Annotated in this window: 88 protein-coding genes, 1 tRNA gene and 1 pseudogene; 62 read left to right on the forward strand and 28 right to left on the reverse strand. The window is 70.9% G+C overall.

All coding sequences use genetic code 11. The features are described from left to right. Positions 1-110: 110 nt before the first annotated feature. Complete coding sequence (locus ACTJI1_RS16105) at positions 111-983, forward strand: ABC transporter ATP-binding protein (RefSeq protein ID WP_440743448.1); 873 nt, start codon at positions 111-113, stop codon at positions 981-983. Next, entirely contained in the window at positions 980-1,792 is an 813-nt protein-coding gene (locus ACTJI1_RS16110; RefSeq protein ID WP_440743449.1) for an ABC transporter permease, read from the forward strand. Before ACTJI1_RS16105 ends, ACTJI1_RS16110 begins: the two co-directional genes overlap by 4 nt. Before the next feature lie 28 nt (positions 1,793-1,820). On the opposite strand, the pseudogene rlmC reads toward ACTJI1_RS16110, so the two are convergent. The 3 genes and pseudogenes from rlmC to ACTJI1_RS16125 form a co-directional block, all read right to left on the reverse strand. Then, positions 1,821-2,949: pseudogene (rlmC, locus tag ACTJI1_RS16115) on the reverse strand (23S rRNA (uracil(747)-C(5))-methyltransferase RlmC). A gap of 14 nt (positions 2,950-2,963) precedes the next feature. Then, a tRNA-Arg gene (locus ACTJI1_RS16120) sits at positions 2,964-3,039 on the reverse strand. An 84-nt stretch (positions 3,040-3,123) separates the two neighbouring features. Next, entirely contained in the window at positions 3,124-3,741 is a 618-nt protein-coding gene (locus ACTJI1_RS16125; protein WP_440743450.1) for an iron ABC transporter ATP-binding protein, read from the reverse strand. A 135-nt stretch (positions 3,742-3,876) separates the two neighbouring features. Here ACTJI1_RS16125 and argS point away from each other — a divergent pair, with 135 nt between their 5' ends. Both argS and ACTJI1_RS16135 read left to right on the forward strand, forming a co-directional pair. Then, complete coding sequence (gene argS / locus ACTJI1_RS16130) at positions 3,877-5,574, forward strand: arginine--tRNA ligase (RefSeq protein ID WP_440743451.1); 1,698 nt, start codon at positions 3,877-3,879, stop codon at positions 5,572-5,574. Continuing rightward, positions 5,574-6,371, forward strand: a complete 798-nt coding sequence (locus ACTJI1_RS16135) for an LmeA family phospholipid-binding protein (RefSeq protein ID WP_440743452.1) — start codon at positions 5,574-5,576, stop codon at positions 6,369-6,371. The genes argS and ACTJI1_RS16135 overlap by 1 nt, the downstream gene beginning before the upstream one ends. Positions 6,372-6,408: 37 nt before the next feature. Here the strand turns inward: ACTJI1_RS16135 and ACTJI1_RS16140 are convergent, their stop codons facing one another. Continuing rightward, a complete protein-coding gene (locus ACTJI1_RS16140) occupies positions 6,409-6,663 on the reverse strand; it encodes a hypothetical protein (protein WP_310128257.1) in 255 nt (84 codons plus the stop codon). Positions 6,664-6,864: 201 nt separating this feature from the next. Between ACTJI1_RS16140 and lysA the strand changes: the two genes are divergently transcribed. From lysA to prfA, 6 genes are all read left to right on the forward strand, one after another. Next, positions 6,865-8,352, forward strand: a complete 1,488-nt coding sequence (gene lysA, locus ACTJI1_RS16145) for a diaminopimelate decarboxylase (protein ID WP_440743453.1) — start codon at positions 6,865-6,867, stop codon at positions 8,350-8,352. Continuing rightward, positions 8,349-9,722, forward strand: a complete 1,374-nt coding sequence (locus tag ACTJI1_RS16150; RefSeq protein ID WP_440743454.1) for a homoserine dehydrogenase — start codon at positions 8,349-8,351, stop codon at positions 9,720-9,722. Before lysA ends, ACTJI1_RS16150 begins: the two co-directional genes overlap by 4 nt. Next, positions 9,722-10,855 carry a threonine synthase gene (thrC, locus tag ACTJI1_RS16155; RefSeq protein ID WP_310128263.1) on the forward strand — a complete coding sequence of 378 codons (1,134 nt, stop codon included), beginning with the start codon at positions 9,722-9,724 and terminating at the stop codon, positions 10,853-10,855. Before ACTJI1_RS16150 ends, thrC begins: the two co-directional genes overlap by 1 nt. Continuing rightward, positions 10,852-11,823 (forward strand): homoserine kinase, encoded by a 972-nt coding sequence (gene thrB / locus ACTJI1_RS16160; protein ID WP_440743455.1) that lies wholly within the window; start codon positions 10,852-10,854, stop codon positions 11,821-11,823. Before thrC ends, thrB begins: the two co-directional genes overlap by 4 nt. Positions 11,824-12,076: 253 nt before the next feature. Further along, entirely contained in the window at positions 12,077-14,320 is a 2,244-nt protein-coding gene (rho, locus tag ACTJI1_RS16165) for a transcription termination factor Rho (protein WP_440743456.1), read from the forward strand. A gap of 90 nt (positions 14,321-14,410) precedes the next feature. Beyond that, positions 14,411-15,484, forward strand: a complete 1,074-nt coding sequence (gene prfA, locus ACTJI1_RS16170) for a peptide chain release factor 1 (RefSeq protein ID WP_310128269.1) — start codon at positions 14,411-14,413, stop codon at positions 15,482-15,484. A 128-nt stretch (positions 15,485-15,612) separates the two neighbouring features. On the opposite strand, the gene prmC is transcribed toward prfA, so the two are convergent. After that, positions 15,613-16,521 (reverse strand): peptide chain release factor N(5)-glutamine methyltransferase, encoded by a 909-nt coding sequence (prmC, locus tag ACTJI1_RS16175; RefSeq protein ID WP_440743457.1) that lies wholly within the window; start codon positions 16,519-16,521, stop codon positions 15,613-15,615. A gap of 105 nt (positions 16,522-16,626) precedes the next feature. Here prmC and cysK point away from each other — a divergent pair, with 105 nt between their 5' ends. After that, complete coding sequence (cysK, locus tag ACTJI1_RS16180; protein ID WP_440743458.1) at positions 16,627-17,565, forward strand: cysteine synthase A; 939 nt, start codon at positions 16,627-16,629, stop codon at positions 17,563-17,565. Between the two features lie 5 nt (positions 17,566-17,570). Next, positions 17,571-18,140, forward strand: a complete 570-nt coding sequence (epsC, locus tag ACTJI1_RS16185; protein ID WP_310128275.1) for a serine O-acetyltransferase EpsC — start codon at positions 17,571-17,573, stop codon at positions 18,138-18,140. Positions 18,141-18,200: 60 nt separating this feature from the next. Here epsC and ACTJI1_RS16190 read toward each other — a convergent pair whose 3' ends face one another. Beyond that, the gene (locus tag ACTJI1_RS16190) at positions 18,201-19,142 is read right to left on the reverse strand and encodes a TetR/AcrR family transcriptional regulator C-terminal domain-containing protein (RefSeq protein ID WP_440743459.1); all 942 of its coding nucleotides are present in this window, start codon (positions 19,140-19,142) and stop codon (positions 18,201-18,203) included. 111 nt (positions 19,143-19,253) lie between these two features. Between ACTJI1_RS16190 and ACTJI1_RS16195 the strand changes: the two genes are divergently transcribed. Both ACTJI1_RS16195 and ACTJI1_RS16200 read left to right on the forward strand, forming a co-directional pair. After that, positions 19,254-20,189, forward strand: coding sequence for an ATP-binding cassette domain-containing protein (locus ACTJI1_RS16195; protein WP_440743460.1), 936 nt, complete (start codon positions 19,254-19,256; stop codon positions 20,187-20,189). Then, positions 20,186-20,983 (forward strand): ABC transporter permease, encoded by a 798-nt coding sequence (locus ACTJI1_RS16200; RefSeq protein WP_440743461.1) that lies wholly within the window; start codon positions 20,186-20,188, stop codon positions 20,981-20,983. Before ACTJI1_RS16195 ends, ACTJI1_RS16200 begins: the two co-directional genes overlap by 4 nt. A 115-nt stretch (positions 20,984-21,098) precedes the next feature. Here ACTJI1_RS16200 and ACTJI1_RS16205 read toward each other — a convergent pair whose 3' ends face one another. Continuing rightward, positions 21,099-21,731: an HAD family hydrolase gene (locus ACTJI1_RS16205; RefSeq protein WP_440743462.1), complete on the reverse strand. Its 633-nt coding sequence runs from the start codon at positions 21,729-21,731 to the stop codon at positions 21,099-21,101. Positions 21,732-21,791: 60 nt separating this feature from the next. On the opposite strand from ACTJI1_RS16205, the gene ACTJI1_RS16210 reads away from it, so the two are divergent. The 13 genes from ACTJI1_RS16210 to ACTJI1_RS16270 all read left to right on the forward strand — a co-directional run bounded on the left by ACTJI1_RS16210 (position 21,792) and on the right by ACTJI1_RS16270 (position 32,552). Continuing rightward, entirely contained in the window at positions 21,792-22,487 is a 696-nt protein-coding gene (locus tag ACTJI1_RS16210; protein WP_440743463.1) for an L-threonylcarbamoyladenylate synthase, read from the forward strand. A 3-nt stretch (positions 22,488-22,490) separates the two neighbouring features. Continuing rightward, positions 22,491-23,735, forward strand: coding sequence for an MraY family glycosyltransferase (locus ACTJI1_RS16215; protein WP_440743464.1), 1,245 nt, complete (start codon positions 22,491-22,493; stop codon positions 23,733-23,735). Continuing rightward, complete coding sequence (locus ACTJI1_RS16220; RefSeq protein ID WP_440743465.1) at positions 23,732-24,202, forward strand: hypothetical protein; 471 nt, start codon at positions 23,732-23,734, stop codon at positions 24,200-24,202. Before ACTJI1_RS16215 ends, ACTJI1_RS16220 begins: the two co-directional genes overlap by 4 nt. 174 nt (positions 24,203-24,376) lie before the next feature. Next, complete coding sequence (atpB, locus tag ACTJI1_RS16225) at positions 24,377-25,174, forward strand: F0F1 ATP synthase subunit A (protein ID WP_440743466.1); 798 nt, start codon at positions 24,377-24,379, stop codon at positions 25,172-25,174. A 51-nt stretch (positions 25,175-25,225) separates the two neighbouring features. Next, complete coding sequence (gene atpE / locus ACTJI1_RS16230; protein ID WP_163290842.1) at positions 25,226-25,447, forward strand: F0F1 ATP synthase subunit C; 222 nt, start codon at positions 25,226-25,228, stop codon at positions 25,445-25,447. Between the two features lie 31 nt (positions 25,448-25,478). After that, positions 25,479-26,039, forward strand: coding sequence for a F0F1 ATP synthase subunit B (locus ACTJI1_RS16235; protein WP_440743467.1), 561 nt, complete (start codon positions 25,479-25,481; stop codon positions 26,037-26,039). Next, positions 26,039-26,830 (forward strand): F0F1 ATP synthase subunit delta, encoded by a 792-nt coding sequence (locus ACTJI1_RS16240; RefSeq protein WP_440743468.1) that lies wholly within the window; start codon positions 26,039-26,041, stop codon positions 26,828-26,830. Before ACTJI1_RS16235 ends, ACTJI1_RS16240 begins: the two co-directional genes overlap by 1 nt. A gap of 22 nt (positions 26,831-26,852) precedes the next feature. Next, complete coding sequence (gene atpA / locus ACTJI1_RS16245) at positions 26,853-28,490, forward strand: F0F1 ATP synthase subunit alpha (protein WP_440743469.1); 1,638 nt, start codon at positions 26,853-26,855, stop codon at positions 28,488-28,490. Positions 28,491-28,527: 37 nt separating this feature from the next. Next, positions 28,528-29,427 (forward strand): F0F1 ATP synthase subunit gamma, encoded by a 900-nt coding sequence (locus tag ACTJI1_RS16250; protein WP_310128297.1) that lies wholly within the window; start codon positions 28,528-28,530, stop codon positions 29,425-29,427. A 25-nt stretch (positions 29,428-29,452) separates the two neighbouring features. Then, positions 29,453-30,916, forward strand: a complete 1,464-nt coding sequence (gene atpD / locus ACTJI1_RS16255) for a F0F1 ATP synthase subunit beta (RefSeq protein ID WP_310128299.1) — start codon at positions 29,453-29,455, stop codon at positions 30,914-30,916. A gap of 2 nt (positions 30,917-30,918) precedes the next feature. Then, positions 30,919-31,179, forward strand: a complete 261-nt coding sequence (locus ACTJI1_RS16260; protein ID WP_310128301.1) for a F0F1 ATP synthase subunit epsilon — start codon at positions 30,919-30,921, stop codon at positions 31,177-31,179. 1 nt (position 31,180) lies between these two features. Then, positions 31,181-31,741 carry an AAA family ATPase gene (locus ACTJI1_RS16265; RefSeq protein WP_310128303.1) on the forward strand — a complete coding sequence of 187 codons (561 nt, stop codon included), beginning with the start codon at positions 31,181-31,183 and terminating at the stop codon, positions 31,739-31,741. 1 nt (position 31,742) lies between these two features. Continuing rightward, positions 31,743-32,552, forward strand: coding sequence for a YaaA family protein (locus ACTJI1_RS16270; protein ID WP_440743470.1), 810 nt, complete (start codon positions 31,743-31,745; stop codon positions 32,550-32,552). 353 nt (positions 32,553-32,905) lie between these two features. On the opposite strand, the gene ACTJI1_RS16275 is transcribed toward ACTJI1_RS16270, so the two are convergent. Both ACTJI1_RS16275 and ACTJI1_RS16280 read right to left on the reverse strand, forming a co-directional pair. After that, positions 32,906-33,538: a DNA-3-methyladenine glycosylase I gene (locus tag ACTJI1_RS16275; RefSeq protein WP_440743798.1), complete on the reverse strand. Its 633-nt coding sequence runs from the start codon at positions 33,536-33,538 to the stop codon at positions 32,906-32,908. A gap of 83 nt (positions 33,539-33,621) precedes the next feature. Next, positions 33,622-34,119: a methylated-DNA--[protein]-cysteine S-methyltransferase gene (locus ACTJI1_RS16280; protein ID WP_310128307.1), complete on the reverse strand. Its 498-nt coding sequence runs from the start codon at positions 34,117-34,119 to the stop codon at positions 33,622-33,624. Positions 34,120-34,250: 131 nt separating this feature from the next. On the opposite strand from ACTJI1_RS16280, the gene ACTJI1_RS16285 reads away from it, so the two are divergent. The 6 genes from ACTJI1_RS16285 to ACTJI1_RS16310 all read left to right on the forward strand — a co-directional run bounded on the left by ACTJI1_RS16285 (position 34,251) and on the right by ACTJI1_RS16310 (position 40,469). Further along, on the forward strand, positions 34,251-35,219 hold the full coding sequence (locus tag ACTJI1_RS16285; RefSeq protein ID WP_440743471.1) for an aldo/keto reductase: 969 nt from the start codon (positions 34,251-34,253) through the stop codon (positions 35,217-35,219). 45 nt (positions 35,220-35,264) lie between these two features. Continuing rightward, complete coding sequence (locus tag ACTJI1_RS16290; RefSeq protein WP_440743472.1) at positions 35,265-35,909, forward strand: TetR/AcrR family transcriptional regulator; 645 nt, start codon at positions 35,265-35,267, stop codon at positions 35,907-35,909. Continuing rightward, on the forward strand, positions 35,909-37,642 hold the full coding sequence (locus ACTJI1_RS16295) for an ABC transporter ATP-binding protein (RefSeq protein ID WP_310134850.1): 1,734 nt from the start codon (positions 35,909-35,911) through the stop codon (positions 37,640-37,642). Before ACTJI1_RS16290 ends, ACTJI1_RS16295 begins: the two co-directional genes overlap by 1 nt. Before the next feature lie 11 nt (positions 37,643-37,653). Continuing rightward, entirely contained in the window at positions 37,654-39,627 is a 1,974-nt protein-coding gene (locus ACTJI1_RS16300) for an ABC transporter ATP-binding protein (RefSeq protein ID WP_440743473.1), read from the forward strand. Positions 39,628-39,691: 64 nt separating this feature from the next. Then, entirely contained in the window at positions 39,692-39,964 is a 273-nt protein-coding gene (locus tag ACTJI1_RS16305) for a DUF1778 domain-containing protein (RefSeq protein WP_440743474.1), read from the forward strand. Further along, positions 39,957-40,469 carry a GNAT family N-acetyltransferase gene (locus ACTJI1_RS16310; RefSeq protein ID WP_440743475.1) on the forward strand — a complete coding sequence of 171 codons (513 nt, stop codon included), beginning with the start codon at positions 39,957-39,959 and terminating at the stop codon, positions 40,467-40,469. Before ACTJI1_RS16305 ends, ACTJI1_RS16310 begins: the two co-directional genes overlap by 8 nt. 1 nt (position 40,470) lies before the next feature. Here ACTJI1_RS16310 and ACTJI1_RS16315 read toward each other — a convergent pair whose 3' ends face one another. Continuing rightward, positions 40,471-41,262, reverse strand: a complete 792-nt coding sequence (locus tag ACTJI1_RS16315; protein ID WP_440743476.1) for a DUF1206 domain-containing protein — start codon at positions 41,260-41,262, stop codon at positions 40,471-40,473. Positions 41,263-41,370: 108 nt separating this feature from the next. On the opposite strand from ACTJI1_RS16315, the gene nusA reads away from it, so the two are divergent. Continuing rightward, complete coding sequence (gene nusA / locus ACTJI1_RS16320) at positions 41,371-42,378, forward strand: transcription termination factor NusA (RefSeq protein WP_310128319.1); 1,008 nt, start codon at positions 41,371-41,373, stop codon at positions 42,376-42,378. A gap of 36 nt (positions 42,379-42,414) precedes the next feature. On the opposite strand, the gene ACTJI1_RS16325 is transcribed toward nusA, so the two are convergent. Beyond that, a complete protein-coding gene (locus ACTJI1_RS16325; RefSeq protein WP_440743477.1) occupies positions 42,415-44,868 on the reverse strand; it encodes a cell wall-binding repeat-containing protein in 2,454 nt (817 codons plus the stop codon). 136 nt (positions 44,869-45,004) lie between these two features. On the opposite strand from ACTJI1_RS16325, the gene ACTJI1_RS16330 reads away from it, so the two are divergent. From ACTJI1_RS16330 to ACTJI1_RS16345, 4 genes are all read left to right on the forward strand, one after another. Beyond that, on the forward strand, positions 45,005-45,256 hold the full coding sequence (locus tag ACTJI1_RS16330) for a YlxR family protein (RefSeq protein ID WP_310128323.1): 252 nt from the start codon (positions 45,005-45,007) through the stop codon (positions 45,254-45,256). A gap of 102 nt (positions 45,257-45,358) precedes the next feature. Beyond that, positions 45,359-48,133 carry a translation initiation factor IF-2 gene (gene infB / locus ACTJI1_RS16335; protein ID WP_310128325.1) on the forward strand — a complete coding sequence of 925 codons (2,775 nt, stop codon included), beginning with the start codon at positions 45,359-45,361 and terminating at the stop codon, positions 48,131-48,133. Positions 48,134-48,213: 80 nt separating this feature from the next. Beyond that, entirely contained in the window at positions 48,214-48,684 is a 471-nt protein-coding gene (rbfA, locus tag ACTJI1_RS16340) for a 30S ribosome-binding factor RbfA (RefSeq protein ID WP_440743478.1), read from the forward strand. A gap of 67 nt (positions 48,685-48,751) precedes the next feature. After that, the gene (locus ACTJI1_RS16345; protein WP_440743479.1) at positions 48,752-49,051 is read left to right on the forward strand and encodes a YciI family protein; all 300 of its coding nucleotides are present in this window, start codon (positions 48,752-48,754) and stop codon (positions 49,049-49,051) included. Here the strand turns inward: ACTJI1_RS16345 and ACTJI1_RS16350 are convergent. Beyond that, entirely contained in the window at positions 49,036-49,899 is an 864-nt protein-coding gene (locus ACTJI1_RS16350) for an A/G-specific adenine glycosylase (protein ID WP_440743480.1), read from the reverse strand. The two genes, ACTJI1_RS16345 and ACTJI1_RS16350, sit on opposite strands and share 16 nt — an antisense overlap. Positions 49,900-49,938: 39 nt before the next feature. Between ACTJI1_RS16350 and ACTJI1_RS16355 the strand changes: the two genes are divergently transcribed. Next, positions 49,939-50,529, forward strand: coding sequence for a hypothetical protein (locus ACTJI1_RS16355; protein ID WP_440743481.1), 591 nt, complete (start codon positions 49,939-49,941; stop codon positions 50,527-50,529). Positions 50,530-50,536: 7 nt separating this feature from the next. Here the strand turns inward: ACTJI1_RS16355 and ACTJI1_RS16360 are convergent, their stop codons facing one another. Next, complete coding sequence (locus tag ACTJI1_RS16360; RefSeq protein ID WP_440743482.1) at positions 50,537-51,541, reverse strand: ketopantoate reductase family protein; 1,005 nt, start codon at positions 51,539-51,541, stop codon at positions 50,537-50,539. 30 nt (positions 51,542-51,571) lie between these two features. Beyond that, entirely contained in the window at positions 51,572-53,068 is a 1,497-nt protein-coding gene (locus ACTJI1_RS16365) for a DHA2 family efflux MFS transporter permease subunit (RefSeq protein WP_440743483.1), read from the reverse strand. A 73-nt stretch (positions 53,069-53,141) separates the two neighbouring features. Here ACTJI1_RS16365 and ACTJI1_RS16370 point away from each other — a divergent pair, with 73 nt between their 5' ends. The 6 genes from ACTJI1_RS16370 to ACTJI1_RS16395 are packed head-to-tail and all read left to right on the forward strand — an operon-like array spanning position 53,142 to position 57,832. After that, positions 53,142-53,813, forward strand: coding sequence for a TetR/AcrR family transcriptional regulator (locus ACTJI1_RS16370; RefSeq protein WP_440743484.1), 672 nt, complete (start codon positions 53,142-53,144; stop codon positions 53,811-53,813). Beyond that, complete coding sequence (gene truB, locus ACTJI1_RS16375) at positions 53,810-54,733, forward strand: tRNA pseudouridine(55) synthase TruB (protein ID WP_440743485.1); 924 nt, start codon at positions 53,810-53,812, stop codon at positions 54,731-54,733. Before ACTJI1_RS16370 ends, truB begins: the two co-directional genes overlap by 4 nt. Then, positions 54,730-55,098 (forward strand): hypothetical protein, encoded by a 369-nt coding sequence (locus ACTJI1_RS16380; RefSeq protein WP_310128341.1) that lies wholly within the window; start codon positions 54,730-54,732, stop codon positions 55,096-55,098. Before truB ends, ACTJI1_RS16380 begins: the two co-directional genes overlap by 4 nt. Positions 55,099-55,128: 30 nt before the next feature. Continuing rightward, positions 55,129-55,602 carry a hypothetical protein gene (locus ACTJI1_RS16385; protein ID WP_440743486.1) on the forward strand — a complete coding sequence of 158 codons (474 nt, stop codon included), beginning with the start codon at positions 55,129-55,131 and terminating at the stop codon, positions 55,600-55,602. Beyond that, on the forward strand, positions 55,599-56,600 hold the full coding sequence (locus tag ACTJI1_RS16390) for a bifunctional riboflavin kinase/FAD synthetase (protein WP_440743487.1): 1,002 nt from the start codon (positions 55,599-55,601) through the stop codon (positions 56,598-56,600). Before ACTJI1_RS16385 ends, ACTJI1_RS16390 begins: the two co-directional genes overlap by 4 nt. After that, positions 56,600-57,832 carry an MFS transporter gene (locus ACTJI1_RS16395; protein ID WP_440743488.1) on the forward strand — a complete coding sequence of 411 codons (1,233 nt, stop codon included), beginning with the start codon at positions 56,600-56,602 and terminating at the stop codon, positions 57,830-57,832. The genes ACTJI1_RS16390 and ACTJI1_RS16395 overlap by 1 nt, the downstream gene beginning before the upstream one ends. Positions 57,833-57,905: 73 nt before the next feature. Here ACTJI1_RS16395 and ACTJI1_RS16400 read toward each other — a convergent pair whose 3' ends face one another. After that, entirely contained in the window at positions 57,906-58,868 is a 963-nt protein-coding gene (locus ACTJI1_RS16400; RefSeq protein WP_440743489.1) for an ROK family protein, read from the reverse strand. 90 nt (positions 58,869-58,958) lie between these two features. Here ACTJI1_RS16400 and ACTJI1_RS16405 point away from each other — a divergent pair, with 90 nt between their 5' ends. From ACTJI1_RS16405 to ACTJI1_RS16425, 5 genes are all read left to right on the forward strand, one after another. Continuing rightward, entirely contained in the window at positions 58,959-59,963 is a 1,005-nt protein-coding gene (locus ACTJI1_RS16405; RefSeq protein ID WP_310128350.1) for a sugar-binding transcriptional regulator, read from the forward strand. Between the two features lie 13 nt (positions 59,964-59,976). Continuing rightward, positions 59,977-61,026, forward strand: a complete 1,050-nt coding sequence (gene deoC, locus ACTJI1_RS16410; protein ID WP_310128352.1) for a deoxyribose-phosphate aldolase — start codon at positions 59,977-59,979, stop codon at positions 61,024-61,026. A 35-nt stretch (positions 61,027-61,061) separates the two neighbouring features. Then, the gene (locus ACTJI1_RS16415; protein ID WP_310128354.1) at positions 61,062-62,573 is read left to right on the forward strand and encodes an aldehyde dehydrogenase family protein; all 1,512 of its coding nucleotides are present in this window, start codon (positions 61,062-61,064) and stop codon (positions 62,571-62,573) included. Continuing rightward, the gene (locus ACTJI1_RS16420) at positions 62,570-63,430 is read left to right on the forward strand and encodes an aldehyde dehydrogenase family protein (protein ID WP_440743490.1); all 861 of its coding nucleotides are present in this window, start codon (positions 62,570-62,572) and stop codon (positions 63,428-63,430) included. Before ACTJI1_RS16415 ends, ACTJI1_RS16420 begins: the two co-directional genes overlap by 4 nt. 370 nt (positions 63,431-63,800) lie before the next feature. Next, positions 63,801-64,394 carry an SGNH/GDSL hydrolase family protein gene (locus ACTJI1_RS16425; protein ID WP_310128358.1) on the forward strand — a complete coding sequence of 198 codons (594 nt, stop codon included), beginning with the start codon at positions 63,801-63,803 and terminating at the stop codon, positions 64,392-64,394. Between the two features lie 126 nt (positions 64,395-64,520). Here ACTJI1_RS16425 and ACTJI1_RS16430 read toward each other — a convergent pair whose 3' ends face one another. The 3 genes from ACTJI1_RS16430 to ACTJI1_RS16440 form a co-directional block, all read right to left on the reverse strand. Then, a complete protein-coding gene (locus ACTJI1_RS16430) occupies positions 64,521-65,795 on the reverse strand; it encodes a M20/M25/M40 family metallo-hydrolase (protein ID WP_440743799.1) in 1,275 nt (424 codons plus the stop codon). A 92-nt stretch (positions 65,796-65,887) separates the two neighbouring features. Beyond that, a complete protein-coding gene (locus tag ACTJI1_RS16435) occupies positions 65,888-66,421 on the reverse strand; it encodes an O-acetyl-ADP-ribose deacetylase (protein ID WP_440743491.1) in 534 nt (177 codons plus the stop codon). 8 nt (positions 66,422-66,429) lie between these two features. After that, positions 66,430-66,708, reverse strand: coding sequence for a metal-sensitive transcriptional regulator (locus ACTJI1_RS16440; RefSeq protein WP_310134853.1), 279 nt, complete (start codon positions 66,706-66,708; stop codon positions 66,430-66,432). A gap of 193 nt (positions 66,709-66,901) precedes the next feature. Here ACTJI1_RS16440 and ACTJI1_RS16445 point away from each other — a divergent pair, with 193 nt between their 5' ends. Beyond that, positions 66,902-67,330 (forward strand): RbsD/FucU domain-containing protein, encoded by a 429-nt coding sequence (locus ACTJI1_RS16445; RefSeq protein WP_310128362.1) that lies wholly within the window; start codon positions 66,902-66,904, stop codon positions 67,328-67,330. A gap of 131 nt (positions 67,331-67,461) precedes the next feature. Here the strand turns inward: ACTJI1_RS16445 and ACTJI1_RS16450 are convergent, their stop codons facing one another. Further along, the gene (locus tag ACTJI1_RS16450) at positions 67,462-68,718 is read right to left on the reverse strand and encodes an arginine deiminase (RefSeq protein ID WP_440743492.1); all 1,257 of its coding nucleotides are present in this window, start codon (positions 68,716-68,718) and stop codon (positions 67,462-67,464) included. A 21-nt stretch (positions 68,719-68,739) separates the two neighbouring features. Then, positions 68,740-70,191 (reverse strand): basic amino acid/polyamine antiporter, encoded by a 1,452-nt coding sequence (locus ACTJI1_RS16455; protein ID WP_440743493.1) that lies wholly within the window; start codon positions 70,189-70,191, stop codon positions 68,740-68,742. Positions 70,192-70,369: 178 nt separating this feature from the next. Between ACTJI1_RS16455 and ACTJI1_RS16460 the strand changes: the two genes are divergently transcribed. Together ACTJI1_RS16460 and ACTJI1_RS16465 are read left to right on the forward strand one after the other, a co-directional pair. After that, entirely contained in the window at positions 70,370-70,717 is a 348-nt protein-coding gene (locus ACTJI1_RS16460; protein ID WP_310128367.1) for a DUF6804 family protein, read from the forward strand. A 169-nt stretch (positions 70,718-70,886) separates the two neighbouring features. Continuing rightward, complete coding sequence (locus ACTJI1_RS16465; protein ID WP_440743494.1) at positions 70,887-73,046, forward strand: DEAD/DEAH box helicase; 2,160 nt, start codon at positions 70,887-70,889, stop codon at positions 73,044-73,046. A 47-nt stretch (positions 73,047-73,093) separates the two neighbouring features. On the opposite strand, the gene ACTJI1_RS16470 is transcribed toward ACTJI1_RS16465, so the two are convergent. After that, entirely contained in the window at positions 73,094-73,279 is a 186-nt protein-coding gene (locus ACTJI1_RS16470; RefSeq protein ID WP_310128370.1) for a hypothetical protein, read from the reverse strand. A 28-nt stretch (positions 73,280-73,307) separates the two neighbouring features. Beyond that, positions 73,308-73,730 (reverse strand): DUF3224 domain-containing protein, encoded by a 423-nt coding sequence (locus tag ACTJI1_RS16475; RefSeq protein ID WP_440743495.1) that lies wholly within the window; start codon positions 73,728-73,730, stop codon positions 73,308-73,310. 76 nt (positions 73,731-73,806) lie between these two features. Here ACTJI1_RS16475 and ACTJI1_RS16480 point away from each other — a divergent pair, with 76 nt between their 5' ends. The 4 genes from ACTJI1_RS16480 (at position 73,807) to ACTJI1_RS16495 (ending at position 77,034) form a co-directional block, all read left to right on the forward strand. Beyond that, positions 73,807-74,421 (forward strand): CYTH domain-containing protein, encoded by a 615-nt coding sequence (locus tag ACTJI1_RS16480; RefSeq protein ID WP_440743496.1) that lies wholly within the window; start codon positions 73,807-73,809, stop codon positions 74,419-74,421. Between the two features lie 96 nt (positions 74,422-74,517). After that, positions 74,518-75,546 carry a 6-phosphofructokinase gene (locus ACTJI1_RS16485; RefSeq protein WP_310128375.1) on the forward strand — a complete coding sequence of 343 codons (1,029 nt, stop codon included), beginning with the start codon at positions 74,518-74,520 and terminating at the stop codon, positions 75,544-75,546. 118 nt (positions 75,547-75,664) lie between these two features. Continuing rightward, positions 75,665-76,588 carry an NADP-dependent oxidoreductase gene (locus ACTJI1_RS16490; RefSeq protein WP_440743497.1) on the forward strand — a complete coding sequence of 308 codons (924 nt, stop codon included), beginning with the start codon at positions 75,665-75,667 and terminating at the stop codon, positions 76,586-76,588. A 38-nt stretch (positions 76,589-76,626) separates the two neighbouring features. Then, positions 76,627-77,034, forward strand: coding sequence for a hypothetical protein (locus tag ACTJI1_RS16495; RefSeq protein ID WP_310128380.1), 408 nt, complete (start codon positions 76,627-76,629; stop codon positions 77,032-77,034). A gap of 38 nt (positions 77,035-77,072) precedes the next feature. On the opposite strand, the gene ACTJI1_RS16500 is transcribed toward ACTJI1_RS16495, so the two are convergent. Next, positions 77,073-78,407, reverse strand: coding sequence for an alpha-hydroxy-acid oxidizing protein (locus ACTJI1_RS16500; protein WP_440743498.1), 1,335 nt, complete (start codon positions 78,405-78,407; stop codon positions 77,073-77,075). 30 nt (positions 78,408-78,437) lie between these two features. Then, on the reverse strand, positions 78,438-79,088 hold the full coding sequence (locus tag ACTJI1_RS16505) for a LysR family transcriptional regulator substrate-binding protein (RefSeq protein ID WP_440743499.1): 651 nt from the start codon (positions 79,086-79,088) through the stop codon (positions 78,438-78,440). Between the two features lie 33 nt (positions 79,089-79,121). Between ACTJI1_RS16505 and ACTJI1_RS16510 the strand changes: the two genes are divergently transcribed. After that, a complete protein-coding gene (locus ACTJI1_RS16510; protein WP_440743500.1) occupies positions 79,122-79,520 on the forward strand; it encodes a DUF5997 family protein in 399 nt (132 codons plus the stop codon). Here the strand turns inward: ACTJI1_RS16510 and ACTJI1_RS16515 are convergent. Next, entirely contained in the window at positions 79,517-79,939 is a 423-nt protein-coding gene (locus tag ACTJI1_RS16515) for a DUF1622 domain-containing protein (protein WP_310128387.1), read from the reverse strand. The two genes, ACTJI1_RS16510 and ACTJI1_RS16515, sit on opposite strands and share 4 nt — an antisense overlap. A gap of 29 nt (positions 79,940-79,968) precedes the next feature. Here ACTJI1_RS16515 and ACTJI1_RS16520 point away from each other — a divergent pair, with 29 nt between their 5' ends. Beyond that, positions 79,969-81,471, forward strand: a complete 1,503-nt coding sequence (locus ACTJI1_RS16520) for an SDR family NAD(P)-dependent oxidoreductase (RefSeq protein ID WP_310128389.1) — start codon at positions 79,969-79,971, stop codon at positions 81,469-81,471. A gap of 40 nt (positions 81,472-81,511) precedes the next feature. Next, positions 81,512-83,617, forward strand: a complete 2,106-nt coding sequence (locus ACTJI1_RS16525; protein ID WP_440743501.1) for an amino acid transporter — start codon at positions 81,512-81,514, stop codon at positions 83,615-83,617. A gap of 180 nt (positions 83,618-83,797) precedes the next feature. Here the strand turns inward: ACTJI1_RS16525 and ACTJI1_RS16530 are convergent, their stop codons facing one another. The 3 genes from ACTJI1_RS16530 to ACTJI1_RS16540 are packed head-to-tail and all read right to left on the reverse strand — an operon-like array spanning position 83,798 to position 85,421. Then, a complete protein-coding gene (locus tag ACTJI1_RS16530; RefSeq protein ID WP_310128391.1) occupies positions 83,798-84,064 on the reverse strand; it encodes a DUF6510 family protein in 267 nt (88 codons plus the stop codon). Further along, positions 84,061-84,813, reverse strand: a complete 753-nt coding sequence (locus ACTJI1_RS16535; RefSeq protein WP_440743502.1) for a ferredoxin reductase — start codon at positions 84,811-84,813, stop codon at positions 84,061-84,063. Before ACTJI1_RS16535 ends, ACTJI1_RS16530 begins: the two co-directional genes overlap by 4 nt. Positions 84,814-84,827: 14 nt before the next feature. Then, entirely contained in the window at positions 84,828-85,421 is a 594-nt protein-coding gene (locus ACTJI1_RS16540) for a sulfite oxidase-like oxidoreductase (RefSeq protein WP_440743503.1), read from the reverse strand. A 47-nt stretch (positions 85,422-85,468) separates the two neighbouring features. Here ACTJI1_RS16540 and moaA point away from each other — a divergent pair, with 47 nt between their 5' ends. Together moaA and ACTJI1_RS16550 are read left to right on the forward strand one after the other, a co-directional pair. Further along, positions 85,469-86,566: a GTP 3',8-cyclase MoaA gene (gene moaA / locus ACTJI1_RS16545; protein ID WP_440743504.1), complete on the forward strand. Its 1,098-nt coding sequence runs from the start codon at positions 85,469-85,471 to the stop codon at positions 86,564-86,566. Continuing rightward, the gene (locus tag ACTJI1_RS16550) at positions 86,559-86,810 is read left to right on the forward strand and encodes a MoaD/ThiS family protein (RefSeq protein ID WP_310128397.1); all 252 of its coding nucleotides are present in this window, start codon (positions 86,559-86,561) and stop codon (positions 86,808-86,810) included. The genes moaA and ACTJI1_RS16550 overlap by 8 nt, the downstream gene beginning before the upstream one ends. Positions 86,811-86,853 lie beyond the last annotated feature (43 nt).

The raw sequence follows: 86,853 nt of genomic DNA on the forward strand, positions 1-86,853 counted from the left end.
GGCCCCGCGGGTTCGGCGGCGCGACAGAGCGGCCCCGCGGGTTCGGCGGTGAGACGCCGTCGCCCCGCCGACATCGTCGCGCGTCACCAGGGTTTGCCATACTGAGCCCCGTGAGCAGCGACAGCGCGGTGGTCGTCCGCGGCTTGGCCAAGTCCTACGGGGCCGTCAGCGCCGTGCGCGGCGTCGACTTCGACATCGCGGCGGGCGAGACGTTCGCCCTGCTCGGCCCGAACGGCGCCGGCAAGAGCACGACCATCGAGATCCTCGAGGGCTACCGCCACCGCACCGCCGGTCAGGTGACGGTCCTCGGCGTCGATCCCGCGTCCGGTGGCACCGCCTGGAAGGCCCGGCTGGGCATCGTCCTCCAGACCAGCGCCGAAGCGCCGAACGTCACCGTCCGCGAACAGCTGACGCACTTCGCCCGCTTCTACCCGGCGCGCCGCGACGTCGACGAGGTGATCGCCGCCGTCGGCCTCACCGAGAAGGCCCGCACGCGCGTGCGCAATCTGTCCGGCGGTCAGCGTCGGCGGCTGGATGTGGCGCTCGGCGTGATCGGGCGCCCCGAGGTGCTGTTCCTGGACGAGCCGACCACCGGGTTCGACCCCGAGGCCCGACGGCAGTTCTGGGAGCTCATCCGCTCTCTGAAGCGCGAGGGCACCACCATCCTGCTCACCACGCATTACCTCGACGAGGCGGCGCAGCTCAGCGATCGGGCCGCTGTCATCGCCCAGGGGCGGCTGATCGCGATGGGCGCGATCGACGAGTTGGGCGGTCCGTCCGCCCGCATCCCGATCGTCCGCTGGCGCGACGCCTCCGGGACCGAACGGACCGAGCGCACCGAGAACCCCGCGTCCCTGGTCGCCCGTCTCGCCGCCGAGGCCGGGGGCGAGCCGGTCGCGCTGGAGGTGGTGCGCCCGAACCTCGAGGACATCTACTTCGACCTGGTGCACGAGGCGAACGAGGCCGCGGAGGTGTCACGATGACCGCGATCGGGCTCGGGATGGAGCGCGCCCGCTACGAGACGATGATGTACTTCCGGCAGGGCGACACCATCTTCTTCACCTTCCTGTTCCCGGTCGTCATGCTCGGGATCTTCTCCGTCGCCTTCCAAGGGCTCGGCAACGTCGGCGCCGCCCCGGACGGTAGCGGAGGGATCACCCGCGCCGCCTACTATCTCCCCGGAATGATCGCCGCCGGGATCCTGCTCTCCGGCGTGCAGAACCTCGCCGTCGACATCGCGGGGGAGCGGAGCGACGGGACGCTGAAACGGCTCGGCGGGACCCCGCTGCCGGTGTTCTCGTACTTCCTCGGCAAGATGGGCCAGGTCGTCGCGACGAGCGTCCTCCAGATCGGCCTGCTCCTGGTCGTCGCCCGTCTCGCGTTCGACGTGGCGCTGCCGACCGAGCCGGAGCTGTGGCTCCGCTTCGCCTGGATCTACGCGTTGAGCATCATCACGTCCGCGGTGCTCGGGATCGCGCTGTCCGCCGTCCCGCGCACGGGCCGGAGCGCGACCGCCGTCGTCATCCCGATCGTCCTGATCCTGCAGTTCATCTCCGGGGTCTACATCCCCTTCAACGTCCTGCCGGACTGGCTGCAGAACGTGGCCTCCGTCTTCCCGCTGAAGTGGATCGCGCAAGGCCTGCGCAGCGTCTTCCTGCCGTCGGACTTCGTCGCCCAGGAGCCCAACGGCAGCTGGGAGCTCGGCTGGGTGGCCGTCGTCCTGCTGGTGTGGCTGGTCGGCGGACTGATCGCCTGCCGCATCACGTTCCGCTGGATCCGCCGCGACTCCTAAGCGCCCCGCCGCCCGCTGGCCCGCCGCGCTACGCCACCCGCTCCAGCAGCACCGCGGCCTCCATGTGACCCGTCTGCGGGAACATGTCGAGCACGCGTCCCGCGCGCACGCGGTACGACGGCATCCGGGCCAGGTCGTGCGCGAGGCTCTTCGGGTTGCAGCTGGAGTAGACGACGCTCGGCACCCCCGACCCTTCGAGCCACCCGGCGAGGTCGGCGCCGATGCCGCGCCGCGGCGGGTTCACGATCACGAGCTCCGGAGCCATGGCCGCGTTCAGCGCGAACGCCGTGGCGTCGCCCGCCCGGAACGCGACCTGCGGCAGCCGCGCGGCCGCCGCGCTCGCGCGGGCGCTGCGCACCGCCTCCCGGCTGGTCTCCACCCCCACGACCCGGCGGCCGGGCGCCGCGACGTGCAGGGCGAAACCGCCGACGCCGCAGTACAGGTCCCAGACCGACGCGGGGGAGACGTCGTCCACCCAGGCAGCCACCTGCGCGTACAGCTCCCGGGCCACGTCCGTATTGGTCTGGAAGAAGCTCTGCGGCCGCAGCCGGAGCGACACGTCGCCCAGCCGCATCGACAGCGCCGACTCGCGGGTCAGCACCACGTCGGTGTCGCCCTCGACGACGGCCTTGTGCTCCGGCTGGAGGTTGACGGTCACGACCCGCGCCTGGGGCAGCTCCGCCTGCAGCCAGCCGAGTCCCGCCCGGACGCGCGCGACCGTCTGCTCCGACCGCGCGACGAACCGCACCATCAGCTCGCCGTCCGGCGACTCCGTCACCAGCACGAACTTGAGCTCGCCGCGGCGCTCCGGCACGCGGTAGGGCTCCAGCCGCTGGCGCGCGACGAACCGCGCGAGCACGGGGAGTGCCGCGCGGATTCCGGGTGCGCAGATGCCGCACTCCCGGAGGTCGACGCCGCGTCCCGCCTCGTCGAGGATGCCGATCGTCGGCGCCTCGATCGTGCCGCCGATCACCATCTTCGCCTTGTTCCGGTACCCGGATTCGGCGCTCGCCACGGCGGGCAGCCAGACCGCATCGCCGAACGGCGCGAGCAGGTCCCGGGCCAGACGCTCCTTGCCCTCGAGCTGCTCCGCATTACGGCACGCCCATGAGGGTGCACGAGCGGCACACGCCGGCGTCGAAGTAGGAACAGTCCATGGGATCTCGATCAGTGGTGCCCCCAGTAGGATTTGAACCTACGGCCTTCTGCTCCGGAGGCAGACGCTCTATCCCCTGAGCTATGGGGGCCAGGGTGCCGAACCAGGCTAGCATCCCCGCGGGCGGGCTTGTGACATCCTGGCGCGACTCCTCCCGCCACTCACGGCGCCGGGCTCAGGTTGCCGGAACGTTCCCCAGCACAGGCTCCATGAGCGGGGCCGCGTCGCCCGGCTCGAAGAAGGCGGGCGACTCGGCGACGATCCAGTACCCGCCCCGGAACACCTGCACCTGGCCGGCCGTGCCGGGCTCGAAGTAGCCCTCGACCGTCGGCGGGACGCCGTAGGTCGGCACCGGCTTCGCGTTCGTGATGGCCGCGTTCTTCAGCCCCTCCAGCTCGCTGGCCGGCGGCTTCGCGACCGCCACCTCGATGACGTCGCCGCTCGTCTGGTTGAGCCAGGCGCACGCCACGCCCTGCCAGTCCGCGATCTTCTTCTCGAGCGAGCCGTCCTTCGGCGCGTACCCGGGGTCGGCGCCGTAGTTCGGGTTGAAGGCGTACAGCTGGTCGGCGGTCAGCACCTGGTCGCAGGTCAGTCCCACCGGCGTCGGCGGGTCGGACGGGGTGGGGACCGGTGTCGCGACGGGGGTCGACGTCGTCCCGCCGGCGGCCGCGGTGCCGCTCGGTGACGCGGCGGGCTTCGCCGACGGGGAGCATCCGGTCAGCGCGAGCGCGGCGACCAGACCGAGCGCAGTCGTGGCGGTGAGGAGGGCGGAGCGGCGGGTGGTGGATGGCATGCTGCGTGTCGTCTCTCTGCTCGGCGCGCGCCGTGCGGGAGCGCGCGTCCGCGACGACCCTATCAACCCGCACACGGACAACCCCCGCACGGGAGAGCCGCGAGGCCCGCCGGCGCCCCGGTAGAATCGTTCCTCATGACTCCTGCTGACCTCTCCGCCGCCCTCCTCGACATCGTCACGACGGTCGTCGAGCAGCGACGCGAGGCCGGGGCGGACGTGCCGCAGCTGACGCTGACCGTCGACGACGTGCCCCTCGAGCGTCCCAAGAACCGCGAGCACGGCGACTGGGCGTCGAATGCGGCCATGCGTCTGGCCAAGAAGGTCGGCGCGAGCCCCCGCGAGCTCGCCGAGCAGATCGCGACCGCCGCCGCCGGGATCGACGGAGTCGCCTCCGCCGAGGTCGCCGGCCCCGGCTTCATCAACTTCCGCCTGGAGGCCGCCGCCGCCGGGCAGCTGGCGCAGACCATCGTCGAGTCGGGCGAGGCGTACGGCCGCGGCGACATCTACGACGGCCTCCGCGTGAACCTGGAGTTCGTCTCCGCGAACCCGACCGGTCCCGTCCACATGGGCGGCGCGCGCTGGGCGGCCGTCGGCGACAGCCTGGCCCGCATCCTGCAGGCCGAGGGCGCGGATGTGACGCGCGAGTACTACTTCAACGACCACGGCTCGCAGATCGACCGCTTCGCGCGCAGCCTCCTCGCCGCCTACTTGGGCGAGCCGACGCCGGAGGACGGCTACGGCGGCGCCTACATCGGCGAGATCGCCGAGCGCGTCGTCGCCGAGGCCGCGGCGCAGGGCACCGACCTCAGCACGCTCCCGCGCGAGGAGCAGCAGGAGGTGTTCCGCTCGATCGGCACGCAGCTGATGTTCGAGGAGATCAAGCAGCGCCTCCACTCGTTCGGCGTCGACTTCGACGTGTACTTCCACGAGGACTCGCTGCACGAGTCGGGCGCCGTCGAGCGCGCCATCCAGCGCCTCCAGGAGCAGGGCCACATCTTCGAGGCCGACGGCGCGATCTGGCTCCGCACCACGACCTTCGGCGACGACCGCGACCGCGTCGTGATCCGCTCCAACGGCGAGCCGGCCTACATCTCGGGCGACCTCGGGTACTACCTCGACAAGCGCGAGCGCGGCTTCGAGCAGAACATCATCATGCTGGGCGCCGACCACCACGGCTACATCGGCCGCATGATGGCGATGGTCGAGGCGTTCGGCGACGTCCCGAACGTGAACCTGCAGATCCTCATCGGTCAGCTCGTCAACCTGGTGAAGGACGGCGAGCCCGTCCGCATGTCGAAGCGCGCCGGCACCATCGTCACCCTAGACGACCTGGTGGATGCGGTGGGCGTCGACGCCGCCCGCTATGCCCTGGTCCGCTCGTCCACCGACTCGCAGCTCGACATCGACCTCGACCTGCTGGCGAAGCGCAGCAACGACAACCCGGTCTTCTACGTGCAGTACGCCCACGCGCGCACGCGCTCGGTCGCCGCGAACGCCGAGAAGGCGGGCGTCGACCACAGCACCTTCGCGCCGGAGCTGCTCACGCACGAGACGGAGTCCGCCCTGCTCGGCGGCCTGCAGGAGTTCCCGCGCATCGTCGCCCAGGCGGCGGAGCTGCGCGAGCCGCACCGGGTCGCCCGCTACATCGAGGAGCTCGCCGGGCTGTACCACGCCTGGTACGCCGTCCGCGACGGCTCCACCCGCGTGCTCCCGCACGGCGACGAGCCCGTGACGGACCTGCACCGCACGCGCCTGTGGCTGAACGACGCGACCGGTCAGGTCATCCGCAACGGCCTGGGCCTCCTGGGCGTCTCCGCACCGGACCGCATGTGATGAGCGACAGCACGACCCGCGTGCTCCCGGAGGTGGGGGAGCGGACCACCCGGCGGCGGCGTCCGCTCTGGCTGCGCCTGCTGCTGTGGATCGGCATCCCGGTCGTAGTGATCGTCGTGCTGCTGGTCGTGGTCGACGGCGCCGCCCGCGCGTACGCCGAGCAGCGGGTCTCCGCGGAGGTCCAGAAGAACCTGCCGGCCGACGTCCAGGGCAAGGTCACGACCCGCATCGGCGGCTTCTCGGTCATCCAGCAGTACCTCGCCGGCTCGTTCCAGCGGGTGGAGCTGGATGCGCCGAACGCGGTCGTCCAGGGGGCCCCGCTGAGCGCGAAGCTCGTCGCGACCGGCGTGCCGACCGATCTGTCGAAGCCGATCTCCGAGGCGACGGGCACGATCTCCATCAGCCAGGAATCGCTCAACAAGCTCGTCAAGATCCCGGGCGCCACCGGCGACATCACCTTGGGTGACGGGACGATCGGCTACGACGGCTCGCTCAACCTCCTCGGCCTGCCGGTCGGCTACACCGTGACCGCCACCCCGGAGGCGGCGGGGAAGCAGGTCCTCCTCAAGCCCGAGAAGGCCTCGCTCAAGACCGGCGCGGGCAACGTCAACCTCGACAAGCTGCTGCAGGCACTGACGTCGCAGGGTCCGTTCCCGGTCTGCGCCGCGCAGTACCTCCCGGACGGCGTGCAGGTGTCCGACATCGCCGTGACCCCGGGGCACGCGACGGTGACGCTGACGGCCTCCGATGTCGTCATGGACCAGAAGTTCCTCAACAGCAAGGGCAGCTGCTCCTAGCCCGACTGCGGCGGCCGGCCCGACCGTTCGGGCCGGCTCAGGAGCGCGGCTGCACCGAGACGAGCCGCCCCGTCGCCTTCAGCAGCCAGGCGAGCCGGGCGATCGTCGTCGCAGCGTCGAGGCCCTGGCCGTCGGGCCGCACGACCACGCGGTAGGCGCCGTGGGACGCGTCCGCGGGGGCGTCGATGGGCTGGATGCTGAGCACCGGCCGCTCGGAGAGGCTGCGGGCATACGCGGCCAGCCGGGTCCGGGTGCAGCCCTGCACGCGGAGGTCGTAGGTGAAGGTGCTCATGGCGATGTCCTCTCGGTCGTCGTGCTCACCTGTAGAGACCGCCACCGCTTCGGCATGGTGACGCGGACCCCCGCCGTAACACGCACCGAGCGCGGGTCGCGGCCTCGATAGACTTCTGCTGTTTCTCCATCCGGCTTCAGGGGCCAATCCGGGTCCGCTCGCCTAGGAGGCCCCCACTCGTCGCCACCCGTGAGGATCCCTATGGCCGATTCCGACGTCGCTGCCCGCAGCGCGAACGCCCCCGCCGCCGCCCCCAATCCGCTCGCTCCGTCGTGGCTGCGCGTCCCCGCCGACGCCAACGCGCTCGCGCCGGGTCTCTGGTCGCGCACCGTCCGCCGCGACGGCGACGCGCTGTCCGTCGGGGGCGTCCCCGTCGGTGAGCTCGCCGAGCGCTTCGGCACCCCGCTCTACGTCGTCGACGAGGAGGATGCACGGTCGCGCGCGGCCGAGGTGCGCACCGCCTTCGAGCGCGCCTTCGCCGACATCGGCACCGCCGCGAAGGTGTACTACGCCGGCAAGGCGTTCCTGAGCGTCGAGGTCGCCCGGTGGATGGATGCCGCCGGCCTGTTCATCGACGTCTGCAGCGGGGGAGAGCTCGCCGTCGCACTCGCGGCCGGCGTCGAGCCTGAGCGGCTCGGCTTTCACGGCAACAACAAGTCGCTCGCCGAGATCGACCGGGCCGTCTCGGTCGGGGTCGGCGCCATCGTCATCGACAGCATCCAGGAGATCGACCGCGTCGCGGCCGCGGCCGAGCGGCACGGCGTCGTGCAGAGCGTCCGCCTGCGCGTGAACAGCGGTGTGCACGCGCACACCCACGCGTTCCTCGCGACCAGCCACGAGGACCAGAAGTTCGGGATCGCGCTCGAGCACGCGGTCGACGCCGTCGGCCGCATCCGGTCCCACGCGTCGCTCGCGTTCCGCGGGCTGCACTGTCACATCGGCTCGCAGATCTTCGGGGCGGACGGCTTCGCCGAGTCCGCTGCGCGCCTGCTCAGCCTGCACGCGCAGCTGCTGGAGGGCGGCGACGTCCCCGAGCTGAACCTCGGCGGCGGCTTCGGCATCGCCTACACCTCCGCCGACGACCCCGCGCCGATCGACGAACTCGCCCACCGAATCGCGGAGACGGTGGCGGCAGGATGCGAGCAGCTCGGCATCCCGGCGCCGGTCGTCGCCTTCGAGCCGGGCAGGTCGATCATCGGCACCGCCGGGCTGACCCTCTACACGGTGGGCACGACGAAGGACGTCCCGGTCGCCTTCCAGGACGACGGCGAGACCGCCGTCCGGCGCTACGTCAGCGTCGACGGGGGGATGAGCGACAACGCGCGCCCCGCGCTGTACGAGGCCGAGTACTCGGCCCGCATCGCGAACCGCACCTCGACCGCCGCTCCGGCCCTCGTCCGCGTGGCCGGCAAGCACTGCGAGAGCGGCGACATCGTGGTGAACGCCGAGTACCTCCCGGGCGATGTGACGCCGGGCGACCTGCTCGCCGTCCCGGCGACCGGCGCCTACTGCTGGTCGCTGGCCAGCAACTACAACTTCCTCGGCCGGCCACCGGTCGTCGCCGTGCGCGACGGCGACGCCCGCGTCATCGTCCGCGGCGAGACGATCGACGACCTGCTCGCGCGCGACGCCGCGTACGACCCCGCCGCCGCCCGTCCCCTCGCATCGAAGGAGAGCGACCGCGCATGATCGAGTACCGCAACCTCCGTGTGGCCCTTCTCGGGGCCGGTTCCGTCGGCTCCCAGGTGGCCCGGCTGCTGCTGGAGCAGGGCGACGAGTTCGCCTCCCGCATCGGCGCCCGGCTCGAGCTCGTCGGCATCGCCGTCCGCGACGTGGATGCGCCGCGCGACGTCGACCTGCCGCGCGAGCTGTTCACGACCGACGCGAGCTCCCTCATCCTCGGCGCGGACATCGTCGTGGAGCTGATGGGCGGCATCGAGCCGGCCCGCGGGTACGTGCTCGAGGCGCTCAACTCCGGCGCCGACGTGATCACCGCGAACAAGGCCCTCCTCGCGACGCACGGGCCCGAGCTCTTCGAGGCCGCCGAGCAGGTCGGCGCGCAGCTCTACTACGAAGCGGCCGTCGCCGGCGCGATCCCGATCATCCGCCCGCTGCGGGACAGCCTGGCCGGCGACCGCATCAACCGCATCCTCGGCATCGTCAACGGCACCACAAACTTCGTGCTCGACCGGATGGACATCCACGGCGAGACGCTGCAGGACGCCCTCGCCACCGCGACGGACCGCGGCTACGCCGAGGCCGACCCGACCGCCGACATCGGCGGCTACGACGCCGCGCAGAAGGCGGCCATCCTCGCCAGCCTCGCCTTCCACACCACCGTCCCGCTCGAGCGGGTGTACCGCGAGGGCATCACCAGCGTGTCCAAGGCCCAGGTGGATGCGGCGCGCGAGGCCGGCGCGGTCATCAAGCTCCTCGCGATCTGCGAGCGCCTCACCGACCGGGAGACGGGGGAGGAGGGCGTGTCGGCCCGCGTCTACCCGGCGCTGATCAGCCGCGACCACCCGCTCGCCGCCGTGCACGGCGCCCACAACGCCGTGTTCGTGCAGTCGGCGGCCGCGGGCGACCTCATGTTCTACGGTGCGGGCGCGGGTGGGGTCGAGACGGCCTCCGCGGTGCTCGGCGACGTCGTCTCCGCCGCCCGGCGGCACGTCGTCGGCGGCCCGGGCGTCGCCGAGTCGACGCACGCCGACCTGCCGGTGCTCGACATCGGACGCGTCGTCACCCGGTACCAGATCACCCTCGACGTCGAGGACCAGCCGGGCGTGCTCGCCGCCGTCGCGCGCATCCTGAGCGACGGAGGCGTCAGCGTCGAGACCGTGCAGCAGTCGGTCCCGAGCCACACCGGTCCCGTCGTCATCGCGGGTAACGCGGAGCCGTCGGCGGGCCGCCCGATTCACGGCGGCGCGACCCCCACCGCTACCCTGGTGATCGGTACCCACGAAGCCGAGGAGGCCGCGCTCGCGGCCACCGTGGAGGCTCTCGCGGCGAGCGACGTCGTGATCGCCATCTCTTCCGTTCTCCGAGTCGAAGGATCGTAATGCCCCAGCCGAAGGCCTACAGTCGTCAGTGGCGAGGCGTCCTGCACGAGTATGCGGACCGCCTGAACATCTCCGACGCCACTCCGATCGTCACGCTCGGCGAGGGCGGCACGCCGCTCATCCCGGCCCCGGCGCTCTCCGCGCGCACCGGCGCCGACGTGTACGTCAAGTTCGAGGGCATGAACCCGACCGGGTCGTTCAAGGACCGCGGCATGACCATGGCGATCTCGAAGGCCGTCGAGCACGGCGCGAAGGCCGTGATCTGCGCCTCCACCGGCAACACCTCCGCGTCGGCGGCCGCGTACGCGACGCACGCGGGCATCCAGGCCGTCGTGCTGGTGCCCGAGGGCAAGATCGCGATGGGCAAGCTCAGCCAGGCGATCGCGCACAACGCGCAGCTGCTGCAGGTGCAGGGCAACTTCGACGACTGCCTCGACATCGCCCGCGAGCTCGCCACCAACTACCCGGTGCACCTGGTCAACTCGGTGAACCCCGACCGCATCGAGGGCCAGAAGACGGCGGCCTTCGAGGTCGTCGAGGCGCTCGGCGACGCGCCGGACTTCCACCTCGTCCCCGTCGGCAACGCGGGCAACTACACCGCCTACCATCGCGGCTACTCCGAGGAGCTGCAGCGCGGCGAGTCGACGAAGCTGCCGCGCATGTTCGGCTTCCAGGCCGCCGGCAGCGCCCCGATCGTGCTCGGCCACGCCGTCAAGGAGCCCGACACCATCGCCACTGCTATCCGCATCGGCAACCCGGCCTCGTGGGAGCTCGCGCTCAACGCGCGCGACGACAGCGACGGCTGGTTCGGCGCGATCGACGACGCCAAGATCCTCGAGGCGCACCGCATCCTCTCCGCCGAGGTCGGCATCTTCGTCGAGCCGGCGTCCGCGATCAGCGTCGCCGGGCTGCTCGAGCGCGCGGAGGCGGGCGTGATCCCGGCCGGCTCCACCGTCGTCCTCACCGTCACGGGCCACGGCCTGAAGGACCCGCAGTGGGCGCTGCGCACCGCCGACGGCTCCGACGTGCAGCCGACCGTCGTGCCGGTCGACACCACCGCGATCGCCGACGTGCTCGGCCTGTCGCCCGCCGGCGGCACCTCCGCCGCGGAGAACGCCGGGGCGACCGCGTGAGCTCGACCGACCTGCGCGGCCGCACGGTCGTGGTGAAGGTGCCCGCCACGAGCGCGAACCTCGGGCCGGGCTTCGACACGCTCGGCCTCGCGCTGGCGCTGTACGACGAGCTCGAGGTGTCGGTGCGCGACGAGCCCGGCGCCACGGTCGAGGTGACCGGCGTCGGCGAGGGCGAGGTGCCCACCGACGAGAGCAACCTCGTCGTGCGCGCCATCGCGCACACCTTCGAGACCGTCGGCATTCCCCTGCCCGGGCTGCGGCTGCGCGCCCGCAACAACATCCCGCACGGGCGGGGGATGGGCTCCTCCGGCGCCGCGATCGTCTCCGGCATCATGGCGGCCAAGGGGCTGCTCGAGGGCGTCGTGGACCTCGACGCCCAGCAGCTGCTGGCCCTCGCCAACGACATGGAAGGGCACCCGGACAACGTGGCGCCCGCCCTGTTCGGCGGCCTCACGATCGCCTGGGTGACCCCGGACGGCCCGCGCTTCAAGAAGCTCATCGTGCACCGCGGCGTCTCGCCGCTCGTCCTCGTGCCCGAGACGGTCATGTCGACGGCGCTCGCCCGCAGCCTCCAGCCGCAGTCCGTGCCGCACGAGGATGCGGTGTTCAACGTCTCGCGCTCCGCCCTGCTCGTCGCGGCCCTCATCCAGAGCCCCGAGCTGCTGCACGCGGCCACCGAGGACAAGCTCCACCAGAGCTACCGCGCCTCGGCCATGCCGGAGACCGACCGGCTGATCACCCTGCTGCGCGACAACGGCTTCGCCGCCGTCGTGTCGGGCGCCGGGCCGTCCATCCTGGTGCTCGGCAGCGACCCGGGGCAGCGCCTCGCCGCGGCCCGTCTGGTGGAGGAGGCGGCGGAGACCCGCTGGCAGCCGCTCATGCTCGCCGTCGACTTCAAGGGGGCGACGGTGGCGCGCCAGGAGGCCGCAGCGGTGGATGTGACATCGTCGGACACACCGGCGGCCTAGCGTCCGAGGCGCTGTCGCCGAGGTGGTAAACTGCAGTCGCACCCGAGAAGGACCCGCGTAACGAGCGAATCCAGCTTTCCGGGTGATCTCCTAGCAATCATGCCGTCACTCCTGCCTGCCTGCCCGGCACTCCCTTTCGGGATTCCGGGGCGGCGACGTCGCGCGGATCAGAACGCAGCACGTACCGGCAGTTCATGTGGCGAAGCTTCACAGACGGCGCGCGAAGACGCGCCGGGGGAAAGGATCCTCTTCCGTGACTGATGTCGAACTCCACGCCGGGGGCGTGGACACCAGCGACCTGACCGGCCTCAAGGTGGCGGAGCTGCAGGCTCTCGCCGCCGGGCTCGGGCTCCAGGGCGCGACCCGGCTCCGCAAGGGCGAGCTGGTCGAGGCGATCGCCGCCGCGCGCGCGGCGTCCGCTCCGGCCGACGCCGCCGAGCCGGTGCAGCTCGAGGGCTTCGGCGACGAGGCGGCGCAGCCCGCCGCGGCGTCCCAGGTGCTCACCGAGCCGTTGATCGCCGAGCCGCTCATCGCCGAGCCGGCCGGCGCCGAGCGCGTCGAGCCCACCGTGGGCGACCCGCTGCTCCCGACCACCGCGGACGCGGGCTCCACCGAGCCGCGCCGCCGCGGCTCCCGCCGCGTCAGCAGCCCCGACGGCACCGGTATCGCCACCGGCACCGGTACCGGTACCGCCACCGGCAACGGTGTGGCGGCCGGCTCGCACGTCAACTCCGGCGCGACCGGCGTCGACTCGCTCATCCCCGACGTGGATGCGCTGCTCGACTCCGCCCTCGCGTCCCGCGAGCAGGCCCGTGGGCCGCAGAACGGCCAGCCGAACGGCGGCCAGCAGAACGCCGACCAGGCCCAGGGCAACGGCGGCCGCCGTCGCCGCGGCCGCGGCCAGGGCGGCCAGAACGGCGAGCAGGGTCAGGACGCCGGAGGCGCCCCGACCGCCGAGCAGCCGCAGCAGGAGCAGACCGACGGCCGCGCGGACGCGCAGCAGGGCGACGAGTCCGGCTCGACCGAGCAGCAGGGCACCGGCCGCAACCGCCGCAACCGGAACCGCAACAAGAACAACGGCCAGCAGAACGAGCAGGGCCAGGGCCAGGGCCAGCAGGCTCAGGGCGCCCAGCAGGGCCAGGGCCAGCCGAAGGACCTGCAGCAGGGCGGCCAGCAGGGCCAGCAGAACCGCGGCCAGAACCCGCTGAACGACCAGGCCGAGGGCGAGCGGGGCGGTCGTTACCGCGATCGCAACCGCAAGCGCCGCGGCGGCCCCGCCGGCGACGAGTTCGAGCCGGAGCTGACCGAGGACGACGTCCTCATCCCGGTCGCGGGCATCCTCGACGTGCTGGACAACTACGCGTTCGTCCGCACCACCGGCTACCTGCCGGGCGCCAGCGACGTCTACGTCTCGCTCGGCCAGGTCAAGAAGTACAACCTGCGCAAGGGCGACGCCGTGGTCGGCGCCATCCGCCAGCCGCGGGACGGCGAGAACAACAGCCGTCAGAAGTACAACGCGCTGGTGAAGGTCGACTCGATCAACGGCCAGACCCCGGAGGAGGCGGCGACCCGCGTCGAGTTCGGCAAGCTGACGCCGCTCTACCCGCAGGAGCGCCTGCGCCTCGAGACCGAGCCGACCAAGGTGACCCAGCGGATCATCGACCTGGTCGCTCCGATCGGCAAGGGCCAGCGCGGTCTCATCGTCGCGCCGCCGAAGGCCGGCAAGACGATCGTCATGCAGCAGATCGCGAACGCGATCACGGCGAACAACCCCGAGGTGCACCTCATGGTGGTGCTGGTGGACGAGCGGCCCGAAGAGGTCACCGACATGCAGCGCACGGTCAAGGGCGAGGTCATCGCCTCCACCTTCGACCGTCCCGCCGAGGACCACACGACCGTCGCCGAGCTCGCCATCGAGCGCGCGAAGCGCCTGGTCGAGCTGGGCCACGACGTGGTCGTGCTGCTCGACTCGATCACCCGCCTGGGCCGCGCGTACAACCTGACCGCTCCCGCGTCGGGCCGCATCCTCTCCGGTGGTGTCGACGCGTCGGCGCTCTACCCGCCGAAGCGCTTCTTCGGCGCCGCCCGCAACATCGAGCACGGCGGCTCGCTCACCATCCTCGCGTCGGCGCTCGTCGAGACCGGCTCCAAGATGGACGAGGTCATCTTCGAGGAGTTCAAGGGCACCGGCAACATGGAGCTCCGCCTGTCGCGCCAGCTGGCCGATAAGCGCATCTTCCCGGCCGTCGACGTGAACGCCTCCGGCACCCGCCGCGAGGAGATGCTGATGGGCCAGGACGAGGTCAAGATCACCTGGAAGCTGCGCCGCGCCCTCGCCGGGCTCGACCAGCAGCAGGCGCTCGAGATCGTCCTCGGCCGGCTGAAGGAGACCTCGAGCAACGTCGAGTTCCTGATGCAGGTGCAGAAGTCGATGCCCGCGCCGACCAACGGCCACGGCACCGCGCACTCGCACGGCCACGAGAACGACCACCGCTAGCTGCGATCAGCGCCCGTCCGCCGTGCCCTGTGCACGGCGGGCGGGCGCTTCGTCGTTCCCCGGCCGCCTCCCCGCCAGAAAGAAGACCCCATGTTCGAGTCCGTGAACACCCTCATCGCGGAGCACGACGACCTCCAGCGCCAGCTGTCCGACCCGGAGCTGCACAGCGACCCGGTCCGCTCGAAGAAGGTGAACCGTCGCTACGCCGAGCTCTCGCGCATCGTGGCGGCCTACAACGAGTGGCGGCAGCTGTCCGACGATCTGGAGGCCGCCCGCGAGCTGGCGTCGGAGGACGCGGCGTTCGCCGAGGAGATCCCGGGGCTCGAGCAGAGTGTCGCCGACACGTCCGAGAAGCTGCGCCGGCTGCTCATCCCGCGCGACCCCAACGACAGCCGCGACGTCATCATGGAGATCAAGATGGGGGAGGGCGGCGCCGAGTCGGCACTCTTCGCCGGCGACCTCCTGCGCATGTACCTGCACTATGCGGACTCCAAGCGCTGGAAGGCCGAGATCATCGAGCAGACCTCGAGCGACCTGGGCGGCATCAAGGATGTGCAGGTCGCGTTCAAGGGCAACTCCTCCGACCCGGCCGAGGGCGTCTGGGCGCACCTCAAGTACGAGGGCGGCGTCCACCGGGTGCAGCGCGTCCCCGCGACCGAGTCGCAGGGCCGCATCCACACGTCCGCCGCCGGTGTGCTCGTGTTCCCCGAGGTGGACGAGCCGGAGGAGGTCGAGATCAACCCGAACGACCTCAAGATCGACGTGTTCCGGTCGTCCGGCCCGGGCGGTCAGTCGGTCAACACGACGGACTCGGCGGTGCGCATCACGCACGTGCCGACGGGCATCGTGGTCTCGATGCAGAACGAGAAGAGCCAGCTGCAGAACCGCGAGGCGGCGATGCGCGTGCTGCGCGCACGGCTGCTCGCCCGGCAGCAGGAGGAGGCGGACGCCGAGGCGGCCGAGTTCCGCAAGGGCCAGATCCGCACGATGGACCGCTCGGAGCGCATCCGCACCTACAACTTCCCCGAGAACCGCATCGCGGACCACCGCACCGGCTACAAGGCCTACAACCTGGACGCCGTCATGAACGGAGCCCTCGACCCCGTCATCGACTCGAACATCCACCTAGACGAGGAAACCCGCCTCACCAACCTCGCCGACTGACCCGCTTTCCCCGCTCGCCCCCACCGTCGAGTACACGAAAAGTGCACGGGAAACGCCGTCGCGGCGTGCACTTTTCGTGTACTCGACGGAGGGGGACGCCCGGAGCGCGACGGGAGCCGCGGCGCGGGTCAGCGGAGGGCCGTCGTGGCGCGGTCGCGGGTGGTGAGGTCGCGGTGGGTGGCGGCGGCGCGCCAGCCGTCGGCGGTCAGGAGGTCGCGGATCGCGGCGCCCTGCAGCTCGCCGTGCTCGAGCACGAGCGTGCCGCCGGGGCGGAGGAGGCGCTGCGCGACGCGTGAGATCGTGCGCACCACATCCAGGCCGTCCGGGCCGCCGTACAGCGCGGCGTGCGGATCGTGCAGCCGCACCTCCGGGTCGCGGGGGATGGCGTCGTCGGGCACGTAGGGAGGGTTCGAGATGACGACGTCCACCGTGCCGTCGAGCTGCGGCAGCGCGTCGGCGAGGTCGATGAACACCGGCGTCAGGTTGGTCGCCCCCACCTCGTCGATGTTGCGGCGGGCCCAGATGTACGCCTCCGGGGAGTTCTCGACCGCGTAGACCCGCGCGTGCGGCACCTCGGTCGCCAGGGCCAGCGCAATTGCGCCGCTGCCCGTGCCGAGGTCCACCCCGACCGGTTCGGGCGACGGGACGGCGCGCAGCGCGTCGATCGCGAACTGGGCGACCTGCTCCGTCTCCGGCCGCGGCACGAAGACGCCGGGACCGACGTTCAGCTCCAGCGACCGGAACGGCGCGCGGCCGGTGATGTGCTGCAGCGGCTCCCGCGCGGCCCGGCGCTCGACGAAGGCGCGCATGCGCTCGACGTCGGGGCCGTCGACCTCCGCATCCATCACGATCAGCGCCTGCACCCGGCCCCGGCTGACGCCGAGCACGTGCGCGAGCAGCAGCTCGGCGTCCACCTCGGGGTCCGGGACGCCCGCGCGCGCCAGCACGCCGACCGCGTCGTCGCGGAGGGCCCTGGCCGGGACGGGGGTGGATGCGGAGCCGGGAAGCGGAGAGGGGGTGGGCGCTGTGGGGGTCATCGCCCGACGAGCCTACCGTCCCGTCACACAGGTTCCGTGCCGGGTCTCGGCGTCTAGAGTGGTGACGCGTTCCCATCCACCGCCACCCGCACGAGGAAGAGACCTATGTCCGCACAGATCTACGACAACGTCACCCAGGCCGTCGGACGGACGCCGCTCGTGCGGCTCAACCGGCTCACGGAGGGCCTCGACGCGACCGTGCTCGCGAAGCTCGAGTTCTACAACCCGGCCGCCAGCGTGAAGGACCGCATCGGCGTCGCGATCATCGACGCGGCCGAGAAGGCGGGCGCTCTGCGTCCCGGCGGGACGATCGTGGAGGCCACCAGCGGCAACACCGGTATCGCCCTGGCGATGGTGGGGGCGGCCCGCGGCTACACCGTCATCCTCGCGATGCCGGAGACGGCGAGCAAGGAGCGCCGCGTGGTCATGCGCGCGTTCGGCGCCAAGGTCGAGCTGACCCCGGGCGCCGACGGGATGCGCGGAGCGGTCGAGACCGCCAAGCGCATCGTCGAGACGACCGACAACGCCATCTGGGCGCGCCAGTTCGAGAACGAGGCCAACCCGGCCATCCACCGCGCCACCACCGCCGAGGAGATCTGGGCGGACACCGACGGCGGCGTCGACATCTTCGTCGCGGGCGTCGGCACCGGCGGCACGATCACCGGCGTCGGCCAGGTGCTCAAGGAGCGCAAGCCCGAGGTTCAGGTCGTGGCCGTGGAGCCGCTGGACTCGCCCATCCTGAACGGCGGGAACCCGGGTCCGCACAAGATCCAGGGGATCGGGGCCAACTTCGTGCCCGAGATCCTCGACACCACGATCTACGACGAGGTCGTCGACGTGTCGCTCGAGGACGCGCTCGAGGTCGCCAAGCGCCTCGCCAGCGAGGAGGGAATCCTCGCCGGCATCTCGTCCGGTGCGATCATCTGGGCGGCGCTGCAGGTGGCGAAGCGGCCGGAGAACGCGGGCAAGACCATCGTCGCGATCGTCTGCGACACCGGGGAGCGCTACATCTCCACGCCGCTGTGGGCCGACCTGCTGGACTGAGCGGGGTGCCGATCTTCCGGGCGCGCGAGGACCTCCGCAACGCACGCCGGCACGACCCCGCCGCGCGCGGGTCCTTCGAGATCGCGGTCGCCTACTCCGGGCTGCACGCCATCTGGTCGTACCGCGTGGCCCACCGGCTGTGGCGGGCGGGACTCCGGACGCCCGCGCGGTTCCTGTCGCAGTTCACGCGGTTCCTGACGGGCGTCGAGATCCACCCGGGCGCGCGCATCGGGCGGCGGTTCTTCATCGATCACGGGATGGGCGTGGTGATCGGCGAGACGACGTGGATCGGCGACGACGTCATGCTCTACCACGGCGTGACCCTGGGCGGCCGGGGGAGCGGGCACGGCAAGCGGCATCCCACCGTGCACGACGGCGTGACCGTCGGCGCGGGAGCGAAGGTGCTCGGAGCGATCACGATCGGCGAGCACTCGGTGATCGGCGCCAATGCGGTGGTCACGCGCGACGCGCCGCCGAACTCGCTGCTCGTCGGCGTGCCCGCGCATCCGCGGCCGCGCTCGGGGCACGAGCAGATCCCGGGCGACACCTGGATCGACCCGGCGATCTACATCTGAGGCGGCGGGAAGCGTCTCGGCGGGAAGCGTCTCCCCGGGAGGCTCCGCAGCGGTGAGGCGTCAGCGCGCGGCCCGCTCCCGGGCGCGCTCGATGGCCTCCCGCTCGCGCTTCCGCGCCTCGCGCAGCTTCGACTCCGCCTCGCGCCGGGCCTTCGCGGCCTCGCGCACGGCCTTGTCCCGCGGCGCCGGCTCCGGCAGCGGTTCGGGTGCGGCGGGCGGCTGCACGCCGCCCCGGTCGGCGATGTAGCGCTCGATCCCGTCGAGGATGCGGTCCAGCCCGAACGCGAAGTCGTCCTGCTCGCCGCCGTCGGCGTCCGCATACGCACCCGTCGCGACGAGCGGCCCCAGGTCTGGGAATCGCTCGGGCGTCACGAGTTCGGACAGCGCCCGCGTGAACGCCTCGCCGTTGGCGGGCGGCCCGTCCGCCTGGCGCGCCCGGGTGACATCCCGCTCGACGATGCCGACGGCGCGCGCGTAGGACGACAGCAGCAGCGCGGTCGACATCTTCTCGGCGTCCGTGAGGGGAAGCGTCCGCATCTCGCGCAGCCCCCAGTCGAGCACCGCCAGGTTGTTCGGCATGAGCGGGATGCCGCTGATCGGGATGTCGGGGAACCACGGGTGCTCCCTCATCACGTCGATCGTGGCCATGGCCCAGCGCCGCAGTCCGCCGCGCCAGTCGTGCGCGCCATCGCCACCCGCGGGGCCCTTCATCAGGCCGTCGTCGGGCGGGATGGGGACGGCGCAGACGGCGTCCTGCATCAGCGCCAGCACGTCGTCCTTGCTGGTGACGTAGCGGTAGAGCGACATGGTGGTGAAGCCGAGCTCCCCGGCGATGCGGCTCATCGACACCGCGCCGAGTCCTTCCGCGTCGGCGAGCTCGATGGCCGTGTCGACGATCCGCTCGATGCTCAGCTCGCGTTTCGGGCCGCGCTGCGGGTGCTCGGCGACGCCCCAGCTGAGCGCGACGGCGCGGGGGAGCGCCTCTTCGACGTCTTCGGCCATGTTCGGCGCCCTTTCCGACGGAGTGTTGACACCCATCCTAGAACTGTGTATCACTTAAACAACCGTATGCGGCATAAACAGTTTACGAGACACACAGTCGAAGGGAACACCATGAACCGACCGGCGATCGAGGTGACGGGGCTGCGCAAGGCGTTCGGCGCGCAGACCGTCCTCGACGGCATCGACCTGCGCGTGGAGGCGGGGAGCGTGTTCGCGCTGCTCGGCCCGAACGGAGCGGGCAAGACCACTCTCATCACCATCCTGTCCACCCTCGTCAGGCCCGACGCCGGCGCTGTGACCATCGCGGGGCACGACCTGGCGGGTGATCCGGACGGCGTCCGGGCCTCGATCAGCGTCACCGGACAGGCCGCGGCCGTCGACGGCGTGCTGACGGGAGCCGAGAACCTGCGGATGATGGCCCGGCTCTCCGGCTTCAGCGCGGCCGAGGCGCGGCGGCGCAGCGACGAGCTGATCGACCGGTTCGACCTGGCCGACGCGGCACGGAAGCGGGTGTCGACCTACTCGGGCGGGATGCGGCGCCGGCTCGACCTCGCGCTCAGCCTGGTCGCCGCACCGCCCGTCATCTTCCTGGACGAGCCGACGACCGGTCTCGACACGCGCAGCAGGCAGACGCTGTGGGACATCATCCAGGACCTCGCCCGGCGGGGGACGACCATCCTGCTGACCACGCAGTACCTCGAGGAGGCCGACCAGCTGGCCGACCGGATCGCCGTGCTCGACCACGGAACGATCGTCGCGGAGGGTACCGCCGCGCAGCTCAAGGCGCAGGTCGGCGGCGAGGTCGTCGAGTTGCGGGACGCCCGCGGCGACATCGTGCGCGAGGTCCCGACGGACGGCAGCGTGGATGCGCTGCGCGCCGCGATCGACGACCTGGACGCGCTCGCCGTGCCCGGCGCATCCATCGCCATCCGCAAGCCGTCGCTCGACGACGCGTTCCTCGCCCTGACCGGGCAGCAGGCGGCCGGGCGGCAGGCGGCCGGCCAGCAGGCCACACACCACGACACCGAGAAGGAGGCCGTCCGATGACCGAACTCACCGTCCCCGCCCGCCCCGAGCGGCCGGTCACGCCGCTGACGAGCACCCTGGTGTTCGTCGGGCGCGGCATCCGCCACTCGCTCCGCGACGTCGAAGCGCTCACGATGGCGATCGTCCTGCCCGTGATGCTGATGCTGCTGTTCACCTTCGTGTTCGGCGGCGCGCTGGATGCCGAGGGCGGCTACGTGCAGTACGTGGTGCCCGGGATCATCCTGCTGTGCGCCGGTTTCGGCGCCTCCAGCACGGCCGTCGACGTCGCGCGCGACCTCAGCGACGGGATCGTCGACCGCTTCCGCACGATGCCGTTGCGCTCGCGCGGCGTGGTGACCGGCCACGTGGTCGCCAGCCTGCTGCGCAACCTGGTGGCGACCGGCGTCGTCATCGCGGTGGCCCTGCTTGTCGGCTTCCGTCCGACGGCGAACGCGCTGCAGTGGGCGGGAGCGCTCGGCGTCGTGGCGCTGTTCATCCTGGCGATCACCTGGCTGTACGCCGGCATCGGGCTGGCGGCGAAGAGCCCGATCGCCGCGAGCGGCTACGGCTTCGCGCTGCTCTTCCTGCCGTACCTCTCGAGCGCTTTCGTCCCGACGGACACGATGCCGACCTGGCTGCAGTGGATCGCCGAGAACCAGCCCATCACGCCGATCATCGAGACCATCCGGTCGCTCCTGTTCGGCCGCGATCCCGGTTCCGACCTGTGGTGGGCCCTCGGCTGGTGCGCGCTGATCATCGTGGCGGCCTACGTCTGGGCCGCCTGGCTCTTCCGCCGCTCCGCCGGCCGCCGCTGACCCCATCCGCCGAGCTCGCGCCCCCTCCGCCCTCCGTCGAGTACACGAATAGTGCACGCCCGCGCGGCGTGTCGCGTGCACTATTCGTGTACTCGACGGAGGGGAGGGGGCGCAGTCAGCGGGGGCGGTTCGCGAAGGCGTGGATGGCGTCGCGCATGCCGTCGGTGTCGAAGGTGCCGTCGTCGCGCTTCACGAAGTGGTAGGCGTGCATGCCCGTCTCGCGGGCGCCCTCCACGTTCGCGATGGAGTCGTCGAACAGGATGGCGTCCTCCGGCTTCACCCCGTACCGCCCGAGCGCGCGCGTGTAGATGCGGCGCTCGGGCTTCCGGGCGCCGAGCACCGCGGAGACGAGGTCGTTCCCGCCGAGCACGTCCACGATCTCCGGGGTGAGCACGGGCAGCGAGTCCTTGAACGGGATCGGGTTGTTCGACAGCAGCGACACCGTGCCGAGCCCCGCCGCCTCGTGCAGGGCGGCGATGGCGCCCGGGATGGGCGTCATCGCGGCCTTCCGCGCCTCCTGCCACTGGGCGAGGGAGAGCCGCGCGCCGGTCACCTCGGCGAAGGCGTCCAGGTACTCCTCGCTGGTGGAGTACTCGCCGATCTCCGCCGCGCGCTCGAATCCGCCCGCCCACCAGGACGACGCGAGCCGGTACTGGCTCACTCGTCCGAGCTCCGCGAGCTTCGGGAGCCGCTTGTGGAAGTCGTAGTCGTAGAGCGTCTTGTCGCAGTCGAAGAAGTAGACATCCATCGACTCCAGTATCGTCCTCCCAGTCTCGCCCTCCATGCCCCGGCTATCATTGGAGCCGTCATGGCTCCCATCTACGACTGCTCGGTCGACTCCGAACTGCTCACCGGCATGCGTCTCGCCCGGGCGGCGATCGGGCGCGGCGAACTCGTCGTCATCCCCACCGACACCGTCTACGGGGTCGCGGCCGACGCCTTCAACCCCGCCGCCGTGCAGCGCCTCCTCGACGCGAAGGGCCGCGGACGCCAGTCCCCGCCGCCCGTGCTCGTCCCCGGCATCCCCACGCTGGCCGCGCTCGCCGAGCGGGTGCCTGACGAGGTGGATGCGCTGGTCCAGGCGTTCTGGCCGGGCGGCCTCACCATCGTGCTGCCCGCATCCCCCTCGCTCGTGTGGGACCTCGGCGAGACGAAGGGCACGGTCGCCCTCCGGATGCCGAAGGACACGATCGCGCTCGAGCTGCTCTCCGAGACGGGGCCGCTCGCGGTGTCGTCCGCCAACCTGACCGGCCGTCCCGCCGCGCGCACCGCCGCCGAGGCGGAGGCGATGCTCGGCGACTCGATCTCCGTCTACCTCGACGGGGGAGAGGCCGGCTTAGCCTACGAGCGCGTCGAGGGCAAGGACTCTTCCTCGACGATCGTGGACGCGACCGCCCTGGCCTCCGGGTCGGGCGCGCTGCGCATCCTCCGCCAGGGCGTGGTCTCGGTCGACCAGCTGCGGGAGGTCGTCGGCGACGCCCTCGCCGTGCCCTCGGACGCCTGACCCGTGACCCTCCTCCTCGCCCTCGCGCTCATCTCGGCGGTCATCACCTTCGGGATGTCGTTCGTCGTCTACAAGCTGGCGATGCGCTACCGGCTCTACCCGAAGATCCGCGCCCGGGATGTGCACACCCGGCCGACGCCCCGGCTCGGCGGCGTCGCGATGTTCCTGGGCATCCTCGTCGCGTTCGGCGTCTCGTGGCTGCTGTCGAGCCAGTTCGGCGTGCTGTCGCTGATCTTCTCGGACCAGGGGCCCATCCTCGCGATCCTGGGCGCGTCCCTGCTCATCGTCGTGATCGGCGTGGCCGACGACATCTGGGACCTCGACTGGATGACGAAGCTCGCCGGCCAGTTCGTCGCGGCCGGTCTCGTCGCGTGGCTCGGCGTGCAGATCTATTCGCTGCCGATCGGCGGCCTGACGGTCGGCTCGCCGGTGATGTCCATCATCATCACCCTGTTCGCGATCGTGCTCGTGATGAACGCGATCAACTTCATCGACGGCCTGGACGGCCTGGTCGCCGGCGTCGCACTGATCGCGAACGGCACGTTCCTCGTCTACACGTACCTGCTGCAGCGCGAGATCAGCCCGCAGAACTACTTCAGCCTGGCCGGCGTCATCGCCGCGATCCTGGTCGGCGCGTGCGCCGGGTTCCTGCCGCTCAACTGGCACCCGGCGAAGATGTTCATGGGGGATGCGGGGGCGCTGCTGATCGGCCTGCTCATGGCGACCTCGGCCATCTCGGTGACCGGCACCATCAACCCGGAGGCGCTGCAGACCCTCGGCAAGTCGTCGCTGGTGCCCGCGTTCATCCCGGTCATCCTGCCGTTCGCCGTGCTCGTCGTGCCGCTGCTCGACTTCGGCCTCGCCGTCATCCGGCGCCTGCGCGCGGGCAAGTCGCCGTTCAGCGCCGACCGCAAGCACCTGCACCACCGCCTGCTCGACATGGGACACACCCACCTGCACGCGGTGCTCATCTTCTACGCGTGGACGGCCGTGCTCTCGGTCGGCTGCCTGCTGTTCTTCTTCGACCCGTACTGGATGGCGATCGTCTTCGTCGCCATCGGCCTGGTCGTCTGCACCGCCTTCACGCTCGCACCGCTGAGCCGCCGCAAGGCCAACGAGGCCGTCGCCGAGCTCGCACCCGCGGGGAGCCGCGAGGCCGAGGAGACCGCCCGCTTCGACCAGCTCGACGCGGCCAGCGAGCGCCCGGCCGCCACGACAGAACCCGCCCTCACCGAGGAGTCCCGATGACCGACAGCACCCACGCCGCCCCCGCGCAGCCGTCCTCCAACCCCGTCCTGCGCGACGTGCTGCGCTACGGCTTGATCCTGGCCGGCGTCATCGCCGTCGTCGGGATGCTGCTCGGCGGCCTGTTCGCCGGCTGGATCGGCGTGACGAGCGCCCTCATCGGCACGGCGATGGCGGCGGTGTTCCTCTCGATCACCGCGCTGAGCATCCTGATCGCGAACCGTTTCATCGGCTCCGACCTGTTCGTCGGGCTGTTCTTCGGGATCGTGCTGGGCGGCTGGATCGTCAAGTTCATCCTGTTCCTGGTGCTCGCCGTCGTGCTCAAGGACCAGCCCTGGATCAACCCCGTCGTCCTGTTCCTGAGCCTCATCGCGGGCGTGATCGGATCGCTCGTGGTCGACATGGTCGTGGTGTTCCGGTCGCGCATGCCCTACGCCAGCGACGTCACCCTTCCGGGTGAGAAGCGCTGACCCGTATCCAATTCGTTATGGGCTGAAAACTCTTGTAGAGTTGTCAGTGATCCCCCACCCGTTCGCGCTCAGAAAACGTGACGTGCGAGTAGTGCAGGGTTACCCACCGTTCGTCGTCGCGAGAGCCATGAGCTCGACGCCCCGAAACAGGAGATAGCGCTGTTAGCTAACGCTGTGAACCTGCTGGTCCAGGCCGCAAGCTCCGATGATGGAAGCTTCCACGGGCCCTCGATCAACGAGTTCTTCCCGCCCGTCATCTTTTCCATCGGTGGCTTCGAAGTCAACCGCATCACCCTGGTGCGCGTCGTCGCCGTCGTGGCGATCCTCATCATCTTCTGGCTCGGCACCCGCCGGATGAAGCTCATCCCGGGCCGGTTCCAGTCGGTGGTCGAGATGGGTCTGGACTTCGTCCGCGTCAACATCGCCGAAGACCTGCTCGGCAAGAAGGACGGCCGCCGCTTCCTGCCGATCCTGACCACGATCTTCTTCATGGTCCTGTTCATGAACCTGACGGGCATCATCCCGTTCCTGAACATCGCGGGAACCTCCGTCATCGGCGTGCCGCTCGTGCTCGCGATCGTCGCGTACATCTGCTTCATCTACGCCGGCGTCAAGAAGAGCCCCGGCAACTTCTTCCGGAACGCTCTCTTCCCGCCCGGCGTGCCGTGGTTCCTCTACATCCTGGTGACGCCGATCGAGTTCGTCTCGACCTTCATCCTGCGCCCGATCACGCTGACGCTCCGACTCCTCATGAACATGGTGGTCGGCCACCTGCTCCTGGTGCTCTTCTTCAGCGCCACGGCGTTCTTCTTCTTCACCGCGGGCAGCTGGTGGTCGCTCTTCGGGATCGGCACCTTCGCCTTCGGCTTCGCCTTCACCCTCTTCGAGATCCTGGTCGCAGTCCTGCAGGCCTACGTCTTCGCGCTGCTCACGGCTGTCTACATCCAGCTCGCAGTCGCCGAGGAACACTAAGAACGATCCGCGCGCCCGCACGGATCGCCATCACGGAAGGAAACACACAACGTGGACATCGCTGCAATCTCCGGCAACATCGCCACCGTCGGTTACGGCCTCGCCGCCATCGGCCCGGCCATCGGCGTGGGTATCGTCGTCGGCAAGACCATCGAGGGCGTGGCCCGTCAGCCTGAGCTGGCCGGCCGTCTCCAGGTCCTGATGTACATCGGTATCGCGTTCACCGAGGCGCTCGCGTTCATCGGTATCGCCGTCGGCTTCATCTTCGTCTGATTTCCTCTTTATCCCTCAGTAAGGAGGAGTGATGATAAACGGTGTGATTCGCGCCGCCGAGTCGGGTGAGACGATCAACCCGCTCATCCCGGCGTGGTACGACATCGTCGGATCGCTGATCTGCTTCGTCATCATCCTGGTCTTCTTCTGGCGGCTCGTGCTGCCACGCATGCGGAAGCTCCTCGATGAGCGTGCCGCGGCGATCGAAGGCAACATCGAGAAGGCCGATGAAGCGCAGCGCAAGGCCGAGGCCCTGCTGGAGGAGTACACCGCCCAGCTCGCCGAGGCGCGTGCGGAGGCGGGCAAGATCCGCGAGACCGCTCGTGCCGACGGACAGAAGATCGTCGCGGAGGCCCGCGAGGCCGCAGCGACGGAGGCCGCTCGCGTGACCGCCCAGGCGCAGGCTCAGCTCGAGGCGGAGCGCCAGACGGCGCTCGTCCAGCTGCGCGGCGAGGTCGGCTCGCTCGCGATCGACCTCGCGTCGACGGTCGTGCGCGAAGCGCTCGACGAGGACAAGCGCGCTCAGGCCATCGTGGACCGCTTCCTGGCGGACCTCGAGGCGGACGAGCAGAAGGCAGGATCGGGCAACTGATGGGAAGCGCCACCAGAGAAGCATTGGCCCGGTCCGTGTCGGCACTCGCCGACCTGGGATCCAAGGCCGATCTGGCGACGGCTGAGGACCTGTTCGCCGCAGGACGAGTCGTCGCCGACTCGGCCCAGCTCCGAGCCGTCCTCAGCGACCCCACGGCCGACCCGGCGGCGAAGGCGACGCTCGTGAAGCGCGTCTTCGTCTCGCTGCCGGCGGACACCGTCGCGCTGCTCGGCGTCGTCGTCGCGCAGCGCTGGTCGTCGCACGACGACCTGCTCGCCGCGATCGAGGAGCTCGGGATCCGCGCGATCGCCGCCTCGGCGCCGCGCGACGTCGACATCGTGGCCGAGCTGTTCGCCTTCGGAGGCGCCGTGACCTCCGACGCGCAGCTCGAACTCGCCCTGCGCAGCAAGCTCGCCTCGACGGAGTCGAAGGTCGCCCTGGTCGAGCGCCTGCTCGCCGGGCGCTCCTCGCAGCAGACGACCGCGATCGTGCGCCAGCTCGTCCAGCAGCCCCGCGGCCGCAGCATCCGCGAGTCGCTCCGTGCGGCAGCGCGCGTCGTGGCCTCGCAGGACCGCCTGACCATCGCGACGGTCTACACGGCGGCTCCGCTGCCCGAGGCCCAGACCGAGCGGCTGCGCTCCGCGCTCAGCGCCACCTACGGCGACCTGAAGATCAACCAGGTCGTCGACCCCTCGATCATCGGCGGATTGCGCGTGCAGATCGGTGACGACGTCATCGATGGAAGCATCGCGTCGCGTCTCGCCGAACTCCGGCTTCAGCTGGCGGGCTGACCGCCTCAAGATAGGAATCACAATGGCAGACATCCAGATCAGCCCCGACGAGATCCGCGACGCGCTCAAGGACTTCGTCAACAGCTACGAGCCGACCGGCGCCGAGGCGACCGAGATCGGCCACGTGTTGGACGCCTCCGACGGCATCGCGCACGTCGAGGGCCTCCCCAGCGTCATGGCCAACGAGCTCATCCGTTTCTCGAACGGCGTCCTCGGCCTCGCCCAGAACCTCGACGAGAACGAGGTGGGCGTGGTCGTGCTCGGCGAGTTCGAGGAGATCGTCGAGGGCATGGAGGTGACCCGCACCGGCGAGGTCCTCTCCGTCCCGGTCGGCGACGGCTACCTCGGCCGCGTGGTCGACCCGCTCGGCAACCCGATCGACGGCCTCGGGGAGATCGCCAGCGAGGGCCGCCGCGAGCTCGAGCTCCAGGCGCCCGGCGTCATGCAGCGCAAGTCGGTGCACGAGCCGCTCCAGACCGGCATCAAGGCGATCGACGCCATGATCCCGGTCGGCCGTGGTCAGCGCCAGCTGATCATCGGCGACCGCCAGACCGGCAAGACGGCCATCGCGATCGACACGATCATCAACCAGAAGGCCAACTGGGAGTCGGGCGACGTCAACAAGCAGGTCCGCTGCATCTACGTCGCCATCGGCCAGAAGGGCTCGACCATCGCCTCGGTGAAGGGCGCGCTCGAGGACGCCGGCGCGATGGAGTACACCACCATCGTCGCGGCCCCCGCCTCCGACCCGGCCGGCTTCAAGTACCTGGCGCCCTACACCGGCTCGGCCATCGGCCAGCACTGGATGTACGGCGGCAAGCACGTCCTCATCGTCTTCGACGACCTGTCCAAGCAGGCCGAGGCGTACCGCGCCGTGTCGCTGCTGCTCCGCCGTCCGCCGGGACGCGAGGCCTACCCGGGCGACGTCTTCTACCTGCACTCCCGCCTGCTGGAGCGTTGCGCCAAGCTCTCCGACGAGCTGGGCGCCGGCTCGATGACCGGTCTGCCGATCATCGAGACCAAGGCGAACGACGTCTCCGCGTACATCCCGACCAACGTGATCTCGATCACCGACGGCCAGATCTTCCTGCAGTCCGACCTCTTCAACGCCAACCAGCGTCCCGCGGTCGACGTCGGCATCTCGGTCTCCCGAGTCGGTGGCGACGCGCAGGTGAAGTCGATCAAAAAGGTCTCCGGCACGCTCAAGCTCGAGCTGGCGCAGTACCGCTCGCTCGAGGCGTTCGCGATGTTCGCGTCCGACCTCGACGCGGCGAGCCGCCGTCAGCTGGCGCGCGGCGCCCGCCTGACCGAGCTGCTCAAGCAGCCGCAGTACTCGCCGTTCCCGGTGGAGGAGCAGGTCGTCTCGATCTGGGCCGGCACCAACGGCAAGCTCGACGAGGTCGCCGTTGAGGACGTCCTGCGCTTCGAGTCGGAGCTGCTGGATCACCTGCGCCGCAACACCGACATCCTGGACACGCTCCGCGAGACCAACGTCCTCGACGACGACACGGTCGCGAAGCTCGACTCCGAGGTGGACGCGTTCAAGCTCGAGTTCCAGACCGGCGAGGGCAAGCCGCTCGCCTCGGTCGGACGCGAGGAGTTCGAGGCCATCGACGCGGACGAGGTCGACCAGGAGCGCATCGTCAAGGCCAAGCGCTGAGCGCCGCCGCGATCGAAGAATAGGTAAGAGGAGACACATGGGAGCCCAGCTTCGGGTCTACCGGCAGAAGATCAGGTCTGCCCAGACGACCAAGAAGATCACCCGTGCGATGGAGCTGATCTCCGCCTCCCGCATCCAGAAGGCGCAGGCGCGGGTGGCCGCCAGCACGCCGTACGCCCGCGCGATCACGCGCGCGGTGTCGGCGGTGGCCACCTACTCCAACGTCGACCACGTGCTGACCACCGAGCCGGAGAAGATCGAGCGCGCCGCGATCGTCATCTTCTCGTCCGACCGCGGCCTCGCGGGTGCGTTCAACTCGAACGTGCTCAAGGAGTCCGAGAAGCTCGCCGAGCTGCTCCGCAGCCAGGGCAAGGAGGTCGTGTACTTCCTCATCGGCCGCAAGGCGCAGGGCTACTTCAGCTTCCGCCGTCGCGCGTTCGAGCGGGTCTGGACCGGTAACACGGATGCCCCGGAGTTCGAGCAGGCGAAGGAGGTCGCGGACGCGATCCTCGAGTCGTTCCTGCGCGACGCCTCCGACGGCGGGGTGGACGAGATCCACATCATCTACAACCGCTTCGTCAGCATGCTGACGCAGGAGCCGCAGGTCGTGCGCCTGCTGCCCCTCGAGGTCGTGGAGGGCGTGGAGGAGCCGGACCGCACGCAAGTCCTGCCGCTGTACGAGTTCGAGCCGGATGTAGGGACCGTGCTCGATGCTCTGCTGCCCGTCTACATCGAGAGCCGCATCTTCAACGCGATGCTGCAGTCCGCCGCCTCGAAGCACGCGGCGACGCAGAAGGCGATGAAGGCCGCGAGCGACAACGCCGACAAGCTCATCACCGACTACACGCGTCTGGCCAACAACGCCCGTCAGGCGGAGATCACCCAGCAGATCTCCGAGATCGTCGGCGGCGCCGACGCCCTGAGCTCGGCAAAGTAAACGTCCTAACGAGAGAGAACGAATCATGACTACCGCTACCGCCGAAGCCCAGGCTTCGACCGCGCAGCCGGGTGGCGTCGGGCGCATCGCGCGCGTCACCGGCCCGGTCGTCGACATCGAGTTCCCGCACGATGCGATCCCGGGTATCTACAACGCTCTGAAGACCACGATCACGATCGGCGAGGAGTCGACCGAGATCACGCTCGAGGTCGCGCAGCACCTCGGCGACGACCTGGTGCGTGCGATCGCGCTGAAGCCGACCGACGGCCTGGTCCGCGGCGGCGAGGTGCGCGACACCGGTTCGCCGATCACCGTGCCGGTGGGCGACGTGACCAAGGGCAAGGTGTTCAACGTCACCGGTGACATCCTGAACCTCGAGCCCGGCGAGAAGGTGGAGATCACCGAGCGCTGGCCGATCCACCGCAACCCGCCGGCGTTCGACCAGCTCGAGTCGAAGACCCAGCTGTTCGAGACCGGCATCAAGGTCATCGACCTGCTGACCCCGTACGTGCAGGGTGGCAAGATCGGCCTGTTCGGCGGCGCCGGTGTCGGCAAGACCGTCCTCATCCAGGAGATGATCCAGCGCGTCGCGCAGGACCACGGTGGTGTGTCGGTGTTCGCCGGTGTCGGTGAGCGCACCCGTGAGGGCAACGACCTCATCCACGAGATGGAGGAGGCGGGCGTCTTCGACAAGACGGCCCTCGTCTTCGGCCAGATGGACGAGCCGCCGGGGACGCGTCTGCGCGTCGCCCTCTCGGCGCTGACCATGGCGGAGTACTTCCGCGATGTGCAGAACCAGGATGTGCTGCTCTTCATCGACAACATCTTCCGGTTCACGCAGGCCGGTTCCGAGGTCTCCACGCTGCTCGGCCGCATGCCGTCCGCGGTGGGTTACCAGCCGAACCTGGCCGACGAGATGGGCCAGCTGCAGGAGCGCATCACCTCGACCCGCGGTCACTCGATCACCTCGCTGCAGGCGATCTACGTGCCGGCGGACGACTACACCGACCCGGCGCCGGCGACCACGTTCGCGCACCTGGACGCGACGACCGAGCTCTCCCGTGAGATCGCGTCGAAGGGTCTCTACCCGGCCGTCGACCCGCTGACCTCGACCTCGCGCATCCTCGACCCCCGTTACCTGGGTGAGGACCACTACCGCGTGGCCACCACGGTCAAGCAGATCCTGCAGAAGAACAAGGAGCTGCAGGAGATCATCGCGATCCTCGGCGTGGACGAGCTGTCGGAGGAGGACAAGATCACGGTGTCGCGTGCGCGCCGGATCCAGCAGTTCCTCTCGCAGAACACCTACATGGCGAAGAAGTTCACCGGTGTCGAGGGCTCCACGGTCCCGCTCAAGGAGACCATCGAGTCCTTCGACGCGATCGCCAAGGGCGAGTTCGACCACGTGGCCGAGCAGGCCTTCTTCAACGTCGGAGCGATCTCCGACGTCGAGGAGAAGTGGGCGCAGATCCAGAAGGAGAACGGCTGAGCATGGCTGTCCTCAACGTCAGCGTCGTCGCCGCCGACCACGAAGTGTGGACCGGTGAGGCGAGCATGGTCGTCGCACGCACCGTGGAGGGGCAGATCGGTATCCTGCCCGGCCACGAGCCGCTGCTCGCCATCCTCGCCGAGGGCGAGGTGCGCGTGACCCTCAACGGGGGCGAGTCGATCACGGCCAGCGCCGATGACGGCTTCCTCTCCGTCGAGAACAACACCGTCACCATCGTGGCCCGTCAGGCCGAACTGGTCTGACATGGCTGCGACCCCGGGAGCCCCGCTGGAGCGCCAGTTCGGAGACGTCCGCGTCCCGATGCTGGTGGCGATGGCGGGGCTTCCCGGTTCCGGCAAGTCCACCCTGGCGGAGATCCTGGCCGGGCGCCTCGGCGCCACGGTGATCTCGGTGGACCCGATCGAGGCGTCCATCCTCCGCGCCGGCATCGACTCGGACCAGCCGACCGGGCTGGCCGCCTATCTCGTCGCCGAGACGATGGCCGAGCAGGTGCTCCTCTCCGGTCACTCGGTCGTGGTCGACGCGGTGAACGCGGTGGAGCCGGCGCGCCTTCAGTGGCGCGACCTGGCAGAGCGCTGCGACGTGAAGCTGCGGGTCGTCGAGACGGTGTGCTCCGACCCGGACCTCCATGAGGAGCGCCTCGCGAAGCGCACCGGGATCGTCGCCGCGTACGCCGTCGAGCAGAGCGTCGACGAGTACGACGAGTGGCGCGGCGCGTGCGGAACGCTGCCGCGCATCACGCTCGACACGGCGGCGCCACTCGGCGAGAACGCCAACACCGCCCTGGACTTCGTGGAGGGCTAGCGTGCTCATCCTGCTCCCGCCCTCGGAGACGAAGAGGGACGGGGGAGTGGGGTCCCCGCTCGCCCTCGAACGCTTGAGCTTCCCTGCGCTCACCCCGGTGCGCCGGGAGGTCGTCGGCGCCGTCGTCGAACTGGCCGCCGATCACGACGCGGCCGTCCGCGCTCTGAAGCTCGGCCCCAAGCAGTCAGGCGAGGTGGAGCGGAACCGCAGCATCCCGGACGCCCCGACGATGCGCGCGCTCGAGCGCTACACCGGGGTCGTCTACGATGCACTCGACGCCGGGACGCTCGACGACGCCGCATGGGCGGCCGCTGCGGATGCGGTCGCGGTGCAGTCGGCGCTGCTCGGACTGGTCGGTGCGGCGGATCCTGTGCCCGCCTACCGCCTCTCGTTCGACTCGCGGCTGTCGCTTCACCGCGGGTCCCCGTCGCTGAAGAAGCGGTGGGCCGCCGCCGGGGCGGCCGTCCTCGCGGAGCGGGACGACCTGCTGCTCGACCTGCGCTCCGAGGGCTACGCGGCCCTCGCGCCGCTTCCGGATCGCGAGGGCGCCCACTACGTGCGCGTGCTCGCCCGCGATGAGAGCGGTCACGTGCGTGCGCTCAACCACTTCAACAAGCAGGCGAAGGGTCTGCTCACCCGGGCGTTGCTGGAGGCGGGCGCCGGCTTCGCCACCACCGACGAGTTGCTGGCGTGGGCCGGAGCCGAAGGCTACGAACTGCGCCGCGCGACGGACGGAACGCGCGACCTGGAGCTGGTCGTCCCCGAGGTGCGCGGTGTGCCCGGGCGGCTCATGGCCGCGCTCCGGGTCTGACCGACGCAGGCCGCTGGGCCGCGCGCATCCGGCCTCTTTCGCGACGCCGCGTGGATGCGCGCCTCACCGGCAATTCCCAGTGGTGCACGCCGAGAAAGTGAGCTATGCTCACAACCAAGAGAGAGGATCACTGATCCGAGGGCGTGGACGCACCTGGTGCGAACTCGACCTCACTTAGTCGGGCCGACGTGTGGTGGCCGGCGTGTCATCCCCATGCGCCGTTTCCACACCGGAGTGTGAGCACCATTAATCCGCCTGCGGTCGGGCACGAGCGGTAGCGTCCTCACCAGCGAGAATCCGGCGTCGGAGCCATATCCGCCGTCGGCCCGACTCTCTCGGTACCGCCGGCCGCGTCACGCGCGGAAGCAGCCCTCGAAGTGGTCGTCGACCATGCCGGTCGCCTGCATCAGCGCGTACATCGTCGTGGGCCCGACGAACCGGAATCCCCGGCGGCGGAGCTCTTTGCTCATCGCGGTCGACTCGGGCGTCACGGCGGGGATCTCCCCCCACGATCGCGGACGCGGTCTGTCGCCCGCGGGCGGCGCGAACCCCCACATGAGCTCATCCAGCGGCTCCTCCAGCGCGAGCACCGCCCGCGCGTTCGAGATGGTCGCCTCGATCTTGCCGCGGTGGCGGATGATGCGCGCATCCTGAAGCAGCCGCTGCACGTCGGCCTCGGTCATCGCCGCCACCTTCTCGGGTTCGAACCCGAGGAACAGCTCGCGGAAGGCGGGACGCCGGCGCAGGATGGTGATCCACGAGAGCCCCGCCTGGAAGCCCTCCAGGCACAGCTTCTCGTACAGCGCACGGGGATCGTGCTGCGGGCGCCCCCACTCCTCGTCGTGATATCGCCGGTACTCCGGGTCGCTCGCCGACCAGGAGCAACGCGCGAGCCCGTCGTCGCCGACGACCAGCGCCGAGCGTGGCTCTGTGCTCGCCGGGCTCACCGCGTCGCTCGTGCTCTCCGTGCCGGCCGGGGTCTCCATGCCGTCCGTGCTGTCCGTGCTGTCCGCGCTGTCCGTGCTGTTCGGGCTGTCCGTGCTGTTCGGGGTCTCCGTGGTCGCCTCGCTCATGCCGCCAGCAGGATCCCCTCGTGCTCGAGCAGCCACAGCTTGGTGGGGATGCCGTCCCCGCCGCTGTAGCCGGTGACCCGGCCGCTGGACGACAGGACGCGGTGGCAGCCGACGATGATCGGCACCGGGTTGGCGCCCACGGCTCCACCGATGGCGCGTCCGTAGCCGGCGTGACCGAGCGACGCCCCCAGCTCGCCGTAGGAGACGAAGGTGCCGAACTCGAGTTCGGCGAGCCGCTCCCACACCGCCTGCCGGAACGGGGTGCCCTGCAGGCGCACCGGCACGTCGAAGGTGCGACGCGTGCCCGCGAAGTACTCGTCGAGCTGCGCCGCCGCGTCGTCGAGCACGGCCGTGCTGCGTTCGGGATGGTCGTCGAGCGGCAGGCGGCCGGCCCGTTCGATGGAGAGCGACGTCACCGCGGTGCCGTCACTGGTGAGTTCGAGGCGCCCGATGGGGCTCGTGGTGCGGAGGAGGTAGGCGAAGGAACTGCTCATGGGTCGACTCTAGAGCGCGCCGCCGACGTCCACTCGCGGGATTCGGACATTGGGGATAAGCCGTCTGGAGGCCCGGTTGTGGAGGGATTCCGGATGATGGTCGGGCGCGACCGCGTGCCTAGACTCGGAGCATGGCGAACATCGAATACCGCACCCTCGGACCGTCCGGCCTGATCGTCTCCACGATCGGTCTCGGCTGCAACAACTTCGGCCGCGCGGGCACCGTGACCGAGACGCAGGAGGGCACGGACGCCGTCATCGGCGCCGCCATCGACGCCGGTGTGACGCTGTTCGACACCGCCGACATCTACGGCAGCGAGCGGGGACTCTCCGAGACGCTGATGGGCAAGTCGCTGGAGGGGAAGCGCGACCGGATCGTGCTGGCCACGAAGTTCGGGATGGACATGGCCGGGCTCAACGGGCCCGACTGGGGAGTGCGCGGGTCGCGCCGCTACATCCGGCTTGCCGTCGAGAGCTCGCTCCGGCGGCTCCGCACCGACTGGATCGACCTGTACCAGCTGCACCAGCCCGACCCGGTGACGCCGATCGAGGAGACCCTCGAGACGCTCGACGACCTGATCGCCGAGGGCAAGATCCGCTACATCGGCCACTCCAACCTGAGCGGCTGGCAGATCGCCGAGGCCGAGTTCACCGCGCAGTTGCACGGCCACCCGAAGTTCGTCTCCGCGCAGAACGAGTACAGCCTGCTCGCGCGCGACGCCGAGCGCGAGGTGCTCCCGGCGGTCAACCGTTACGGGCTGGGCTTCCTGCCCTACTTCCCGCTGTACAACGGGCTGTTCACGGGCAAGTTCACCCGTGAGGGCGGTCCGGCCGACAGCCGCATCATGAACATCCGCAAGCACCTGCTCGACAACGCTCCGTGGGATCGCATGGACCGGTTCCAGGCGTTCTGCGACCAGCACGGCGTCACGATGCTGGAGGCGACCTTCGCGTGGCTGCTGGCTCAGCCGGGACTCACGAGCGTCATCGCGGGGGCGACGAAGCCGGAGCAGATCGTGGCCAATGCCGAGGCGGCGACCGCCTGGTCGCCCACCGACGCGGAGGTGGCGGAGATCTCCGAGATCTTCGCGCGCGACTGACGCGAAAACCTTGTGAGTGAGCACTCACTCCGTTAGAGTGAGCGCGTGAATCAGGATGCTGTGCGCGACGCCCCGCGCACCCGCGCCCCGTCGATGTCGGCGGACGACCGCAAGGCGATGATCGTCGACGCCGTCATCCCGCTGCTGCTGGAGCACGGCCGGGGGATGACCTCCCGCCAGATCGCCGAGGCCGCCGGCATCGCGGAGGGCACGATCTTCCGCGCCTTCGGCGACAAGGAGACCCTCGTGCAGGCCGCCATCGAGAAGTACCTCGATCCCGAGCCGCTGCGTGAGGCGCTGCGCAGCATCGACCCGGCGCTGCCGCTCGAGCACAAGGTCCGGGCCATCCTGTACCTGCTCCGCGAGCGGTTCCAGAGCGTGATGCGGATCATGCCGGTGATCGGCCCGCAGCGGCCGCCGGTCCCGCAGGAGCGGGGCGAGTTCGCGCGAATCATCGCGCGCATCCTGGAGCCGCAGTCCGGCGACCTGAACTGGCCGCCGGAGCGCGTGGCGCATGTGCTCCGGCTCATCAGCTTCTCCGCCGTGTTCCCGGCACTGAACGAGGGCATCGAGTTCAGCATCGACGACCTCGCGCGCATGGTGCTCGTCGGCGTCGCGGGCGAGTCGCCCTACGTCGCCGATGCCCACAACCCCATCCCGCCATCGATGTCGTCAACCACGGAGGCATGATGCTCCTCAGACTCCTCGGCCGGTTCCTCCGGCCGCACTGGCCCCTCCTGATCGGGGTGCTCGTCTTCCAGCTCGCGCAGTCGCTGCTGTCGCTCTGGCTGCCCACGCTCAACGCGGACATCATCGACAACGGCGTCGCGAAGGGCGACACCGGCTACATCCTCTCCGTCGGCGCGGAGATGCTCGGCGTGACGCTCGTCCAGATCGCCTGCGCCATCACCGCCGTGTACTTCGGGGCGAAAGTGGCCATGCTCGTGGGCCGGGATCTGCGCGAGGCGATCTTCCACCGCGTCGGCGAGTTCTCCGAGCGCGAGGTGACCGCCTTCGGTGCGCCCTCGCTGATCACCCGCAACACCAACGACGTGCAGCAGGTGCAGATGCTCGTCATGATGACCTGCACCCTGCTCGTCGCCGCGCCGATCCTGGCCGTCGGCGGGATCGTGCTCGCCATGCAGCAGGACATCGACCTGTCCTGGCTGATCGCGGTCAGCGTCCCGGCGCTGCTCGTCGCCGTGAGCATCATCATCGCGCGCATGGTGCCGCAGTTCCGCCGGATGCAGGACAGGATCGACCGCGTGAACCGCGTGCTGCGCGAGCAGCTGAGCGGCATCCGGGTCGTGCGCGCGTTCGTGCGGGAGGACGTGGAGACGAACCGCTTCCGGACGGCGAACGACCAGGTGACCGAGACGGCCCTGAAGGCCGGACGCCTGTTCGCGCTGATGTTCCCGATCGTCATGCTCGTGCTCAACGTGTCGAGCGTCGCCGTCATCTGGTTCGGCTCGTTCCGCGTGCAGGACGGCACGCTCCAGGTCGGGACGCTGACCGCGTTCCTGCAGTACCTCACGCAGATCCTGATGGGCGTCATGATGTCGACCATGATGGCCGTGCTGGTGCCGCGCGCCGCTGTCTGTGCCGACCGGATCGGCGAGGTACTCGGCACCGAGCCGTCGGTCCGGGCGTCCGCCGATCCGATCACGGAGGTGCCCGGGCACGGGACCGTCGAGTTCGTCGACGTCGGCTTCTCGTATCCCGGCGCCGAGCATCCCGTGCTCACCGACATCACGTTCCTGGCGGAATCCGGCAGGACCACGGCCATCATCGGCAGCACAGGCGCCGGAAAGACCACGCTCGTCAACCTCATCCCGCGCCTCTTCGACGCCACCAGCGGCATCGTGCTGGTCGACGGGGTGGATGCGGCCGACCTCGACCCCGAGGTGCTCTGGTCCCGCATCGGGATCGTGCCGCAGAAGCCGTACCTGTTCTCAGGCACCGTGGCGTCGAACCTCCGCTACGGCAACCCGGACGCCACGGACGACGACCTGTGGCACGCCCTGGAGATCGCGCAGGCGCGTGACTTCGTCGAGGCGATGCCCGAGCGTCTGGAGGCGCCGATCGCCCAGGGCGGGACGAACGTGTCCGGCGGCCAGCGGCAGCGTCTCGCGATCGCGCGGGCGCTCGTCCGGAAGCCCGAGATCTACGTGTTCGACGACTCCTTCTCGGCGCTCGACACCGCCACGGACGCGCGGCTGCGTGCCGCGCTCGCCCGCGAGGTCACGGACGCGACCGTGATCGTGGTCGCGCAGCGGGTGTCCACCATCGTGGACGCCGACCAGATCATCGTCCTCGAGGACGGCCGGGTGGTCGGCCGCGGGACGCACGACGAGCTCCTGGAGAGCAACGCGACCTACGCCGAGATCGTCTCGTCGCAGCTCGCGGCTCAGGATGCGGCATAGGGGGACACACGATGAGTGAGAAGACGACAGCGCCCGAGCGTCCCGCCGGCCCTCCGATGCGGCGCGGGCCCGGAGGCGGCGGCCCGTTCGCCGGCATGGGGATGCCCGTCGAGAAGTCGATGAACTTCGGCCCCAGCGCGAAGCGGCTGCTCGGCCGGCTGCGCCCGGAGCGGCTGGCCATCACGGCCGTGACAGTGCTCGCGGTGATCTCGGTGACCTTCGCCGTGCTCGGCCCGAAGCTGCTCGGCAACGCCGTCAACCTGGTCTTCGCGGGCGCACTGTCGCTCCAGTTCCCGTCGGGGCTGACGCAGGCGCAGGTGATCGCGGGTCTGCGCGCCCAGGGCCAGAGCCAGCTGGCCGATCTCGTCTCGGGCACGACGTTCACGCCGGGTGCGGGAATCGACTTCACCGCCGTCGGCCAGACGCTGCTCTGGGTGCTCGCGCTCTACGTGGCGTCGTCGGTGTTCAGCTACCTGCAGGCGTACGTGCTGAACGGCGTGACGCAGCGGACCGTCTACCGGCTCCGCGCCGACGTGGAGGAGAAGCTGCACCGGTTGCCGCTGAAGTACTTCGACGGGATGCAGCGCGGCGAGCTGCTGAGCCGGGTCACGAACGACATCGACAATATCTCGCAGTCGCTGCAGCAGACCATGAGCCAGTTGCTCACATCCCTGCTCACCGTGGTCGGCGTCATCGTGCTGATGTTCGTGATCTCGCCGCTGCTCGCGGTGATCGCGCTGATCACCATCCCGCTGACCCTGGTCATCACCACGGTCATCGCGAAGCGCTCGCAGAAGCTGTTCGTCGCCCAGTGGCGGCACACGGGCGAGCTGAACGGCCAGATCGAGGAGGCGTTCACCGGCCACTCGCTGGTGAAGGTGTTCGGCCGCCACCGCGAGGTGGAGGCCCGCTTCCGCGCCAAGAACCAGGAGATGTACCGGGCCAGCTTCGGCGCCCAGTTCATCTCGGGGATCATCATGCCCGCGATGATGTTCGTCGGGAACCTGATGTACGTCGCGATCGCGGTCGTCGGCGGCCTGCAGGTGGCGAGCGGCGCGCTGCAGCTCGGCGACGTGACCGCGTTCATCCAGTACTCGCGTCAGTTCACGCAGCCGCTCACACAGCTCGGGTCGATGGCGAACCTGCTGCAGTCGGGCGTGGCCAGCGCGGAGCGCGTCTTCGAGCTGCTGGATGCGGACGAGCAGTCCGCGGACCCGCGCGAGCCGGAGAGCCCCGAGGGCACGAAGGGACGGCTCGCGTTCGAGGACGTGTCGTTCCGGTACACCGAGGACACGCCGCTGATCGAGCACCTGTCGCTCGTCGCGCAGCCCGGCCAGACCGTCGCGATCGTCGGGCCGACGGGCGCCGGGAAGACGACCCTCGTCAATCTGATGATGCGCTTCTACGAGCTCGACGGCGGCCGCATCACCCTCGACGGCGTGGACATCGCCTCGATGAGCCGGCACGACCTGCGCAGCCGGATGGGCATGGTGCTGCAGGACACCTGGCTGTTCAAGGGCACCATCCGCGACAACATCCTGTACGGCCGTCCCGACGCCACCGAGGAGGAGGTGATGGATGCGGCCCGCGCGACCTACGTCGACCGCTTCGTGCACTCGCTCCCGGACGGCTACGACACCGTGCTCGACGACGAGGGCGCCAACATCTCGGCCGGTGAGAAGCAGCTGCTGACCATCGCGCGTGCGTTCCTGGCCCGGCCCAGTGCGCTCATCCTGGACGAGGCGACGTCGTCGGTGGACACGCGCACCGAGCTGCTGGTGCAGAAGGCGATGAGCGCGCTCCGCGCGGACCGCACCTCGTTCGTGATCGCGCACCGCCTGTCCACCATCCGCGACGCCGACCTCATCCTGGTGATGGAGGCGGGCCGCATCGTCGAGCAGGGGACGCACGCCGAGCTCCTCGCCCGCGGCGGCGCCTACTACACGCTGTACAACGCGCAGTTCGCCGGAGCCGCGGGGGAGTAGCCATCCCCGACGATCGGGTTGCCGTACACTTGTCCGTACAGACCAGCACGCGAGAGGGGATGGGATGAGAGCCAGTGCACGTCTGGAGTTCCGGGTGAGCCCCGCCGACCGGGCGCGGATCGAGCAGGCGGCGGAACTCACCGGGGAACCCACGTCCACCTTCGCGCGGCATGCGGCGGAGGAGCGGGCCGAGCGGATCCTGCGTGATCACGAGGCGACCACGCGCGTCCCGGCGCAGTTCTTCGACGACCTGTACGCGGCGCTCGACGCACCCGGGGAACCCAACGCTGCGCTCGCGGCCGCCGCGGACCGCCTGCGCGGTATGACCGGTGAGTGAGGGTCTGCCCTCCGAGCGGTTCGACCCCGAACGTCATGACACCGCCGCGTTCGCGTGCGGGGCACCGGGGATGGACGTGTGGCTGCGCGAGCACGCGCACGATGCCTCGCGCCGGAACACCGCGGTCACCTGGGTGTGGAACCGTGGAGGACGGGTCGTCGCCTACTACTCGCTGTCCGCTCACAAGGTCGCCCGCGACGAGGTGCCGCATCCGATCGGCCGGGGCGGTCCCGTCGAGATCCCCGCCGTGATGATCGGCAAGCTGGCCCTGGACTCCACCCTGCACGGTCAGGGTCTCGGCGGCGTGCTCCTCGCGGACGCTCTGACCCGGGTCGTCGCCGCCACGCAGGTCGTCGCCGCTCGCGTGGTCGTCGTGGACGCTCTGGACGCCGACGTCGCGAGGTTCTACGAGCAGTTCGGCTTCACCCGGGTGCCCGGGGGACTCCGCCTCGTCCGGCGGATCAGCAGTGTGGCGATCGACCTCGGCGGAGCCGCGGGGGAGTAGGTCAGGGGTCGCGGAGGCGCGAGGCGAACGCCCGGACGCACCAGAACGCCCCGTAGGCGATCAGGCCCAGGGCGATCAGGATGAGCAGGATGACGCCGAAGGGCACCTCGACGAGCGCCTTCAGGCTGCCGTCGAGGCCGCCGGCCTTCTCGGGATCGGAGGTCAGCGCGCCGAACACGACCAGGCCGCCCACGATGATCAGGGCGATGCCCTTGGCGACGTAGCCGACGCGGCCCAGCGTCGTGGTGATCGTCGCCCAGCGGTTGGGCGGGAGGCGCAGGTCGCGCTCGAAGCGGTGCGTGACCCCGTTCACGATGAACACGACGCCGACCGCCACCACCGCGAGACCGATCGCGGCGAGTAGGAACACGCCGCCCGGCATCGCCAGCAGCTTCGCGCTCATGCTCTGCTCCGACGAGGAGGCGTTGCTCCGCCCTCCCGCGGCGATCGAGATCGCGATGCCGGCGAGGGCCGCGTAGACGACGCACTTCGCCACCTCCGTCACCTTCTGGCCGGGCCGCCGGGCGGTGATCGCCTGGAGGATCTGCCAGAGCGACAGGAAGATCAGCCCGACGATGACCGCCCACAGCACGAACAGGCCGCCGGGCACCGCCACGAGAGCCTGGAGCGCGCCGGTCTGGTCGGCGTTCCCTCCCGCTCCGGCCGCGACGGCGAGGGCGATGATGCCGATGAGGATGTGGAGGACGCCGATGGCGGCCAGCCCCACACGCGCCAGGACGCGCACGGCGGGCTGGCGCTCGACGCGGGAGGCGGCCCGGCTGGGGGTGGTCATGGGGTGAACGGTACCCGGCGTTCCCGCCTTCCGGAATCTCGGGTACCGTAGAGGACTGAGTCCGTCGCGCTGTCACGCGGCGGCGAGATCTGAATAGAGGAGGCCGGCATGGACATCGACCTCAGCGTCTTGCGTCTCATGGAGCGCGAGAAGGAGATCCCCTTCGACGAGCTGGTGCAGATCATCGAGCAGGCGATCCTGACCGCGTATCTGAAGCACACCAACCAGGCCGACCACCGTCACGGCCACAGCGACCAGCCGCCCGCGGCCCGCGTCCACCTCGACCGCAAGACCGGCCACGTCACCGTCTACGTGCCGGAGCGCGACGAGGAGGGCAATGTCATCGGCGAGGCCGAGGACAGCCCCAGCGACTTCGGGCGCATCGCCGCCTTCGCGGCCAAGCAGGTCATCAACCAGCGCCTGCGCGACATCGCGGACGACGCGGTGCTCGGCGAGTTCCGCGGCCGCGAGGGCGACATCGTCGCCGGCGTCATCCAGCAGGGTCCGAACCCGCGGATGATCCACGTCGACCTCGGCTCGGTGGAGGCCATCCTGCCTCCCGAGGAGCAGGTGCCCGGCGAGGACTACGCGCACGGCTCGCGCATCCGCGTCTACGTCACGAGCGTCACGAAGGGGCCGAAAGGTCCGTCGATCACCGTCTCGCGCACGCATCCGGCGCTCGTCCGCAAGCTGTTCGCGCTCGAGGTGCCCGAGATCGCCAGCGGTGTCGTGGAGATCGTCTCCCTCGCCCGCGAGGCGGGGCACCGCACCAAGATCGCGGTGCGCGCGACCGAGCCCGGCGTGAACGCCAAGGGCGCCTGCATCGGCGAACTCGGTCAGCGCGTGCGCGCGGTGACCGCGGAGCTCAACAACGAGAAGATCGACATCGTCGACTACTCGCCCGACCTGGCCACGTTCGTCTCGAGCGCCCTCTCGCCCGCGAAGGTCACCAGCGCGTTCGTCATCGACGAGTCGCTGAAGGCCGTCCGCGCCCTCGTCCCCGACTACCAGCTGTCGCTGGCGATCGGCAAGGAGGGGCAGAACGCCCGTCTCGCGGCCAAGCTCACCGGCGCGAAGATCGACATCCAGCCGGACTCGATCCTCGACCGCGACTGACCCGGTCGCCCCTCCGGGCGACCGGGCCCGCCGGGCTCACTTCACGTAGGCGCCCAGCGCCGCCTGCACGCCGTCGCTGACCACGCTGTCGCCGCCCACGAGCGCGATGTGCGTCGGACCGAGACGCGACAGCTGCGCGGCCACGCCGTCGGGCACGGCTCCGCCGAGGGTCAGCAGGAGCGGGGCGCCGCTCGTGCCCGCCGCAGCCGAGGCGGACAGCGCATCGGGGAAGTCGACGCCGGATGCGACGAACGCCGAGGCGGTCCCCGCCGGGAACGCGCCGGCTGCTGCGGCCGCGGTGGCGAACCGGTCGGATCCGCTCACGCGGGTGACCGACCCGGTCGTGTACGCCTTCAGCCCGTTCAGCACCGCGTCCGACACGGCGGCCGGCCCGCCGACCACGACGATCGACTTCGGCGCGAGCCGTTGCAGCTCCGTGACCGTCGGCGCGGGGATCCACGATCCCGCGGTCAGCAGCAGGGGCGCTCCGGCCGTCCGGGCGGCGAGGGGCCCGGCGGCCAGCGCGTCCGGGAACGACTCTCCCGACACCACGTACGCGACGGCCGGACCGGTCGTCGCCGTCGCGCGGGAGACGGCCGCGCTGGTGTCGTACCGGTCGCCGCCGCTCACGCGCGTCACCGCTCCGGTCGTGTACGACTTCAGCTGCGCCAGGACGGAGTCGGCGATCGAGTTCGGCCCGCCCAGCACCACGATCTTCGCGGGATGCAGTCGCTGCAGCTCCGTCTGGACGGCCGGTGGCACGGCGCCCGGCTGTACGAGGAGCATCGGACCGCCGGCCCGCGCGGCGGCCGGGGAGCCGGACAGCGCATCCGGGAACTGCAGCCCGGACGCGATGTAGGCGACGGGCGCGTTGGCCGGATAGGTCGCCGCGGAGACGGCGGCGCTCGTGCCGAAGCGGTCGACTCCCGCCAGGCGCCCGACCTTCTGAGCGCTCGCGGGGAGGGCGTAGGCGCGGAGCTTGCCGCCGCCGTCGGTGAAGTAGAGCCGGCCGTTGACGACGATCGGGCTCTGCCAGTGCAGACCGCTCGCGCCCGCGCTGTCCGTCCAGAGCTGGGCCCCGGTCGCGGGGTTCAGCGCGCGGACGCCGTTCCTCGAGAGGTAGAACAGCACGCCGCCCGCGACGATCGGGGTCGTACCCGCCGTCGCCTGCTGCCAGACCGGCACGAGGGAGGGAGTGCCGTTGGTCGACTGGAGCTTGAGCGCGGAGATGCCGCTGTTGTTGGCGATGAACACCCAGGAGGTGCCCGCGCCGTCCACCCAGTTCGCGGGCTGGGTGAGCACCTGGCCGCCCTGCGGGACGTCGATGGACTGGAGTTCGCCTCCCGTCGCCCCCGGGTGACCCTGCCCGCTCAGGTTCGCGGTGTTGAGCAGGCGGATCTTCGCATCCTTGCCGCTCTGCACGGCGAGATGGGTCAGGTTCGAGCCCGCGGGAGGGGCGACCACCTGCGGGGCCGTGCTTCCCAGATCGAGATCGGCGGCGTTGAGGCTCGCGTAGTTCGACGGCGTGTAGCTGTCGACGGGGCCGCCGTTCGCGCCGGAGCCGTCCGGGTTGATGGCGAGGACCGTGTCGCCGAAGTTGCGCGTGCCGTCGAAGACCGAGTTGCCCGTGGAGAACAGGATGCGCTGGGTGCCCGCATCCCACACCACGCTCGGGCGCGCCCACACCGCCGACTGCACGTTCGCGCAGCCGCCCGCGGCGATGTGCCCGGTCAGGTTGCTGCAGAGCGTGTTGAACACCCGCTGCGCACCGGTCCCCAGGTCGATGGTGGTCACATGCCCCTGGTAGTCGCCGCGGTCGCCGGGATAGCCGCCGTTCGCGACGTACAGGTACGTGTGCCCGCCGGTGGTGACGATGGTGAGAGCGGGGGAGCTCTTCTCGTCGTAGGGCTTGACCGTGGCGACTTCGGGCCAGCCTCCGCTCGTCGTCTCGGCTCCGCTGCCGGTCGCGTACTTGTGCACCTTGCCGTCGAGACCGTAGCTGTACACGTAGGCGCCGGACGGATCGACGGCCGGCGAGGACGTGGTGTAGCAGGTGGTGCTGCCGTTGTTGATCTTGCACGAGCCCGGACCGTTCTGGTGCTTCCACACCTCCGCGCCGGTGGTGGCGTCGGTCGCGGTGATCCAGCCGTCCTTCGTCGTGGTGAACAGCAGGTCGCGGGTGCCGCCGGCGGTCGCGACGCCGGGCTGCTCGACCGGCGGACCGTCGGAGACGCCCGGGAGGGTCGCCGTGAACAGCGGGGTCAGCGCCCCGACCGTCGACGGAATGATCTGGGTCTCCGCGGCGTTGACACCGGTGTGCGAGGGGCCGTTTCCGAACTGGCTCCAGGCGACCGACGCGGCCGATGCCGGTGCGACCACGGGTTGCGCGGCTTGGGCGGCGGCGATGGCCGTCGCGGCCAGGGCACTGGCGAGCAGGAGGCGCAGAGTGCGCCGGATGACGGGGTTCGCTTCATCGCGAGGTGTGTTCATGTTCCCTCCCGCGCGCAGTGTCCGCCGCTCCGTGCCCGGCGGCAAGTCCTCCAGGTGACGGACACGCGTTCGCGCACCACTAGCCTGGATGGGCCGGTGGACCGTCCGTTCGGCGCAGCGCGCCGGGAGGAGTAAGATGGAACCCGTCAGAACGTGCGTCGGATGCCGTTCTCGCGCTCCCCGGTCCTCACTTCTGAGGATCGTCGCCCAGAATTCGGAACTCGTGGTGGATCCTTCCGCCACTCTTCCCGGGCGGGGTGCGTGGCTGCATCCGGTCGACGAGTGTCTCGACCTCGCCCTGAAACGGCGTGCCTTCGGGCGTGCTCTTCGGGTGAACGGGGAACTCGGCACCGCGACCATCCGGTCGCAATTCATAAGAACAGGCTGAAGAAGTTGACTTCACATGAGTGACAACCGATGAGCGGCTCGAAATGAGATCCGTCCGCTACTAACGCCTGCCCTGTCCGGGGTAGGCCCAGACAGGAGAATTGTGGCTGCAAAACCACGCGTACACGAGGTCGCGAGCGAGCTCGGCGTCGACAGCAAAGTCGCGCTCGCGAAACTCAAGGAGATGGGCGAGTTCGTCAAGGGACCGTCCTCCAGCATCGAGCCTCCGGTAGCCCGCAAGCTGCGTGCCGCCCTCGAGGCCGAGGGACACTCCGGCTCGGCCAAGCCGGCCGGTGAGAAGGCGACCGCGACGGCTCCCAAGGCGCCGTCGCAGGCTCCGCGCCCCGCCGCGCCGCGCCCGCCGCAGGCCCCTGTGGCGGAAGACGCCGCAGCAGGCCCGAAGCCGCAGGCGCCGATGTCGGTCGCCGAGCGTCAGGCCGCGGCCGAGAAGGCCGCCGCCGAGAAGGCGGCTGAGAAGGCCGCCGCGAGCAAGGCGGGAGCCGAGACCAAGCCGGAGACGCCCGACGCGGTCAAGCCGGCCGCGCCCCGCCCCGGCGGCGGGAGCATCCCGCGCCCGAGCGCTCCGCGCCCGGGCAACAACCCGTACTCGTCGAACCAGGGGATGGGCCAGCGCACTCCGCGCCCCGGCAACAACCCCTTCTCGTCGTCGCAGGGCATGGGCCAGCGGCCCTCGCCCGGCAACATCCCGCGTCCCACCCCGCCGCGTCCCGGCTCGCCGCGCATCGGCGCTCCCGGCCAGGGCGGCGGAAACCGTCCCGGCCCGCGTCAGGGCGGCGGCGGCGGTCGTCCCGGCTTCCAGCAGCGCCCCGGCACCGGCGGCGGTGCGGGAGCAGGCGCCGGCGGCGGCTTCCAGCGCCCCGGTGGCGGCTTCGGCGGACCGCGCCCCGGTGGTGGCGGCGGCCGTGGTCGTGGCCCGGGCGGCGGCACCGCAGGTGCGTTCGGCCGCGGTGGCGGCAAGAGCAAGGCACGCAAGTCGAAGCGCGCGAAGCGTCAGGAATTCGAGATGCGGGAGGCCCCGTCGCTGGGCGGCGTGACCGTTCCCCGCGGCGACGGCAGCACCGTCATCCGGCTGCGCCGTGGCGCCTCGATCTCCGACTTCGCCGACAAGATCGACGCGAACCCCGCGTCGCTGGTCACCGTCCTCTTCCACCTGGGCGAGATGGCGACCGCGACCGAGTCGCTCGACGAGGCCACCTTCGAGGTGCTCGGTGAAGAGCTGGGCTACAAGATCCAGGTCGTGTCGCCGGAGGACGAGGACAAGGAGCTCCTGGAGGGCTTCGACATCGACCTCGACGCGGAGCTGGAGGGCGAGTCCGACGAGGACCTCGAGATCCGGCCCCCGGTCGTCACGGTCATGGGCCACGTCGACCACGGAAAGACGCGCCTCCTCGACGCCATCCGCAACGCGAACGTCGTCGCGGGCGAGGCCGGCGGCATCACCCAGCACATCGGTGCGTACCAGGTGTGGACGGAGCACGAGGGCATCGAGCGTGCCATCACCTTCATCGACACCCCGGGTCACGAGGCGTTCACCGCCATGCGTGCCCGTGGTGCGCAGGTCACGGACATCGCGATCCTCGTGGTCGCGGCGGACGACGGCATCATGCCGCAGACCATCGAGGCGCTGAACCACGCCCAGGCGGCGAACGTGCCGATCGTGGTCGCGGTCAACAAGATCGACAAGCCGGACGCCAACCCGGCCAAGGTGCGCCAGCAGCTCACCGAGTTCGGCCTGGTGGCTGAGGAGTACGGCGGCGACGTCATGTTCGTCGACGTGTCGGCCCGGAACGACATCGGCATCCAGGACCTGCTCGACGCGGTCCTGCTGACCGCCGACGCCGGCCTGGACCTCCGCGCCAACCCGAACAAGGACGCCCGCGGTGTCGCCATCGAGGCGAAGCTCGACAAGGGCCGCGGCGCCGTGGCGACCGTGCTCATCCAGTCCGGAACGCTCCGGGTGGGCGACGCGATCGTGGCGGGCACCGCCTACGGCCGCGTCCGCGCCATGGCCGACGAGAACGGCGAGGCCGTCTTCGAGGCAGCCCCGTCGCGTCCGGTCCAGGTGCAGGGTCTCTCCAGCGTCCCGCGCGCCGGCGACGTCTTCCTCGTCACCGAGGAGGACCGCACGGCCCGGCAGATCGCCGAGAAGCGCGAAGCCGCCGAGCGCAACGCCCAGCTGGCCAAGGCCCGCAAGCGCATCTCGCTCGAGGACTTCACCCGCGCTCTGGAAGAGGGCAAGGTCGAGGCGCTCAACCTCATCATCAAGGGCGACGTGTCCGGTGCCGTGGAGGCGCTGGAGGAGTCGCTCATGAAGATCGAGGTCGACGAGTCGGTGTCCTTGCGCATCCTGCACCGCGGTGTGGGTGCCATCACCGAGTCGGACATCGACCTGGCCACGATCGACAACGCGATCGTGATCGGCTTCAACGTCCGCCCGGACGTGAAGGCGCGCGAGCGTGCGGCCCGCGAGGGTGTGGATGTGCGCTTCTACTCGGTCATCTACAACGCCATCGAGGACATCGAGAACTCGCTCAAGGGCATGCTCAAGCCCGAGTTCGAAGAGGTCCAGTCCGGTGTCGCCGAGATCCGCGAGGTGTTCCGCTCCTCGAAGTTCGGCAACATCGCCGGTGTCATCGTCCGCTCCGGGACGATCACGCGAAACGCCAAGGCGCGGGTCATCCGCGACGGCGTCGTGGTGGGGGACAACCTCGCCATCGAGTCGCTGCGCCGGTTCAAGGACGACGTCACGGAGGTCCGTACGGACTTCGAGGCCGGTATCGGTCTCGGCAAGTACAACGACATCCAGATCGGCGACGAGATCGAGACGACCGAGCTTCGCGAGAAGCCGCGCGTCTAGTCGAACGCAGTGAAGGCCCGGCGGTTCATCCCGCCGGGCCTTCCGGCTTCATCGGGTTATTTCAGAGGGAGGACCGTTTCATGGCCGATCCGGCACGCGCGAGGAAGCTCGCGGACAGAATCAAGGAGATCATCGCCAAGCGGCTCGACCGCGGGCTGCGAGACCCGCGGCTCGGCTTCGTGACCATCACCGACGTCCAGGTGACGGGCGACCTGCAGCACGCGACCGTGTTCTACACGGTCTACGGCACCGAGCAGGAGCGCGAGGACAGCGCAGCCGCCCTCAAGGCTGCGACCGGGATGCTACGCAGCGAGGTGGGCAAGAACATCACGGCCCGGCTCACGCCGACGCTCGAGTTCCAGCTCGACGCCATCCCGGAGAACGCGGCCCACATCGAGGACCTGCTGCGGGAGGCGCGTCAGCGCGACACCGAGGTGGCCGGCCTCGCCGCGGGTGCGGCGTACGCGGGCGACGAGGACCCGTACGTGAAGCCGCGGTCGCTCGACGAGGATGACGACGACGCCGACGAGGACGACGACGACGAGGAGTGACGCGACGTCGCGGCCGGTGGTGTGAATCCGCCGGTCGTGACGCCCCGCGCAGTCCTATGCTGACGGCATGTACGCCGTCACGTTCTACGACGCCGACCCGGATGCGGGTCCCGAGCACTTCCAGCGGCTGGTCGACACCTACCCCCGCCACCACGCGTACCTGCAGGAGTTCGCGACGAGCGGCGACGTGCTCATGATCGGCACCTTCGGCGATCCTGCCACGCAAGGGTCCATGGCGATCTTCCGCTCACGTGAGGCGGCGGAGCGGTTCCTCGCGGGCGACCCGTTCATGACGGAGGGGCTGGTGCACAGCCACCGCATCCTGGACTGGGATCCGCTGGTGTTCCCCGCTCAGGGCAGCGTGTAGCCGCCCTGCGCCGCCACCGCGAGGCCGTCGGCGAGCAGGCCTGCGAGGGCGCGGTCGCGCTGGGCCGCATCCGGCCAGACGCCCTCGAGCTCCGCATCGGTGACCGGCACGTGCGCCGCCCGCAGCTCGGCGAGGATGCGGCCGCGCACCTGGCGGTCGCTTCCCTCGTAGCGCTTCTGCGTCGCCTTCCGCGGGCCGTCGTAGGACGGGTAGCCGGCGCCGCGCCACGCGCACTGCGCGGCGAGCGGGCACTCGTCGCAGCGCGGGGTCCGCGCGACGCACACGATCGCGCCGAGCTCCATCATCCCCGCATTGAAGGCCGCCGAGGCCGGCCGGTCCTCCGGGAGCAGCGCCTCCATCGCGGTGAGGTCGCGCCGGCTCGGCGGGCCGGGCTCCGCCTGGCCGTCGACGGCTCGGGCGATGACGCGCCGGATGTTCGTGTCGACGACCGGATGCCGGTTGCCGTACGCGAAGACGGCGACGGCGCGTGCGGTGTAGTCGCCGATCCCGGGCAGCGCGAGCAGCGCATCCACGTCCTCCGGAACGACACCGCCGTGGCGCTCGGTGATGGCGACCGCCGCGGAGTGCAGCCACAGGGCGCGGCGCGGGTAGCCCAGCGACTTCCACGCCCGTACGGCCTCGCCCGGCGGGACGGCGGCGAGGTCGGCGGGAGTCGGCCAGCGGGTCAGCCATTCCTCGAGCCGCGGGATGACGCGGCTCACCGGCGTCTGCTGCAGCATGAACTCGCTGACCAGGGTTCCCCACGGGGTGAAACCGTTGCGCCGCCACGGCAGGTCGCGCCGGTTGGCGTGGTACCAGGCCACCACCGTCGCGGCGAAGTCGTGCATGCATCGAGGCTAACCGGTGCGGCGGCCTATGCTCGTCGCATGATGCTTCCCCCGACCCCGCGGGTGCTGGCGCTACGCGGCCTGCTGGCCGCGATCCGGCGGTCGTACCGGGCGGGGCGGGTCATCGTCGCCGTGGACGGCGGCGGGCCGGGTGGCGGGATGGCGTTCGCGGACGACCTCGCCGCGGTCTTCCGGGAGTCGGGTGCGGACACGTTCCGCGCCTCGCTCGACGGCTTCCACACCCCGCGGGCCTACCGCACGCGGCTGGGGCGCGAGTCGGCGGAGAGCTATTACCGCGACGGGTACGATGAGAGCACTCTGCGGCGCGTGCTCCTCGATCCCTTCCGGCTCGGCGGGAGTGCGGGCTTCCAGTTGAGCGCGTTCGACGAGGCGCGCGATCAGCCGGTTGAGTCCCGCTGGCTGACTGCTGGTCAGGACGCGGTGCTCGTCGTGGACGGCGAGTTCGTGCTGCGGCCGTCGCTGCGCGGTTCGTGGAACGCGTCCATCCTCCTGACGAATGCCGTGCTCGACCCGCTCTATGTGGCGGACGCGGACCCGGAGGGCACCGCGGATTTCCTGGTCGACGAGAGCGACGCGGGGGAGCCGCGGTGGGTGGAGCGGGGTCCCTGAAGGGTCGTCAGGAGACGAGGGGTCGCATCCGCTCGGCGACCTCGGCCGGGGTGAGGAAGGCGCCCGTGCCCTCCACCTCGTGGACGAGCGCCGTGAGCGCGGCGTTGATCGGCGCATCCTGCCCGGCCGCGCGGGCCTCGTCGACGACGGCGCCGTTCAGGTAGTCGATCTCGGTGAGCTGGCCGCGGCGGATGCTCTGCAGGGTCGAGCCCGGGTTGGGCGTGGAGCCCATCCGGCGGCGCATCAGCAGCGGGACGCCCTGCGCCGCCCAGCGCGGTGCGCGGGCGACGACGCGCAGGAGCCGGTCGTCCAGGCCCTGGATGCTGCCGTAGCGGACGCCGCGCGCGTAGCCGATGCGCGTCGCCTCCTGCAGGCTCGCCGTCAGGACGGCGCGCAGCCGGCGGTCGCCGATGACCTCCTGAGCGCTCAACCCGGTGATCGCGGGGAGCGCGTTGATCTGGTTCACGATGAGCTTGGTCCACTGGGCGCCGGTGAAGTTGTCGATCGCGAACGCGGGCATGGCGGCGTCCAGGATGCGCGCGGCCTCCACCGCCGCGGCCGGCGGCGGGCCGTCGCCGGCGCCCAAATACGTGTTGGCGGTGGTGGTGACGGAGACGCGTCCGGGGGAGAGGAAGCTCGCGGCGTACAGGGCCAGCGCGCCGACGCAGTCGGAGCCGGGGAGGAGCTGCTGGGCCTCGCGCAGACCCGCGAGGCCGTTCTGCACCACGACGACGGTGATGCCGTCGAGGAGGTCGGCGTTGGCGCGGATCGCGGCCGCCGCATCCTGCGCCTTCGTGCACAGGAACGCCAGCTCCGGCCGGGTCTGCAGGGTCTCCGCCGCGGCGACCCGCGCGGTGTGGGTGCCCCAGCCGCCGTCGAGCCGTAGACCGTCGGCGCGGATGGCCTCCAGCTGCGCGCCGCGCGCGGTCACCTCGACGAGGTGCCCGACCCGGTCGAGCAGCGCCGCGATCGTGCCGCCGATGGCCCCGGTTCCGATCACGCCGATTCGCACGCGTTCCAGCCTAACGGCGTCCCTGGATGCTCAGTCGGCGACGAGCGGGATGGGCTCGGCGGCCGCGAGGGCGGCGACGGGCGCCGGCTCGGCGACCGGCGCCGGCTCGGCGGCCGCGACCGCAGCGGCCGCGCGGGCCGCGGCGCGGCGGCCCGGCAGGGCGAGGGCGATCAGCGTCGCGGCGCCGAGCACCCCGGCTCCGACCCAGACGGCGGGGATCGCCGCATCCACGTAGCCGGTCGGGGTGAGCGTGCCGCCGGCGCCGGTGAAGACGGCGGTCAGGACGGCGACACCCAGCGCCACGCCCACCTCCCGCAGGGTCGAGTTCGTGCCGGACGCCTTGGCGTGGTCGGCCGGGCGCATGTTGGCGAGCACGGCGGTCGAGCTCGGCGCGAAGACGAGTCCCATCCCGATGCCGGCGAGCAGGAACGGCGGCCACATCTCGGAGTAGGGGAGCGTCGCCGAGAGCGTCAGCGCGATCCAGCTCATGGCGATGGCGAGGAGCGCGAGGCCCACGACGACGGGGAGGCGCGTCCCGGTCCGGGAAGAGGCCAGTCCGGTGAGCGGCGCCACGACCATCGGCGCGAGCGTCCACGGCATGGTCATGACGCCGGCCTCGAGCGGCGTGTGGCCCTGCACCACCTGCAGGAACTGGATCAGGATGAAGATGGCGCCGAAGATCCCGAAGCTGAAGGTAACGCCGACCAGGTTCGCGACGGTGAAGCTGCGGTCCCGGAACAGCCGCAGCGGCAGCAACGGCGCGGTGGTCCGCGACTCCCACAGCACGAACGCGACGAGGAGGGCGGAGCCGGCGATCAGCGGGATCAGCACCTCTGCGCTTCCCCAGCCCGCGTCGTTGCCCCGCACGATCGCGTAGACGACCCCGAGCACGCCCGGCGCAGCCAGCAGCAGGCCGACGACGTCGGCGCGGACGCGCTCGCCGAAGGTGTTCGGCAGGGCGAGCAGTACGAGGGGCACGGCGATCACGCCGAGCGGGACGTTGAGCCAGAAGATGGCCTGCCAGTTCCAGCCCTGCACGACGGCACCGCCGATCAGCGGACCGAGGGCGACGCCGAGGCCGGAGATGCCGCCCCAGATGCCGATGGCGGCGGGGCGGAGGCGGGCGCTCACGCTCCCGGCGAGCAGGGTCAGCGACAGCGGCAGGAGCGCGGCGGCTCCGGCGCCCTGCAGCGCGCGGGCGCCGATCAGCATCCACGGCTCGGTCGCCAGGGCGCTCGCGGCGCTCGCCAGGGTGAAAACGGCGATCCCGGCCAGGAACACCGACCGGCGGCCGAGCCGGTCGCCGAGGCCGACCGCCATGAGCATCAGCGTGGCGAAGCTCAGCGTGTAGGCGTTCACGACCCACTGGAGTTCCTCGATGGATGCGGACAGGTCGCGGGCGATGACCGGCAGGGCGCTGGTGACGACCAGGTTGTCGAGGGTCGCCATGAACATGGGCAGCGAGGCGGCGACGATCGCCAGCCAGACGGGCACCGCGCGGGTGCGCGACGCGGTGGGAGCGGACATGCGACGCCTCCGGTTGTTGTTATTGGATGATTACAAGAGCTGACCTTAGTAATCGCCTGATAACCTGTCAAGAGTGACGGACAGGAACAACGAACGGATCCCCTCGGCCGAGCGCCGGGTGCAGATCCTCGAGGCCGCGAGCCGCGTGTTCGGCGAACGCGGCTACTTCGGCGCGACCACCGACCAGATCGCGCGCGAGGCGGGGATCAGCCAGCCCTACGTGGTGCGGATGTTCGGCGGCAAGGAGAACCTGTTCGTCGGCGTGCTCTCGCGCTCCCTGGAGCGGCTGCTCGTCGCCTTCACCGACACGATCGAGCAGTGGAAGGCGGAGGGGTCGCCGGAGGGCCCCGACAGTCCGGAGGGCCCGTCGGCGGTGACGCCGGCGGGGGTGCACGGCGAGATCGGCCGCCGCCTCGGCCTGGCGTACGTCAACCTGATCGAGGACCGCGGCCTCCTGCTGTCCCTCATGCAGGCGTTCAGCATGGGCCAGGACCCGACCATCGGCGGCAAGGCGCGCGACGGGTTCCTGACCATCTACCGCCTGCTGCGCGAAGGTGCGGGGTTCTCGCCGGAGGAGTCGCGGTCGTTCCTGGCCGAGGGCATGCTGCTCAACACGCTGCTGGGCCTGCGGATGACCGACGAGTACGACACCGACCCGGCCGCGAAGGAGCTCATCGAGTGCACCTTCCGCACCAAGCTGCAGCTGGTCCTCGACGTGTCCGCCACCGAAGGCGCTCGCGCATGACCGGAAGCGGCCTCATCCTGATCGACAAGCCGGACGGGATGACGAGTCACGACGTCGTCGCGCGCGTGCGGAAGGCGGCCGGAACGCGCAAGGTCGGCCACGCCGGCACGCTCGACCCGATGGCGACCGGGCTGCTCATCGTCGGGGTCAACTCCTCCACGCGCCTGCTGACGTACATCGTCGGGGCGGACAAGGAGTACCTGGCGACCATCCGCCTGGGTGCGGCGTCGACGACCGACGACGCCGAGGGCGAGCTGCTTCCGCCCGCGACCACGGAGGAGTTGGATGCCGTGAGCGGCGAGGCGATCGCCACGGGCATCCTCGCGCTCACCGGCGAGATCGAGCAGGTGCCGAGCTCGGTGAGCGCCATCAAGGTGGACGGCAAGCGCGCCTACGCCCGCGTGCGCGCGGGGGAGCAGGTCGAGCTGAAGGCGCGGGCCGTCACGGTCGCCGAGTTCGAACTGCTCGAGACGCGGCGCGGTGAGGGCTTCATCGACCTGGATGTGCGGGTCGTCTGCTCGTCGGGAACGTACATCCGCTCGCTGGCCCGCGATCTCGGAGCCGCCCTCGACGTGGGTGGGCACCTGACCGCGCTCCGCCGCACCCGCATCGGCGCCTTCTCGGTTCAGGATGCGCACGAGCTGGCCGGGCTGGATGCGCGGGCCGCGCTGATCCCGGCGGTCGAGGCGGCCACCCGGCTGTTCGAGCGGCTCGACCTCACCGAGCAGCAGGCCATCGACCTGACCCACGGCCGCCGCATCCACCTCGCCGACCGGGAGGGCCCGGGCGGGGAGCCGGTCGCGGCCGTCGCCCCGAGCGGCGCGCTCGTCGGGCTGGTCGAATTCCGCGGAAAGGAAGCCAGGACGCTCGTGAACTTCCCCACGGACGAAGCCGTCGCGCCGTCGGAGGGCAGCGCATGATCGACTGGTTCACCACGGTGCAGGTCGTCGTGGCCTGCGCCGCGGGCATCCTGTGCGTGGTGCTCGGCCTCATCGGCCGGGTGCCGGGCGACCTCAGCATGGGGGCGGTCGCGCTCGTCGAGCTGCTGCTGCTCGTGCAGCTGGTGATCGCGATCATCGCGCCGGCGGTGGGCAACTCGCCGTCCGGGAGCCTGGCCGAGTTCTACATCTACCTGATCTCCGCGATCATCCTGCCCCTGGCGGGCGGGTTCTGGGCGCTGATCGAGCGGAACCGCTGGAGCACCGTCATCCTGGGCGGCGTCTGCCTGGCGATCGCCGTCATGGTCTACCGGATGGGGCAGATCTGGTTCGTGCAGGGCGCCTGAGGTCCCCTCGCGGCAAATAGAATCGAAGCGATGTCCCACCACACCACGTCAACGCGCACGAACTCCGAGCCCGCCGCCCCGAGGCGGCGCATGTCGGGGGTCGGCCGGGTGCTCGTCTTCGTCTACGGCATCCTTGCGCTGGCGGCGACCGGACGCAGTGTGTTCCAGATCATCGACCGCTTCCACGAGGCGCCCGTGGCGTTCGCACTGTCCGCCCTGTCGGCGCTCGTCTACATCGTCGCGACCGTGGCGCTCGTCGCCCCGGGCCGCGTCTGGTACCGCGTCGCGTGGATCACGATCAGCTTCGAGCTCGCGGGCGTGCTGGTGATCGGCACGCTGAGCCTGTTCGCGCCCGAAGCGCTCGGCCTGCACGACATCGACCCGTTCGGGCGCGACGCCACGGTGTGGTCGGTGTACGGGATGGGTTACCTCTTCATCCCACTGGTGCTGCCCATCCTCGGCCTCCTCTGGCTGCGCGCGCACCGTCCGGGAGCGGCGTCGTGAGGGTCTTCCACGAGGTCGCCGAGATCCCGGACGGCTGGGGGCCCAGCGCGGTCACGATCGGCAAGTTCGACGGCGTCCACACCGGGCACCGCGCGGTGATCGACCGGCTGCGGGCGGTGGCCGCCGAGCGCGGGCTGGTGTCGACGGTCATCACCTTCGACCGCAACCCGCTCGAGGTGCTCGCGCCCGAGAAGTGTCCGGCATCGCTGGTCAGCAACGCCCAGAAGCTCGACCTGCTGGCCGCGACGGGCGTCGACGCGACGCTCATGGTGACGTTCGACCGCGCCCTCGCTTCGCTTGCGCCGGACGCGTTCGTGCACCACATCCTCGTCGACCGGCTGCACGCTGCGGCGGTGCTCGTCGGCAGCGACTTCCGCTTCGGCGCGCGTGGGGCCGGCGATGTCGACATGCTGCGCCGGCTGGGCGAGACGTACGGCTTCTCGGTCGAGCTCATCGACGACGTGCGCCCCGAGCACGGCCGCCGGGTGTCGTCCACGTGGATCCGCGAACTGCTCGCCGACGGCGACGTCGGCCATGCCACGCAGCTGCTCGGGTCGGCGCCGACCGTGCGCGGGCTCGTCGTGCACGGGGCCGCGCGGGGACGCGAACTCGGCTTCCCGACCGCCAACCTGTCCCCGGAGTCGGAGGGCCTCATCCCGGCCGACGGCGTCTACGCGGGCTGGTTGACGGATGCCGGCCGGCGCTATCCGGCCGCGATCTCCGTCGGCAACAACCCGACGTTCGAGGGCGTGCCGCACAAGCAGGTCGAGGCCTACGTGCTCGACCGCGAGCTGGACCTGTACGACCACACCGTCGAGGTGTCGTTCGTGCAGCGCATCCGCGGGATGGTCGCCTACACCGGCATCGAGCCGCTCATCGCGCAGATCGCCGACGACGTGGAGCAGGCCCGCCGCATCCTCGGGACGGGGACCGGCGCCGGCACGACGGGCAGCGCTCCCGCCGCCGACGAGGCCGCGGCCGCGGGCGAGCCCTCCTGATGGCGGACGCCTCCGCCGACGCCTCCGCGACTGCCGTCGCACGGCCGCTCTGGCACGGTCGCGCGATCGCGCTGGTCGGCATCCTGCTGGTGGCGGCGAACCTGCGCACGGCCGTGGCCGCGCTGTCGCCGATCTTCGCCGAGATCCGCGCCGACTTCCCGGTCTCCAGCATCGGCGTCGGGCTGCTCGGGATGCTGCCGCCGGTGTGCTTCGCCCTGTTCGGGCTGATCGCCCCGTCGTTCACCCGCCGGCTCAGCCTCGAGGCGGTCGTGGTGCTCGCCCTCGGCGTGATGGTGATCGGGCATCTCCTCCGCGCCGCGGCGCCCTCCTTCGTCGTGCTCGCCATCGGCTCGGCCGTGACCTTCGCGGGGATGGGCGTGGGGAACGTCCTGCTGCCGCCGCTGGTGAAGCGCTACTTCCCGGACCGCATCGGGCTGGTGACCTCGCTGTACGCGACCGTCATGTCGGTGTCCACGCTGCTGCCTCCGCTGATCGCCGTGCCCGTCGCGGACGCGGCCGGATGGCATGTCTCGGTGGGGATGTGGGGCGTCGTCAGCCTGCTGGCGGTGCTGCCGTGGCTGCGCATCCTGATCACCAAGCGTCCGGCGCACCCGGACAGTGACGCGGAGGTGGAGACCGCGCAGCCGGCCATGCAGGTCCGCGTCTGGCACGCACCCCTGGCCTGGGCGCTGGCGGTCATCTTCGCGGTGTCGAGCCTCAACGCGTACGCCATGTTCGCGTGGCTGCCGCAGATCCTGCACGACGTCGCGGGCGTGCCCCCGGCGGAGGCGGGAGCCCTGCTCTCGGTGTATGCCGGGATGGGCATACCGGCCGGACTGCTCGTGCCAATGCTCGCCGCGCGGATGCGGAACGTGGCCCTGCTGATCTACGCGGGCGTCGCGTTCTTCATCGTCGGGTACCTGGGCCTCATCCTCGTGCCCGGCACGGCGACGTGGCTGTGGGTGGCGTTCGCGGGTCTCGGCCCGCTGCTGTTCCCGCTCTGCCTGGTGCTCATCAACGTGCGGACCCGCACCCACGCCGGATCGGTCGCGCTCAGCGGCTTCACCCAGGGAATCGGCTACACGCTCGGCGCCCTTGGCCCCTTGGCCGTCGGCGTGCTGCACCAGTTGACCGACTCCTGGACCCTGGCCCTGGCCGTCCTCACGGCCACCGCTCTCGCCGCCGCCGCAGCCGGTGCGGTCGCCGCCCGCCCCCGCTATCTGGAGGACTGACCTCCCCACCATCGCTTCCTCACTTTGTCCGCGATTTCAGCCCCGAAACCCGGATCAAGTGAGGAACAGATGGCTAGGGGAGGAGGTGGGCTCGGTGGATGAGGGCGGCGGCTCCGATGAGGGGGCCCTCGGAGGAGAGGGCGGAGGGGACGATGCGGACCTTGCGCACGAACGGGAAGTAGTGGTGCTCGATCACGGTGCGCATGTGGTCGAAGAGGTCGGGCGTCGAGTGCGAGAAGCCGCCGCCGATCGCCACCAGCTCCAGGTCGAGCAGTGCCGTCGCCGACGCGATCGCGCGTCCGACCGCCTCGCCGGTGCGGGCGATCGCCTCGCGAGCGACGAGGTCGCCGGCGGCGTACGCGGCGGCCAGCTCCTCGCCGGTCGCGCCCTCGAAGCCGTGCTGGCGCGCCCAGGCCACGGTGTGCGGGCCGGAGGCCATCGCCTCCAGCGCGAAGGGGTTGCCGAAGGTGTCCTCGCCGCGGATGTCGCCGACCTCGACGTGGCCGATGTGGCCGGCGTTGCCGGTCGGGCCGGTGATCACGCGGCCGCCAACGATGAGGCCGCCGCCGATGCCGGTCGAGATGACCATCCCCATGACATTGTCGACGCCCTGCGCGGCGCCCACCCAGTGCTCCGCCATCGTGATGGCGACGCCGTCCATCTCAAGCACCACCGGGACATCGAGCCCGAGTTCGGCGGCGACCGAGCCGACGTAGTCGCGCATCGGGTAGTCGCGCCAGTGCGGGACGTTCAGCGGCGACACGAGCCCGCGCGACCGGTCGATAGGGCCGGCGCTGCCGATGCCGACGCCGACGATCCGCGCCCCGTCGGGGAGGGATGCCGCGGCCGCGCGCACGACGCCGCCGACCGAGTCCTCCAGCTCCGGGACGGTGGCGTTCCGTCCGGTCGGGCGGCGGTGGCGGGAGCCCTCGACGAGGCGGCCGTCGGTGTCGACGAGGGCGGCCTCGACCTTCGTCCCGCCGAAGTCGACGGCGAGGGCGTAGGCGCGGGCGGAGGCGGTGGGGTCTGTGGGCACGACCCAACGATAAACGAAACGCGCTGTGCTCATTTGAGCAGCTACCACGCACATGTTGCTCGTGTGCGCGACGCTTCCTAAGCTGGACGGGTGGCCCTGAACGATTCCGACGAGATCCTCGCCGTCAAAGCCGCAGAGCTCTACTACGAGGCCGGCAAGACGCAGGACGAGATCGGCGTCGCGCTCAACGTCTCCCGCTGGAAGGTGGGGCGGCTGCTGGTCGCGGCGCGCGAGCACGGCTTCGTCCGCATCGAGATCGTGCACCCGAGCGCCCGCCGCTTCTCGCTGGAGCGCGAGCTGTGCGGCTTCTACGGGCTGACCGACGCGGTGGTCGTCCCCGCGGCCGACTCCGACGCCGAAGTCCAGGGACGTGTCGCACAGGCCGCCGCCGACTACCTGACGACCCTCCGCCCCGTGCCGCGCACGCTCGGCGTCAGCTGGGGCCGCACCCTGCACGCCGTGGCCGCGCGCCTCCGCCCGGGCTGGGCCGTCGGCGTCAACCCGGTCCAGATCAACGGGAGCGTGTCGTCCACCCGGCAGGCCACCGCCGCCGCCGACACCGCCGTCGTCATCGCGCGCAAGGCGCAGGGCACCGCGACGCTCCTGCCCAGCCCCGCGATCTTCGAGCACGCCGCCACCCGCCGCGCCATCGAGGCCGACCGCTCGGTGCAGAGCGTCCTCGAGCTCGCCCGCAGCGCCAACGCGTACCTGTTCAGCGCCGGCGTCGTCGACACCAGCTCGGTGCACGTGGACTCCGGCTACCTGTCCGTCGAGGATGTGTCCGCGCTCGCCGAGAAGGGCGCCGTCGGCGACGTGGTCGGCCGCTTCATCACGGACGACGGCCAGGTCGCCGACCCCGAGCTCAACTCGCGCACGCTGGGGCTCAGCCTCGACGAGCTGCGCGGGGCCCGCACCTCCATCGCCGTGATCGCCGGCGAGGCCAAGCACCGCGTGGCGCACGCCGTCGTCGCCAGCGGGCTGTGCACCATCCTGATCACCGACGAGGCGACCGCCAACGACCTGCTCGGCCGTTCCGCTCTGTCGGGACAGCCCGCGCCCACCGCTGCGACCGATTCGGCCGCGGCCCGGAACTGAACCCGGCACCACCATGGAGGAACACGTGACCATCGAGACAACGCCGCCCGTGCGCACCCTCGCGCCCGCGGCCCGGGCCGTCGAGGTGCTCGGCGGCGACCTGACGGAGGGCTCCCTCCGCCGCTACCTGGGCGGCATCCCGGGTGTGGATGCGGTGGGCCTGGAGCAGCGCGCGGCCGGCCTCGGCACCCGCTCCATCAAGACGACCAGCAAGAAGTGGGCGCTCGACACCGTCATCGAGCTGATCGACCTGACGACGCTCGAGGGCGCGGACACGCCCGGCAAGGTGCGCTCGCTGGTGGCGAAGGCACTGGTGCCGGATGCGTCCGACCCGTCGACCCCGCGGCCCGCCGCGGTGTGCGTGTACGGCGACATGGTCCCGTACGCGGTCGAGGCGCTGGGCGCCGCCCACGCCGGTGCCGTGCGTCGCGCCGGAGGCGATGGCGGCATCAACGTCGCGGCTGTCGCGACCGCGTTCCCGAGCGGACGCGCATCCCTCAAGGTCAAGCTCGCCGACACGGCGGACGCCGTGGCCGCCGGCGCGGACGAGATCGACATGGTCATCGACCGCGGCGCCTTCCTGTCCGGCCGCTACGGGCAGGTGTTCGACGAGATCGTCGCCGTCAAGGAGGCGTGCCGCCGCGAAGACGGCACCTACGCGCACCTGAAGGTGATCCTGGAGACCGGCGAGCTGAACACGTACGACAACGTGCGTCGCGCATCCTGGCTGAGCATCCTGGCCGGCGGCGACTTCATCAAGACCTCCACCGGCAAGGTGTCGCCCGCGGCCACGCTGCCGGTGACGCTGCTGATGCTGGAGGTCGTGCGCGACTGGCACCGGCTGACGGGCGAGGAGATCGGTGTGAAGCCCGCCGGCGGCATCCGCTCCTCCAAGGACGCCATCAAGTACCTGGTCACCGTCGCCGAGACGGTCGGCGAGCACTGGCTGCAGCCGCACCTGTTCCGGTTCGGCGCGTCCAGCCTCCTCAACGACGTGCTGCTGCAGCGCCAGAAGCTGGCCACCGGCCACTACTCCGGCGCCGACTACGTGACGATCGACTGAACGACCCCGAGCCTGACAGACAGAGAGCTGACACCATGAGTTTCCTCGAATACGCCCCGGCTCCCGAGTCGCGGTCGATCCTGAACCTGCGCGACGAGTACGGGCTGTTCATCGACGGCGAGTTCGTCGCCGGGCACGGCACGCCGTTCCAGACCATCTCCCCGGCGACGGAGGAGCGGCTGGCGACCATCGCGACCGCCGACGCCTCCGACGTCGACACCGCCGTCGCCGCGGCCCGCCGCGCCTACGACCGCGTCTGGTCGCGGATGAGCGGCTCCGACCGCGGCAAGTACCTGTTCCGCATCGCCCGCCTCATCCAGGAGCGGTCGCGCGAGCTGGCCGTCGCCGAGAGCCTCGATAACGGCAAGCCGATCAAGGAGAGCCGGGATGTGGATGTCCCGCTCGTCGCCGCCTGGTTCTTCTACTACGCGGGATGGGCGGACAAGCTCGAGCACGCCGGCCTGGGCCCCGCGCCCCGCGCGCTCGGCGTCGCCGCGCAGGTGATCCCGTGGAACTTCCCGCTGCTCATGCTCGCGTGGAAGATCGCGCCGGCGCTCGCCGCGGGCAACACGGTCGTCCTGAAGCCGGCCGAGACCACGCCGCTCACCGCGCTGCTGTTCGCCGAGATCGTGCAGCAGGCCGACCTGCCCGCCGGTGTCGTCAACATCGTCACCGGTGCGGGGGAGACCGGCCGCGAGCTGGTCGCCCACCCGGACGTCAACAAGGTCGCCTTCACCGGCTCGACCGCGGTCGGTCGCGAGATCGCGCGCAGCGTCGCCGGAACCCAGAAGAAGCTCACGCTGGAGCTCGGCGGCAAGGCGGCGAACATCGTCTTCGACGATGCACCCATCGACCAGGCGATCGAGGGCATCGTCAACGGCATCTTCTTCAACCAGGGACACGTCTGCTGCGCGGGCAGCCGTCTGCTGGTGCAGGAGAGCATCCACGACGAGGTCGTCGACCGGCTCAAGCGCCGCCTGTCGACGCTCCGCCTGGGCGACCCGCTCGACAAGAACACGGACATCGGCGCGATCAACAGCGGCGAGCAGCTGCAGCGCATCCGCGAGCTCTCCGACATCGGCGAGGCGGAGGGTGCCGAGCGCTGGACCGCCGACTGCGCCATCCCGGAGAACGGGTTCTGGTTCGCTCCGACGATCTTCGACAACGTCTCGACGAGCCACCGCATCGCCCGCGAGGAGGTGTTCGGCCCGGTGCTCTCCGTGCTGACCTTCCGCACGCCCGCCGAGGCCATCGCCAAGGCGAACAACACGCCGTACGGGCTGTCGGCCGGCATCTGGTCGGACAAGGGCAGCCGCATCCTGGCCGTCGCCGACAAGCTCCGCGCGGGCGTCGTCTGGGCGAACACGTTCAACCGCTTCGACCCGGCCAGCCCGTTCGGCGGCTACAAGGAGTCCGGTTACGGCCGCGAGGGCGGCCGCCACGGCCTGGGCGCCTACCTCGTGCCCGGCCGTTCCGTGCCCGCCGCCGGCTCGCTCACGTCGCGCATCCCCTCCGTCCGCCCGGCCCGCAAGGGAGTCACCAAATGAGCCGCCTGGCCGTCCCCAAGACCTACAAGCTCTACATCGGCGGGAAGTTCCCGCGCAGCGAGTCCGGCCGCACCTACGAGGTCGTCTCGTCGAAGGGCGCCTTCCTCGCGAACGCCGCCAAGGCGTCCCGCAAGGATGCGCGGGATGCGGTCGTCGCCGCCCGCGCGGCGGTGTCCGGCTGGTCCGGCGCCACGGCGTACAACCGCGGGCAGGTGCTGTACCGCATCGCCGAGCTGCTGGAAGGCCGCCGGGCGCAGTTCGTCGACGAGATCCAGAAGGCGGAGGGCGTCTCGGCGTCGGCCGCCACGGCGCAGGTCGACGAGGCGATCGACCGCTGGGTCTGGTACGCGGGATGGGCGGACAAGTTCGCGCAGGTCGCCGGCAACGCCAACCCGGTCGCCGGGCCGTACTTCAACATCTCGGTGCCCGAGCCGACCGGGGTCGTCGCCATCGTGGCGCCGCAGGACACCAGCCTGCTCGGCTTCGTCAGCGCCGTGGCGCCGGCGCTGGTCGCGGGCAACACGGTCGTCGTGATCGCGAGCGAGCGGTTCCCGCTCTCGGCGATCAGCCTCAGCGAGGTGCTCGCGACGAGCGACGTCCCGGGCGGTGTGGTCAACATCCTCACCGGCTCGCCGGCGGAGATCGCGCCGTGGCTCGCCTCCCACGCCGACGTCAACGCGCTCGACCTGGTCGGCGCGGGCGACCTCGACTGGGTGGACCTGCAGATCGCGGCGGCGGAGACGCTGAAGCGCGTGCTCACCCCCGAGAACGGACCGGACGCCGCGGCGCCCTCGCTCGACCGCATCGCGTTCTTCACCGAGACGAAGACGGTCTGGCACACGAAGTCGCTGCTGTAGGGGCGGGTGGCCGGCCGCCTGCTTCCGTCGGAGATCCGCGACCGTACGTCGGAGATCCGAGCGATTCCGGCCGGAAAGTCCTTACGCAGAGCGCTGTGTCGGAGATTCGAGACCACTTTTCCGACGGAAGCACCGGGTGGCGGCGCCCCTACACCCTTCGGCACCGAGACGAACGTCGGAGATTCGCGACGGTGCGTCGGAGGTTCAAGCGAATCCGCCCGCGAAATCATTACGCAGAGCGCTGCGTCGGAGATTCGAGACCACTTCTCCGACGGTAGCTCGCGCGCTTCCCGCAGCTGCGGCTGCTCGCCCCGTTCCTTCCCCTCCGTGCGGTTGTGGGGGAGGATGGGGGTGACGAGGGAGGCTGAGGATGGCGGACGAGTGGAGACCGGAGCGCGGTGACCTGGCCCTCGTCGGAGATAGCCTGACGCAGAACGGCGACTGGGATGCGCTCCTCCCCGGCGAATCGGTTCGCAACTTCGGCATGGCGGGCGACACCACCGACGACGTCATCGCACGCCTCGGCGACGTGATGGATGCGCGGCCCGCCACGATCGCCCTCCTCATCGGCACCAACGACCTGGCCTGGCGCCGGTCCGTCGAGCACGTCGTGCGGAACATCGAGACCATGCTGGTGACGCTCCGCAAGGAGCTGCCCGACACGCGCATCCTGGCCCAGTCGGTGATGCCGCGCGGGCGCGAGTTCGCCGACCAGATCCGCGACATCAACCGCCACCTGTGGCAGTTCGCGCCGAGCGCGCACGCCGGCTGGCTCGACCTCTGGCCCGCGCTGGCGCTGGAAGACGGCGAGCTGAACCCGGTCTACACCGAGGACCGCCTGCACCTGAACGCCGAGGGCTACCGCGCCTGGGCCGGCGAGCTGGCTCCCGCTCTGGAGCGCATCCGCGAGCTCCCCCCGAACAGCCGTGCGATCACCCTCCCCGACCTCGGCGGCGCCGCCTAGCCCCTGCCCCCACCGCCCCCACCGTCGAGTACACGAAAAGTGCACGCGACGCGCCGCTGGAGCGTGCACTTTTCGTGTACTCGACGGAGGGCGAAGACCGGGGGAGACCGGAGAGCAGGAGGCGCGTCAGGAGTGGCGGAGGAGGTGCGCGTAGACGTCGATTCCGCGGAGCCAGGTGGCGACGTGGATGCGCTCGTCGCGCGCGTGCAGCGCGGCCCGCTCGCCGGCGCTCAGCTCGAACGGGGTGAACCGGTACACCGCCTCGCAGATCCCGGTGAAATGGCGGCTGTCGCTCGCTCCGAGCATGACGTACGGCGTCACGACGGCCCGCGGATGCACGGACCGGATGGATGCGGCCAGCCGCTCCCACTGCGGTCCCTCGCACGGCGAGACGGGCGACGGCTCGCTGGCGTCGAGCGCCTCGACGCGCACGGCGTCGTCGCGGATCGCCCGGCGCAGGTGGTCCAGCGTCTCGGCGACCGACGAACCGACGGCGATGCGGGTGTTGACGATCGCCTCCGCCGTCTCGGGCAGCGCGTTCGCCGCGAGGCTGCCGCGCAGCTGCGTCACGGCCGTCGTGGTGCGCACGATCGCGCGCGTCTCATCGCTGAGCCGGCCGAAGACGGCGACGAGCAGCGGCCGCAGCCGCCGCGCCCGGGTGAACACCGCGCGCAGCGGGCCGCTGGCGTGGGCGCCCAGCGTCTCCACCATCCGCAGGTTCGTCTCGCTGAGCCGCGCGGGGAACGGGCGCCCCGCGATGCGCGTGATGGCGCGCGCCAGGCGGACCGTCGCGGTCATCCGGGGTGGAGTGGAGGCGTGGCCGCCGTCCTGCTCCACGACCAGCCGGACGCTCGTGATGCCCTTCTCGCTGACGCCGACCACCGCGATGGGCGCGCTGACGCCGGGGAAGATGCGCTCGACCACCGCTCCGCCCTCGTCCAGCACGAGCGCGGGGCGGATGCCGCGCTCCCGCAGCAGCTCCGCGATCGCCCGGGCGCCGGACCCGACGGTCTCCTCGTCGTGGCCGAAGCTCAGGTAGACGTCGTTCTCGGGCTGGAAGCCGCTCACGACCAGCCGCTCGACCGCCTCGAGGATGGCGACCAGCGCCCCCTTGTCGTCGATCGCTCCGCGGCCCCACAGGAGTCGCTCCTCGCCGGCGCCGGTGACGGCGGCCTCGAACGGTGGATGCGTCCATCCCTCGTCGGTCGCCGGTACCACGTCGTGGTGGGCCATCAGGACGCTCGGGGCGCCGTCGGCGCGGCCGCGCCAGCGGTAGAGCAGCGAGTGCCCGTGACGCTCCCGCTCGAGCGCCGAGTGGAGCGCCGGGTAGAGCCGGGGCAGGGCGTCGATGAAGCGCTCGAACGCCTCCCAGTCGGTCTCCTCGACGGCGTTCCGGGACATCGTGGGGATGCGCACCAGCGCCCGAAACCGCTCCAGCGCCTCCTCGGGCCGGTCGGCCACCCGGTCGGGCGCTCCGTCCGTCACCTCGGCCGTCACTCGCCGGCCGCCGCGCGGAACGCGGCCAGCGCGTCGTCGTTGAACAGCACGAAGCGCACGTGCTCGACCGAGCCGACACCCGACGAGAGCACGGCGCGCACGGTGCTGACGGCGATCCGGGCGGCGTCGTCGAGCGGCCAGCCGTACACGCCGGCCGAGATCGCGGGGAACGCCATCGTCCGAGCACCCAGCTCGCGCGCCACGCGCACCGACGAGCGGTAGGCGTTCTGCAGGAGCGGCGTGCGGTCCTCGCTCGCCGACCACACCGGACCGACCGTGTGGATGACCCAGGTCGCGGGCAGGTCGCCGGCGGTCGTGGCGACGGCCTGGCCGGTGGGGAGCCCGTCGGGCAGCGTCGTCGCTCGCAGCTCGCGCGTCGCCTCGAGGATCGCCGGTCCACCGCGTCGGTGGATGGCGCCGTCGACCCCTCCGCCGCCGAGCAGGGAGGAGTTGGCCGCGTTCACGATCGCATCGACCCGCTCGTCGGTGATGTCGCCGCGGACGATGGTGATCAGTTCTTCTCCGGTCACGATCGGCCTCAGCCCCGGTTGTTCGAGAGCTCGTACACCTTGAGCAGCTCGGCGATCGCGTCGTCGCGTGCGCTCCCGCCCTCCTCGAACATCTCGGAGACGTGGGTCTTCAGGTGGTTCTCGACCAGCAGCTTGTTGAGCGAGCCGAGCGACTTCTGGATGGCGAGGGACTGGGTGAGGATGTCGACGCAGTAGTCCTCGTTCTCGATCATCTTCTCGAGTCCCCGGAGCTGGCCCTCCAGGATGCGCGTCCGATGCAGCGCGCGCTTCTTGATGTCTGCGATCACCTCCCCAGGATAGGCCCGCTGGGCGCATACCCCGAGGGGGTAGCTGCCGCTGGTCTCTGTGCACCGTGGCCGCCGCTCGGCGGGGTGCGTCAACAGTCCTCCCCCCTAATGGGGGGGTAGGGGTGGACATACCGCTGGGTCTATCCTCCAGGGAGGGGTTGAGAAATATTCGTTTAACAGGAAAGGCCCGACTTTGCTGAAGAACCTCAGCCCGCTGCTGTCCGGCGCGCTCCTGAGCGCGCTCGACGCCATGAGAGATGGCGAGACGCTGACCCTCGTGGGCAGCGGCTACCCGGAAGATCAGATCACCGCACCCGTCATCCACCTGGGTGACGACGTCACGACAGAGGCCGCCGCCGAGGCGATCCTCTCCGTGTTCCCGCTCGACCAGGACGACGCGTCGCCCATCGTGTTCCTCGACCTCGCCGACGAACCCTACGACGTACCCGACGTCGCGTTCGCGGTGAACGGGATCGCGTCCGACGCCGAACTCCGCCGAGTCCCCATGACCCGACTCGAGCTCGAGCCTTTCCTCGAGCTCGCCCGCGATTCCGCCGTCACCGTGCGTGTCGGCGCCGACGCGCCGCCGTGCGCGTTCCTGCTCCGCCGGGGAGCGCTGTAACCCGCAGCCTCCCCACCACCCACACAGCACCCTGCACCACCACGTCGCCCGTCCGGCCGGAGAGTGAGGTCTCCGTCACCGGGCGGGCGCACCACGTCCGGCGTGGTCCCGCGAGGAGCCGCCCCGGCCGTTCAAAACTCGACAGGGTCGCGGATGATCGGGCAGGTCATGCAGTGCCCGCCGCCGCGCCCGCGGCCGAGCTCGGCTCCCGCGATCGGGATGACCTCGACGCCCGCCTTGCGGAGAAGGGCGTTCGTCGCGGTGTTCCTGTCGTAGGCGTAGACCACACCGGGGCGCAGGGCGACCGCGTTGTTGCCGCTGTCCCACTGCTGGCGTTCGGACTCGTAGTTGTCGCCGGCCGTCTCGACGACGTGGAGCCGAGGCAGTCCGAGCGCCTCCGCGACCACGTCGACGAAGGCGCGGCTCCCGTGGTCGATGACGCTGAGTCCGGGCGCCGCGTCCTCGGGCACGAGTGTGAAGGTGTGGACGGCATCCATGATCGCCGGATAGAGCGTGACGATGTCGCGATCGGCGAAGGTGAAAACCGTGTCCAGGTGCATCGCCGCACGGAGCTTGGGCATGCCGGCCACGATGACCTGCGTCGCGGCGCCCTGGGCGAACAGGGCGGCCGCTGCCTGCGTGATCGCGTGCCGTGAGGTCCGCTCGCTCATCCCGATGAGCACCACGCCGTTCCCGACCGGCATGACGTCGCCGCCCTCCAGGGTCGCCTGCGCCCAGTCGGTCTCCGGGTCGCCCCACCAGACGGTGGCGTCGCGGAAGTCGGGGTGGAAGCGGTAGACGGCCTTCATGAGGAGGGTCTCGTCGTGGCGCGCCGGCCAGTACAGCGGGTTGAGGGTGACGCCGCCGTAGATCCAGCACGTCGTGTCCCGGGTGTAGAGGGTGTTCGGCAGGGGAGGCATGAGGTACTCGCGGACGCCGGTGGATTCGCGCGCGAGCGCTACATAGCCGGTGCGGTGGTCCTCGGGCAGGTCCGACGTGGCGAGGCCGCCGACGAGGTACCCGGCGAGTTCGGCCGGCGGCAGGGCGTCGAGGTACGCGCGGGTGCCCTCGATCAGGCCGAGGCCGACCTCGCCCGCGACGATCTTGCGGTCGAGCAGCCACGACTTCGCCTCGGGATCGGCCATCGTCTCGGCGAGGAGGCCGTGCAACTCCACGACCTCGACGTCGTTCGCCCGGAGGTCGGCGACGAACGCGGCATGGTCTTCGATCGCCTGGTCCACCCACATCACGTCGTCGAACAGGAGATCGTCGGCGTTGCTCGGGGTCAGCCGGCGATGGGCGAGACCGGGCGAGCAGACGAGCACCTTCCGCAGCTGCCCGACTTCCGAGTGGACGCCGTAGCGCGGCGTCGTGGACGTATCCGTCATGGTTCCTCCTTGGTGAGACGGTCAGAGGGTGATCCAGCCGGCCACCAGCGCCACGATCCCGGTGACCGCCCCGATCAGGGCGACCGCGAGGATGACCAGCTCACGGCCGGAGAAGACGCGCCGCCCCTGCTCGCGACGGGCCATGACGAACAGGATCGTCGCGGGCGCGTAGATGATGAACGAGAGCAGCACGAAGGTGACGCCTGCGGCGAAGATCAGGTAGGCCGTGTAGATCGTCGCCAGGATCGCGATGGCGGTCTCCCGGCCGCGGCCGCGCGGCGCGTCCTCGTACGACTCCTTCGTGATGACGAGCTTCATGGCGTAGCACGCCACCAGGAAGAACGGGATGAGCGTCAGAGCGCTGGTCAGGTCGAGCGCCAGGTTGAACGCATCGTGGGAGAAGTAGGTGATCACCAGGATGACCTGCACGAAGATCGCCGTCATCAGCAGAGCGGGCACGGGGACGTCGGCGCTGTTGGAGCGCGCCAGGAAGCGCGGCATGTCGTCGTCTTTTGCGGCGACGAACAGCACCTCCGCCGCCATGAGCGACCAGGCGAGGTAGGCGCCGAGCACGGAGACCACCAGCCCGACGCTCACGAACCAGGCGCCCCACGGCCCGACGGCGGCGGCGAGGACGCCGGCCATCGAGGGCTGCCGCAGCTGTGCGATCTCGCCCATGGGCAGGATTCCGTACGACACGATGGTGACCGACGCGAAGATCGCGAAGACACTGACGAAGCCGAGGATGGTGGCCCTGCCGACGTCGGCGCGGCGCTTCGCGTGACGGGAGTACACGCTCGCCCCCTCGACGCCGAGGAAGACGAACACGGTCACCAGCATCGTGCCGGTCACCTGATCGAACAGGGAGCCCGCGTAGTCGGCGCCCGCCCAGTTCTCGGCGAACACCTGCGGCTTGAGCACGAACAGGCAGAGCAGGATGAAGACCACGATCGGGACGAGCTTGGCCACCGTCACGATGCGGTTGATGACCGCGGCCTCTTTGATGCCGCGGCGGATCAGGAAGAAGAAACCCCACAGCCCGAGCGATGAGATCCCGATGGCGAGGAGACTGTCGCCGTCGCCCAGCGCCGGAACCACCGCGCCGATGGTCGACATGATGAAGACCCAGTAGAACACCAGCCCCATCCCGGCGCTGGCCCAGTACCCGATCGCCGAGAAGAAGCCCAGGAACTGCCCGAAACCGGCCTTCGCGTAGGCGTAGACGCCGGCGTCGAGCTCCGGTTTCCGGTTCGCCAGCATCTGGAAGACGAACGCCAGCATGAGCATCCCGACGCCGGCGATCGACCAGGCGATCAGCGACCCGGCGACGCCCGTCTCCTGCGCGAACCGGCGGGGGAGCGAGAACACCCCGGCTCCCACCATCGACCCGACGACCATCCCGGTCATCGTGAGCATCGTGAGCTTGACCGCGGGCGCGGCCGCCTGCTGCGGTGCGTGGTCCGTTCTCGTCATCGACCCTCCCCAGGGGTGCGCCGCGCCGAGGGGCGGATGGATCGGCTCCGCACTCGACGCGTTTCGACGCGCACAGTCAAACCCGCCGAGCGTGGGCCTGGCAAGCACTGATTTCGACGGCTCCCGGCGTCGGCCGACGAAGCGTGAGGAGCGGGCGCACCACGTAGAGTGGTCCTTCGTGTCGAGACCACACACGCCGCAGCAGCCCGCCTTCAACCGTGCCGCGCTGGCGCCCGGGCTCCTCGGGGCGATCGTGCTGCTGGCCGGTCTCGCACTGGTCGGCGGCGAGTGGTACCTCTACGTGCGGTACGCGGTCAGCATCCTCGCGCTCATCCTGTGCGTGTTCGCCGGGCAGGCCAAGCAGTGGTGGTGGCTGGCCGGCCTCATCCCCGTCGCCGTCGTCTGGAACCCGGTCTGGCCGCTGCCGCTGAGCGACGCGGTGGTGCAGGGTCTGTCCTTCGCCGGCGTCGTGCTGTTCGTCGCCGCGGCGGTCACGATCAAGATCCCCGCCGACACTCGTCGCTGAACGGCTCCGCACCCGGTAGAATGGGTGCTGCGCGGCCATCTCGTGCCGCGCTCCCGGCGTCACCCGCGTGAGCCCGGTCCACTCGGTACCGGTCCTCCCGCCCCCGCCGGCCTCACGACCACACGGCGTCGCGTCCTCCGACAGCGCGCGACGCCTCCTCTGGAGGACCATGTCTCGTTCCGGTCAGCGCACCAGCCCGACCAGGCCGCAGCAGCGGAAGAACCGGCACGCCAACAACGACGGGCTCATCCCCGTGCTCGCGCGCAAGGTGCGCGAGGTGGAGGCGAAGGCCGCCGACGGCAAGAAGCTCGGCCCGACGAACCGCACCAAGTTCCAGGTCATCGCCTTCCTCATGCGCGAGGAGCGCGCGCGGGCGAAGTCCGACCCCGACCTGAGCGACGCCGCCCGCGCCGAGCAGCTGAAGCGCCTCGACGGCATCGCGACCATCCTGGCCAAGACGGCCGCGCGCGACACGTCGCTCATCTCGCTGCTCGAGAGCGAGTCGCCGTCGAGCGCCACCGCCCAGAAGATGCGCCGGGACTGGCTGCTCGAGTCGGGCACGGAGCTGTCGCCGGACGACCTCATCATCACGATCGAGCGTCCCGTCGCCAAGCAGGACAGCGTCATCCCGCCGGAGCTCGCCGAGAAGCAGGTCGTGCCTCCGTCGGTGAAGGCGCGGCAGCTCTCCAACCCGTTCCTCGCCCCCGACCTCTCGCGGCTGACGCCGTCGGCCCCCACTCCGCGGCGCCGACTCGACTCGTGGGAGCTGCTCGGTCCGCTGTTCAAGTCGTTCGAGTACGGCGCGGGCGGCCAGGCGGCCAGCATGGACCTCCCTCCCGCACCGCTGATCGACCGCTACTCGCCGCACGACCTGGAGCTGATGCACCACCAGTCGCGCTTCATCGAGAGCGTCCGGCTGGGGCACCGCAGCTTCCTGCTCGCCGACGAGCCAGGCCTCGGCAAGACCGCGCAGTCGGTGCTCGCCGCCTCCGTCGCCGGCGCGTATCCGCTGCTGGCCGTCGTCCCCAACGTCGTCAAGATGAACTGGGCGCGCGAGGTCGAGCGGTGGACGCCGATGCGCCGGGCGACCGTCATCCACGGCGACGGGGAGGGCCTCGACGCCTTCGCCGACGTCGTGATCGTCAACTACGAGGTGCTGGACCGGCACCTCTCGTGGCTGAGCACGCTCGGCTTCAAGGGGATGGTCGTCGACGAGGCGCACTTCATCAAGAACCTGCACTCGCAGCGGTCGCGGCTCGTGCTCGGACTGGCGGACGCCATCCGTCAGGCCACGCCCGACCCGCTGATGATCGCGCTCACCGGTACGCCGCTGATCAACGACATCGACGACTTCAAGGCGATCTGGCAGTTCCTCGGCTGGATCGACGGCAACAAGCCGACCGCGCAACTGATGGAGCACCTGGAGGAGACGGGGCTCACCCCGGCCGACTTCGGCTTCTACGCGGCCGCCCGCGAGGCGGTCATCGACATGGGCATCGTGCGCCGCCGCAAGATCGACGTCGCCGCAGACCTGCCCAGCCGCCGTGTCGTCGACCTGCCGGTCGAACTCGACGACGAGCTAGGCCGCTCCGTCCGTCAGGCCGAGAAGGAGCTCGCCGCCCGCCTCGTCGCCCGCTACCACCGGGCCGCAGCGGCCGGTCGTCCCGACTCCTTCGACGGGGACGACGAGGCGCACCGCCGCCACCTCATCCGCCTGGTCGCCCAGTCGGAGCTCGAGGAGGCGAAGTCGTCGAAGACCGGCGACAACGTGTTCACGATGGTCCGCAAGATCGGTCAGGCCAAGGCCGGGCTCGCGTCCGACTACACCGCGCAGCTGGCGCGCTCGGTCGGCAAGGTCGTGTTCTTCGCGAAGCACATCGACGTGATGGATGCTGCTGAGGAGGCGTTCGCAGCCCGGGATCTGAAGACCATCTCGATCCGCGGCGACCAGTCCGCCCTCGCCCGCCAGAAGGAGATCGACGCCTTCAACAACGATCCCGACGTGGCGGTCGCGGTGTGCTCGCTGACCGCGGCGGGCGTCGGACTCAACCTGCAGGCCGCATCCAACGTCGTGCTCGCAGAGCTGTCGTGGACGGCGGCCGAGCAGACCCAGGCGATCGACCGGGTGCACCGCATCGGTCAGGAGGAGCCGGTCACCGCGTGGCGGATCATCGCCGCGCAGACCATCGACGCGAAGATCGCCGAGCTGATCGACGCCAAGCAGGGACTCGCGGCGCGGGCCCTCGACGGCAGCGACGTCGAACTCGGCTCGGCGGACTCGGTGCAGCTGGATGCGCTGATCACCCTGCTGGAGGACGCGCTGGGCTGAGGCCGCCCGTCGCGGTCACCGCCGGCGGTCGCCGTCGGCGTCGGCGCTCAGGCGATCTCGGCGTCGTCCGGGTCGAGCGGAACCGGCCGGTCGTCGTCCGGAAGCAGCTCGTCGTCCTCGTCGTCGACCACGGGCAGGTCCTCCGGGTCGTGCACCACCGGCTCCGGCTCGTAGTCGGTCTCCTGCGCCTCGCGGAAGTCGTCGAGGTCCTCGTCACCTCTGGGGTCGCTCATGCCCTGAGGGTACCGCCGGTGGAGCCGGTCAGGAAGACCGGTCTCCGTCGACCTCGAACACGAAGAACGGACCGCGCTCGTCGTGCTCGATGCGGGCGCGCCCGCTGAACTCCGCGAAGTCCCCGGTGCCCGTCCCCGGCACGATGTAGCCGAACGCCGACGCGTCCGAGGGATGCTGCAGCGCGCCGTGGTGGACGGTCACCGAGCCGGTCCTCCCGTCGTCGAGGCGTCCGCTGATCCGCTCCGCGGCGAGGTAGCCGCGGCCGCCCTCCTCGGTGCCCGACGAGATGAAGTGCGCCACCGACTCGCCGACGAGTCCCTCGGTGTAGGTCTTGCGCATGACGACGGCTCCGAGCCAGTCGCCCGGGTCGCCGCCGAGTCCCAGTCCCGGGAGGTCCGCGGGCTCCCATCCGGTCACGTCGAAGCGGGCGATGATGGTCTCAGCTGTCATGCGTTCACCGTAGACCGGGCGCAGGCCGCCCATCTTGTAATTTCGCGACAGGGGAATTCTGGGCTAGACAGGGGATATGCCCCATCACTCCCAGGTCGAGATCGAGCGGAAGTACGACGTCGACGCTGAGGCGCAGCACCCCCAGCTCGTCGGCGTGGGCGCGGTCGCCGTCCAGGGCGAGCCCGAGCGGCACGACCTGGTCGCCACATACTTCGACACGGCCGACCTGACCCTGGCCCAGCACCGCACAGCCGTGCGCGTGCGCCGCGGCGGCCACGACGCCGGGTGGCACGTCAAGCTGCCGGCGGACGAGGGCCGCACCGAACTCCACTGGCCGCTGACCGACGGCGACGAGCCGCCCGCCGAACTGCGGGAGCAGCTGCGCGACCTGATCGGCGACCGGCCCCTCCAGCCGATCGCCCGGGTCACCAACCAGCGCGACAGCGTGCTGCTGCAGGATGCGGCCGGTTTCGAGCTCGCCGAACTGACCGACGACCACGTGCGCAGCGAGAACCTGCGCTCGGGCGGCACGCAGGAGTGGCGCGAGTGGGAGGTGGAGCTCCTCGCCGGGGCGCCGGACACGCGCGAGCGCCGCACGGCCCTGCTCGACGAGATCGAGGAGCGGCTGCTCGCCGCCGGAGCGCGTCCGTCCGCCAGCTCGTCGAAGCTGCAGCGGGCGCTCGGGCTCTGATCCGCCTACCACTGCACGCGGCTTCTCGTCCAGTGCGATTTTGTGCAGCCCGGTCGGGGCGGGCATGATTCAAGCACGCACGAGAAACGGAGCAGCATGAAGATCGGCATCCTCACCAGCGGCGGCGACTGCCCGGGACTGAACGCGGTCATCCGGGGCGCGGTCCTGAAGGGCGATCGCGTCCACCACTCCGAGTTCGCCGGTTTCCGCTACGGCTGGCGCGGAGTGGTCGAGGGTGACATCATGCCGCTCGACCGCCACAGCGTCCGCGGGCTGTCCCGCCAGGGCGGCACCATCCTCGGTTCCAGTCGCACCAACCCGTTCGAGGGCGAGAAGGGCGGCCCGGAGAACATCCAGCGGATGATGGATGAGAACGGCATCGACGCCATCATCGCCATCGGCGGCGAGGGCACGCTGACCGCTGCGCGCCGTCTCACCGACGCCGGCCTCAAGATCGTCGGCGTCCCGAAGACCATCGACAACGACCTGGCGGCGACCGACTACTCGTTCGGCTTCGACACCGCCGTGGAGATCGCCACGGAGGCGATCGACCGCCTCCGCACGACCGCCGAGTCGCACCAGCGCTGCATGGTCGTGGAGGTCATGGGCCGCCACGTCGGCTGGATCGCCCTGCACTCGGGCATGGCGGGCGGCGCGCACGCCATCCTCATCCCGGAGCAGCCGCAGTCGATCGAGCAGATCTGCGAGTGGGTGGAGTCGGTCCGCGACCGCGGGCGCGCCCCGGTCATCGTCGTGTCCGAGGGCTTCCACCTGGACACGATGGAGGAGGCGCACTCCCACAAGGGACTCGACGCGTTCAACCGTCCCCGCCTCGGCGGGATCGGCGAGATGCTCGCCCCGATGATCGAGGAGCGCACCGGCATCGAGTCGCGCGCGACCGTCCTCGGCCACATGCAGCGCGGCGGCGTCCCCAGCGCCTACGACCGCGTGCTCGCGACCCGCCTCGGCATGGCGGCGGTGGATGCGGTGTACGAGGGCCGCTGGGGCTCGATGGTGTCGCTGCGCGGCACGGACGTCGTCAACGTCTCGATCGCCGACGCGACCGGCGGGCTCAAGACCGTTCCGGACGCGCGTTACGAGGAGGCGGCGCTGCTCTTCGGCTGAGCGCTGCTTCCGGTCGGCCCGCCGCTGCTTCCGGTCGGCTGAGCGTCCGGTGCACTCCGTGCCTTTTCGGCGGCGGTCGGGGCTAGGCTCCCTCCTACCAGAGGGAAGGAGCCCGTCCGTGCCGCGTTTCGTCCAGTTCGAGGAGTTCGGTTCCCGCGACTACCTGCACGTGGTCGAGCGGGAGAGGCCGTGGCCAGGCCCCGGTCAGATCCTGGTGCGCGTGATGGCGGCCGGGCTGAACCCGTCGGACTACAAGGCGTATCGCGACGAGCGGGCGGCCGCCCGGAGCGGCGTCACGCTGCCGAGCGGGATCGGCTCGGACTTCTCCGGCTTCGTCGAGGAACTCGGCGAGGGCGTCACCCGGTTCGAGCTGGGCCAGGCGGTGCTGGGCACCGCGCCGTTCGCCGCGATCGCCGACTTCGTCGTGGTGGCGGAGGACGGTCAGGTGATCTTGAAGCCGGACGCGCTCACGTTCGAGGTCGCCGGGTCGCTCGGCGTCGCGGGACGCACGGCCATGGCGAGCGTCCGCTCCCTCGACCTGCACGAACGCGACACGGTGCTGGTCAGCGCCGCCGCGGGCGGCGTCGGCGTGCTGGCCGCGCAGCTCGCCGTGCGAGCGGGCGCGACCGTCATCGGGACGGCGAGCGAGGAGAACCACGAGTTCCTGGAGTCCCTCGGCGTCATCCCGGTCGCCTACGGCGAGGGGCTCGCCGACCGCGTGCGCGACGTGCTGGACGACGACCGGGTCACGGCCGTGCTCGACAACCACGGACCGGACACCATCGACGCCGCGCTGGAGTTGGGCGTGCCGATCGAGCGGGTGAACTCGATCGCCGTCTTCGGGCCCGCCGCGCGCGGCGCGAAGAACGTCGGAGGGCACTCCGCCGGCAACGACGAGCTGGCCGAACTCGCCGACCTGCTGGCCGAGAACGAGCTCGTGCTGCCCATCGACTCCATCTACCCGATCGAGCGGACGGTCGAAGCGTTCGGGCGCCTGGAGGGCGGCCACGTGCGCGGCAAGGTCGTCGTCGTCACCGACTGAGGCCCGGCCGGCGCACCCGGCCGACGAGAGGAGCATCCATGATCGCAGAGGACATCGCCCGCCAGCTGCGGGCCGCGGGGCTGCGCTGGCAGCCGGCGTCGGGGGACACCTTCGCCATCGACCGCCCGGGCATGGAGGGGGAACGGTTCACGGTCAGCGAGATGACCATCGAACCGCACCACTTCGACACCGGCACGATCCTCGGCTTCAACGGCACCACGGAGTGGGCGCTGGACTCGCTCGCCGTCGAGGACGCGCTGTGGATCCCGCGGGAGGATCAGCTGCGCGAGCTGCTCGGCGGAAGCTTCCGGCACCTGGCCCGCACCCCGGACGGCTACCGCGTGACCGTGTTCTTCGGCGACCAGGAGCGGATGTTCGAGCACGACGACGCGGCGACCGCCTACGCGCAGGCGCTGCTGTCGCTGATCGGAGCCTCCGTCTCGTAGCGGCCGTCTCGTAGCGGGCGTCTCGTAGCGGCCGGCGCTCAGCGGCCGCCGGCGAGCACGGACGTCCCGGTCCCGGAGGGCGCGAGCACCGACGGGTCGAGGTCCGCGACGCGGCGGACGCCCGCCAGCCCGAGGGTGATGTCCAGCTCGGCGATCGTGTTGCGGAGCAGCTCGCGCACGCCCTCCTCGCCCGCGAGCGCCAGCGCGTAGACGTACGGGCGCCCGAGCGCCACGGCCCTCGCGCCGAGGGCGAGGGCGACCAGCGCATCCGACCCGCCGCGGATGCCGCTGTCGAAGAGCACGGGGATGCGGCCGGCGACGGCGTCGACCACGCCGGGCAGCGCATCCAGCGCCGCGACCTCCCCGTCGATCTGGCGACCGCCGTGCGTGGAGACCTGCACGGCATCCACCCCGGCGTCGACCGCGCGCCGGGCGTCGTCCGGATGGAGTACGCCCTTGAGCACGATCGGCAGCCGGGTGCGCTCGCGCAGGAAGGCGAGATCGTCCCAGGTCAGGGACGGGTCGGCGAACACGTCGAGGAAGGTCTCCACCGCGGCGAGCGGCTCGCCCGAACGCAGCTTCTCGCGCAGCGGTCCCGGGTGGTGGCGCAGGATGCTCGCGAAAGACGCGAGCGCCGCCGGCGTCGGCGTGGTGGCCGGGCCACCGCCGGGGCGATCGCTGGTCCGCTTCCGCGTGGCCCGCTCGCGGACGAGCCCCTGGAACACGGGATCGCTCGTGTACTGCGCGATGCCGAGACCACGGCTGAACGGCAGGTAGCCGAGCGCCAGGTCGCGCGGCCGCCAGCCGAGCACGTGCGTGTCCAGTGTGACGACGATCGCCTCGCAGCCGGCGCGCTCCGCCCGCTCGACCAGGCTCGCGACGAGCTCGCGCGACGAGCTCCAGTACAGCTGGAACCAGCGCGACGCCCCCGGAGCCGCCGCATCCATCGCCGCCGCCACCTCCTCCATCGGCTGCGACGCCTGCGTGGACAGCATGGCCGGCACCCCGAGGCGCGCGGCGGCACGGGCCGCGGCGGCGTCCCCGCCGCGGCGGGCGAGCTCCAGCACGCCGATCGGAGCGAGGAGCAGGGGAGTGGGACGGCGCACGCCGAACAGGTCCACCGAGAGGTCGCGCGACGACACGTCCTGCAGCACCCGCGGCACGATGCGGCGACGCCGGAACGCGTCGAGGTCGGCGTCGGCGGTGCGCTCCAGCCCGGCGGACCCGGCGACGTAGGCGAACGCCGCGCGGCTCATCCGGCGCTGCGCCGCCCGCTCCAGCTGGGCGAACCCGACGGGGATGCGTGGGCGCCGTCCTGCGACACCGGCGCGGTAGATCTCGGACTGGGCCTCGCGTCCGGCGCTCGTGGTCATGTCCCCATCATGCTCCCGGGCGCCCGCTTGTCAGCGGCGGCGCGGGCGCTTGCGCGTCGTGGAAGTCGCCTTCGGCGCACGGGCGGACGCCTTGCGGGCCGCGGGCGCCTTGCGGCCGCTGTCGGCGGCTTCGCGCGCCGCGACCTCGGGATTACGCGAGCTGTGCGCGGTGCGCCCGCGCACGATGCCGATGAACTCGTCGACCAGGGGATGTTGCCCCTCGCGCGGCCAGGTCAGGCCGATGCGGCTCTGCGGGGCGTCCGCGACCCGGAGCGCGACGACGTCACGCCGCCGCAGCGCCTTCGCCACCGAGGCGGGCAGCAGGGCGACGCCGTCGCCCGCGGCGACGCTCCGCATCAGCGCCTCCGACGGCTCGCCCTCGACCCGCGGCTCGTCCGCGAGGTCGGCCAGGTGCAGCTCCTCCTCCTCGAGCGTGAGCAGGTGTTCGTGGTGCAGGACCACGACGACGTCCTCCGCGTAGAGCGGGATCAGGTGCCGCTCGTCGTCCGGCTCCGCATCGCGCGCGAAGACCATGTCCGCCTCACCGGTCGCGAGGGCCGCCAGCGGGTCGGTGTTCGGCCGCGCCACCAGCTCCACGTCGGGGAAGCGCTGCTCGAAGGTGCGCGTCCACTTGCCCGGGGCGACACCCAGCGGGAAGGCGATGGCGAAACGGGAGGACACGAGTCGAGGGTAGCGAACGGTAGCCTGGGGGACATGAAGGCGCAGACCATGAAAGCGGCCACAGCGGCCAAGAAGCTCGGCATCTACCTGCCGGCGGCGCCCGACGACTTCCGCGACCGCGAGATCAGCCGCACCGAACTGGACGAGCTGACCGCGAACCCGCCGGAGTGGCTGCGCGCTCTCCGGGCAGACGGCCCGCACCCGCGCGACGTGGTCGCGCGCAAGCTCGGCGTCTCCAACTCCGGCCTCGCCCGCGGCGGCGTGACGGAGGCGCTCACCACCGCCGAGATCAAGGCGCTGCTGGAGGAGCCGCCGCAGTGGCTCGTCGACGAGCGCGCGACGCAGGCGGCGGTCCGTGCCGAGAACGCACGGGTCAAGCAGCGCGACGCCGAGCGCGCCGCGCGCCGTGCCGCCGACGGCGACCGGGCCTAGAGACCGGTCGTCTCGGTCCCGTCCGGCGAACGGGTCGCGTTCTTCGCCGCCCGCGCGATCGTCTGCGGTCCGGTGACCAGCGCCCGCCGCCACGGGGCGACGCCGTCGATCTCCACCTGCAGCGAGAAGCTCAGGATGGTGCGGATCAGCACGATGATGCCGAGCACGAACGCGTCGGTCAGCGACGGCGTCGACGTGACGGTCTTCACGAGGTCCGCGGCGACCAGGATCTCGAGGCCCAGCAGGATGACGCCGCCGAAGCTCTCGCGCAGGGTCCGGAACGCCGCCGTCCCGCTCCGCTGACGCACCCAGGCGACGAGCGCCAGCGCGACGGCCACGATGAGGCCGACCGCCATCGCGGCCACCCCGACGAACTCGAACACCGTGCCGGTCGTCTCGAAGAAGGGGTGCGCATCCATGCGCTCATCGTGCCACGTAGAATTCTCCGGTGCCTCCCGAAACCCCGGCCGTCTCCGGCCTCGACCCCGACGATCTCGCCGTCACCCTCCGCGTCCTGCAGCAGCTGCACGAGCTGGACCAGGAGCATCCCGACTACGTGAGCGTGCGCCGGGCGACCGCGCACATGTTCAAGGCGTCCAAGCAGGCGCGCAAGCGGGAGCTGCGGCGACAGGTCGCCGAGGCCGACCGTGCGGTGATCGCGGCGACCGCCACGGGCGCTCCCGACCGCATCGACGACGAGACCCGTGGCCGCGAGCTGACCTCCAGCTCGACCGGCTCCCGCACCGCCGGCACCCTCCTCACGGCCCGCGCCTGCTACATCTGCAAGCAGCAGTACACCGAGGTCGACTGGTTCTATCACCAGCTGTGCCCGTCCTGCGCGGCGTTCAGCCACCTCAAGCGCAACGCGCGCACCGACCTCACCGGCAAGCGCGCCCTGCTGACCGGCGGCCGCGCCAAGATCGGCATGCACATCGCCCTGCGCCTGCTGCGCGACGGTGCCCACCTGACCATCACGACGCGGTTCCCGCGCGACGCCGTCCGGCGGTTCTCGCAGCTGCCGGATGCCGGGCAGTGGATCGACCGGCTCCGCGTCGTCGGCATCGACCTGCGCGACCCCTCGCAGGTGATCGCGCTCGCCGACTCCGTCGCGGAGCGCGGGCCCCTCGACATCCTCATCAACAACGCCGCGCAGACGGTGCGCCGCTCGCCCGGCGCGTACTCGCTGCTCGCGGACGCGGAGACCCAGCCCCTGCCGGACGGCCCGCTGCCCGAGTTGGAGACGTTCGGTCACACCGCTGACCCGCATCCACTCGCCCTCGAGCGGTCGGTCGCGGCGCATCCGCTGCTCTCGGCGGCGGATGTGCGCGGCACCATCGCGGAGCTCGCCGGACCCGCCGCGCTGACCGCGGACGACCTGGCCACCGCCGCGATGAGCGCCGGCTCGTCGTCGCTCGCCCGGCACGCCGACGGCAGTGCGATCGACGCCGGCGGTCTCGTCCCCGACGTCGCGCACGTCAACAGCTGGACGCAGACCATCGGTGCGATCGACGCGCTGGAGCTGCTCGAGGTGCAGCTGTGCAACCAGACGGCGCCGTTCATCCTCATCGACCGGCTGCGGCCCTCGCTCGCGGCGGCCGGACGCTCGTACGTTGTCAACGTGTCCGCGATGGAGGGCGTCTTCGGCCGCCGCTACAAGGGGCCCGGTCACCCGCACACCAACATGTCGAAGGCCGCGCTGAACATGCTCACGCGGACCAGCGCGGGGGAGATGTTCGAGAGCGACGGCATCCTGATGACCAGTGTCGACACGGGATGGATCACGGACGAGCGCCCGCACCACACCAAGGTGCGGCTCGCCGAGGAGGGCTTCCACGCGCCGCTCGACCTGGTCGACGGAGCCGCCCGGGTCTACGACCCGATCGTCCGCGGCGAGGCGGGCGAAGACGTTCACGGGGTGTTCCTCAAGGACTACCGTGCCTCGGCGTGGTGACCGCTACGCTGGCGACGGGGACGTGAGCGGAGGGACGCGGATGCCGGGTACTCCGGGACGACGGACGCCGCCCGAGGCGGCAGGTGCGGAGGCCGCGTCAGGCGCGCCGGACGCGCAGGCGCCGGCCGCGCAGGCGCCGGGTGCGCCGTCGCCGGTTCCGCGCGTCACCCCGCGCAGCGCCATCCCCGTGCCCGGTCAGGCGCGGCCCGTGCCCGAGTCCGCGAAGGGCGGCTGGGTGCGACACTGGCTGCTCACCGGCCTCGTGGACGAGCGCGGCACCCAGCAGGGACCCCACGGCCGCAACCCCGACCGCACGCACCCCTGGTGGCAGGTCATGTGCCTCACCGGTGTGGACTACTTCTCGACCCTCGGCTACCAGCCCGCGATCGCGGCGCTCGCCGCCGGGCTGGTGTCGCCCTTCGCCACGCTGGTCCTCGTCGCCCTGACCCTGCTCGGCGCCCTGCCGGTGTACCGCCGCGTGGCGCGGGAGAGCTTCAAGGGCTCCGGCTCGATCGCCATGCTGGAGCGGCTGCTGCCCTGGTGGGCGGGCAAGCTGCTCGTGCTGGTGCTGCTCGGCTTCGCCGCCACGGACTTCATGATCACCATCACGCTGTCCGCCGCGGACGCCTCCGCGCACGCCATCGAGAACCCGTTCGCGCCGAGCTGGTTCCAGGGCAACAACGTCCTGATCACCCTCTTCCTGCTGGTGCTGCTGGGCGCGGTGTTCCTGAAGGGCTTCAAGGAGGCGATCGGCATCGCGGTGGTGCTGGTCGCGGTCTACCTGGCGCTGAACGTCGTCGTCGTCGGCACATCCATCGTCGAGGTCTTCCAGCACCCGACCGCGATCGACGACTGGTGGAGCGCGCTGTTCCGCCAGAACGGCGACCCGCTGATCGTGGTGGGCGTCGCGCTGCTCGTGTTCCCACGGCTCGCCCTGGGCCTCTCCGGCTTCGAGACCGGCGTGGCCGTCATGCCGCAGATCACGGGCCGCCCGGACGACGACCCGGCGTACCCGAAGGGGCGCATCCGCGGCGCCGGCCGGCTGCTCACCACGGCCGCGATCATCATGAGCGTCTTCCTCATCACGTCGAGCTTCACCACGACGCTGCTCATCCCGCAGAAAGACTTCCAGCCCGGCGGACCGGCCAACGGCCGCGCGCTGGCGTACCTGGCGCACGAGTACCTCGGCAACGGGTTCGGGACGGTCTACGACATCAGCACCATCCTGATCCTGTGGTTCGCCGGCGCCTCCGCGATGGCCGGCCTGCTGAACCTGGTGCCGCGCTACCTGCCGCGGTACGGCATGGCTCCGCAGTGGGCGCGGGCCGTGCGTCCGCTGGTGCTCGTCTTCACCGCGATCGCGTTCCTCATCACGCTGATCTTCCAGGCGAGCGTGGATGCGCAGGGCGGCGCGTACGCCACCGGCGTCCTGGTGCTCATCACGTCCGCATCCCTCGCGGTGACGCTGTCGGCGTACCGCAAGCGGCAGCCGAAGCGCACCGTCGTGTTCGGCGTCATCACGGCGATCTTCGTCTACACGACGATCGACAACATCATCGAGCGCCCGGACGGGCTCCGGATCGCGACGCTGTTCATCCTCGGCATCCTGGTGGTGTCGATCGTGTCGCGCGTCGGGCGGTCGTTCCAGCTGCGCGCGACCTCGGTGACCTTCGACGTGACCGCGCTGGACTTCATCCTCGAGGACGCGGAGGAGGGCGAGATCCGCATCATCTCGCACGAGCCCGACGTCGACACGGGGACCGAGTACGCGCAGAAGAACAAGGACGAGCGCAAGTTCAGCCACATCCCGCAGCGTTCCCGCACGATCTTCCTCGAAGTGCTCCGCTCCGACTCCTCCGACTTCGAGGAGGACCTGGTGGTGCACGGCGTGGTCAAGCACGGCTACCGCGTGCTGCAGGTGAAGAGCGGCAACGTGCCGAACACGATCGCGGCGGTGCTGCTCGAGATGCGCGACATCACGGGCGTGGTGCCGGCGATCTACTTCGAGTGGACGGAAGGCAACCCGATCTCGAACATGTTCCGGTACCTCATCACCGGGGTCGGCGAGGTCGCGCCCGTGACGCGCGAGGTGCTGCGCGAGGCGGAGAAGGACGTGAAGCGGCGGCCGGCAGTGCACGTGTCCTGAGGCCAGGGCTGGGCTCGGGAGTGCCTATCGTCGGAGAACACCCTCCAAATCTCCGACACAGCGCTCTGCCGAGGGAGATTTCGCGCCGAAATGGCCAGATCTCCGACGAGCGGCGCCCGATCTCCGACGAGCGGCGCCCGATCTCCGACGATCGGCGCCGGATCTCCGAGGATCGCGGGGCTACTCGACCGCGAACTCCAGCCAGGCGAGGCCGCGCAGGTCGAGCATGAGGCGGCCGGCGCGCTCCGAGGCGACGGCGAGCACGTCGCCGCAGACGGAGCAGCGCACCACGAGGCCGTGCTCGTCCACGTAGACCCGTCCGCGGGCGACGACGGACTCGTCGCCGCAGTTGACGCAGCAGCCGACCGCCGTGGTGACGTCGGCGGCGAAGACCTCCGACAGCATCCCCGCGGCCGCGTTGCCGTCGAGGTAGTCCTGGCCTGTCATGGCGTGCCTCCGATGCCGCCGTAGCGCTCGGTGCGGATGCGTGCCGGGTCGTGGCCGGCGTCGACCAGCCAGCCGGAGACCGCCTCGACGAACGGCGTCGAACCGCAGATGAAGAAGGTGGGGGAGTCGGAGGCCGGCAGCACCCGCTGCATGAGGCCCTCGGCGGTGAGGCGGCCGGGCTTCGCGTCCGAGCCGGGCGGCGCCTGCCGCGTGTACACGTAGTCGACGCGGAACGGGGCCGCGGCGTCGGCGGCGAGCGTGCCGAGCTCGTCGGTGTAGTAGCCGGAGAACGGCGCGCGCAGCGAGTACAGCATCCGGAACGGCGTCGTGCTGGTCGCGGCGGCGTGCGCGCGAGCCATCGACATGAGCGGCACGACGCCCGAGCCGCCGGCGATCAGCTGGACGGGCGTGTCGTCGCCCGGACGCCACACGAACCAGCCGCCGACCGGTCCGCGCACCTCCAGCTGGTCGCCGTTCTGCAGCCCGCGCACCAGGTACGGCGACACCTCGCCGTCGGCGAGCTCCTCGACCGTCAGCTCGAGTTCGTCGTCCGGCAGCTCGTGCGGATCCAGCGCGCCGCGGCCTCCGCCGGACGCGATGGAGTAGGAACGGACCGCCTGGTAGCCGTCAGGCGCGGTCAGCCGGATGTCGACGTGCTGACCGGCCAGGTGGCCGTGCAATCCCGGGATGCGCAACCGGATGGTGCGGGCCGTCGGTGTCTCCATCCGCGTGTCGACCACGTCGGCCACTCGCCATACGCTGCTCACCAGTAGCGCTGTTCCTTCCACGGGTCGCCGTACATGTTGTAGCCGTTCTGCTCCCAGAAGCCGGGCTGGTCCTGCGGCAGCATCTGCAGCCCGGAGACCCACTTGGCGCTCTTCCAGAAGTACAGGTGCGGCACGAGGAGTCGCGCGGGACCGCCGTGCTCCGGCTCCAGGTCTTTGCCGTCGAAGCTGTGCGCGACCCACGCCTTGCCGTCCAGCAGGTCGGCGAGCGGCACGTTGGTCGTGTAGCCGCCGTAGCTGTGCGCCATCGTGTACTCGAAGCTGGTGTCGACATCCTTGAACAGGGTGTCGAGGGCCACGCCGCGCCACGAGGTGCCGAGCTTCGACCAGCTGGTCACGCAGTGGATGTCGGTGCTGACGTCCTCCTGCGGGAGCGCCAGGAACTCGTCCCAGCTCCAGCGGTGCACGTCGCCCTTCTCGGTGGTGATCGTGAACGCCCAGTCGTCTTTCGCGATGCGGGGCGTCGGCCCGGCGGACAGCACCGGGAAGCCCTCGGTCAGGTACTGACCGGGAGGGAGGCGGGGGTCGTCGGTCCTCCGACGGCCGAGGAAGCCGGACGAGATGATTCCCATGGGGGAAGCTTATGGGGTCCGGTCCCGGCCGGTCTATGGTGAAGAGCATGACGGCCGTCAATCTGGGACTCCCGCTGCGGGCCACGGCCCCGCGGGCTTCGGGCGCGGGCGCTCCGCCCGAGACCTCGGGGCGGCCGGACCACCCCGGCCTGATCGACCGGTTCGGCCGGGTGGCGCGCGACCTGCGGGTCTCGGTGACCGAGAAGTGCTCGCTGCGCTGCACGTACTGCATGCCGGCGGAGGGCCTCCCCGCGATCCCGCGCGAGGACCTGCTGAGCGCTCCGGAGATCGCACGCCTCGTCGGGATCGGCGTGCGCGACCTCGGGGTGCGGGAGGTGCGGTTCACCGGCGGCGAGCCGCTGATGCGGGCCGACCTGGCCGAGATCATCGGGCTCTCCGCGGCCGCCGCGCCCGGCATCGACCTGTCGATCACGACCAACGGGATCGGTCTGGAGCACCGCATCCACTCGCTCGTGGACGCCGGGCTCACCCGCGTCAACGTCTCGCTCGACACGGTCGACCGCGAGCACTTTGCCCGGCTCACCCGCCGGGACCGGCTTCCCGCGGTGATGGCGGGCATCCGCGCCGCCCACGAGGCGGGGATGACGCCGCTCAAGCTCAACGCCGTGATGATGCGCGACACCCTGAGCGACGCGCCGGACCTGCTCGCCTGGGCGCTCGAGAACGGTTGCCGCCTGCGCTTCATCGAGCAGATGCCGCTCGACGCCGAGCGGTCGTGGCTGCGCGAGAACATGGTCCCCGCCGACGAGCTGCTCGCCGTGCTGAGCGAGCGGTTCGTGCTCGTCGAGGCCGGCCGGGACGACCCGCACGCGCCCGCCGAGGAGTGGCGGGTCGAGGGGTGGACGGTGGACGGCGTCCCCGCCACCGTCGGCATCATCGCCTCGGTCACGCGCTCGTTCTGCGCCGCGTGCGACCGCACCCGGATCACGGCGGAGGGCACCGTGCGCTCGTGCCTGTTCGGCGACGACGAGACGGACCTGCGCGGCCTGCTCCGCGGCGGGGCCGGCGACGCTGAGATCGCGCGCTGGTGGCGGGCGGCGATGTGGGGCAAGCAGTCCGGGCACGGGATGGACGCGGCCGGGTTCGCGCCGCCGGTGCGCAGCATGGGGGCGATCGGTGGCTGAGGTGCACGTCCGCTACTTCGCGGCCGCCGAGGAGGCCGCCGGGCGCCCCGAGGAGCGCCTCGACCTGCCCGAGCCGACGATCGAGGGCCTGCAGCGCGAGCTGGTCGCCCGTTACGGGGAGCCGATGGAGCGGGTGGTCCGCTCCGGCTCGTTCCTCGTCGGCGGCATCGTCTCCCGCGACCCCTCCCGCGAGCTGACGCTCGCCACCCCCGTCGACGTCCTCCCTCCCTTCGCCGGCGGCTGACCCCCTCCTCGTCGCATCCGCCCCCCCGTCGAGTACACGAAAA

This window comes from Leifsonia sp. 22587, from assembly GCF_052044215.1.
In the GTDB taxonomy this organism is placed as follows: domain Bacteria; phylum Actinomycetota; class Actinomycetes; order Actinomycetales; family Microbacteriaceae; genus Leifsonia; species Leifsonia shinshuensis_C.

Excerpts from the sequence above, each read along its gene's own strand:
- ACTJI1_RS16510 (WP_440743500.1), top strand. The coding sequence starts at position 79,122 with ATGAAGGCGCAGACCATGAAAGCGGCCACAGCGGCCAAGAAGCTCGGC.
- ACTJI1_RS16415 (WP_310128354.1), top strand. The coding sequence starts at position 61,062 with ATGAGTTTCCTCGAATACGCCCCGGCTCCCGAGTCGCGGTCGATCCTG.
- ACTJI1_RS16330 (WP_310128323.1), top strand. The coding sequence starts at position 45,005 with ATGGAACCCGTCAGAACGTGCGTCGGATGCCGTTCTCGCGCTCCCCGG.
- ACTJI1_RS16150 (WP_440743454.1), top strand. The coding sequence starts at position 8,349 with ATGATCGAGTACCGCAACCTCCGTGTGGCCCTTCTCGGGGCCGGTTCC.
- ACTJI1_RS16500 (WP_440743498.1), bottom strand. The coding sequence starts at position 78,407 with ATGACCACGAGCGCCGGACGCGAGGCCCAGTCCGAGATCTACCGCGCC.
- ACTJI1_RS16450 (WP_440743492.1), bottom strand. The coding sequence starts at position 68,718 with ATGACGGATACGTCCACGACGCCGCGCTACGGCGTCCACTCGGAAGTC.
- ACTJI1_RS16305 (WP_440743474.1), top strand. The coding sequence starts at position 39,692 with ATGAGAGCCAGTGCACGTCTGGAGTTCCGGGTGAGCCCCGCCGACCGG.
- atpA (WP_440743469.1), top strand. The coding sequence starts at position 26,853 with ATGGCAGACATCCAGATCAGCCCCGACGAGATCCGCGACGCGCTCAAG.
- ACTJI1_RS16365 (WP_440743483.1), bottom strand. The coding sequence starts at position 53,068 with ATGTCCGCTCCCACCGCGTCGCGCACCCGCGCGGTGCCCGTCTGGCTG.
- ACTJI1_RS16260 (WP_310128301.1), top strand. The coding sequence starts at position 30,919 with ATGGCTGTCCTCAACGTCAGCGTCGTCGCCGCCGACCACGAAGTGTGG.
- ACTJI1_RS16480 (WP_440743496.1), top strand. The coding sequence starts at position 73,807 with ATGCCCCATCACTCCCAGGTCGAGATCGAGCGGAAGTACGACGTCGAC.
- ACTJI1_RS16265 (WP_310128303.1), top strand. The coding sequence starts at position 31,181 with ATGGCTGCGACCCCGGGAGCCCCGCTGGAGCGCCAGTTCGGAGACGTC.
- ACTJI1_RS16295 (WP_310134850.1), top strand. The coding sequence starts at position 35,909 with ATGCTCCTCAGACTCCTCGGCCGGTTCCTCCGGCCGCACTGGCCCCTC.
- moaA (WP_440743504.1), top strand. The coding sequence starts at position 85,469 with ATGACGGCCGTCAATCTGGGACTCCCGCTGCGGGCCACGGCCCCGCGG.
- ACTJI1_RS16350 (WP_440743480.1), bottom strand. The coding sequence starts at position 49,899 with ATGCACGACTTCGCCGCGACGGTGGTGGCCTGGTACCACGCCAACCGG.
- cysK (WP_440743458.1), top strand. The coding sequence starts at position 16,627 with ATGTCCGCACAGATCTACGACAACGTCACCCAGGCCGTCGGACGGACG.
- ACTJI1_RS16355 (WP_440743481.1), top strand. The coding sequence starts at position 49,939 with ATGATGCTTCCCCCGACCCCGCGGGTGCTGGCGCTACGCGGCCTGCTG.
- ACTJI1_RS16325 (WP_440743477.1), bottom strand. The coding sequence starts at position 44,868 with ATGAACACACCTCGCGATGAAGCGAACCCCGTCATCCGGCGCACTCTG.
- ACTJI1_RS16425 (WP_310128358.1), top strand. The coding sequence starts at position 63,801 with ATGGCGGACGAGTGGAGACCGGAGCGCGGTGACCTGGCCCTCGTCGGA.
- ACTJI1_RS16465 (WP_440743494.1), top strand. The coding sequence starts at position 70,887 with ATGTCTCGTTCCGGTCAGCGCACCAGCCCGACCAGGCCGCAGCAGCGG.
- ACTJI1_RS16315 (WP_440743476.1), bottom strand. The coding sequence starts at position 41,262 with ATGACCACCCCCAGCCGGGCCGCCTCCCGCGTCGAGCGCCAGCCCGCC.
- ACTJI1_RS16485 (WP_310128375.1), top strand. The coding sequence starts at position 74,518 with ATGAAGATCGGCATCCTCACCAGCGGCGGCGACTGCCCGGGACTGAAC.
- ACTJI1_RS16300 (WP_440743473.1), top strand. The coding sequence starts at position 37,654 with ATGAGTGAGAAGACGACAGCGCCCGAGCGTCCCGCCGGCCCTCCGATG.
- ACTJI1_RS16430 (WP_440743799.1), bottom strand. The coding sequence starts at position 65,795 with ATGTCCCGGAACGCCGTCGAGGAGACCGACTGGGAGGCGTTCGAGCGC.
- ACTJI1_RS16135 (WP_440743452.1), top strand. The coding sequence starts at position 5,574 with ATGAGCGACAGCACGACCCGCGTGCTCCCGGAGGTGGGGGAGCGGACC.
- ACTJI1_RS16495 (WP_310128380.1), top strand. The coding sequence starts at position 76,627 with ATGATCGCAGAGGACATCGCCCGCCAGCTGCGGGCCGCGGGGCTGCGC.
- ACTJI1_RS16200 (WP_440743461.1), top strand. The coding sequence starts at position 20,186 with ATGACCGAACTCACCGTCCCCGCCCGCCCCGAGCGGCCGGTCACGCCG.
- ACTJI1_RS16195 (WP_440743460.1), top strand. The coding sequence starts at position 19,254 with ATGAACCGACCGGCGATCGAGGTGACGGGGCTGCGCAAGGCGTTCGGC.
- ACTJI1_RS16530 (WP_310128391.1), bottom strand. The coding sequence starts at position 84,064 with ATGACAGGCCAGGACTACCTCGACGGCAACGCGGCCGCGGGGATGCTG.
- ACTJI1_RS16475 (WP_440743495.1), bottom strand. The coding sequence starts at position 73,730 with ATGACAGCTGAGACCATCATCGCCCGCTTCGACGTGACCGGATGGGAG.
- atpD (WP_310128299.1), top strand. The coding sequence starts at position 29,453 with ATGACTACCGCTACCGCCGAAGCCCAGGCTTCGACCGCGCAGCCGGGT.
- nusA (WP_310128319.1), top strand. The coding sequence starts at position 41,371 with ATGGACATCGACCTCAGCGTCTTGCGTCTCATGGAGCGCGAGAAGGAG.
- prmC (WP_440743457.1), bottom strand. The coding sequence starts at position 16,521 with ATGACCCCCACAGCGCCCACCCCCTCTCCGCTTCCCGGCTCCGCATCC.
- ACTJI1_RS16210 (WP_440743463.1), top strand. The coding sequence starts at position 21,792 with ATGGCTCCCATCTACGACTGCTCGGTCGACTCCGAACTGCTCACCGGC.
- argS (WP_440743451.1), top strand. The coding sequence starts at position 3,877 with ATGACTCCTGCTGACCTCTCCGCCGCCCTCCTCGACATCGTCACGACG.
- ACTJI1_RS16220 (WP_440743465.1), top strand. The coding sequence starts at position 23,732 with ATGACCGACAGCACCCACGCCGCCCCCGCGCAGCCGTCCTCCAACCCC.
- ACTJI1_RS16345 (WP_440743479.1), top strand. The coding sequence starts at position 48,752 with ATGTACGCCGTCACGTTCTACGACGCCGACCCGGATGCGGGTCCCGAG.
- ACTJI1_RS16275 (WP_440743798.1), bottom strand. The coding sequence starts at position 33,538 with ATGGAGACCCCGGCCGGCACGGAGAGCACGAGCGACGCGGTGAGCCCG.
- ACTJI1_RS16240 (WP_440743468.1), top strand. The coding sequence starts at position 26,039 with ATGGGAAGCGCCACCAGAGAAGCATTGGCCCGGTCCGTGTCGGCACTC.
- ACTJI1_RS16420 (WP_440743490.1), top strand. The coding sequence starts at position 62,570 with ATGAGCCGCCTGGCCGTCCCCAAGACCTACAAGCTCTACATCGGCGGG.
- ACTJI1_RS16110 (WP_440743449.1), top strand. The coding sequence starts at position 980 with ATGACCGCGATCGGGCTCGGGATGGAGCGCGCCCGCTACGAGACGATG.
- thrC (WP_310128263.1), top strand. The coding sequence starts at position 9,722 with ATGCCCCAGCCGAAGGCCTACAGTCGTCAGTGGCGAGGCGTCCTGCAC.
- ACTJI1_RS16250 (WP_310128297.1), top strand. The coding sequence starts at position 28,528 with ATGGGAGCCCAGCTTCGGGTCTACCGGCAGAAGATCAGGTCTGCCCAG.
- prfA (WP_310128269.1), top strand. The coding sequence starts at position 14,411 with ATGTTCGAGTCCGTGAACACCCTCATCGCGGAGCACGACGACCTCCAG.
- ACTJI1_RS16280 (WP_310128307.1), bottom strand. The coding sequence starts at position 34,119 with ATGAGCAGTTCCTTCGCCTACCTCCTCCGCACCACGAGCCCCATCGGG.
- truB (WP_440743485.1), top strand. The coding sequence starts at position 53,810 with ATGACCGGAAGCGGCCTCATCCTGATCGACAAGCCGGACGGGATGACG.
- ACTJI1_RS16540 (WP_440743503.1), bottom strand. The coding sequence starts at position 85,421 with ATGGGAATCATCTCGTCCGGCTTCCTCGGCCGTCGGAGGACCGACGAC.
- ACTJI1_RS16190 (WP_440743459.1), bottom strand. The coding sequence starts at position 19,142 with ATGGCCGAAGACGTCGAAGAGGCGCTCCCCCGCGCCGTCGCGCTCAGC.
- ACTJI1_RS16455 (WP_440743493.1), bottom strand. The coding sequence starts at position 70,191 with ATGACGAGAACGGACCACGCACCGCAGCAGGCGGCCGCGCCCGCGGTC.
- ACTJI1_RS16515 (WP_310128387.1), bottom strand. The coding sequence starts at position 79,939 with ATGGATGCGCACCCCTTCTTCGAGACGACCGGCACGGTGTTCGAGTTC.
- deoC (WP_310128352.1), top strand. The coding sequence starts at position 59,977 with ATGGAGGAACACGTGACCATCGAGACAACGCCGCCCGTGCGCACCCTC.
- ACTJI1_RS16395 (WP_440743488.1), top strand. The coding sequence starts at position 56,600 with ATGGCGGACGCCTCCGCCGACGCCTCCGCGACTGCCGTCGCACGGCCG.
- lysA (WP_440743453.1), top strand. The coding sequence starts at position 6,865 with ATGGCCGATTCCGACGTCGCTGCCCGCAGCGCGAACGCCCCCGCCGCC.
- ACTJI1_RS16525 (WP_440743501.1), top strand. The coding sequence starts at position 81,512 with ATGCCGGGTACTCCGGGACGACGGACGCCGCCCGAGGCGGCAGGTGCG.
- ACTJI1_RS16380 (WP_310128341.1), top strand. The coding sequence starts at position 54,730 with ATGATCGACTGGTTCACCACGGTGCAGGTCGTCGTGGCCTGCGCCGCG.
- rbfA (WP_440743478.1), top strand. The coding sequence starts at position 48,214 with ATGGCCGATCCGGCACGCGCGAGGAAGCTCGCGGACAGAATCAAGGAG.
- ACTJI1_RS16285 (WP_440743471.1), top strand. The coding sequence starts at position 34,251 with ATGGCGAACATCGAATACCGCACCCTCGGACCGTCCGGCCTGATCGTC.
- ACTJI1_RS16470 (WP_310128370.1), bottom strand. The coding sequence starts at position 73,279 with ATGAGCGACCCCAGAGGTGACGAGGACCTCGACGACTTCCGCGAGGCG.
- ACTJI1_RS16205 (WP_440743462.1), bottom strand. The coding sequence starts at position 21,731 with ATGGATGTCTACTTCTTCGACTGCGACAAGACGCTCTACGACTACGAC.
- ACTJI1_RS16385 (WP_440743486.1), top strand. The coding sequence starts at position 55,129 with ATGTCCCACCACACCACGTCAACGCGCACGAACTCCGAGCCCGCCGCC.
- ACTJI1_RS16140 (WP_310128257.1), bottom strand. The coding sequence starts at position 6,663 with ATGAGCACCTTCACCTACGACCTCCGCGTGCAGGGCTGCACCCGGACC.
- ACTJI1_RS16235 (WP_440743467.1), top strand. The coding sequence starts at position 25,479 with ATGATAAACGGTGTGATTCGCGCCGCCGAGTCGGGTGAGACGATCAAC.
- ACTJI1_RS16125 (WP_440743450.1), bottom strand. The coding sequence starts at position 3,741 with ATGCCATCCACCACCCGCCGCTCCGCCCTCCTCACCGCCACGACTGCG.